Annotated in this window: 113 protein-coding genes, 2 pseudogenes and 1 riboswitch (1 of these 116 only partly in view); of the genes and pseudogenes, 57 read left to right on the forward strand and 58 right to left on the reverse strand. The window is 56.2% G+C overall.

From position 1 onward, the window contains the following. Positions 1-949, forward strand: a 949-nt coding sequence (locus Q0932_RS10135; protein WP_299351994.1) for a sulfotransferase, incomplete at its 5' end; no start/stop codon positions are given. A 409-nt stretch (positions 950-1,358) separates the two neighbouring features. On the opposite strand, the gene Q0932_RS10140 is transcribed toward Q0932_RS10135, so the two are convergent. Further along, a complete protein-coding gene (locus tag Q0932_RS10140; RefSeq protein WP_299351996.1) occupies positions 1,359-1,499 on the reverse strand; it encodes a hypothetical protein in 141 nt (46 codons plus the stop codon). A gap of 207 nt (positions 1,500-1,706) precedes the next feature. Here Q0932_RS10140 and Q0932_RS10145 point away from each other — a divergent pair, with 207 nt between their 5' ends. Together Q0932_RS10145 and Q0932_RS10150 are read left to right on the forward strand one after the other, a co-directional pair. Beyond that, the gene (locus tag Q0932_RS10145; protein WP_299351998.1) at positions 1,707-1,892 is read left to right on the forward strand and encodes a hypothetical protein; all 186 of its coding nucleotides are present in this window, start codon (positions 1,707-1,709) and stop codon (positions 1,890-1,892) included. 109 nt (positions 1,893-2,001) lie between these two features. After that, positions 2,002-2,595: a hypothetical protein gene (locus Q0932_RS10150; RefSeq protein WP_299352000.1), complete on the forward strand. Its 594-nt coding sequence runs from the start codon at positions 2,002-2,004 to the stop codon at positions 2,593-2,595. A 190-nt stretch (positions 2,596-2,785) separates the two neighbouring features. Here the strand turns inward: Q0932_RS10150 and Q0932_RS10155 are convergent. The 4 genes and pseudogenes from Q0932_RS10155 to Q0932_RS10170 form a co-directional block, all read right to left on the reverse strand. Beyond that, positions 2,786-4,114: pseudogene (locus tag Q0932_RS10155) on the reverse strand (IS3 family transposase). A 373-nt stretch (positions 4,115-4,487) separates the two neighbouring features. After that, a pseudogene (locus tag Q0932_RS20565) lies at positions 4,488-4,868 on the reverse strand (AAA family ATPase); the annotation flags it as partial. A 938-nt stretch (positions 4,869-5,806) separates the two neighbouring features. Then, positions 5,807-6,124, reverse strand: a complete 318-nt coding sequence (locus Q0932_RS10165) for a hypothetical protein (protein ID WP_299352004.1) — start codon at positions 6,122-6,124, stop codon at positions 5,807-5,809. Then, positions 6,121-6,309, reverse strand: a complete 189-nt coding sequence (locus Q0932_RS10170) for a ribbon-helix-helix protein, CopG family (RefSeq protein WP_299352006.1) — start codon at positions 6,307-6,309, stop codon at positions 6,121-6,123. The genes Q0932_RS10165 and Q0932_RS10170 overlap by 4 nt, the downstream gene beginning before the upstream one ends. A 504-nt stretch (positions 6,310-6,813) precedes the next feature. Between Q0932_RS10170 and Q0932_RS10175 the strand changes: the two genes are divergently transcribed. From Q0932_RS10175 to Q0932_RS10205, 7 genes are all read left to right on the forward strand, one after another. Next, positions 6,814-8,136: a UDP-glucose/GDP-mannose dehydrogenase family protein gene (locus Q0932_RS10175; protein ID WP_299352008.1), complete on the forward strand. Its 1,323-nt coding sequence runs from the start codon at positions 6,814-6,816 to the stop codon at positions 8,134-8,136. 122 nt (positions 8,137-8,258) lie between these two features. Continuing rightward, a complete protein-coding gene (locus Q0932_RS10180; protein ID WP_299352010.1) occupies positions 8,259-8,501 on the forward strand; it encodes a hypothetical protein in 243 nt (80 codons plus the stop codon). Between the two features lie 83 nt (positions 8,502-8,584). Then, positions 8,585-9,157: a dTDP-4-dehydrorhamnose 3,5-epimerase gene (gene rfbC / locus Q0932_RS10185; protein ID WP_299352012.1), complete on the forward strand. Its 573-nt coding sequence runs from the start codon at positions 8,585-8,587 to the stop codon at positions 9,155-9,157. Continuing rightward, complete coding sequence (gene rfbB / locus Q0932_RS10190) at positions 9,154-10,191, forward strand: dTDP-glucose 4,6-dehydratase (RefSeq protein ID WP_299352014.1); 1,038 nt, start codon at positions 9,154-9,156, stop codon at positions 10,189-10,191. The genes rfbC and rfbB overlap by 4 nt, the downstream gene beginning before the upstream one ends. After that, positions 10,188-11,030, forward strand: a complete 843-nt coding sequence (rfbD, locus tag Q0932_RS10195; RefSeq protein WP_299352016.1) for a dTDP-4-dehydrorhamnose reductase — start codon at positions 10,188-10,190, stop codon at positions 11,028-11,030. Before rfbB ends, rfbD begins: the two co-directional genes overlap by 4 nt. A gap of 186 nt (positions 11,031-11,216) precedes the next feature. Beyond that, on the forward strand, positions 11,217-11,369 hold the full coding sequence (locus Q0932_RS10200; protein WP_299352620.1) for a GDP-mannose 4,6-dehydratase: 153 nt from the start codon (positions 11,217-11,219) through the stop codon (positions 11,367-11,369). Positions 11,370-11,852: 483 nt separating this feature from the next. Beyond that, the gene (locus tag Q0932_RS10205; RefSeq protein WP_299352017.1) at positions 11,853-13,268 is read left to right on the forward strand and encodes a mannose-1-phosphate guanylyltransferase/mannose-6-phosphate isomerase; all 1,416 of its coding nucleotides are present in this window, start codon (positions 11,853-11,855) and stop codon (positions 13,266-13,268) included. Between the two features lie 82 nt (positions 13,269-13,350). On the opposite strand, the gene Q0932_RS10210 is transcribed toward Q0932_RS10205, so the two are convergent. The 3 genes from Q0932_RS10210 to Q0932_RS10220 form a co-directional block, all read right to left on the reverse strand. After that, the gene (locus Q0932_RS10210; RefSeq protein WP_299352019.1) at positions 13,351-14,307 is read right to left on the reverse strand and encodes an ATP-grasp fold amidoligase family protein; all 957 of its coding nucleotides are present in this window, start codon (positions 14,305-14,307) and stop codon (positions 13,351-13,353) included. Positions 14,308-14,433: 126 nt separating this feature from the next. Next, a complete protein-coding gene (locus tag Q0932_RS10215) occupies positions 14,434-15,447 on the reverse strand; it encodes an AraC family transcriptional regulator (protein WP_299352021.1) in 1,014 nt (337 codons plus the stop codon). A gap of 103 nt (positions 15,448-15,550) precedes the next feature. Then, a complete protein-coding gene (locus Q0932_RS10220) occupies positions 15,551-16,630 on the reverse strand; it encodes a putative 2-aminoethylphosphonate ABC transporter ATP-binding protein (RefSeq protein WP_299352023.1) in 1,080 nt (359 codons plus the stop codon). A gap of 154 nt (positions 16,631-16,784) precedes the next feature. Between Q0932_RS10220 and Q0932_RS10225 the strand changes: the two genes are divergently transcribed. Continuing rightward, positions 16,785-17,585 (forward strand): phytanoyl-CoA dioxygenase family protein, encoded by an 801-nt coding sequence (locus Q0932_RS10225; protein ID WP_299352025.1) that lies wholly within the window; start codon positions 16,785-16,787, stop codon positions 17,583-17,585. 59 nt (positions 17,586-17,644) lie between these two features. On the opposite strand, the gene Q0932_RS10230 is transcribed toward Q0932_RS10225, so the two are convergent. Further along, entirely contained in the window at positions 17,645-18,103 is a 459-nt protein-coding gene (locus Q0932_RS10230; RefSeq protein WP_299352027.1) for a GatB/YqeY domain-containing protein, read from the reverse strand. A 182-nt stretch (positions 18,104-18,285) separates the two neighbouring features. Between Q0932_RS10230 and carA the strand changes: the two genes are divergently transcribed. Next, complete coding sequence (gene carA, locus Q0932_RS10235) at positions 18,286-19,440, forward strand: glutamine-hydrolyzing carbamoyl-phosphate synthase small subunit (protein ID WP_299352029.1); 1,155 nt, start codon at positions 18,286-18,288, stop codon at positions 19,438-19,440. A 78-nt stretch (positions 19,441-19,518) separates the two neighbouring features. After that, complete coding sequence (locus tag Q0932_RS10240; protein WP_299352031.1) at positions 19,519-21,438, forward strand: glycosyltransferase; 1,920 nt, start codon at positions 19,519-19,521, stop codon at positions 21,436-21,438. Here the strand turns inward: Q0932_RS10240 and Q0932_RS10245 are convergent. Continuing rightward, on the reverse strand, positions 21,394-22,032 hold the full coding sequence (locus Q0932_RS10245) for a GntR family transcriptional regulator (RefSeq protein WP_299352033.1): 639 nt from the start codon (positions 22,030-22,032) through the stop codon (positions 21,394-21,396). The genes Q0932_RS10240 and Q0932_RS10245 overlap by 45 nt on opposite strands. 116 nt (positions 22,033-22,148) lie before the next feature. Here Q0932_RS10245 and Q0932_RS10250 point away from each other — a divergent pair, with 116 nt between their 5' ends. The 3 genes from Q0932_RS10250 to Q0932_RS10260 all read left to right on the forward strand — a co-directional run bounded on the left by Q0932_RS10250 (position 22,149) and on the right by Q0932_RS10260 (position 24,759). Then, positions 22,149-22,793 carry a pyrimidine 5'-nucleotidase gene (locus Q0932_RS10250; protein ID WP_299352034.1) on the forward strand — a complete coding sequence of 215 codons (645 nt, stop codon included), beginning with the start codon at positions 22,149-22,151 and terminating at the stop codon, positions 22,791-22,793. Between the two features lie 67 nt (positions 22,794-22,860). After that, the gene (locus tag Q0932_RS10255; protein WP_299352036.1) at positions 22,861-24,063 is read left to right on the forward strand and encodes a UbiH/UbiF family hydroxylase; all 1,203 of its coding nucleotides are present in this window, start codon (positions 22,861-22,863) and stop codon (positions 24,061-24,063) included. After that, positions 24,064-24,759: a M50 family metallopeptidase gene (locus tag Q0932_RS10260; RefSeq protein ID WP_299352038.1), complete on the forward strand. Its 696-nt coding sequence runs from the start codon at positions 24,064-24,066 to the stop codon at positions 24,757-24,759. A gap of 57 nt (positions 24,760-24,816) precedes the next feature. Here Q0932_RS10260 and Q0932_RS10265 read toward each other — a convergent pair whose 3' ends face one another. From Q0932_RS10265 to Q0932_RS10275, 3 genes are all read right to left on the reverse strand, one after another. Then, positions 24,817-25,935 carry an aminotransferase class V-fold PLP-dependent enzyme gene (locus tag Q0932_RS10265; protein WP_299352040.1) on the reverse strand — a complete coding sequence of 373 codons (1,119 nt, stop codon included), beginning with the start codon at positions 25,933-25,935 and terminating at the stop codon, positions 24,817-24,819. 113 nt (positions 25,936-26,048) lie between these two features. Then, complete coding sequence (locus tag Q0932_RS10270; RefSeq protein ID WP_299352041.1) at positions 26,049-26,504, reverse strand: Lrp/AsnC family transcriptional regulator; 456 nt, start codon at positions 26,502-26,504, stop codon at positions 26,049-26,051. After that, entirely contained in the window at positions 26,501-26,956 is a 456-nt protein-coding gene (locus tag Q0932_RS10275) for an Lrp/AsnC family transcriptional regulator (protein ID WP_299352043.1), read from the reverse strand. Before Q0932_RS10275 ends, Q0932_RS10270 begins: the two co-directional genes overlap by 4 nt. A gap of 133 nt (positions 26,957-27,089) precedes the next feature. Here Q0932_RS10275 and ilvC point away from each other — a divergent pair, with 133 nt between their 5' ends. The 4 genes from ilvC (at position 27,090) to Q0932_RS10295 (ending at position 30,914) form a co-directional block, all read left to right on the forward strand. Next, positions 27,090-28,112 (forward strand): ketol-acid reductoisomerase, encoded by a 1,023-nt coding sequence (gene ilvC / locus Q0932_RS10280; RefSeq protein ID WP_299352045.1) that lies wholly within the window; start codon positions 27,090-27,092, stop codon positions 28,110-28,112. A gap of 100 nt (positions 28,113-28,212) precedes the next feature. Further along, on the forward strand, positions 28,213-29,364 hold the full coding sequence (locus tag Q0932_RS10285; RefSeq protein ID WP_299352047.1) for an aromatic ring-hydroxylating dioxygenase subunit alpha: 1,152 nt from the start codon (positions 28,213-28,215) through the stop codon (positions 29,362-29,364). Next, positions 29,361-30,275, forward strand: a complete 915-nt coding sequence (locus tag Q0932_RS10290; RefSeq protein ID WP_299352049.1) for an EamA family transporter — start codon at positions 29,361-29,363, stop codon at positions 30,273-30,275. The genes Q0932_RS10285 and Q0932_RS10290 overlap by 4 nt, the downstream gene beginning before the upstream one ends. 72 nt (positions 30,276-30,347) lie before the next feature. Continuing rightward, the gene (locus Q0932_RS10295; protein WP_299352052.1) at positions 30,348-30,914 is read left to right on the forward strand and encodes a hemerythrin domain-containing protein; all 567 of its coding nucleotides are present in this window, start codon (positions 30,348-30,350) and stop codon (positions 30,912-30,914) included. A 21-nt stretch (positions 30,915-30,935) separates the two neighbouring features. Here Q0932_RS10295 and glmM read toward each other — a convergent pair whose 3' ends face one another. The 9 genes from glmM to Q0932_RS10340 all read right to left on the reverse strand — a co-directional run bounded on the left by glmM (position 30,936) and on the right by Q0932_RS10340 (position 42,677). Beyond that, positions 30,936-32,279 carry a phosphoglucosamine mutase gene (gene glmM, locus Q0932_RS10300; protein ID WP_299352055.1) on the reverse strand — a complete coding sequence of 448 codons (1,344 nt, stop codon included), beginning with the start codon at positions 32,277-32,279 and terminating at the stop codon, positions 30,936-30,938. Next, the gene (gene folP, locus Q0932_RS10305) at positions 32,269-33,288 is read right to left on the reverse strand and encodes a dihydropteroate synthase (RefSeq protein WP_299352058.1); all 1,020 of its coding nucleotides are present in this window, start codon (positions 33,286-33,288) and stop codon (positions 32,269-32,271) included. Before folP ends, glmM begins: the two co-directional genes overlap by 11 nt. Positions 33,289-33,327: 39 nt before the next feature. Next, positions 33,328-34,242: a dihydroneopterin aldolase gene (locus Q0932_RS10310; protein WP_299352061.1), complete on the reverse strand. Its 915-nt coding sequence runs from the start codon at positions 34,240-34,242 to the stop codon at positions 33,328-33,330. Positions 34,243-34,356: 114 nt separating this feature from the next. Continuing rightward, positions 34,357-34,998 carry a cell wall hydrolase gene (locus Q0932_RS10315; protein ID WP_299352064.1) on the reverse strand — a complete coding sequence of 214 codons (642 nt, stop codon included), beginning with the start codon at positions 34,996-34,998 and terminating at the stop codon, positions 34,357-34,359. Between the two features lie 148 nt (positions 34,999-35,146). Beyond that, on the reverse strand, positions 35,147-37,639 hold the full coding sequence (gene ppdK, locus Q0932_RS10320; protein ID WP_299352623.1) for a pyruvate, phosphate dikinase: 2,493 nt from the start codon (positions 37,637-37,639) through the stop codon (positions 35,147-35,149). Between the two features lie 137 nt (positions 37,640-37,776). After that, the gene (gene glyS / locus Q0932_RS10325) at positions 37,777-40,002 is read right to left on the reverse strand and encodes a glycine--tRNA ligase subunit beta (protein ID WP_299352066.1); all 2,226 of its coding nucleotides are present in this window, start codon (positions 40,000-40,002) and stop codon (positions 37,777-37,779) included. A 9-nt stretch (positions 40,003-40,011) separates the two neighbouring features. Further along, positions 40,012-41,223, reverse strand: coding sequence for a sodium/glutamate symporter (gltS, locus tag Q0932_RS10330; protein ID WP_299352069.1), 1,212 nt, complete (start codon positions 41,221-41,223; stop codon positions 40,012-40,014). Positions 41,224-41,226: 3 nt separating this feature from the next. Beyond that, entirely contained in the window at positions 41,227-41,736 is a 510-nt protein-coding gene (locus Q0932_RS10335; RefSeq protein WP_299352626.1) for a DUF6446 family protein, read from the reverse strand. An 11-nt stretch (positions 41,737-41,747) separates the two neighbouring features. Beyond that, a complete protein-coding gene (locus Q0932_RS10340; RefSeq protein ID WP_299352072.1) occupies positions 41,748-42,677 on the reverse strand; it encodes a glycine--tRNA ligase subunit alpha in 930 nt (309 codons plus the stop codon). 153 nt (positions 42,678-42,830) lie between these two features. Between Q0932_RS10340 and Q0932_RS10345 the strand changes: the two genes are divergently transcribed. Next, the gene (locus Q0932_RS10345) at positions 42,831-44,588 is read left to right on the forward strand and encodes a serine protease (RefSeq protein ID WP_299352075.1); all 1,758 of its coding nucleotides are present in this window, start codon (positions 42,831-42,833) and stop codon (positions 44,586-44,588) included. Positions 44,589-44,645: 57 nt separating this feature from the next. Here Q0932_RS10345 and Q0932_RS10350 read toward each other — a convergent pair whose 3' ends face one another. The 11 genes from Q0932_RS10350 to Q0932_RS10400 form a co-directional block, all read right to left on the reverse strand. Further along, a complete protein-coding gene (locus tag Q0932_RS10350) occupies positions 44,646-45,233 on the reverse strand; it encodes a hypothetical protein (RefSeq protein WP_299352078.1) in 588 nt (195 codons plus the stop codon). Beyond that, positions 45,169-45,507 carry a hypothetical protein gene (locus tag Q0932_RS10355; RefSeq protein ID WP_299352081.1) on the reverse strand — a complete coding sequence of 113 codons (339 nt, stop codon included), beginning with the start codon at positions 45,505-45,507 and terminating at the stop codon, positions 45,169-45,171. The genes Q0932_RS10350 and Q0932_RS10355 overlap by 65 nt, the downstream gene beginning before the upstream one ends. 5 nt (positions 45,508-45,512) lie before the next feature. Next, positions 45,513-47,102 carry a 5-guanidino-2-oxopentanoate decarboxylase gene (locus tag Q0932_RS10360; protein ID WP_299352084.1) on the reverse strand — a complete coding sequence of 530 codons (1,590 nt, stop codon included), beginning with the start codon at positions 47,100-47,102 and terminating at the stop codon, positions 45,513-45,515. Between the two features lies 1 nt (position 47,103). Further along, positions 47,104-48,552 carry a TrkH family potassium uptake protein gene (locus Q0932_RS10365; RefSeq protein ID WP_299352087.1) on the reverse strand — a complete coding sequence of 483 codons (1,449 nt, stop codon included), beginning with the start codon at positions 48,550-48,552 and terminating at the stop codon, positions 47,104-47,106. A 197-nt stretch (positions 48,553-48,749) separates the two neighbouring features. Further along, positions 48,750-49,850, reverse strand: coding sequence for a GTP cyclohydrolase FolE2 (gene folE2, locus Q0932_RS10370; RefSeq protein ID WP_299352090.1), 1,101 nt, complete (start codon positions 49,848-49,850; stop codon positions 48,750-48,752). Positions 49,851-50,014: 164 nt separating this feature from the next. Beyond that, entirely contained in the window at positions 50,015-51,196 is a 1,182-nt protein-coding gene (gene metZ / locus Q0932_RS10375) for an O-succinylhomoserine sulfhydrylase (protein ID WP_299352093.1), read from the reverse strand. Positions 51,197-51,255: 59 nt separating this feature from the next. After that, positions 51,256-51,333: riboswitch (SAM riboswitch) on the reverse strand. A gap of 22 nt (positions 51,334-51,355) precedes the next feature. Further along, positions 51,356-51,967 carry an inner membrane-spanning protein YciB gene (locus Q0932_RS10380; protein WP_299352096.1) on the reverse strand — a complete coding sequence of 204 codons (612 nt, stop codon included), beginning with the start codon at positions 51,965-51,967 and terminating at the stop codon, positions 51,356-51,358. Between the two features lie 8 nt (positions 51,968-51,975). After that, a complete protein-coding gene (locus tag Q0932_RS10385; RefSeq protein ID WP_299352099.1) occupies positions 51,976-52,878 on the reverse strand; it encodes a DMT family transporter in 903 nt (300 codons plus the stop codon). A 30-nt stretch (positions 52,879-52,908) separates the two neighbouring features. Further along, the gene (gene ftsY, locus Q0932_RS10390; RefSeq protein WP_299352102.1) at positions 52,909-54,138 is read right to left on the reverse strand and encodes a signal recognition particle-docking protein FtsY; all 1,230 of its coding nucleotides are present in this window, start codon (positions 54,136-54,138) and stop codon (positions 52,909-52,911) included. Between the two features lie 40 nt (positions 54,139-54,178). Beyond that, positions 54,179-54,859: a lysoplasmalogenase gene (locus Q0932_RS10395; protein WP_299352105.1), complete on the reverse strand. Its 681-nt coding sequence runs from the start codon at positions 54,857-54,859 to the stop codon at positions 54,179-54,181. 85 nt (positions 54,860-54,944) lie between these two features. Beyond that, on the reverse strand, positions 54,945-56,633 hold the full coding sequence (locus tag Q0932_RS10400) for an NAD(P)H-dependent oxidoreductase subunit E (RefSeq protein WP_299352628.1): 1,689 nt from the start codon (positions 56,631-56,633) through the stop codon (positions 54,945-54,947). A 194-nt stretch (positions 56,634-56,827) separates the two neighbouring features. On the opposite strand from Q0932_RS10400, the gene Q0932_RS10405 reads away from it, so the two are divergent. Both Q0932_RS10405 and Q0932_RS10410 read left to right on the forward strand, forming a co-directional pair. Beyond that, positions 56,828-57,862: an alkane 1-monooxygenase gene (locus tag Q0932_RS10405; RefSeq protein ID WP_299352108.1), complete on the forward strand. Its 1,035-nt coding sequence runs from the start codon at positions 56,828-56,830 to the stop codon at positions 57,860-57,862. Positions 57,863-57,900: 38 nt separating this feature from the next. After that, positions 57,901-58,290 carry a hypothetical protein gene (locus Q0932_RS10410; protein WP_299352111.1) on the forward strand — a complete coding sequence of 130 codons (390 nt, stop codon included), beginning with the start codon at positions 57,901-57,903 and terminating at the stop codon, positions 58,288-58,290. Between the two features lie 53 nt (positions 58,291-58,343). Here Q0932_RS10410 and xseA read toward each other — a convergent pair whose 3' ends face one another. After that, positions 58,344-59,828: an exodeoxyribonuclease VII large subunit gene (gene xseA, locus Q0932_RS10415; RefSeq protein ID WP_299352114.1), complete on the reverse strand. Its 1,485-nt coding sequence runs from the start codon at positions 59,826-59,828 to the stop codon at positions 58,344-58,346. Positions 59,829-59,903: 75 nt separating this feature from the next. Here xseA and purD point away from each other — a divergent pair, with 75 nt between their 5' ends. Further along, entirely contained in the window at positions 59,904-61,166 is a 1,263-nt protein-coding gene (gene purD / locus Q0932_RS10420; RefSeq protein ID WP_299352117.1) for a phosphoribosylamine--glycine ligase, read from the forward strand. 33 nt (positions 61,167-61,199) lie between these two features. Here the strand turns inward: purD and Q0932_RS10425 are convergent, their stop codons facing one another. Beyond that, entirely contained in the window at positions 61,200-61,988 is a 789-nt protein-coding gene (locus tag Q0932_RS10425; protein WP_299352632.1) for a VCBS repeat-containing protein, read from the reverse strand. Continuing rightward, positions 61,985-62,308, reverse strand: a complete 324-nt coding sequence (locus tag Q0932_RS10430; RefSeq protein WP_299352120.1) for a 2Fe-2S iron-sulfur cluster-binding protein — start codon at positions 62,306-62,308, stop codon at positions 61,985-61,987. Before Q0932_RS10430 ends, Q0932_RS10425 begins: the two co-directional genes overlap by 4 nt. 124 nt (positions 62,309-62,432) lie before the next feature. Here Q0932_RS10430 and Q0932_RS10435 point away from each other — a divergent pair, with 124 nt between their 5' ends. Together Q0932_RS10435 and Q0932_RS10440 are read left to right on the forward strand one after the other, a co-directional pair. Beyond that, positions 62,433-62,792 (forward strand): OB-fold nucleic acid binding domain-containing protein, encoded by a 360-nt coding sequence (locus Q0932_RS10435; RefSeq protein ID WP_299352123.1) that lies wholly within the window; start codon positions 62,433-62,435, stop codon positions 62,790-62,792. Between the two features lie 62 nt (positions 62,793-62,854). Next, positions 62,855-63,415 carry a peptidoglycan-binding domain-containing protein gene (locus tag Q0932_RS10440; protein ID WP_299352126.1) on the forward strand — a complete coding sequence of 187 codons (561 nt, stop codon included), beginning with the start codon at positions 62,855-62,857 and terminating at the stop codon, positions 63,413-63,415. Between the two features lie 181 nt (positions 63,416-63,596). Here the strand turns inward: Q0932_RS10440 and Q0932_RS10445 are convergent, their stop codons facing one another. The 6 genes from Q0932_RS10445 to rpiA form a co-directional block, all read right to left on the reverse strand. Beyond that, entirely contained in the window at positions 63,597-65,009 is a 1,413-nt protein-coding gene (locus Q0932_RS10445) for a Do family serine endopeptidase (RefSeq protein ID WP_299352636.1), read from the reverse strand. A gap of 247 nt (positions 65,010-65,256) precedes the next feature. Next, positions 65,257-65,454 carry a DUF2065 domain-containing protein gene (locus Q0932_RS10450; RefSeq protein WP_299352129.1) on the reverse strand — a complete coding sequence of 66 codons (198 nt, stop codon included), beginning with the start codon at positions 65,452-65,454 and terminating at the stop codon, positions 65,257-65,259. Next, positions 65,451-66,323 carry a protease modulator HflC gene (locus Q0932_RS10455; protein ID WP_299352132.1) on the reverse strand — a complete coding sequence of 291 codons (873 nt, stop codon included), beginning with the start codon at positions 66,321-66,323 and terminating at the stop codon, positions 65,451-65,453. Before Q0932_RS10455 ends, Q0932_RS10450 begins: the two co-directional genes overlap by 4 nt. Next, the gene (gene hflK / locus Q0932_RS10460) at positions 66,320-67,468 is read right to left on the reverse strand and encodes an FtsH protease activity modulator HflK (RefSeq protein ID WP_299352135.1); all 1,149 of its coding nucleotides are present in this window, start codon (positions 67,466-67,468) and stop codon (positions 66,320-66,322) included. The genes Q0932_RS10455 and hflK overlap by 4 nt, the downstream gene beginning before the upstream one ends. 66 nt (positions 67,469-67,534) lie before the next feature. Continuing rightward, complete coding sequence (gene gor, locus Q0932_RS10465; RefSeq protein ID WP_299352137.1) at positions 67,535-68,890, reverse strand: glutathione-disulfide reductase; 1,356 nt, start codon at positions 68,888-68,890, stop codon at positions 67,535-67,537. Positions 68,891-68,899: 9 nt separating this feature from the next. Further along, the gene (gene rpiA, locus Q0932_RS10470) at positions 68,900-69,688 is read right to left on the reverse strand and encodes a ribose-5-phosphate isomerase RpiA (protein WP_299352140.1); all 789 of its coding nucleotides are present in this window, start codon (positions 69,686-69,688) and stop codon (positions 68,900-68,902) included. Positions 69,689-70,025: 337 nt separating this feature from the next. On the opposite strand from rpiA, the gene Q0932_RS10475 reads away from it, so the two are divergent. Further along, complete coding sequence (locus tag Q0932_RS10475; RefSeq protein WP_299352143.1) at positions 70,026-70,475, forward strand: hypothetical protein; 450 nt, start codon at positions 70,026-70,028, stop codon at positions 70,473-70,475. A 166-nt stretch (positions 70,476-70,641) separates the two neighbouring features. Here the strand turns inward: Q0932_RS10475 and Q0932_RS10480 are convergent, their stop codons facing one another. Further along, entirely contained in the window at positions 70,642-70,776 is a 135-nt protein-coding gene (locus Q0932_RS10480) for a hypothetical protein (RefSeq protein WP_299352146.1), read from the reverse strand. 90 nt (positions 70,777-70,866) lie between these two features. Here Q0932_RS10480 and Q0932_RS10485 point away from each other — a divergent pair, with 90 nt between their 5' ends. Together Q0932_RS10485 and Q0932_RS10490 are read left to right on the forward strand one after the other, a co-directional pair. Next, a complete protein-coding gene (locus tag Q0932_RS10485; RefSeq protein WP_366141408.1) occupies positions 70,867-71,613 on the forward strand; it encodes a glutathione S-transferase family protein in 747 nt (248 codons plus the stop codon). Further along, positions 71,614-72,987, forward strand: a complete 1,374-nt coding sequence (locus Q0932_RS10490) for an L-serine ammonia-lyase (protein ID WP_299352149.1) — start codon at positions 71,614-71,616, stop codon at positions 72,985-72,987. Between the two features lie 49 nt (positions 72,988-73,036). Here Q0932_RS10490 and Q0932_RS10495 read toward each other — a convergent pair whose 3' ends face one another. Beyond that, positions 73,037-73,846 carry a transglycosylase SLT domain-containing protein gene (locus tag Q0932_RS10495; RefSeq protein ID WP_299352152.1) on the reverse strand — a complete coding sequence of 270 codons (810 nt, stop codon included), beginning with the start codon at positions 73,844-73,846 and terminating at the stop codon, positions 73,037-73,039. Between the two features lie 335 nt (positions 73,847-74,181). Between Q0932_RS10495 and Q0932_RS10500 the strand changes: the two genes are divergently transcribed. The 17 genes from Q0932_RS10500 to Q0932_RS10580 all read left to right on the forward strand — a co-directional run bounded on the left by Q0932_RS10500 (position 74,182) and on the right by Q0932_RS10580 (position 88,891). Continuing rightward, positions 74,182-74,361 (forward strand): hypothetical protein, encoded by a 180-nt coding sequence (locus Q0932_RS10500; RefSeq protein WP_299352156.1) that lies wholly within the window; start codon positions 74,182-74,184, stop codon positions 74,359-74,361. 274 nt (positions 74,362-74,635) lie between these two features. Continuing rightward, positions 74,636-74,815, forward strand: a complete 180-nt coding sequence (locus tag Q0932_RS10505; RefSeq protein ID WP_299352158.1) for a hypothetical protein — start codon at positions 74,636-74,638, stop codon at positions 74,813-74,815. Positions 74,816-75,086: 271 nt separating this feature from the next. Beyond that, a complete protein-coding gene (locus Q0932_RS10510) occupies positions 75,087-75,266 on the forward strand; it encodes a hypothetical protein (RefSeq protein ID WP_299352158.1) in 180 nt (59 codons plus the stop codon). A 141-nt stretch (positions 75,267-75,407) separates the two neighbouring features. Further along, positions 75,408-75,602 (forward strand): hypothetical protein, encoded by a 195-nt coding sequence (locus Q0932_RS10515; protein WP_299352161.1) that lies wholly within the window; start codon positions 75,408-75,410, stop codon positions 75,600-75,602. Positions 75,603-75,787: 185 nt separating this feature from the next. Then, the gene (gene cpaB / locus Q0932_RS10520; protein ID WP_299352164.1) at positions 75,788-76,648 is read left to right on the forward strand and encodes a Flp pilus assembly protein CpaB; all 861 of its coding nucleotides are present in this window, start codon (positions 75,788-75,790) and stop codon (positions 76,646-76,648) included. A gap of 192 nt (positions 76,649-76,840) precedes the next feature. Next, positions 76,841-78,238 (forward strand): type II and III secretion system protein family protein, encoded by a 1,398-nt coding sequence (locus Q0932_RS10525; protein WP_299352167.1) that lies wholly within the window; start codon positions 76,841-76,843, stop codon positions 78,236-78,238. Between the two features lie 14 nt (positions 78,239-78,252). Then, positions 78,253-78,891, forward strand: a complete 639-nt coding sequence (locus tag Q0932_RS10530) for an OmpA family protein (protein ID WP_299352170.1) — start codon at positions 78,253-78,255, stop codon at positions 78,889-78,891. Between the two features lie 216 nt (positions 78,892-79,107). Then, complete coding sequence (locus Q0932_RS10535) at positions 79,108-80,370, forward strand: AAA family ATPase (RefSeq protein WP_299352173.1); 1,263 nt, start codon at positions 79,108-79,110, stop codon at positions 80,368-80,370. Positions 80,371-80,385: 15 nt separating this feature from the next. Then, on the forward strand, positions 80,386-81,840 hold the full coding sequence (locus tag Q0932_RS10540; RefSeq protein WP_299352176.1) for a CpaF family protein: 1,455 nt from the start codon (positions 80,386-80,388) through the stop codon (positions 81,838-81,840). A 5-nt stretch (positions 81,841-81,845) separates the two neighbouring features. After that, on the forward strand, positions 81,846-82,814 hold the full coding sequence (locus Q0932_RS10545) for a type II secretion system F family protein (RefSeq protein WP_299352179.1): 969 nt from the start codon (positions 81,846-81,848) through the stop codon (positions 82,812-82,814). A 22-nt stretch (positions 82,815-82,836) separates the two neighbouring features. Further along, positions 82,837-83,790 carry a type II secretion system F family protein gene (locus Q0932_RS10550; RefSeq protein WP_299352642.1) on the forward strand — a complete coding sequence of 318 codons (954 nt, stop codon included), beginning with the start codon at positions 82,837-82,839 and terminating at the stop codon, positions 83,788-83,790. A gap of 13 nt (positions 83,791-83,803) precedes the next feature. Beyond that, positions 83,804-84,364 carry a tetratricopeptide repeat protein gene (locus Q0932_RS10555; protein WP_299352182.1) on the forward strand — a complete coding sequence of 187 codons (561 nt, stop codon included), beginning with the start codon at positions 83,804-83,806 and terminating at the stop codon, positions 84,362-84,364. Between the two features lie 32 nt (positions 84,365-84,396). Beyond that, positions 84,397-85,245 carry a tetratricopeptide repeat protein gene (locus Q0932_RS10560; RefSeq protein WP_299352186.1) on the forward strand — a complete coding sequence of 283 codons (849 nt, stop codon included), beginning with the start codon at positions 84,397-84,399 and terminating at the stop codon, positions 85,243-85,245. A gap of 12 nt (positions 85,246-85,257) precedes the next feature. Continuing rightward, positions 85,258-85,791 carry a prepilin peptidase gene (locus Q0932_RS10565; protein ID WP_299352189.1) on the forward strand — a complete coding sequence of 178 codons (534 nt, stop codon included), beginning with the start codon at positions 85,258-85,260 and terminating at the stop codon, positions 85,789-85,791. A 103-nt stretch (positions 85,792-85,894) separates the two neighbouring features. Continuing rightward, positions 85,895-87,202, forward strand: a complete 1,308-nt coding sequence (locus tag Q0932_RS10570) for an ATPase (protein WP_299352193.1) — start codon at positions 85,895-85,897, stop codon at positions 87,200-87,202. 96 nt (positions 87,203-87,298) lie between these two features. After that, a complete protein-coding gene (locus tag Q0932_RS10575; protein ID WP_299352196.1) occupies positions 87,299-88,114 on the forward strand; it encodes an NAD(P)-binding domain-containing protein in 816 nt (271 codons plus the stop codon). An 84-nt stretch (positions 88,115-88,198) separates the two neighbouring features. Then, positions 88,199-88,891 carry a CDP-alcohol phosphatidyltransferase family protein gene (locus Q0932_RS10580; RefSeq protein ID WP_299352199.1) on the forward strand — a complete coding sequence of 231 codons (693 nt, stop codon included), beginning with the start codon at positions 88,199-88,201 and terminating at the stop codon, positions 88,889-88,891. Here Q0932_RS10580 and Q0932_RS10585 read toward each other — a convergent pair. After that, positions 88,888-89,340, reverse strand: a complete 453-nt coding sequence (locus Q0932_RS10585; RefSeq protein WP_299352202.1) for a methylated-DNA--[protein]-cysteine S-methyltransferase — start codon at positions 89,338-89,340, stop codon at positions 88,888-88,890. The genes Q0932_RS10580 and Q0932_RS10585 overlap by 4 nt on opposite strands. 120 nt (positions 89,341-89,460) lie before the next feature. Then, on the reverse strand, positions 89,461-92,370 hold the full coding sequence (ileS, locus tag Q0932_RS10590) for an isoleucine--tRNA ligase (RefSeq protein WP_299352205.1): 2,910 nt from the start codon (positions 92,368-92,370) through the stop codon (positions 89,461-89,463). Between the two features lie 247 nt (positions 92,371-92,617). Here ileS and Q0932_RS10595 point away from each other — a divergent pair, with 247 nt between their 5' ends. Beyond that, positions 92,618-93,031: a group III truncated hemoglobin gene (locus Q0932_RS10595; protein ID WP_299352208.1), complete on the forward strand. Its 414-nt coding sequence runs from the start codon at positions 92,618-92,620 to the stop codon at positions 93,029-93,031. Here Q0932_RS10595 and Q0932_RS10600 read toward each other — a convergent pair. Together Q0932_RS10600 and Q0932_RS10605 are read right to left on the reverse strand one after the other, a co-directional pair. Then, positions 93,026-94,021: a TIGR01620 family protein gene (locus tag Q0932_RS10600; protein ID WP_299352212.1), complete on the reverse strand. Its 996-nt coding sequence runs from the start codon at positions 94,019-94,021 to the stop codon at positions 93,026-93,028. The two genes, Q0932_RS10595 and Q0932_RS10600, sit on opposite strands and share 6 nt — an antisense overlap. Further along, on the reverse strand, positions 94,018-95,433 hold the full coding sequence (locus Q0932_RS10605) for a YcjX family protein (RefSeq protein ID WP_299352215.1): 1,416 nt from the start codon (positions 95,431-95,433) through the stop codon (positions 94,018-94,020). Before Q0932_RS10605 ends, Q0932_RS10600 begins: the two co-directional genes overlap by 4 nt. 112 nt (positions 95,434-95,545) lie before the next feature. Between Q0932_RS10605 and truA the strand changes: the two genes are divergently transcribed. Together truA and Q0932_RS10615 are read left to right on the forward strand one after the other, a co-directional pair. Beyond that, complete coding sequence (truA, locus tag Q0932_RS10610; protein ID WP_299352218.1) at positions 95,546-96,322, forward strand: tRNA pseudouridine(38-40) synthase TruA; 777 nt, start codon at positions 95,546-95,548, stop codon at positions 96,320-96,322. Between the two features lie 89 nt (positions 96,323-96,411). Beyond that, complete coding sequence (locus Q0932_RS10615) at positions 96,412-97,533, forward strand: beta-ketoacyl-ACP synthase III (protein ID WP_299352221.1); 1,122 nt, start codon at positions 96,412-96,414, stop codon at positions 97,531-97,533. A gap of 70 nt (positions 97,534-97,603) precedes the next feature. On the opposite strand, the gene Q0932_RS10620 is transcribed toward Q0932_RS10615, so the two are convergent. After that, on the reverse strand, positions 97,604-98,065 hold the full coding sequence (locus Q0932_RS10620) for a hypothetical protein (RefSeq protein ID WP_299352645.1): 462 nt from the start codon (positions 98,063-98,065) through the stop codon (positions 97,604-97,606). A gap of 368 nt (positions 98,066-98,433) precedes the next feature. Between Q0932_RS10620 and Q0932_RS10625 the strand changes: the two genes are divergently transcribed. Then, positions 98,434-99,015, forward strand: a complete 582-nt coding sequence (locus tag Q0932_RS10625; RefSeq protein WP_299352224.1) for a thymidine kinase — start codon at positions 98,434-98,436, stop codon at positions 99,013-99,015. Here the strand turns inward: Q0932_RS10625 and Q0932_RS10630 are convergent. The 8 genes from Q0932_RS10630 to Q0932_RS10665 all read right to left on the reverse strand — a co-directional run bounded on the left by Q0932_RS10630 (position 99,012) and on the right by Q0932_RS10665 (position 106,594). Then, positions 99,012-99,968, reverse strand: a complete 957-nt coding sequence (locus Q0932_RS10630) for a D-glycerate dehydrogenase (protein ID WP_299352227.1) — start codon at positions 99,966-99,968, stop codon at positions 99,012-99,014. The genes Q0932_RS10625 and Q0932_RS10630 overlap by 4 nt on opposite strands. Further along, on the reverse strand, positions 99,965-100,303 hold the full coding sequence (locus Q0932_RS10635) for a tRNA-binding protein (RefSeq protein WP_299352230.1): 339 nt from the start codon (positions 100,301-100,303) through the stop codon (positions 99,965-99,967). Before Q0932_RS10635 ends, Q0932_RS10630 begins: the two co-directional genes overlap by 4 nt. Continuing rightward, a complete protein-coding gene (proC, locus tag Q0932_RS10640) occupies positions 100,296-101,108 on the reverse strand; it encodes a pyrroline-5-carboxylate reductase (RefSeq protein WP_299352233.1) in 813 nt (270 codons plus the stop codon). Before proC ends, Q0932_RS10635 begins: the two co-directional genes overlap by 8 nt. A 35-nt stretch (positions 101,109-101,143) precedes the next feature. After that, positions 101,144-101,644 carry a YbjN domain-containing protein gene (locus tag Q0932_RS10645; RefSeq protein WP_299352236.1) on the reverse strand — a complete coding sequence of 167 codons (501 nt, stop codon included), beginning with the start codon at positions 101,642-101,644 and terminating at the stop codon, positions 101,144-101,146. A gap of 245 nt (positions 101,645-101,889) precedes the next feature. After that, positions 101,890-103,113, reverse strand: a complete 1,224-nt coding sequence (locus tag Q0932_RS10650) for an HlyD family efflux transporter periplasmic adaptor subunit (protein ID WP_299352239.1) — start codon at positions 103,111-103,113, stop codon at positions 101,890-101,892. Positions 103,114-103,118: 5 nt separating this feature from the next. Then, entirely contained in the window at positions 103,119-105,458 is a 2,340-nt protein-coding gene (locus tag Q0932_RS10655) for an FtsX-like permease family protein (protein WP_299352242.1), read from the reverse strand. Between the two features lie 28 nt (positions 105,459-105,486). Then, positions 105,487-106,203 (reverse strand): ABC transporter ATP-binding protein, encoded by a 717-nt coding sequence (locus Q0932_RS10660; protein ID WP_299352245.1) that lies wholly within the window; start codon positions 106,201-106,203, stop codon positions 105,487-105,489. Positions 106,204-106,354: 151 nt separating this feature from the next. After that, entirely contained in the window at positions 106,355-106,594 is a 240-nt protein-coding gene (locus Q0932_RS10665) for an accessory factor UbiK family protein (RefSeq protein WP_299352247.1), read from the reverse strand. A 94-nt stretch (positions 106,595-106,688) separates the two neighbouring features. Between Q0932_RS10665 and lgt the strand changes: the two genes are divergently transcribed. The 4 genes from lgt to Q0932_RS10685 all read left to right on the forward strand — a co-directional run bounded on the left by lgt (position 106,689) and on the right by Q0932_RS10685 (position 109,692). Then, complete coding sequence (gene lgt / locus Q0932_RS10670) at positions 106,689-107,573, forward strand: prolipoprotein diacylglyceryl transferase (protein WP_299352250.1); 885 nt, start codon at positions 106,689-106,691, stop codon at positions 107,571-107,573. Between the two features lie 16 nt (positions 107,574-107,589). Next, a complete protein-coding gene (locus tag Q0932_RS10675) occupies positions 107,590-108,627 on the forward strand; it encodes an SAM-dependent methyltransferase (RefSeq protein WP_299352648.1) in 1,038 nt (345 codons plus the stop codon). Next, the gene (gene pgeF, locus Q0932_RS10680; RefSeq protein ID WP_299352253.1) at positions 108,624-109,382 is read left to right on the forward strand and encodes a peptidoglycan editing factor PgeF; all 759 of its coding nucleotides are present in this window, start codon (positions 108,624-108,626) and stop codon (positions 109,380-109,382) included. The genes Q0932_RS10675 and pgeF overlap by 4 nt, the downstream gene beginning before the upstream one ends. A 166-nt stretch (positions 109,383-109,548) precedes the next feature. Then, entirely contained in the window at positions 109,549-109,692 is a 144-nt protein-coding gene (locus Q0932_RS10685; protein ID WP_299352256.1) for a hypothetical protein, read from the forward strand. Between the two features lie 79 nt (positions 109,693-109,771). Here the strand turns inward: Q0932_RS10685 and Q0932_RS10690 are convergent, their stop codons facing one another. Then, complete coding sequence (locus Q0932_RS10690; protein ID WP_299352259.1) at positions 109,772-110,272, reverse strand: Lrp/AsnC family transcriptional regulator; 501 nt, start codon at positions 110,270-110,272, stop codon at positions 109,772-109,774. A 214-nt stretch (positions 110,273-110,486) separates the two neighbouring features. Here Q0932_RS10690 and trxB point away from each other — a divergent pair, with 214 nt between their 5' ends. The 3 genes from trxB to Q0932_RS10705 form a co-directional block, all read left to right on the forward strand. Continuing rightward, positions 110,487-111,428, forward strand: coding sequence for a thioredoxin-disulfide reductase (gene trxB, locus Q0932_RS10695; RefSeq protein ID WP_299352262.1), 942 nt, complete (start codon positions 110,487-110,489; stop codon positions 111,426-111,428). A 97-nt stretch (positions 111,429-111,525) separates the two neighbouring features. Further along, positions 111,526-113,229 carry an adenylate/guanylate cyclase domain-containing protein gene (locus Q0932_RS10700; protein WP_299352265.1) on the forward strand — a complete coding sequence of 568 codons (1,704 nt, stop codon included), beginning with the start codon at positions 111,526-111,528 and terminating at the stop codon, positions 113,227-113,229. A 137-nt stretch (positions 113,230-113,366) separates the two neighbouring features. Beyond that, positions 113,367-114,711, forward strand: the 5' portion of a protein-coding gene (locus Q0932_RS10705) for a bifunctional sulfate adenylyltransferase/adenylylsulfate kinase (protein ID WP_299352268.1). The gene runs 731 nt beyond the window's last position; 1,345 of the gene's 2,076 nt are visible here — the first part of the coding sequence; its start codon is at positions 113,367-113,369; its stop codon lies off the right edge, out of view.

Below are 114,711 nucleotides of genomic sequence, written 5' to 3' on the forward strand. Positions count from 1 at the left end.
CTTCAGTCGCTTGTTTGCCATTCTTAGTCCTCCGTTTCCTAACCTTAACGGTGGACCCATTCAGATGGGGAGGCTCACTGGCGGTGATTTGATAGTAGCAAACGAACACAATCAAGCCGGATATTTTGAAGATAATGAGGTTGTCAATCTTCATAACCGGATTATGAGTGCAAGTGGAGCCGATTGGACTACTCCATTGTCTACAAAAGTAGGCGTTCTAGAGACCGACTTGGAGAGAATTAAGAAGTACATAAAGCGGCGGTCAAAAAACAGTAGATTGTGGTGCGTCAAAGATCCCCGCCTGACTCGGTTTTTGCATGAATGGAAGGCAGTTGCGCCGGAACTCAAGTTTGTTATTGTTTACCGAAATCCTGCGGCTAGTGTTTTTTCCTTGCAACGAAGGCAGATGCAGTTCTTAGCACGCTCAGGCGGCACTGAAGCTGAAAGCTTGCAATTTTTTCAAAACTCAGATCTTGGCGCGATTCTTTGGCGTGATCATAATGAAGCGCTTCTCAAATTTGCAGAGCAATATCCTGATGACTGTATTGTCATTGGCCATAAAGCATTAATCCAAGGGGCTAATCTAGTGCCCCTTCTGTCAGAAAAATTCTCTTTAAACTTACCCTTGAACGGTTCGGGTTCGCCGACAGTCGATAATAACTTAGTGACGAAAAATGTTCCGGTTTTGAATCTGAAAGATCCTGCTTTGATGAATGATATCAAACGGATATGGTCGGGTCTTTTAAATATTGATGTCGTGCGACCTGAAGCGGAAGATGACACAAGTATCGATAATCTCCTTAACCTTGACCCAAATGGGGTTAATGCAGAACTTCAACTTTTGGGAATGCAGGCTATGGAAGCGAACCGAGATATACAATCAAGAGCTCGACTTAGAGAGGTCAGCTTCAAGCTAGCGCAGAAACTGAAAAAACCACCGTTCTCCTAGTATTTCCTAAATAGTAAAAAGTATCGAGATATCCTTCAATATATTGAAAGTAGGAAGGAGAATTTAACAGAGTGAACTGTTTTTTGACTTTTGGGCGTCGAACGGTATCCGTTCAACGGGTTTCGAGATAGAGATCTAATATTCTCGAGGTTCGAAATATCTAGAGTATCCTTTGCTGCCCGTCGTCAGGATTTTTGGAGCCAATACCTGCCTAAATAATGAGAGAGAGCTCAGCTAATTTGATGTCTGACATGAGCTCCTATGGGACTAAAAAGGGCAATTTGTTAAGTGAGGGTTTGGGGTCTAAATAGTCGGCGGTTTCGGTAGAAGATTACTTAGGTGATCTTTCCAAGCGGCAGGGTTATATTCATGATGATGCCCTAGCTGCGCTTCTGCGGTCAAAATCACCTCAATTTTCTTCACAATCCGTAATGCTCGTTTGGGCACTCACTCCAAAAAGCGCTTTTCTTCTTTGGTACCATACTTTGAGTGTAGAGCGTTTGGTATCTTTGGCGATCTTCTCGCCAGAGCTCTTGGTTGTCTTTCTCATGTCGCACTCCTCAATGGTTGAGATTAGCCACGTTGTGCCAGCAATTCGCCCTGCATTTGCGCATGTCTGTAGGACACTTTTGATTATGTTCACTCATATCCAGAACGCGTAAGAACCAGGGCGCGAAAGTCGTCAAAGACATCCGCAAAGGCTGCTTCCATAACGAGCTGGTGCCCTTTATCACCAAAAAACCCCAAACGGATACAAGTGTACAAGCTCATCAAACGCGGTGTCGGCGATGCCCGCAAGATCATGACCACGAAGGTACGGGTCCGCCCGGCCCTACTCGATGCTGATATCGCCCAAACGGCAGGGGAAACACAATATTCTCTGGACATGGAAGAGATTCTGCGAAAAATTTTTCAGGCATTAGGAAAGCACATGATATCCTGAATTCAGAAAAGGTATAGCGAAGTCCTTTGTTGGTTTCGTCAAGAGGAAATAGCGGCAGGTGAAGTATGGAAAACACAGTGCAACTCATTCACAGTTCAAAGGCTAACAAATGATTATTGGTCCAGATTGGATTTGGCTACACTTCCCAAAGTGCGCAGGTAGTTATGCGCAAGAGCTTTTGAAAAAGAATTTTCGTCGCGACAAATCAGTTAAGTTCGATGAAATCAATCCAAAACATGTAATATGGCACGAAACTATAGCTCAACGGCAGTCAAGGCTACCCAGTTTCTCAGCTGAAGGAAAAAGGATCCTTGTGGCTTTTCGTAGGCTTCCTGATTGGACTTTGAGCAGAGTGCACTTCGAGGCATCAAGGCCACCGCATCATACGGTCAGCAGAGAGCAGCTCTGCCGAGGAATACATATATCGAATTCTGGCATCACGGATAGTGCCGAGAATGTATTCAATCAATTCAACAATCCAACTGTCGATACATGGGTTAAAGTTGAGGATATTAACGAAGGCTTTGAGCGCTTTTTTGGGCGGCGGCTAAAGCCAATCAACAAAAAAGTAAATGAAAACAAATTTGGTTATATTCGAGATCACAAATTTTGGTTCACTAAAGTTGAGCTCGAGGAACTGTACCACGCCTCTCCGAATTGGGCTGATACTGAAAAGCAAATGTACGGAGATTTGTTGATTTAGGTATAATACTTCAGACTTGATCTGGTGGTTGGAGCTGCGATGGCTATTTCAGCAAAATTTTGGCGTATCATGACCGATTTAGCCCCTTCAGCGATGTTCTTCCACTTTTAAAGGTCTGTCCGTCGTTAGAGTTTTTGGAACCAAGAGCGGCGTAAACTAAGAGAGTGTTCGGCTCATCTGGTTGGTTTGATTATGCGGCGTACTGACTGCGATGCAAGCGTCGCATTTCGAGTGTCTTTCGTTTGATCCTTTCCCTTTGTTTAGAATGGCTTGGTCGCGCCCGAAGTAGAAGTCAGCGGGCGTGACGTTGTTCAAGCTCTCGTGGTAGCGCTGGTGGTTGTAGTGATCGACGAAGGCTTCGATCTGGGCTTCGAGATCGTCCGGTGGGAAGTAATTTTCCGGCAAGATCCGGCTCTTCAAGGTTTGATGCCATCGTTCGATTTTGCCTTGGGTCTGCGGATGATACGGCGCACCACGACTGTGTTTCATACCTTTGTCCTGCAACCATTCTGCCAAGTCGCCTGAGACGTAACTGGACCCATTATCACTCAGCAGACGCGGCTTTTGGACGACATGAACCTGATCACAGCCGGAGGCCTGCAAGGCCAGATCGTGGGTGTCTGTCACTTCGTCCGCCCGCATGTTCGCGCAGAGCTTCCACGAGATAATGTAGCGGCTGTAATCGTCCAGGATCGTGCTGAGATAGAACCAGCCCCACCCCAGAACCTTGAGATAGATAAAGTCGGTCTGCCAAAGCTGGTTGATGGCCGTTGTCTTATGCTCGAACTCATTCGCGGCTTTCAGCACGATGAACGCAGGGCTGGTGATCAGGTCATGTGCCTTGAGCGTGCGATACACTGTGGATTCCGATACAAAGTACCGTTCTTGGTCTGTGAAGGTCACCGCCAACTCGCGGGGTGACAGCTCTGTCTCCTTCAAGGCGAAGCTGACGACCTTGCGCCTCACCTCGTCAGGAACGCGGTTCCAAATGTGTTTGGGCTTGGGAGATTGATCCTCAAGACCTGATTCGCCGCGTTGCAGGAATCGGCCGTACCAACGATAGAATGTGGTGCGAGGGATACCCAGTTTGGCCAATGTCCGACGCGCTGACAGATGACTTTCCTCAACCAGCCGGATGATCTCCAGCTTCTCAGATGCAGGGTATCTCATTCTTGGTCGCCCCCATCCCCGACCATGCTTTTTTGAGCAGTCGAAGTTCGAGCGTTTGCTCCGCCACGACCTCTTTCAGATCACGAGCTTCGCGCCGCAGTTCCTTGAACTCGTCGGTTGTCGCTGCTCGTGCTGTGTCACCGGCAAGCCGCTTCTTCCCAGCTTCCATGAAGTCTTTGGACCACTTGTAGTAAACCCCCTGGGAAATCCCCTCGCGGCGGCAAAGCTCAGCAATGCTGTCTTCACCACGCAGGCCATCCAGCACGATCCGGATCTTCTCTTCCGACGAATACTGTTTGCGCGTGGCGCGCTTATAGCGTCGGGCAGTGGCGCGACAGTCAGCGTACACTTGGACCCATCCACGAGCTCGGAGCCATGTTTGACGTCATGCTGGTCAACAGAGCCCCTGGTGGTGCCGCTGGGCTTCCTCATGTGGCTCACAAGCGCGACCGCCACCCCTCGCTTTACAGCGAGCAGCTTAAAGCTCTGTATGAGCGCGTTTGTGGCGTCTGTGGACATACCAGTGCCCCCGTAAAGAACCGACAACGGGTCAATGCAGACAATATCCGGTTTCGCTCCTCAATGAGCACGTCCAGTGCCTGGTGGATCGCCGGATTCACTTGAACCGGCATAACTGGACCCATTTGTGTCAGGTAATCCAGTTCTTTGGACTGGAACACCTTGCGAATCGTGTCGCTGCCGAGAATGTCCAGCTTTGCCTTTATGTCGTCGTCCTTGATTTTGAACTCCTCGCAGATGGCCTGGAACATGCGATGGTTGGCGGTCTGGTCGTCCTCAATGCCCAGATACAACACCTTTCGTGGTTCACGCGGTGTAGGGCCAATGAGCGGGCAACCTGTCACACAACTAATTGCCAGTGTCCCGAGAAAGGTGCTTTTTGACACCCCTCCAATCCCGGCAATGACAGTGACAAGGCCGCGCGCAAAGATGTTTCCGAGCAGACGGTCCAGCCCGTGTGGCGCTGGCACACTGGGCCTGAAAGGCACAAGATGCTGCAGGTCGATGGAGCTGGACCGCTGCATGTTGCGAGCTTGGTGCAAATCCGTTACAGTGTCCTCACCGAAAGTGATGCCTTCAATCATTTTGGAATAGCTCCTTAATGTGGTCTGGGACGACGATTTGAGGGTCAGTTTCAGGAGGTTCGTAGTTCAGCCCGACCCACGGACCTCCTTTTTCTTTACAATGGCTTAAAAACTCCAGAATGCCTGGGTCGCTGCCCTGGTGGCCTTGGTGGCACTTGAAACCCCGCTGGATGCTACCCTGGGTGCATGGCCAGTAGCATGCCCTTGGGTTGCCATTGCTGTGTTCCTCCCACCGTGGACAGTGCACCTCCACCGCATTCTTAGACGGGCCGATGATGCGGCCCGTGGAGGAGAACCATGAAAGCAGTTCGTCGTCCACGACCCAGCCAGACGGTGCCGCGATGGCCATGCGTCGGGTTTGCTCGGAGGCAGTGCGGTGAGCCCCAGAGCCTGTGTGAGCAGTTCAGAGGCCGGGTATAGGGTTTCGGGTGAAAGGTACAGCAGACGGGCCGTTGCTGGCTTACCTGGTGGCTGTGAGCCCGGGAGCCTGTCCCAACGCACAATGTTGTTCGCGCCGGGGTCTGTAAGGCCGTTAAGACAGAAGCCGCGGACGGCCCTCTCAAAGAAGTCCTGGTCAGCCGTTGGTTCCTCAAACGAATACCACCATTGCTGAGAACCTGGCTTGGTCTCGACTACCGCAGCTGGCTTTAGAGTCGGCCTCGGCACAGTGAATAATTCACCGGTCTTTTCGTTCACTTTGGTCTCGCCCACGTCATCAAGTACAAACGAAGCACCATATAACCAGTTGGCGATGCGGCTTGTCTGGCTAGGCAGAAGGCTCTGGAGAGCAATGGAGGCATGTGTGACTCCGTCAGGGACCGCACGAGGGTAAGCTCGGGCAATATTGTGCCCTTGCGTGCTCACCTGTTTTCCCAAGACAACGGTGCTGCCAGCTGGGACCGTGTGGAAAACAGCTTTTAGGAAGCGTTCTGCGTCGGTCATAGCAGGCGCCCCAACAGATCATCCAATTCCAGAATATCAGATCCAGGACCTTTGGTGTCCTCGCCACGGCAAATACGCGCAATATCGTCTGCCGCGTTATCCCAAGTGTTGATCAGTCGGATCAGGTTTTGCACCCAGGCCAGAGCTTGATCCGAATCCTGTGAGAGGCTGAACGGTGCCATCAGCTCTCTCAGCCGCGACGTGCGAGTGGATTCCAGTTTTATCTCTGGATCGTCATGAAGAGAGAGCGTCAGGATAAACAGGTCGCCTGCTTCGGAACTAACTTCGTGAACAGACTTAACAACGTGTCTCATACCGCACCCTCTTCTACTTTCTGCCAGTAGTCGCGAAGTGCATCGCGGATGATCTGTGAGCACGTTGTCTCGCGCTCGTCGGCATGAGCCCGCAGTTTCATGATGCTGTCTTCTTTGATCGTGATGCTCAGGGCATGAGACCACTTTCGCATTGCCCGGGTCTTGCACCGCCTTTCGGTTTTCATGGCGCTCTCCTGTAATCATACAGGACAAGACTCTACCGCATTATGTTAACAAAATAAATTGCCAAAAAGAGGTTTTTCTTCTTTTTATCATTTACTATCAGTATACTAGGCAGGAGAGCCATCATGAAATTTGAAGCAATATTTAGAGAAGAAATGAGAGCAATAATCCGTGAACAGTTGGGGCAAAAGGATTGCAAATCCGTGTACACCGGTTCGATTCCGGCACTCGCCTCCACCGAAACTGCCCTAGCTCCCTTATACTCGAACGCGAATTTGATGGGTTCATTCGAGGTCTTGCGCATAGCAGCGTCGAGATATCGTTGGTGGCTAACGCAATACCCTGTCCACCGGCATTTCTCAACGATACCGCTATAACCCCGAGTTGGCACTCTCGGGCATCAGATGTGTGTGAAGGGTTGATGTCTGCGCCCCAGCAAGTCATTTATGTGTTTTAAAAATACCAGGCAAAATCGACGAGCCTGCTGCGTGTGAGGATGGGCGACTATGAAGATTGCGATGATCGGCACCGGTTATGTGGGGCTTGTTTCCGGAGTTTGTTTCTCTGACTTTGGTCACGACGTCGTCTGCGTCGATAAAGACGCCGCCAAAATTGAAAGCCTGAACGCTGGCGAAGTCCCGATCTATGAACCAGGATTGGATCAGTTGATGGCCAAGAATGTCGAGGCAGGACGCTTGTCATTCACGCGGGACCTTGCGCAAGCGCTTGATGGGGCTGAGGCCGTTTTTATTGCGGTTGGCACACCCACGCGGCGCGGCGACGGGCACGCAGATCTCAGCTACGTTATGGCAGCCGCGGAAGAAATTGCACATCTGGCACAGGACTATGTGGTGATTGTTACAAAGTCGACGGTTCCGGTCGGCACCAACCGCCAGGTGAAGAAGGCCGTTAAGAAGGCCAATCCCGACCTGGATTTCGACGTCGCAAGCAACCCGGAATTCTTGCGTGAAGGAGCGGCAATTGATGATTTCATGAAGCCGGATCGGGTTGTGGTCGGTGTCCAAAATGAACGCGCCGCAGAGGTGATGAACGAGATTTACCGCCCACTCTATCTGCGGGACTTTCCGATCGTGACCACGGACCTTGAAAGCGCCGAGATGATCAAATACGCCGCCAATGCCTTTCTCGCGACCAAAATTACCTTCATCAATGAAATCGCCGCCCTTTGTGAACGCGTCGGCGCCGACGTGAAGCAAGTCTCCAAAGGCATGGGTATGGACGGGCGCATCGGAAACAAGTTCCTGCATGCTGGCCCCGGCTATGGTGGATCTTGTTTCCCAAAAGACACCAAAGCACTCGCACGCATTGGTCAGGAACATGCGGTTCCGATGCAAATCACCGAAGCGGTGATCAAAGTGAATGAAGAGATTAAGAGACGCATGATCGACAAACTGCTCGATCTTTGCGGTGGAACGTTTAACGGCAAGACCATTGCCGTTCTTGGTGTCACCTTCAAACCCAACACTGACGATATGCGGGACGCTCCGGCCCTAACTATTGTACCGGCACTTGTCGGTGGCGGTGCAAAGGTGCGCGTGACCGACCCCCAGGGGCGCCACGAGGGAGAGGCCCTTCTGCCCGGTGTTCACTGGGTCCCGGACGCTTACAAAGCTGCGAACAATGCGGACCTTTTGGTAATTCTAACAGAATGGAACGAATTTCGGGCCCTCGATCTCAAACGATTGGCTCGCAAGATGACGACACCTCACATGGCAGACCTGAGGAATATCTACAGTACGCGCGATGCCAAACAGGCAGGGTTTACGGCCTATGAGAGCATCGGACGCATAGGGTTTGAACACACCTAACTTCAGGGCCGTCAAGAATCCGCTGACAACGGCAAGTTGACTCCAAAGTGGTTGCACTACCGGCGGCGCACTGTATGTTTTCCTATATATTTTAAATGAGTGATGCAGCTTAGGTGTTCCCCGTGACCAGCACAAATCCCCTTTATTCTTCGCAATGGCATTTGGATCAGATTGGCGATCTAGAGACAATTTGGCAGGACTATACCGGACAAGGTGTACAGGTTGTTGTCAGTCACTCAACGACCCAGATTCGCCAGATGTGTACGGCCGGCGCCGTGCTGGAAGCCGGCCAACTGACCTATTTTGATGACGTTGACGAGGCGATCGCCGTTCACAACGAAAACATGAACCGGGATAACATCTGACGTGTAGAACAATTCGCGCGACCCAATTCAGGATTGCCAGACCTATTGTCAAAAACATGGGCAGATAGAACGAGGAACAGAGCGTGCTCAAGATCAAACAAACTTTATTACCGGGCGTCCTGCGCTTGACGCCCAGACGCTTTGGGGACAACCGCGGCTACTTCTGCGAGACATGGAACAAAAAGCGGATGGCGGAACACGGCATCACCTACGATTTTGTTCAAGACAATCAATCCCTGTCCCAAGATGTCGGCACAGTTCGTGGATTGCATTACCAGGCACCACCCCATGCCCAGACCAAGCTTGTGCGCTGTGGGCGAGGCGCTTTGCTGGACGTGGCAGTAGACATCCGTAAAGGGTCACCCACATACGGGCGGTGGATTGCAGAAGAACTAAGCGCTGAGAACGGCCACCAATTGTTGATCCCGTCCGGCTTTCTTCATGGGTTTGTCACGCTGCAACCCAATACCGAGATCTTGTACAAATGTACGGACTTTTATGACCCAGATTGCGATGGGGCGGTGCGTTTCGACGACCCCGACATTGGCGTTGATTGGGGCATCGACACGTCTAATGCTGTTCTAAGTGCAAAGGACCAGGAAGCGCCCCTCCTCAAGGATTTTGACAACCCGTTTATCTGGGAGGGCTCGCAATGAAGATTCTGGTGACGGGTGGTGCCGGTTTCATCGGGTCTGCTGTGGTGCGTCAGGCCGTGGGCCAGGGCAATGAGGTGGTCAACCTCGATGCGTTAACCTATGCCGCCTGTTTGGAAAATGTGGCCTCGGTGGCCGACAACCCGGCTTATGCTTTTGTTCAGGCTGATATCCGGGATGCGGCAGCTTTGGACGCCGTCTTTGACAACCATAAACCAGACGCAGTGATGCATCTCGCTGCCGAAAGCCACGTAGACCGCTCGATCGATGGCCCCGGTGCCTTTATCGACACAAACGTAACGGGCACCTACAACTTGCTTCAATCCGCGCGCCGTTTTTGGGACAGCCAGGGGCGACCCGAGGGCTTTCGGTTCCATCACATTTCAACGGACGAAGTCTATGGGTCTCTGGGCGAAACCGGTCAGTTCACGGAAACCACACCCTATGCGCCGAACTCACCCTATTCGGCGTCCAAAGCCGCCAGCGACCATCTGGTGAGAGCCTGGGGCGAAACCTATGGGCTGCCTATTGTCGTAACCAATTGCTCGAACAACTACGGCCCCTATCACTTTCCGGAAAAACTGATCCCCGTGGTGATCCTGAACGCTTTGGGAGGGCGAGAAATCCCCGTTTACGGAACCGGTCAGAATGTGCGCGACTGGCTTTATGTTGAGGATCATGCTGACGCATTGCTGCATGTCTTGCAAAATGGCGCCACTGGGCGAACCTATAACATTGGTGGCGAAAACGAGGTTAGCAATCTCGATCTGGTCCACATGATCTGTGACCTTTTGGACGGTATTCGACCCGCAGCGTCGCCATATCGCGACCAGATCCGTTTTGTGCAGGATCGGCCGGGGCATGACCTGCGCTATGCCATCGACCCGACCCGGATGCGCGAAGAACTTGGGTGGCGGCCTTCGGTGACGCTTGAGCAGGGTTTGCGCAAAACCGTGGACTGGTACCTGGACAATGAGGATTGGTGGCGCGCGTTGCAGAATCGCTCGGGCGTCGGTGAAAGGCTTGGAACCCTATGAAGGTTTTGGTCTTTGGGAAATCGGGCCAAGTGGCAACTGAATTGCAACGCTATCCCGCTGTGATTGCTCTGGGTCGGGATCAGGCTGATCTGTACGACCCGGAAGCCTGTGCCGCGCAGATCGCTGAAACTGAGGCCAAGGCGGTGATCAATGCCGCGGCCTATACCGCCGTTGACCAAGCCGAACAGGACGAGCCCTTGGCAAGGGTCATCAACGGTACCACGCCCGGCGCAATGGCAAGTGCAGCCGCAGAACGCGGCCTGCCGTTCCTGCATGTGTCGACCGACTACGTGTTTGAAGGCGCCGGGGATCAACCGCGTGCAACAGATGCTCCGACCGGTCCGATGAACGCCTATGGACGCACCAAGCTTGAGGGCGAAGATGCTATCCGGGCCGTTGGTGGCGCGCATGTTATCTTACGCACATCATGGGTGTTTTCGGCTCATGGAGCGAATTTCGTCAAGACTATGCTGCGGCTGTCCGAGACCCGGGATGCCCTAAGCGTGGTAGAGGATCAGATTGGCGGCCCAACGCCCGCAAAGGATATTGCCAAGACGCTTATGCTCATGGCGGAACAAATGGTTACGACACAGCACCTGGGCGGCACGTTTCACTACAGCGGAGCGCCTGCCACCAGTTGGGCAGACTTTGCCCGTGAAATCTTTCGGCAAGCTGGGCGCGATGTTGCGGTGACCGGCATCCCGACGGCTGAGTACCCGACCCCTGCGTCTCGTCCGCTCAATTCACGACTGGATTGTGCTGAACTCTTTGACGTATTTGGCGTTTTGCAACCGGATTGGCGCGCAGGTCTAGAGGACGTCCTAAATCACCTCAAATAGAGCCCCTTTGTTAAACATTTATTAAGCAACTGGTGCTCTGTGACGAGCGGCAAATACACGCTGGGTTTTGACGTGTTTTGCCAATCTCAGGGTGCGCAGTAGGGCATTGATGGCTATGCGTTTTCACCAGTGTGGGTTTCTTAGTTTGGAGCCGATTTACATGTCAAAAAGGCGTTTATTACCGGCATCACCGGACAGGATGGAACCTATCTTGCGAAGCTTCTGCTTGAAAAAGGCTATGAAGTTCACGGTGGCGTCCGGAGGGTTTCGCATCAGGGAACAAAACGCGTGGAAAACTGGAAATTGCCCGTGATGAGAACGTGGTTGAGTTCGATTTGAGGGAGATTAACAACCTCGTCCTCCCAATCCACGTCACTGCGGTGGATGAGTTTTGTAACCAGACCACGTAAAGATTTGACAAGCCATGTTGGGACCTGCCGATCTATGCGACGGATGTGAGTGGTGTTGGAGTAGTGCATATTCTTTGCTGGCTACGAATCCGTCATCCGCAGAACCGGTTTTTTAAAGCGACGACCATAGAAAAACTCGTCTTGGCCCTGGAAGTACCTAAAAGCGTAAACACACATCTCAATACACGATCACCACACAGAAACTTTTTGGTTTAGGCTCCATTCTAGCGTCTTGTTTAGGCTTTTGATGGATAACAAGGTGAATTCGATTTGCAAAAGTACCATGTAAAGCCTTCAACAGAGATGCATATGTTGGAACTCATGCCCTGTATGTGTGTAACCTTCCAAAGACTAAGGTACAAAAACTGCACTGAACTCGCACAATGATGGTATTTTAAGAATGGACAGCTCAATGATCACCCCAGTTCTGTTATGTGGCGGCTCCGGTACCCGCCTTTGGCCATTGTCGCGCAAAAGCTTTCCGAAGCAGTTTGCTCATATTACGGGCCCAGAAAGCCTCTTTCAGCAGGCTGCGCGTAGATTCATCGGAGAGGGGTTCTCGGCTCCGCTTGCGGTCACCGGTGACAGTTTTCGCTTTATCGTCATAGAGCAATTGGCGGCCTGTGAACTCGACCCAGCCGGCGTCTTAATTGAGCCCGATGGGCGCAATACTGCTCCAGCGGCTATTGCCGCAGCGCTCAACTTGTACGCCAAAGATCCCAATGCTCTGATGCTTTTGGTCCCCAGCGACCATTCCGTGCCGGATGCTGAACAGTTCCGGAACACAGTACGCAACGGCGCAGCCGCCGCCCGCGAGGGTCAAATAGTAACTTTCGGCATAGCGCCGACCCGTCCTGAAACCGGTTTTGGCTGGCTGGAATGTGGCGAACAAACCCATCCCGGCGTCAATGCACTAACAAGGTTTATTGAAAAGCCTGATGCAACCACGGCTGAGGAATTGCTGAAAGACGATCGCCATTTGTGGAATGCCGGAGTGTTTTTGGCGAAGGCCAGCGTTATGATCGATGCGTATCGTGCCCATGCCCCGGAAATTTTGGAAACCGTCGAAGCAGCCGTTCTCGCAGCCAAATCCGACTTAGGATTCTGTCGGCTGGATGCAGACCTTTGGGACAAAGTCCCTGAGGACTCGATTGACTATGCCATCATGGAGAAGACGCAAAATGTCAGCATCGCGCGGTTTGATGGCCGATGGTCCGATCTCGGCAGCTGGGAGGCCGTCTGGCAAGAATCTGGGCGGGATAAGGCCGGAAATGCACTGACGGCCAACGCGACGGCGATAGAATGCCAAAACACGCTGTTGCGGTCTGAAAACGAAGCCATTGAGCTGGTCGGTATCGGGCTTGAGAACATAGTCGCGATCGCAATGCCCGACGCAGTTATGGTTGCTGACATCAGCAAATCACAGCATGTTAAAAAGGCTGTTCAAACCCTCAAATCTCAGGGCGCCAAACAAGCGGTGCAACTCCCGGTCGACCATCGTCCGTGGGGTTGGTTTGAGACTCTGATCCTAGCCGACAGGTTTCAAGTCAAACGCATTCACGTGCATCCAGGCGCGGCACTCAGCCTGCAGAGCCATGTGCACCGTTCTGAACACTGGATCGTTGTCGCCGGGACGGCCAAGGTTACTGTCGACGACAAAGTGACTCTGCTGTCGGAAAACCAGTCTGTCTATATCCCACTCGGTGCGGTGCACAGGATGGAAAATCCAGGCAAAGTGCCGATGGTCCTGATCGAAGTGCAGACTGGTAGCTATTTGGGCGAAGACGACATCATTCGTTACGAAGACGTCTACGCCCGAAATTCTTAGAAAAAACTCTTATGGGACATATCTCATTGGGCTGGTGAGCTAGCGAACAGACGAATTGGCGTCTTAGCGTGCTCCTAGTTGTTCAGGCAGCGCGCCGGTTCAGTTCCCGCAACAGAGACTTGCGATAGATTTCAACCAACCCGGGCTGTGGCTGGCTTAAAAACCAGGATTTGCGCAAATCCCAATCTTCTTGAAGACGGCCTATATAGTTGGGATCAGAAAACTTGACATGTCCGCTCCCGGAGTAGGTTGTCATCTCGTTGAACCAAAGTGTTTCATCCGTCACCATGAAATCACAACGCACATAGTCCACACCGCTGGAAAGAACCTTGGCTGCGTCAATCGCTTCTTGCAAAGGCGACGCTGGCCTAAAGGAGTCGTCCATTGCAGCCATAATGTTCTGCATTTTCACCGGCAAGCGAGATCCATCTTCACCGAAGTAACCCAACTTGCGTTGGCCATTTTCATCCGAGAAGAAAATGCCAACCCAGAGAACTTTGCCATCACTACAGTGTACATTGTAGTTGTGAGGTCGTGCTCCGTTCTCAAACACCAGTCTTTGCTCGATCAACGCCTGTGGTGGGATTTCGGCATAGGCCCATTCCGCAAGCTTTTTTCGACCAAAAACCTCACTTAACCAACCTTCGAGAGTTGTGATGATTGTCTCGCGGTCCGGGCTTTGCCCATCATAGGCCAAATTCCAGCCACAGCCATGGTTGGCCTTAAACATCGCGGGTTCGTCCAAGGCCGAATCCGGAATGTCTCGCGGGTTCGGACCATGCCAGATCATCTTAGCCAGATTGACGGACGGTCGCGTGTTCGCGATCCAATCCCGAACTAGAACTTTGTCATTAAAGATCACGAATTGTGGGTTTCGATCGACAATTTTGCGCCAATAAATCTTGTCGTTAAAGGTCCGTGGAACGGATATGCGGGGCAGTCTGCGGTTGTTATACCAAAAAGCCCAGTCGCGTACCAGTTTCGCAACATGATACCAAGGCTGACGATCGCCAGCAGAGCTTTGTCGAATGGAATCCAAATCGGGTTTGGACGGGAAGGTTGTGACATTTCGCGCCTGTCATTCGGAACGCTTCCCAAACAGAGTGCAGTTCCGCTCGGCACCTGTCAACGCCAGCCTCAAAACTCGATCACGGCTATCGCAGGTTCAGTTTTGAAGAAACCTCGATCGGTATGCGCTTGGGCTATCGCCTGTCCACCGTTTAAAGGCCGTCGAGAAAGCGGCTTGGTCCGCATAGTCGAGATAAAAAGAAATCTCGGCAATGTTAAAACCGTCCTTAAGATAAGTGCAGGCAAGATCACAACGCATGTCGTCAACGATTTCACGATAGCTTAAGCTTTCGTCGCTCAGACGTCGGGCAAACGTGCGGCGGCTCATACCAAGGTTTGCGGCCATGTCTTCGGCCGGAACGATATGGCCCGGTAAACTGGCTGCCAAAAGCCCCTCTACGCGAGAGCGAAGATCCATTCTCTCCACCGGTTTTTCGGGCCTCAGTGTGTTGCCATACTGTTTGAGGTGATCTCGCAAACTTGGGTCATATGTCGGGATAGGCAATTCAAGAGTGCTACGCGACAACAGCATTTCATTTTTCTCGGCCCCGAAAACAACAGGAAAACCGGCAAGTCTCTCAATTCTAGTAGCGACATCACGTCCCTGATGCATGAACCGAATTTGAGTTGGAAAAAAGTCCACGCCGGTCACCGTACGCATCCGACCCAATCCACTGAACATGACAAACTCGATAAACCTGTGAAAGCGGCTAAGGCCCGGGTCCTTAATACGCAACTCAAACGACGCGATGTTGGATGTGACGCGCAAGCCCAACTCAAACGCCGGGTCCATATAGGTATAGTACTTGGCAGAGTTCTCAATCGCTTCATGCAGGTTGCGCGAATACTTTGAGATATAGGCCGTGAGCGTCGTGTAATCATTGAATGCCAGCCCTGCATGTGCTGCAAAACTGTTGTCGCCCAATTTCTCACATGCATAACGTACAAAGAGCAGTTCTGCCTTTTCGGAAGGCACCAGAACATCATCGGCGACCTGCGCCCGGTTCAAGCCAAGTTCCCCAAGCGTTGCATCGCCAACTTCGGACCCACCCGAAATCTGATCGGTTGCCTGCAGCAAAAAACGCAAACGCTGTACGTGTATATCTACCATCGACCAAGTCTCCCCCCTTGAACTTGGCAAACCCGCAAACCACAGGCGTCAGGGAGAGGGTAATGCCCTACACCCAAACGTCCAGTGTTTTCCCGTGCCTGCATTAACCTTTGGGGAAAACGACGGCGCGGTGAGGCTGTATGCTTACGGATACCTCAGAACCTTCGCTCAGTTGGAGTTCTTCTGCGCGACCAAGAGGCACATGCGCAACAAGCGATGTTGCGCCATCTTTGAGAGTCAGATGGCACTGCGTAAAACTGCCTCGAAATCTTAAGCTGGTTACGATCGCAATTGTTCCGGCCTCTAAAGCTTTCAGGGTTTCAACGTGTAAGTCTTCTGGCCGAACAGCAATTTCAGCCGTTTGGCCGGGTGTGACAGCGCCTGGTTGGCAAGAAACGCGGATATCACCAAACTGAAACTGGTCATCGCCGTGGTATGTGCCGGTCATCCAGTTGGCTTCGCCAATGAACTCAGCAACAAATCGCGTCGCCGGGCGTTGGTAAATCTCTGTAGGCGATCCGATTTGTTCAATTTGGCCAGCATTCATGACGACGATACGGTCTGCCATTTGCAGGGCTTCGTCCTGATCATGAGTCACCATCACCGTCGTCAGACCCAGCCGTGATTGAACCTCTCGGATTTCCCGCCGCAAACGCTCTCGTTCTTTGGCATCAAGGGCTGAAAGGGGCTCGTCGAGCAACAAGAGCCCGGGTTCCGGCGCCAGAGCGCGGGCCAAGGCCACACGTTGCTGCTGTCCCCCGGAAATTTGTGCGGGATATTTGTCAGCTTGATCCGGCAACCCAACCAAAGCCAACATCTCGGTCACCCGATCTGAAATTTCAGCTCGTGACAGACCTTTGCCCTCCAGTCCGTAAGCCACGTTGCGCGCAACGGTGAGATTCGGGAACAAGGCATAGCTTTGAAAAACGATGCCATAGTTTCGCTCGGCAGGTGGCAAAGCGGTCACATTCCGCCCCTGCTGCTGCACATGACCGGCATCCGGCGTCTCGAGCCCGGCGATCAAACGTAGCAACGTGGTTTTTCCGCAGCCAGACGGACCGACAAAACACAAGAACTCCCCCTCGTCTACGGTCAGCGATATTTCGGACAGGGCGGTAAACGACCGAAATCTCTTGGTCAGCGCACGCAGGTCCAGATGTGTCTTGGGGTCGGGTGTGGTCATGATCTCAGGGCGATTACGTATGTGCGCACACCAAACCCCACATCCTCGCTGAAATCCATCGCCTTTTGTCAATTTGCGACATCTGCGCGGCGTCCAGTGCTTGACGGATGGGCCAACACACAGCACCACTGGGCGAAACCATTAGGACTTCCCGATGACACACCCTTTGATTCAGCCTGCCGACATCGAAACCTATAAGCGCGACGGCGTGGTTTTTATTAAGGGATTGTTTGCCGAACACGTGGACTCGTTGCGCGCTGGTATTGACCGCAACATGAAAAACCCTGGTCCCTATGCCTCAGAGAACTTTAAAGAGGGCGAAAGCGGGCGGTTTTTTGACGACTACTGTAATTGGCAGGATATCCCAGAATTTCGGGACGTGATCGCCAATTCAGCCGCCGCCGAAGTCGCCGCCGAGCTGATGCAATCCGACTCGGTGCAAGTCTTCCACGACCACGTGCTCGTGAAAGAACCCGGCACTTCGCTGGCCACGCCCTGGCACACCGACGGCCCCTATTACTTTGTCGAAGGCAAACAGACCGTCAGCTTCTGGTCGCCCTTAGATCCCGTGAAAGACGCGACCTTGCGTATGGTGGCCGGCTCACACCGTTGGGAGAAACCTGTATTGCCAATGCGCTGGGTCAGCGAAGAAAGCTATTTTCCCAATGTTGACGACTATATGCCCGTACCGGACCCGGACGCCGAGGGCATGACGGTTCTGGAATGGGAGATGGAGCCCGGTGACGCTGTGGCCTTCAACTATGACATCTTGCATGGTGCGCGCGGAAATACATCAGACATACAACGCCGTGCCTTTTCCTTGCGGTTGGTGGGCGATGACGCCCGCTATGTCGAACGCCCGGGCCGCACCTCGCCCCCCTTCCCCGACCATGACATGCAGCCCGGCCAACGCCTGCGCGAAGACTGGTTTCCGGTGATCTGGCCAAGCGCATAAACGCAAACGGCCGCCCAAAACCAGGCGGCCGCTTGTGAGTCTTTCAAAGAAATTCGTGCTTAGCCCAACCGGTCCTTCACCATCGGGCCGACTTTGCCGAAATCCATCTGGCCTGTGTATTGCGACTTGAGCGCGCCCATGATCTTGCCCATCTCGCGGATTGAGCTGGCGCCAATCTCTGCGATGGCGGCATCGATGGCGGCGGTAATCTCATCTTCATCCAGCTGTTTCGGCAGAAACTCTTCGATCACCGTGATCTCGGCCAATTCACGCTCAGCCAGGTCCAGACGGCTTCCCTCTTCGTAGGTCCGCGCACTTTCCTGACGCTGCTTGACCATCTTCGACAGGATTTTCAGAACTTCGTCGTCTCCAACGCCATCTTCGATCCCTTCTCCACGCGCCGCGATGTCGCGGTCCTTGATGGCAGCACTGATCAGGCGCAGCGTGGACAGACGGTCAGCAGCGCGGTCGCGCATCGCCTGTTTCAGGGCAGAATTGATCTCTTCTCGCAGGGACATTCACTCAGCCATTTGCTGTTAAACTCGAAACCCGGACCATATATAAAGCAGTGACCTGAGGCAACTGGCCACATGTTTTTCCAAGCCCTTGTTTTCAAAGCAAATCCAATTTTCCCTGTCCCTTGACGCCCCGCGCCCCTCGACATAGTTTCCCGACAATTTGTCAGCAGGAGAGTCGCGTTATGGTCCAGGATGCCCAATCCACCCCAACTGCATGTCTAGCCCTCGCGGATGGCACCCTGTTTTACGGGCGCGGTTTTGGCGCCACGGGCGAGACGGTGGCCGAGTTGTGCTTTAACACCGCGATGACCGGATATCAGGAAATCATGACTGACCCTTCTTATGCCGGGCAAGTCGTGACCTTTACCTTCCCCCACATCGGCAACACGGGCGTCACACCCGAAGATGACGAGACCGCAGACCCGGTCGCCGAAGGCATGGTAGTCAAGTGGGACCCAACCGAACCCTCAAACTGGCGTTCGGTCGATACCCTCTCAAACTGGTTGGCCTCGCGTGGCCGCATCGCCATCGGCGGCATTGATACCCGCCGCCTGACCCGTGCGATCCGCCAGCAGGGTGCGCCGCATGTCGCCCTCGCCCATAATCCGGATGGCATCTTTGACACCGACGCTCTTGTCGCCAAGGCACGTGCGTTCTCTGGCCTCGAAGGGCTTGACCTTGCCAAGGACGTCACCTGCGCACAATCTTATCGCTGGGACGAGAAACGTTGGGCTTGGCCCGACGGCTACACCCGTCAGGAAAACCCAAAACACAAAGTTGTTGCGGTGGATTTTGGGGCAAAACGTAACATCCTGCGGTGCCTTGCCTCGGCAGGCTGCGATGTGACAGTCCTGCCTGCAAGTGCGACCGCCGAAGAAATTCTGGCGCACGAACCCGATGGTGTTTTTCTGTCGAACGGTCCCGGTGATCCGGCCGCTACAGGGACATACGCCGTTCCGATGATCCAAGGTGTTCTCAAGGCGGACGTGCCTGTCTTTGGCATTTGTCTCGGTCACCAGATGCTGGCCCTCGCACTAGGTGCCAAAACCATCAAAATGAACCACGGCCACCACGGTGCCAACCACCCGGTCAAAGACCATGACACCGGCAAAGTCGAAATCACCTCGATGAACCACGGATTTGCCGTCGACAGCCAGACACTGCCAGAAGGGATTGTCGAGACTCATGTCTCACTGTTTGATGGTTCGAACTGCGGGATTCGTATCGCCGACAAGCCGGTCTTTTCGGTGCAGCACCACCCCGAAGCCAGCCCCGGTCCGCAAGACAGCTTTTACCTGTTCGAAAAGTTTGCCGACTACATGGCCGCCCGCGCGTAGTCTCGAAATTCACTAACGTTAACGGCACGTTAACTTTGTTTCCTGCATTCTCCTTTTCGAAGTTTGCAGGTATCAACAATGAACAGCCCCATTCTAGCGTTTGAACAGCCGCGCCCAGCGCACATGCAAGGCCGTCAGGTTTCCTTTGGACGACATCTGATAGAATCCGGACAAATTGCGCCTTGGCAACTGTTCCACGCATTTGACAGACAACACTCCTGTGACGCGACACTGTCCGAAATCCTTGTTAGCAAAGGGTGGATCAGAGATGAGCATCTAATGCAGGCGCTGTCGCTTCATTACACGGCGCAGCTTGTGGATTTGGATCGTGAACCACCGAACCCTGACCTATCGGATTTGCTGCCTCCGGAAATCTGCCTAAAGCACAATATCCTTCCGTGGCGGACCGTTGGGGGCATATTGGTCGTCGTTACAGGACGCCCTGAGCGGTTTGAGGCTTTGCGTCACACGCTTCCCGCCAGATTTCAGACGGCCATTCTGGCCATTTGTGACGAAAGTGCCATTGTTGACCATCTTGCCAGGACCCGGCGCATTCACCTCACCAATTTGGCAGAAACCAGAGTGGCGTCAATCTACAGTTGCCGGAACTGGGAACAAACCCGACGCGGAACGCACCGCTTGGGTCTTGCCTTACTAACCGCATTTGTCGTTGCACTTGTGTCGTTTCCTGCTTGGGTGTTGGCCGTTTTGACCCTTTGGGCAGCCCTATCTCTGTTCGCGGTATCCGTGATGAAGGTTGCCGCATTTGCCTCATATCTGCGTAACCCCATAGACAGCAATCTCACGCCGCGAAATCCCAGTGTCCTGCCGCGTATCTCTGTAATGGTGCCGCTTTTTCGGGAAAAGGAAATTGCCCAAGCGCTGGTGGCGCGACTCTCCAGACTGACCTATCCCAAGGCTTTGCTGGACGTATTGTTGGTGCTTGAGGAACATGACGATCTGACAAAAGAAACAATTGCCCGAACAAGTTTACCCAATTGGATGCGGGTGGTTGAGGTTCCTGCAGGAAGTGGCCTGACAACGAAACCGCGTGCTCTTAACTATGCCTTGGATCAGTGCAGAGGCGACATTGTTGGCATATGGGATGCCGAGGATGCACCAGCACCGAATCAGCTAGAAATGGTGGCCGCACAATTCGCAAAATCACCTCCCAAAGTGGTTTGCCTGCAAGGCATCCTTGATTTCTACAACCCAAGGACAAATTGGCTATCTCGTTGTTTTACAATTGAATATGCCACATGGTTCCGCTGCATTCTTCCTGGGCCCGCACGTCTCGGCTTTGCTTTGCCATTGGGAGGCACAACGCTTTTTATTCGGCGCGACGCAATTGAAGAGCTGGGAGGCTGGGATGCCCACAATGTCACCGAAGACGCGGATTTGGGCATACGTCTGGCCCGCCATGGATATCGCACCGAAATGTTGCCAAGCGTGACTCTAGAAGAAGCAAATTGCACAACTTTGGCATGGATTCGCCAAAGGTCACGCTGGCTCAAAGGATACATCATCACTTATCTTGTACACATGCGAGATCCGCGCCTAATATGGTCCGAGCTTGGCTTGACGGGTTTTCTCGGAATGCAACTCGTGTTTCTCTGCACCTTGTCGCAGTTCTTGCTCGCACCTCTGCTCTGGGCTTTTGGGGGACAGATGGCCGGACTCCCTTATCCGGGTCAAATGCTGTTTTCGGATGAGTATCTTGTTTGGGTAATTACGGCGCTTCTAGCAAGTGGCATTATCAACATCGTGATCTCTGCCGCATCGGTCCACGGTCAAAACCGCACGGCCCTTTTGCCATATGTCCTGACACTCCCGATCTATTTCACTCTGGCCTGTGCCGCTGGCTACAAAGCGCTGTTTGAGCTGCTAAAAGATCCGTACTACTGGGACAAAACAGATCACGGAAAAACCAAAGAGGGCACCAGCGCCCATCACTCAGGTGTCGACGTCCTGTTTAAGTCGGGTGACGAAGGCCTTTGAAATATGCTCGCGCAACGCAGCATAAGCGCCATCTTCATCCCGTGTTGCAATCGCGTCGACGATGGCCTGATGTTCTATCAGTGTATCCTCACCACGTCCTTCGACGGCAATAGACGTGGTTGCCATCAGCGCCATTGAGCGATGCACAAGATCAAGTTGCTGCACGAGATATCGATTGTGCGAGGCCAGGTGGATCTGTTTATGGAACCTCCGGTTTGCACGCGACAGGGCGGAGGGGTTGTTCACCAGCTTTTGGTCATCCCGCACCATGTCGCCGAGAACCCTCACTTCTTCCGCAGTGGCGTGACGCGCTGCCAGACGGGCCGCCAGCCCTTCCAACTCGGTGCGTACCACATAAAGCTCGGCCATTTGGTTGTGATCCAGCGATGACACGATCAGGCTGCGCCCGTCACGCGCCAACAATGACTGAGTCTCAAGTCTTTGCAGTGCCTCGCGGATTGGCGTGCGTGAAACGCCAAAGCGCTCGGCCAGATCGCTTTCAACAAGCCGGTCTCCGGGCTTGAACACCCCAACGTCAATCGCCTCAAGGATCAGCGAATAGGCGTCCCGGTTAGGTGATTTGCTTTGCGACATCTGGGGTCCCCCTTGGGCACTCTCGGCATTGGTGCTGAGGGCCAGATTATGCGCGGGTATAGGCCACACGCAACCCCGCCATTGCGCGCGCCACAAGACACGCCTATTTTGCCGCCATGCCACGCGAAGCCTTTTCACATGTCAGAACCTGGGTGTTTGACCTCGACAACACCCTTTACCCGCCCAAGGTGCGGCTGTTCGACCAGATCGAAGTAAAAATGACGCAATATGTCATGGACGCGCTGGGGGTCGACCGGCCGAGGGCAAACCTGTTGCGCCAACAATACTGGGCAGAATATGGCACAACACTGGCGGGGCTGATGCGGGTTCATGATGTGGACCCCGGCCCTTATCTTATCGACGTGCATGACATTTCATTTGACGCACTTGAACCGGACCCGCATCTCGCGGCACAGATCAAGGCCCTGCCCGGTCGCGCGATTGTCTTCACCAACGGCACCGCCCCTTATGCAGAACGGGTGATCGAGGCCCGTGGACTATCGGGTCTGTTTGATGCGGTCTACGGCGTGGAACATGCCAACTTCCTGCCCAAGCCCGAACGTGGCGCGTTTGAGGCGGTGTTCGAATTGGACGGCATCACCACTGAAACCGCGGCGATGTTCGAAGACGATGCCCGCAACCTGCAAGCCCCGCATGAGATGGGAATGAAGACCGTCCACGTGGCACCCGAGCCTGAGGATGCTGACCACATTCACCACCACACCAACGACCTCCCCGAGTTTCTGAAAAAGCTCACGTAAGCCCCGCGTCAACACCACATCTTGCACCTGCGCGCCAAGCGACTAGGTTGCCGATCAGGAGGGCACCATGACCCGTTTCAACGACTTTGACATTCTAATCTCAGGTGGCGGCATTGCAGGGCTGACGGCTGCTGCTGCGTTTGGATCGGCCGGTTTTTCCGTTCAATGCGTTGACCCGGCACCCCCCATCACCGAACGCGACGCCGAAGGGTCGGACCTGCGCACAACGGCCTTCCTGCAACCGGCTCGTGGGCTGCTTGATGAGGCCGGCCTTTGGGCTAGTCTTGATGAGCACGCCGCCCCTCTGCAAATCATGCGGATTGTCGATGCAGGTGGCGAGGTGCCGGAACCCCGGATCGTCAAAGACTTTAACGCTTCAGATATCTCCGACCAGCCCTTTGGCTGGAATCTACCAAACTGGCTGTTGCGCCGGGAAATGGTCGCCCGATTGGGTGAGATGGACAACGTAGACCTGCGGCTTGGCACTGCCACAACCAGCCTGTTTACCCGTACGAACGAGGCGCGCGTCTCACTTAGCGATGGCTCCAACACCCGTGCCCGGCTGGTGATAGCCGCCGATGGTCGCAACTCGCCCATGCGCGAAGCGGCCGGGATCGACGTGCACACGACACGATACGGTCAAAAGGCGCTGGCTTTTGCCGTCACCCACCCAATCCCGCATGAAAACGTCTCGACTGAAATCCATCGCTCGGGGGGGCCTTTCACGCTGGTGCCTCTGCCCGACTATCAGGGCAAACCCTCCTCTGCATTGGTCTGGATGGAACGGGGTCCTCGCGCAACCGAGTTGTTTGAGATGGACGCGGCCCAGTTTGAGGCCGAAATGACCGAGCGCAGCTGCTCGCTGTTTGGCCCACTCACGCTGGCCTCACGCCGCACTATCTGGCCTATCATCTCACAATCTGCCGAGCGGCTTTTTGGTGAACGCCTCGCTCTCGTGGCCGAAGCCGCCCATGTCGTGCCTCCGATCGGCGCACAGGGGCTCAACATGAGCCTTGGCGATATGCGGGTTCTGCTGGAGCTGGCCAAGGCCAGCCCCGAGACGCTGGGCGATCAGACGATGCTTGAGACCTATCACCGCAAACGCTTTACCGAGGTCAAGCTGCGCGTCAAAGGCATTGATATGCTGAACCGCGCATCGATGGTCGAGACCCGCGCCTTGCGAGACGTGCGTGCCGCCGGGTTGAACGCGCTTTATTCGCTGGCACCGGTGCGCAAGACGTTGATGCAGATGGGCCTGGGCGTGCGCTGAATGCGGGCCGCTATGCGTCTGATCCAGGGCCACTGGCAGCTGATCACACTCTGCGCCGTGATCTTTGCGCTCTGGCCCACCGATATCGTCTACCCCTTGCGCCTGCTGATTGTGTTCCTGCATGAGTTGTCACACGCCATTGCAACCATCCTAACCGGCGGTCAGGTAGAAGACCTGACGGTCAGCGCAATGGAGGGCGGACACGTCATCGCCCGGGGAGGCAATCGTTTCATCACACTCAGCGCGGGCTATGTTGGGTCGCTGGTGATCGGGGTCACGCTGTTGCTGACAGCCGTCAACACGCACCTGGATCGTTGGGTCATGGGCCTGTTGGGGTCAGGCATGCTCATCATCACCGCGCTCTACATCCGCGAGCCCTTTGCGATCATGTTCTGCACGTCGACCGGGGTCGCAATGCTTGCGGGCGCCAAATTCCTGAGCCGCGAGATCAATGACTTGCTTCTACGGGTAATTGGCCTGACCAGCATGATCTATGTGCCCTATGATATCTTCAGCGACACCATTGCAAGCGCGCATCTCAATTCCGACGCCCGTATGCTGGCGACAGAAATTGGAGGCACAACCATGTTTTGGGGGCTGCTCTGGCTGGCAATCAGCCTTGCAGTGATTTTCGCCAGCCTCCGCTATGGTCTTGGCCCAGCCAGCAACATTCGTTTCGCTGGTCAGGACCGCTGACCCGTATGGGCGTGCGCCGGTAAAACACCGGCGCATCGCCAACGTGTTACCGATGCTTTACAGCACCTTGTCGAGCACCGCTTTCAACCGTGCCAGGGTGCCATCAACATCATAGAGCTTGTCGAGACCGAACAGACCCAACCGGAAGGTCATGAAGCCTTCGGGTTCATCGCAAGCCAGCGGAACGCCAGCCGCGATTTGCATGCCTTCTGCCACGAATTTGCTGCCGTTTTGGACAGCGGGATCAGAGGTGTAACTGACCACGACACCCGGCGCACCAAACTCTTGGTCAGCCACGCTTTTAACGCCCTTCTCGGCCAACATTGCCCGCACGCCATTGCCCAGCGCCCACTGCGCATCGCGCAGCTTTTCAAAGCCATACTCGCGGGTTTCCACCATCGTGTCTCGGAACGCACGCAGCGCGTCTGTCGGCATGGTCGCGTGATACGCATGACCGCCGTTCTCATAGGCCATCATGATTGAGTGCCACTTCTTAAGGTCAATCGCAAAACTGTCGGATTCGGTCTTTTCCAAACGCGCAACAGCATTCTGTGACAACATCACAAGCCCAGCCGATGGCGACGCCGACCAGCCTTTTTGCGGCGCGGAACACAGCACATCTACACCCAAGGCCTTCATGTCGATCCATGCGCAGCCCGAAGCGATACAGTCCAGCACCATCAGCGCACCAACTTCATGTGCAGCAGAGGCCATCGCCTGAATGTAGTCATCTGGCAGGATCACTCCGGCAGAGGTTTCAACATGTGGGGCAAAGACCACATCGGGTTTTGTCTCGTGGATCTTGGCAACAACCTCTTCGATCGGTGCCGGAGCAAAAGGTGCGGTGACGTCGTTACCCGACTGGCGTGCCTTGAGCACTGTCGATTCCGCGGCAAAGGCCCCTGCCTCGAAAATCTGGCTCCAGCGATATGAGAACCAGCCATTGCGCACCACGAGCGTCTTGGCATCACGTGCAAACTGCCGCGCGACGGCCTCCATACCGAATGTCCCACCACCTGGCACCAACACCACAGCATCCGCGTTGTAGACGTCTTTCAACATGCCAGAGATGTCCCGCATCACTTGCTGAAAGGACTGTGACATGTGGTTTAGGGATCGGTCGGTGAACACCACCGAGAATTCATCAAGACCGTTAGGGTCGACTGCGCTGGCCATGAGGCTCTCCTGAACTTTGAACTTATCTTGGCTAGCGTGGTTTTCGCTCGAAGGCAAAGTCTACTTTGGTATGCCGTCGCTTGTCGTGTCGAACTTGACGGATTGGCCCGATTTCAGAGAGGGCCGGGGCGTTTCTCTTCCGACAAGAGCACATTGGCCTCCACGTCCCCGACCCCCGGCAGTGTCATGATCCGCCGCCGAAGCACCCGCTCAAAATCAGCAATGTCGCGTGCCGTCACGCGCAGCCGATAGTCGTACATGCCCAGAACATGTTCGACCGTTTGCACTTCGGGAATGGCAGAAACTGCGCGTTCAAAGTCTTCCAAACTAACACGCCCCTTGGTCGCCAGCTTCACGCCCAGAAAGACGGTGACCCCAAACCCCAGTTTTTCTGCGTCGAGGTCCAGTCGACGTCCCTTGATAATCCCAGCATCGTGCAATCGTCTGATCCGCCGCCACGTTGCTGGCTGACTCAGACCCAGACGTCGGCCAAGTGCTCCGGCCGATTGCGTAGCATCCCGTGCAAGCGCCTTGACCAGCGCCCGATCAAAGTCATCAAGGTCACTCATATCGGCAGGCTTTCTTCTGACTTGATCCGCGCCACATGCATCAACGCCTCAATATCGGCGATGTGTGGCAAAGTCAGGATTTGGCTGCGATAGATTTCTTGATAATGCGCCATATCCCGGGCAATCACGGACAACCGCACGTCGACACGCCCCAGAAACGTCTGAATTTCGATCACCTCCGGCACTTCGCGCGCGGCGCCAATGAAATCGTCAAAGGCGTTGGATTGTGTCTTGTCGAGCGTGATCCGCAGAGAGACCTCAACCGCATAGCCCAACGCTTGCCAGTCGATGACCGCCCTTTGGCCTCTTAAGACGCCCTCAGCCTGCAACTTGTCCAACCTCCGTGACAGGCGCGACGGGGTCAGTGTCAACCGGTCGGCAAGTTCAGGTAACGGCAGCGTCGGGTCAGCCTGTAGTTGGCGCAGTATGCGCCGATCAACATCATCAAGCATGAAACTCTCAATTATTCGCCATATTGCGAATGATTAACTTAAAGATTGGTGAATTTCTATCACTTACGCGACTCGCCTTCCTTTTCAGGTCGCGTATATTGCCCGCCAGACATTCAACATAAGGAGCGCCGACATGCGCGTTTACTACGATCGCGATTGCGACATTAACCTCATCAAAGACAAAAAAGTCGCCATCCTGGGCTACGGCTCGCAAGGTCACGCCCATGCGCTGAACCTGCGCGACTCTGGCGCCAAAAACCTCGTTGTGGCCCTGCGCGAAGGCTCGGCCTCGGCCAAGAAAGCCGAAGGCGAAGGCCTGACCGTCATGGGCATCGCCGAAGCCGCCGCATGGTGTGACGTCATCATGTTCACCATGCCCGACGAATTGCAGGCAGAAACCTACAAGAAGTACGTGCACGACAACATCAAGCCCGGCTCGGCCATCGCCTTTGCCCACGGCCTGAACGTCCACTTTGGCCTGATCGAGCCCAAAGAAGGCGTCGACGTCATCATGATGGCCCCCAAAGGTCCCGGCCACACAGTGCGCGGCGAATACACCAAAGGCGGCGGCGTGCCTTGCCTTGTTGCCGTCGACAACGACGCCTCCGGCAAAGCGCTGGAAATCGGCCTGTCCTATTGCTCGGCCATCGGTGGCGGTCGCTCGGGCATCATCGAAACCAACTTCCGCGAAGAATGCGAAACCGACTTGTTCGGCGAACAAGCTGTTCTCTGCGGCGGTCTGGTTGAGCTGATCCGCTGCGGCTTTGAAACTCTGGTCGAAGCTGGTTACGCACCTGAAATGGCCTATTTCGAATGCCTGCACGAAGTGAAGCTGATCGTTGACCTGATCTATGAAGGCGGCATCGCCAACATGGACTACTCGATCTCGAACACTGCCGAGTACGGCCAGTACGTCACCGGCCCACGCATCCTGAAGTACGACGAAACCAAAGCCCGCATGAAAGCTGTTCTGGAAGACATCCAGCAGGGTAAATTCGTCCGTGACTTCATGCTGGAAAACGCCGTTGGTCAACCGACCATCAAAGCGTCGCGTCGTGCCAATGACGAGCACATGATCGAAGAAACCGGCGCCAAGCTGCGCGGCATGATGCCGTGGATTTCGGCTGGCAAAATGGTCGACAAAGAAAAGAACTGATCCCCTTCTGGGCACATTCAGTCTGCGAAGGGGCGCCCAGTTGGGTGCCCCTTTTCATTTCCAACAACTGGGTTAGGTTGGCCCGAGCGGAGGGAATCCCATGCCAGATCAAATCCTGCCGGCCACGGCTTACACCAGCGATGACTGGTTCCGCGCCGAACAGGCCAGCCTGTTCCAGAACGCCTGGCATCTGGCTGGTTTTGAACCGGATTTTGCAGAAACCGGCGACTATGTCACCCTACGCGCAGGCAAAAGCCCCCTTGCGATTCTGAAAGACGGCAACGGCAACTTGCGGGCGTTTCACAACCTTTGCCGTCATCGTGGCACAGAACTTCTCGAAGGGCGCGGCAACGCGGGTAAGACGTTGGTGTGCCCCTACCACCGCTGGACCTATGGCTTGGATGGCCGTCTGCGCGGCGTGCCGGATCAACGCGAGTGTTTTCCCGATCTGAACAAATCCAGGCTGTCCCTGCACGACGCCTCCGTTGGAAAGTGGAAAGGCATGGTTTTCGCAAATGCCGACCCAAATGCCGACTTTGCCGCTTGGATCGCGGAGGTCGACTCCGCCGCTTTCCCCCATGACCTGACCTGCGCAGACCTGCAAATGGGCGAAGAGCTTGTCTACCGCATGCACTGCAACTGGAAAGTCTTTTTTGAGAATGCCATCGACGGCTACCACCTTGCCTACCTGCATGAAAACACCCTCGGCGGCCCCAAACCAGGCCTGAACCACTGGGATGTACATGGGCAGGCGATGGTTTGGTACTCGACCGAGCGTGACGGCATCCGCAACCGGATTCCAAAATTTGTTGAGGATCAGGCACGCAACACTGGCACGCCCAAGATCAAAGGTGCCGAAGACCCCGGTTATGGCGGCGTCTACATGTTGTTTCCAACAACCATCATCACCCCCAGCCCCTGGTCGCTGACCGTAAGCACACTGGAACCCGTCGATGCAAACACGACGATCATGCGGGCCCGCACATGGGTGCCGAAATCATGGTGGGCGTCTTCAGAAAAGCCATCGCAAGCGCCGGGTTATGACCCCGCCTCAGGTGAAATCCAAAGCCGATTCTGGACCCAACACCCCCTTGAAACCGGCGACTTCCAGACCGAAGACATCTGGGTTTGCGAAAAGATGCAGCGCAGCCTGCACGCACCCAACTACTCTGTCGGCGCACTGGCGCAGGGCACGGGTGGCGAAGACATGCTGGAAGTGTTCCAACGCTGGGTGCGCGAGGCCGTGCAATGAGCACTTCTCCGGGGCTTCGCAACTGGCTCAAACTGATCAGCCTTGGCATCATCTGGGGCGCGTCCTTCATGTCGGTCACCGTTACCCTGCGTGATTTCGGCCCACTGACAGTCGTCGCTTCGCGAGTGGTGTTAGGCGCCGCTGCGCTCTACATCGTTGTGCGCGCATTAGGGATCGGTTTGCCCGACTGGCGTACAAGCGAGGGCAAACGCATCTGGGGGTTTGCCCTGCTCATGGGCATCTTTTCAAACGCCCTGCCCTTCACGCTGTTAAGCTGGGGCCAGAAATACGTTGCCTCGGGCTTTGCCGGAGTCTGTATGGCTGTTGTCCCTCTCTTCGTGCTGCCGCTGGCGCACCTTTTGGTGCCCGGAGAACGCATGTCCCCGCGAAAGGTTATCAGCTTTCTCATCGGCTTTGTCGGCGTGGTTATTCTGATCGGCCTCGATGCGTTTCGTTCGCTCGGCTCTGACTTTGAGGCTCTGGCCCGCATGGCCTGCCTTGGCGCATCCCTCTGCTACGCCATCGGCTCCATCAGCACGCGACTTTGTCCGCCCACCAACATGCTCTCGCTGTCTGCCGCCGCCCTGATCTGTGCCGCGGTCCTGATCCTGCCCCTCGCCCTCTGGAAAGAAGGGCTGCCATCGACCGGCTCCTCCCTCTCTCTCACCGCGCTGATTTACCTCGCCATCCTGCCCACAGCGATCGCGCAGGTCATGGTCGTACAAGTGGTGCGTGATGCAGGCCCTAGCTTCATGTCCTTGGTCAACTACCAGGTGCCTGTCTGGTCTGTCCTCTTCGGAGCCATTCTCCTGCACGAAGAACTACCTCCGCAACTGCTGATCTCGCTCGTATTGATCCTCGGCGGGTTGGTCCTCGGCCGCAAACGTCGCCGCACGTCTTATGGCGCGTGATGCACAGACCCGGTTCACTGGCGCACGATATGTTATGTTGTAACGCCTCCAGAACTACCCCATCTGAGGCCCATGACTGAAACGAGCATTCACACAAGACAGGGTCTGCCAACTGAGATGCAGATCCTGCTCCGGGATTATCCGCGCGAAGCATGGCCGGATCACCCGGATTTCGCCGAGTCCATCCAGAACTGGATGGGGGCTCATCAAATGTTTCGCCGTCTGGGTGAGATTGTACACGGCTCAACCCAACAGGTGATCGAGCGCAACATGGACCCCGAGGCCTATGCCAAGAGATTGGGCCAATATGGGAACCTTTTGGTGCAGAACCTGCATGGGCATCACGGGTGGGAAGACCGGGCGTTTTTCCCGGAACTTACTCGCGCTGATGCGCGGTTTTCCGGTGGCTTGGACATGTTAGAAACCGACCACGAAGAGCTGGACGCACTTCTGGATCGGTTAACAACAGCTGCCAACCGCTACTTAAAACTGTCGGATATGTCACCAAAGGACGCGCCAGCTGAACTGCCGGCGTTACTCAAAGAGACCGGCGCGATAGGCGGATTTCTTGAACGCCACCTGACCGACGAAGAAGACCTCGTCGTACCAATCTTGTTGCACCATAAACTGCGTGGCTAAAGCCGCAGAGTGTTCAGGTCGTCAAAGGGCGGCCTGAACCGCATCCACAACACTGTCGACGGTCTTTTCCAACAAACCTGCGTCTTCGCACTCGGCCATGACCCGAACCAATGGTTCTGTTCCTGATTTTCGGATCAAGAGGCGACCTTGACCCAACAGAGCCTGTTCTGCTGCTGTAATCGCAGCCTTAACACTGTCGGTGTCCAGCGGTGTCTGCCCCACGTCGTAGCGCACGTTCTTGAGCATCTGTGGAACGGTTTCAAAGCTACGCGTCAAATCAGACGCGGGCTTGCCGGTTTCCACCATTGCCGCCAGGAACTGCAGCCCTGCCATAAGGCCATCACCGGTCGTGGCATGATCCGTCATAACGATGTGCCCGGATTGCTCGCCCCCAAGGTTGTAGCCCCCTGCACGCATGGCCTCGACGACATAGCGATCCCCGACCGCGGTACGTTCAAGCCGAAGGCCCTTTCCCTCAAGAAAGCGTTCAAGCCCAAGGTTGGACATCACGGTTGCCACCAATGCGCCACCACGCAACCGTCCCTCGGTCGCCCAGCGATCTGCAAGCAACGCCATGACCTGATCGCCATCAGCCACCTGACCATTCTCATCAATGATCATCACCCGGTCGGCATCGCCGTCCAACGAAATCCCGACATGCGCCCCATGCGCCACAACGGCCTCGGCAGCCGTGGTCGTATGTGTCGAGCCACAGCCAAGGTTGATGTTGACGCCATCCGGGTTTGTCCCAATCGGGATCACCTCTGCGCCCAATTCCCAAAGTGCCTCGGGGGCCGCGCGATAGGCCGCGCCGTTCGCACAATCCACCACCACTTTCAGGCCCTTGAACGGCACAGCAGAAGGCAACGAGCTTTTGACCCGCTCGATATAGCGGAAGCGGCCATCGTCGATCCGTTTGGCGCGTCCGATATTGATCGACTGAACAGGCTCGACACCTTGTTCAATCAGGGTTTCGATTTCGTGCTCGACCTCGTCCGACAGCTTGAAACCATCAGGGCCAAAGAACTTGATCCCATTGTCCTCAGCCGGGTTATGGCTGGCCGAAATCATCACACCCAGATCGGCGCGCATGGATGTGGTCAGCAAGCCCACCGCTGGCGTTGGGACAGGGCCCAGCAACAGCACGTTCATTCCGGTCGAGGTTAAACCAGCCGTCAGGGCATTTTCAAACATGTAACCAGACAGGCGGGTGTCTTTGCCGATCACAACGCGGTGGTTGTTTTGACCGTCATTGCGGAAGTATCGCCCGACAGCTGCACCGATACGCAACGCCATTTCAGCCGTCATCGGGTATTGGTTTGCCCTGCCACGCACTCCGTCAGTGCCAAAGAACTTACGCCCCATCAAAATCTCCCGTTGTCACGGCCTGCCAAAGGCGAAGGGCCTGTCTCGTGTCATGCACATCATGCACTCGCACCACCTGCACACCTTGGGCGATGCCTTCAAGCGCGACGGCAACCGAGCCGCCTACGCGTTGGTTCGGATCTTCGGCTGCCCCGATCACCTTGATAAAGCCTTTACGGCTCGCACCCAACAAAATGGGGCACCCCAAACTGTGAAACAGGCTGATACGTGCCAACAGCGCAAGGTTATGTGCGATTGTTTTTCCAAATCCGATCCCCGGATCCACCATAATCTGGTCGTGCGGGATGCCTTGAGCGACCAGCCAGTCTATCTGTGCTTCAAGGAAGTCGTACACATCCAACAGCACATTATCATAGGTTGGGTCTTGCTGCATTGTAGCCGGGTCACCCTGTGCATGCATGACACAGACCGGTGCACCATGGGCGGCACAGAGCGGTGCAAGATCGGCATCAAAGGTGAAACCGGCCACGTCGTTGACCAGCACAGCACCAGCTTCGAGTGCTGCCTCGGCGACGGGCGCTTTGCGGGTATCGATGCTGATCGGCACGCCAATGTCATGCGAGATCGCAGCAATAACCGGAGCCGTCCGGGCAATTTCCTGCTCAATAGGAACTTCAATGGCGCCGGGGCGCGTGGACTCGCCACCAATGTCGATCAGAGTGGCGCCTTCGAACACCATTGTTCGGGCGCGATTGACAGCATTTGAAGGATCATCATGTTGCCCACCATCAGAGAAACTGTCCGGCGTAACATTCAAAATCCCCATCACTTGCACGTCGGTCATCGACAGACCGCCGATCGGTCTCCGGGGGGGCACCAAGCGATCGAGGACGGATGCCGGGATTTCTGATGCTGGGATGACACGTGCTTTGCCTTCGCGAGAAAGGACTTCGACATGTGTAAACCACGTCCAGCCTCCAGCCAGTGTCAGAGCGCCATCGGGGCGCGCTGCATCAGTTTGGGGGATCGCACGGTAATAGATCTTCATGTTTTCTGAATGGGCTTTTCCGCGGCACTTGGCAAGCCGCTAGATGCGCGCATCCTGAACCGGATGGAACGCTGCCGGAAGCGTCGTGGATCGCGGCAGTGTTTCGCCGATAGAAAGAACACTGCTCGCGTCCAAAAGGTTGGCAAACCAAAACGCCAGCATCAGGCTGTCGCTTGGCGGCGCATCGGGGCCGTCAACCGCATCCAACACAATCTTGGATGGCGCCCAGATACAGGGGTGTCCGTTTCTCATTGCCCAATCGAGTTCGGTTCGTGTGGCAACAACCTCGCAGCGCGGTTCGCGGGCTGACAAGGACAATGCATTTTGTTCGATAGACAAAAGATCAATACGCGTTTGTGCTGCTTTGCCGTTAGCCTGCGGCACTGGCAAAGCGTGTGGGCCGACACAAATAACCAAGGGGTCTTTGCTGTCACACAACTGATCCACCCACCCACGCAAATTGTCAGATTCAAGCGCTTCGTTCGACAGGAACACGATGCGGGGATGCGGTGAGTCAGCCTCGGACTTTGCGAGCCCCTTTGCGCTACGCACAATCTCAACGCCCAGAACCCCTGCTCCACGGTCCAGCTTTTCGATGCGAACAAACACACGCACCGCTTGGGGTTCGGACAAGATGCGGTCGCCAATGCGCTCTGCCAAAGTTTCCAACAGGTTCAATCGCTCTGCCGACAACTCACCATGGATGGCTTCGGTAACCTTGTCGTAAGACAGGATACGATCCACATCATCCTCAACCGGGGTCTCAATTGCGCGAACTTCGACCACAACATTGAAGCGAACCCGTTGCGTTGTATCACGCTCGACTTGAAACGCGCCGATCTCAACTTCGACCGTCAGATCACGTACCGAGATACGATCCAAGGGATCGGATCCCGCCGTTGCCGCGGACCGCTCAGACGGATGAGCAAAAGCCAGGCGCGTTTCATCGGTCATCAGGTCAGCTCCTCAGGAATACATCGGCCACAAGACGACCGTAGGCCTGCGGCTTAACAGGCCGATCAGAGCCAATCCAGCCCCCAAGCTTCACATGTGTTTTTGTAGAGAGGTTCAGTTCTTTGACAAGCGTGTCGGCGGCTGGCGATAGAAATGATGAACACCAATTGTTGCCGTGCGCTTGTACTGACGCGACCAGGCGGGTGACACGGCCTTTGTGTGGTAGTGGGTTGCACCACTGGTCAATTCACGGGGTGCACCGTCAATCATGAACTTTGCGACTTTGCCGACCCGATCGTAGGCGTCTTGTTCATAGATCTTATTGGCAACGCCATCGCAGTTGTACGTGAACTGGCACTGGTACTTCTTGCCGGTGCCTTGCTTGATCACGCCACACAATGTCGACGGGTAATAGTTATGATCCACGCGGTTCAAGATCACTTCAGCCACGGCGAACTGACCTTTGACGCTTTCTCCACGCGCTTCGAAATACAGGGCTTCGGCAAGACACTGCCATTCTTCGTCAACCTGCTTGGCTGCCGGCTGTCCATCAATCCACTTGCGTGAATACTGGATTTCGGCGGGTTTCTTGCGACGCTCCGAGCCCAAAAGCGCTTTGAGCTTGGTTCCAGAGAACAGAGTCTGACCGAACCGTGCTTTGTCAGCAGGGCTGGTGTGCTGGCCCGTTGGGGCCTCGGCGAAAGCACCAGTTCCAACAAGAACCAGTGCCAAAATAACAGTGACAAAACGGTGCATAAGCAACCTCGCAGACTATATGTTCGGATCCTCCCCAGGCCGAATTCGAGGGGTCTTACAGGAAACGTGCTAAAAGGTCCAGCGAACCAAGGTCGCACGGATCACGCTTGCCAAAAATGTCAAGATGTTGCGGGCATTTTTCCAAAAATTACCCTATTTTGTCCTGAATCGCGAGTTGGGCCGCCGCAAGTCGCGCCACTGGAACCCTAAATGGGGAACATGAAACATAATCCAGCCCCACTTCCCGACAAAATGCGATTGATTCGGGGCTGCCGCCGTGCTCACCACAGACCGAAAGGGTCAGATCAGGCTGGGCACGACGCCCACGTTCGGCACCAAGTTTCAGTAATTCACCTACGCCCTCGGCGTCCAACGTATGGAACGGATCTTCGGGGTAAACACCCTGCTGCACATAGGCAGACATAAAGCGACCCGCATCGTCACGTGACAGACCGTAAGTCATTTGCGTGAGGTCATTGGTCCCAAAGCTGAAAAAATGGCAATGAGGAGCAATCTCCTCTGCGCGCAAAGCGGCACGTGGCGTTTCCACCATCACACCGAGTCGATAGTCAAAGTCCACGCCCGTTTCGGTGCGGACTGCTGCTGCGACCGCATCAACCCGGGTCTTAACCAGCTCAACCTCTCGCTTGGCGCTGACAAGAGGGATCATGATTTCTGGCACAACAGGATCGCCATCGCGGCTGGCCTCAATCGTCGCCTCAAAAATGGCGCGCGCTTGCATGTCATAAATCTCGGGAACCGTAATTCCCAGGCGCACACCGCGCATGCCCAGCATCGGGTTGTATTCACCCAGCGCCTCAACTCGGCGGGTCACATCAGAAAGCGGCAGACTCAGCGCCTCGGCCAGATCGCGCAACCCGGCCCGGTCTGTGGGCAGGAACTCGTGCAGGGGCGGATCAAACAGACGAATGCAGACCGGTTGCCCCTCCATGATACGGAACAGTTCGATAAAATCGGCCCGTTGCATGGGCAGCAGTTGATCCAAAGCCGAGCGGCGATCATCAGATGCATCGGCAAAAATCATTTCACGCATGACCGTCAAACGGGCTGAATCAAAGAACATATGCTCAGTCCGACACAGTCCGATACCATTGGCACGGAAATTGCGCGCGGTCTTGGCGTCGGCAGGCGTGTCTGCATTGGCTCGCACGTCGATATCCCGCGCATCGTCCGCCCAGTTCATCAAGGACTGAAAAGCATCATCCAAAGCGGCCTCAAGCATCGGAGGCTGCCCCACCAAAATCTGACCTTCAGAGCCAACGATGGTGATGATGTCGCCTTCGCGAAACACCCGACCGTCCGGCGCAGTCACCGCTTTTTTCCGCATTTGAAAGCGCAACGACGAAGCGCCGACAACGCAAGGCAAGCCCAACCCCCTTGCAATCACAGCGGCGTGACTGGTGACTCCGCCGCGCTCGGTCAAAACCGCACTGGCTGCATGCATACCGCGAATGTCTTCGGGGTTGGTTTCGCGTCTCACAAGAACACAAGCTTCACCGCGCGCGGCGCTAGCTTGCGCCTCTGCCGCGGAAAACACGATCCGGCCTGTAGCAGCCCCGGGGCTCGCAGCAATGCCGGTCGCGATAATATCTCGTTCAGCGTCCGGGTCTATCTGCCGGTGCAACAATTCGTTCAACGCCCGAGGCTCGACTCGCATCAGGGCTTCTTCTTTTGCGATAACACCGTCTTTGGCCAGTTGCACAGCAATCCGAACAGCGCCGCGCGCGCCTCGCTGGACCCGCACACCATCCAGGATATGCACAACACCATTTTCTATCGTGAATTCAATCTGCATCTCTTCGCGCAGCTTCTCACGCATCAAAGCGGCATGTTTCTTCAATGCTTCAAACGCGGCCGGAGCTTCTTCCTCCAGCGAAGGTCCACGAGGATCCTTTTCAATGAACAGAGAGGCAGCACCTGTCTGCAGCGCATCCCGCCCTTGCGACTGGCTAAGATAACGCCCAGTTGCTTGCGGCAGTCCCGTGGTGGAGTTCACAAGTTGCAATACGCCCGATCCGGACTCACCATGTCCAAGACCCAGCACCATTTCCTGCACCACGAGACCCAGTCCGGCATCCGCAGGTGCCCCTTTGGCCTGACGCAATAACCGCGCTGATGTACCTTCCCAGGCACGCGCCATTGAGCGCAGCACGCCGGAAAGCTGAACGGCCGAGTCCTGTGGAAACGGCTCTTCGGCTTCATCCTCATAGGCGTCCAATGCCTGCTGGCAGATATCGTCTGCGGTCATGTCCAAATCATCGAACATGTCTGGATCCAGCCGGGCAACATGCGTAGAATAAGACTGAATAAACCGCGCATAGAGCGCATTGGCGGCTTCCTGACCCAGAGACTTGGTCAGTGCAGCGTGGCGCTCATCGTTCATACCGATGTTCAAAACGGCGCCCGGCCCTCCCCAGTCAGGATCTTCAGACGAAGGACGCACACAGATCAGGCTGTCAGAGTCCAACAATGCGATCATTTTGGCCATATCTGGCATCTCGCCCGCCGCGATGCGATGCACTTCGTCAAAAGACAGTGCCACGGTCTTGGGAACAGGCAGATCCAAACGCACCAGCCTTTGCAGGCATTTTGCCCGCCCGCCATGCGTTGCTGCCGCCATCGGAGCGGTGGCGGTGATAAAGGTGATATCGGGGTTGTCTTGCTGCACTGCGGCACCTTTCCTTGGCCCCGCAGCATAAGCCTAAGCCGCGCTGGTTCAAGGAAAACCTTGACCCGTGCGTCAAGCCTTGGGCTGGTCTAGCCTTCGACCCGAGTCAGGTCGGCCACGCCAAGGCAAATCACGCGAATACGTGAGAGCAGATTCAGACGATTACGACGAGTGATCTGGTTGTCGCTATTGACCTGCACAGCCTCGAAAAAGGCATCAATCGGTTGACGCAAAGCGGCCATGCCGCTCATGGCGGCCGCGAAATCTTCGCCCTCGATGGCCGAAGAGATCGCACCCTCTTGCGTGTCCAAGGCGGCAAACAGGGCTTTTTCCGTGTCGTCCTCGGCATGCTTCACATCCGCGCCAAAGCTGTATTCGACACCATCCTTCTCTTCAGCCTGAGTGAGGATGTTATTGGCGCGCTTAAAGCCTTGCAGCAAGTTTCCACCATCCTCGGTGCGCAAGAACGCCTCGAGCGCACGCGCGCGTTTGACAAGCAGGTTCAGATCGTCATTGCCCGGCATTGCGATACAGGCATCAATCACATCGTGACGGACCCCTTCCTCACGCAGGTAAACCTTGAGACGGTCGTGGAAGAAACCCAAGAGATCGCGCGAGGTATCCGGCAGATTGTCTTTGAGGTCCGAGATGTATTTGGGAAGATCGCCGTCAATCGCGTCTTGCACCGTATGTACAACCGCGCCCAGTACGCCGTGTTCTGCAATTTCCTGAGCCAAGTCTTGCAACAGGGCAGCGGCGAGTAAATCGTCTTTGCCCTGATGCGCTTCGTGGCGCAGCAATTGCAAATCAAAGTACTGGTCCAACGGCATGCGCAAGTCGTTCTCCAGCACCAACCGGATGACACCCAGCGCGGCGCGGCGCAAAGCAAAAGGGTCTTTCGAACCCGTGGGCTTTTCGTCAATCGCCCAGAACCCGGTCAGCGTGTCCAGCTTATCGCCCAGCGCCACGGCCACCGAGACCGGCGCGTTGGGCACCGCGTCAGACGGGCCCAGTGGCGAATAGTGTTCTTCGGCGGCTGCGGCCACCTCGGCGCTGCGACCGGCCGCGGCGGCATAGTACCGGCCCATCAAGCCTTGAAGCTCTGGAAACTCATAGACCATCTCGGAACTCAGATCGGCCTTGGCAAAGCGCGCAGCTTCGCCGATCACCTCAGCGTCGGCGCCAACCACGCCCGCCAGATCCTGCGAAAGGGCGGTGAAGCGGGCAATCCGGTCACCTTGTGTGCCCAGCTTGTTGTGGAAGGTGACGTTGTTCAGGCTGTCCAACCAGGCGTCAGCTCCGGTCTCGGCAACACGGATGTCATTCTCCCAGAAGAACTTGGCATCCGACAAGCGTGCGAAAAGAACTTTTTGGTTCCCGGCAAGGATCGTCACGCCGTTGTCCGAGGTCTCGCGATTGGCAACCGTGATGAACTTTTCAATGCGGCCCGTCTTAGGGTTCCGAACGCTGAAGAACTTCTGATGCTCTTTCATCGAGGTTTGCAGCACCTCGGGCGGCAGACCCAGAAAGTCCTCGGCAATGTCGCCCATCAGGACAACCGGCCATTCCACCAGACCGGCAACCTCGGCCAAAAGACCCTTGTCCTCCACCACTTCCAGACCTTGAGCAAAGGCCATGTTGGTGGCGTCGTGCCAGATGTGCTCACTGCGCTCGACCGGGTTCAGGATCACGTGGTCGCGCTTGAGCTTGGTCTCATAGTCCTCGAACCCCGTCACCGCAAAGCGACCCGAGCCCATAAAGCGGTGGCCTTCAGTCGTGTCGCCCGAAATGATGCCATCGATATCGAGTGGCATAACCGAGTGGCCCGCCTCGTCTGACAGAATGCACAGAATTGAATGCAGCGGGCGCACCCAGCGCAACGAACCTGCCCCCCAGCGCATGGATTTGGGCCAGGGGAAATTGCGGATCGTGTCTTCCAGAATCTCGGCAACGATCTCAGCTGCCGGACGCCCCGGCTTCTCGATGGTGGCGAAGTAGACTGCGCCCTTGGGAGTGTCGCGCTCTTCCAGATCGTCGCGGGACACACCGGCACCGCGCAAGAACCCTTCGACTGCCTTATCTGGCGCGCCAACCTTGGGGCCTTTGCGTTCTTCACGTACGGTGGGGCTTTCGGCCAGCAACCCTTCGAGGGTCAGTGTCAGACGGCGAGGTGTCGAGAATCCATGTGCCCCGGCATAGGTCAGACCAGCCTCGACCAAACCGTCCGTCACACGTTTTTTCAGGTCGTCAGCCGCGCGCGTTTGCATACGTGCCGGGATTTCCTCGGAGAACAGTTCAATCAAAAGATCAGGCATTGGGGATCCTCAAAAGCTCACGACCATCTGGATGATGATCGCGTTGGCAATATCGACGAAAAAGGCTGAAACCAAGGGCAAAACGACAAATGCGATGGGCGAAGGCCCGTAGCGTTTGGTCACAGCCGTCATATTGGCGATGGCAGTGGGGGTCGCCCCAAGCGCAAAGCCGCCAAAACCCGCGGCCAGAACCGCAGCGCGATAGCCGCGGCCCAGAAGCGGGAACAGGACATAGATCACAAAGAGCACGGCAAAAATCGTTTGCACCGCCAGCACCATTGCAATTGGCAGGCCAAGCCCACGCAGTGAGGCAAAATCCAGCGTCATCAGCGAGATCGCCAGAAACGCGCCCAGCGCGAAATCAGAGATCACTGCAAGCGAAGGCGTACCGGACACCGACGAGGCCTTGTGGAACAAGAGCGGCACCAGATTGCCAATTACGATGCCCATGATCAGGCAGGGCACAAACAGCGGTAGCATCAAACCGGTCTCGGCAATCGCCTGGTGCAGGATGTATCCCCCAATGATCGCCAGATTAAGCGCAAGCATCACTTTCATCAGGCTGACGTGCGTTATCGGACTAGCGCTTGTTTCTTTGTCATAGGCGACACCAACCGCATGGGCCGCATCAGGGCGTGAAGGGCTCAGATCATTGCGTTCAATCAGATACTTGGCCACCGGCCCGCCGACCAAAGCAGCGACGATCAGGCCTATTGTGGCCACCGCAATACCAAGCTCCGACGCACTGTCCAGACCCGTCACCTGAGACACCTCAGGCGCCCAGGCAATCGCAGTTCCATGCCCGCCGATCAGCGCTGCGGACCCAAACAAAACACCCGCCTGCATGGGGAAGTCGAAGATCACCGCCCCCACGACCCCAATGACATTCTGCGCGGCGATGGTAATCACGGTCAGCACCAGCAGGATTGCCAGCGGTTTGCCACCAGCGATCAAATCGGTCAATCGGGCATTCAAGCCAATTGAGGCAAAAAACAAGACCAGGAAAAAGTCGCGGCTGGTGGTTGAGAACACCAGGTCCTTGCCACTGACCACCGACACAATCGCAAACAGTGCAGCAGCCAGCAATCCCCCCGTCACGGGCTCCGGAATATTGAACTCCTGCAGAACCTTGTATTTTCGCGTCAGGCGCGCCCCCAATAGGAACACGGCAAGACCAAGGGTCGCAGTGATCATCTCGGGTATGACGATTTGGCTTTCCAAAGCTCAGCCCTCCGGTTTTGGCGGGCATCCTTCTGGGGTTGGTTCACCATCAAAGACCTTTTCGCCACAGTGATTGATCTGGTGCCAGACGTACCCGCGACCGTCTTCCATGACCGCAACCACCCGGTCGATCCCATAGGTGAAGTTCTCAGTCCCCATAAAGGCCAATGCCTTACCCTGTTCCAGTGCCGCACCAAGTTCCTTGGCATCAAAACAGCCGAACCACCCCGGCGCTACCAAAGGCTCTGGGTGGTCATAGGCCACGTAAGTTTCGCTCAGCATGGGATGAGACATCGTCGTGCGAAAACAGGCCCGATATCGGATCGGAGACGAGTCAGAATCAATCGCCTCAAAGTCTTCGTAAAGGATCGCATCTGGCTCTCCTGTAACCAACAATGTCATCTGCACATCGTCCGACCCCGTCGCCGCGACCTCGTCATAATAGGCATAGACCTGCAAGTAGTACATCGCGCCCGCCGCAATTGCGGACAATACCCCTATAAAGATGCCCATCGCCTTACCGCTCACGCTGCGTACCCGCCGGCTTCGGTTTGCACAAAGGCGTCAGCGCATTGCTTGGCCAACGCACGCACGCGGCCAATATAAGCCTGACGTTCGGTCACTGAGATCACGCCACGCGCGTCCAACAGGTTGAACAAGTGGCTGGCTTTAATACACTGGTCATAAGCCGGATGCACCATGATGATCCGCTTGCCTGTCTTTGGATCGATGTGCTTCTGCGCTAGAATTGCGCTGCATTCTGCCTCGGCCTCTTCGAACTGCTTCAACAAGACGTCTGTATTGGCCACATCAAAGTTCCAGCGCGAGTATTCTTGTTCGGTCTGTTTGAAAACATCACCATAGCTCAATGCTATTGGAGATTGTGGATCGTTGAACGGCATGTCCATCACGTGATCGACGCCAAGCACATACATCGCCAGCCGCTCCAGCCCATAGGTCAGCTCGCCCGAAACCGGGTGACAATCGTGCCCACCGACCTGTTGGAAATAGGTAAACTGGCTGACTTCCATCCCGTCGCACCACACTTCCCAACCAAGACCCCAAGCGCCCAAAGTTGGCGATTCCCAATCGTCCTCAACAAAACGAATGTCGTGAAGGTCCATGTCGATGCCGATGGCCTCCAACGATCCCAGATATAGCGCCTGCAAATCTGGGGGGCTGGGTTTGATCAACACCTGATATTGGTAATAGTGTTGCAACCGGTTGGGGTTCTCACCATAGCGTCCGTCCGTTGGGCGACGCGAGGGCTGAACATAGGCTGCGGCCCATCCATTTGACCCCAATGACCGCAGAGTTGTGGCCGGATGAAACGTGCCGGCCCCGACTTCCATGTCATAAGGCTGCATCACAGCGCAGCCCTTTTCGGCCCAATAGGCCTGAAGTCGCAGGATGATCTCCTGAAAACTACGCGGTTTGCTGTCGGTCCTTGCCATAACGGTCCCTTCCGGAAAATGCGGGTTTTACCTATTCCGACACGGGGATGGGGTCAATTGCATGACAGAGCAAAATACACGTGCATGTGCCGTCGGATTTGATAAACATACCTCTTAAACACTGATTTCAAGTTCTACAGGGGCTTTTTCTACATGACCCGCCTATTTTTAACGTTCTGTTTCACCATTTTAATGTCAGCACACGCCTTGGTGGCCCAAACAAATGCCGACATAGCCTGGGTCCAAATCGAAGCCCAACCCAGCCTGACTGTGGCCCAATCACGGGCGCAGGTTTATGCGCAGGATATGCAGGATGTGAACGGTTTCTCGCTAGGTGGCGGGTGGTATGCCGTCGCTCTTGGGCCATACTCGCGAACTGACGCCGAACAGGTGTTGAATGTCTACCGCGCCGAAGGATTGATCCCAACGGATAGTTTCCTAGCCGAAACAACGGCCTTTCGCAGCCAGTTCTGGCCAGTTGGTGCAAATATTTTGAATTTGCCAACCTCGACACGGCCCCAGTTGGGCAGCACCGAGACTGTGGCTGACGCCCCGGTTATCGAGCCCGCACCGGAACCCGAGCCAATTGACGAAACACCGCGCGAAGCCCGTGCCAGCGAAGCGCAACTCTCAAAAGAACAGCGTATGGATCTGCAAAGCTGGCTGAAATGGGCAGGGTATTATAACTCGGCCATTGATGGTGCTTTTGGACGCGGCACGCGTGGCTCCATGTCAGCTTGGCAGGCAGACAACGGATATGACGCCACCGGCGTGCTGACGACCCGCCAACGTGAAGAATTGCGCAGCCAGTACTTTGCCGTTCTTGAAGGCATGGACTTGCAGCTGATTTCGGACTCAAACGCCGGGATTGAAATGCAAATCCCAATGGGCGTTGTCGCCGCCGCAAACACCGAGTTTCCTTTCATACACTACAAACCCTCTGGCGATGTGCCTGCTGAGGTTCTTCTGATCAGCCAGGCAGGTGATCAGAACACGATGTTCGGCCTCTATGACATCATGCAGACTCTGGAAATCGTGCCGATGTCGGGAGAACGCTCGCGCAAAGACAAAAGCTTTGTCCTGACCGGGGAAAACAGCCGGATCACATCGCATACCGAAGTCACGCTGAAAGATGGCGAAATCAAAGGCTTTACGCTTGTCTGGCCCGCCGGTGACGAAGAACGTCGGACACGTATCCTGGGAGAGATGCAGTCGTCTTTCGCACGGATCGACGGCGTTCTAGACCCGGCAGCCGGTAGCAATGCAGAGCAAAGCATCGATTTGGTCTCTGGCCTTGAGATTCGCCGCCCCAAAATGTCACGCTCAGGCTTTTTCGTGGATAACGCGGGAACTGTTGTGACCTCGATCGACGTGGTTCGAAGCTGCACGCGTCTGACGCTTGAAAACGACTACCCTGCAACCGTCGTGGCCACTGACGAAAACACCGGCGTGGCTCTGTTGCGCCCTTCTCAAAAACTGGCGCCCCTGCGTGTTGCCGCGCTCCGTGAGGGCGACGCTCGACTACAGTCTGACGTTGCTGTCTCGGGCTACTCCTACGAAGGCGTTCTTGGCGCACCGACCATGACATTTGGCACTCTCTCAGACGTTAAAGGACTGCGAGGGGAAGCAAACATCAAACGCCTGTCACTGATGACACAACCCGGTGACGCGGGCGGTCCGGTGCTCGACAATCTTGGCGGAGTGATGGGCATGTTGTTGCCTCGTACGGCAGCCAATGGCCAGCAATTGCCAGAAAACGTGAGCTTTGCACTAGGTGCAGACGCGATCCGCGTGCTGCTGGATGAAAATGGGGTACAAACAACGCCCAATGATGCCAGCGGGACCCAAGCACCAGAAGACATCACACGCATCGGCAGTGCCATGACTGTGCTTGTGAGCTGCTGGGACTAACCCCGCGTTGTGAATTGCAATCTCAAACGCCGCTGGGAAATCCGGTGGCGTTTTGCGTTAGAGTGCCAGCCATCCCACGGCTTTGACGGGATGCTCTGTCGGATTGATCTCGTGCCGCTGGCATAGCCTGTCCAAGTATGACCCTCTCAAAGGTACCCCCCCAAGGCGCGTCGCAATCACACGTTTTTGGTGGCCATAGATGTGCACCGAGTAAACGCCTACGCGTTCAATATCTGAAACAGGCACACGCGGATCATGCAACTGTCCCAATTGCGCTGGGCTCAGAGGGTAAAACGTCTGGTTCGGCAGAGCGTGTTTGTCCTCGCCAGTGGCTTCAAGGAAGTACGTTAACGCTTTAGGCCCCGAGCATCCCCAAGGCAGTGCTTCTATGCCCCAAGTCTCACCGCGGTCGACGCGCGCCTTGTTGAGCCGGTGTAGCCGCGCGCCGCGCCAAGGCTGCGTTGGGTTCGGCGAGGTCACAAAAGTCGTCATGTGCGCGAGCGTTTCCGAGTCTGGCGGCAATCGCAAAACCCCGTTTGGATACGAACCGTCCTCTGCACGCCCAAACACATAGTTCGCTTCAAAATCGAATGCCTCGACGCAATAGGCATCCAGATCCACCCAGATATGAGAAGTCTTGTTCATGAGTTGCAGGCGCAAACAGGTCAGAGAAAACCGCCACGCGCAAGCGATCATTGTCAGCGATGTCAAACGGTGCAGGCCACAGGACCTCGGACGCTGCGCGCTGCTCTAAATCGTCAGGAATGCCGCTGACCTCGTGGGCCAGATACAACACAAACCGATGCCCCCGGTCCAGAAAGGATTGAATACATAGCCGTTCCACCCAAGTCAGGTCCGAGCCATACCAAAAACTGGCAATGGTCGGCAGTCTGACCGGGGTCAAGGGCTCGAGCGGCATGGTGCTTAGCGAGTCAGCGCCGGTGTCATGCGGATCAGCGTCGGGCGATCAGCCTTGAAGGCCTCCAAAAGCGCTTCTTGCAACGCGGTGATGCTGTCCGGCTCGCAGGCATGCGCGCCATAGGCCTCAGCCAGTTTGCAAAAGTCCGGGTTCATCGCGACAACAGCGTTCGGGGCGATCTGCGAGGCGACCATGCTGTCTTCGATTTCTTTCAGCTTGGCGTTGTCCCACAATAGAATTGGCATAGGCAGGCCCAGCTCTACTGCGGTTCCCAGTTCCTGTATGGTGTATTGAAAGCCATAGTCCCCAGCGATGCACACAGTCGGTAGCCCGGGTCGCGCCACGGCCCCGCCAATGGCCGCTGGCAACCCATAGCCCAAAGTTCCAAATCCACTGGGGTGATGCCAATGACCCGGTCGAGGCATGTCCCAGACTTCTTTCGCAACATAAGCAATCTGAGTCATGTCCGAAAAGATCATCGCATCTTCCGGCATGACATCGGCCAAAGCGTCACAAATGTCCGCAATACCGGGACGGTCTGTGTCTGTTTCCGCGCGGAACCGTGTCTTGGCGGCCAAGATATCCTCAGCCTTCCACTTCGCGGGCGCGGCCTCGGGCAAATGCTGCATCAGTTCTTGCAGGAACATCCCGGCATCTGCATGAAAGGTCACATCTGCACGGTGTTCATCGACGAGCACTTCGGGATCAATATCAACGCGCACCAGTGTGCCAGTGTGTCCCAATTCGGTGCGCCACAAATCACATTCGGAGAGTTCGCTGCCGATTACGATTACGAGGTCCGCCTCGCCGATGATCCTTTGCGATTCTGGTCGACCCAGATAGCTGCCATAGCTCATCGGATCATCCGGCCCCAACAGCCCACATCCGGCGTATGTGGTGTAAGCGGCTGCACCGCTGCGGCGCAGGACTTCGGTTGCAAGGGCAGCATCCCGCACTCCTCCGCCAAAGATAAACATCGGCTTTCTGGCGGCCATGACCTGATTTGCAAACGTGCCAAGATCACTGGGCGCATAGGTTCCGCCGCTTGTAGCATGTGATCCGGGCGGCACATCTGGCGCAGGTTCAGCGACACCTCCCAACAAGGCAATGGGCACCTGAATGTGTTTCGGGCGCGGGCGTTTGCTGTCAAATTCGCCCAAGGCGCGGTCAACAAGCGTATAGGCCGCTTCGGCGCTACGGGCTTCAGCGCTCCAGTCACAGACCGTCGCGGCAGCAGCTTCTTGGTTCAGCATCTGGTGCAACTGCCCCCTGCGTGCGGCTGTTTCATCCAAACAGGACGACAGAACAAGGACCGACACGCTGTCACTATAGGCCTGGCCCATCGGGGTCATGATGTTGCACAGACCCGGACCTGTGATGACATAGGCCACTCCCGGGCGGCCCGTGGCGCGGGCATAGCCATCAGCCATAAAGCCCGCCCCCTGCTCGTGCCGTGCCAGAACATGGGTAATACCCGCCTCTTCGATGCCGCGATACATCTCGACGTTATGAACGCCGGGAATACCAAAAATCATATCGACGCCGCGCGATTTCAGCATGTGCGAAATCTGCACGCCAAGGGGACGTGTCGTCATGTCAGGCTCTCCAGAAATGAGTTGTAAGGATGGCATAGACCACCATCAGTTCGAGGCGGCCAATCAGCATGCCAGCGCTCAGCAGCCATTTAGCCGTGTCATTGAGGGTCGCAAAGTTGCCTGCCGGGCCAATCGTATCGCCCAATCCGGGTCCGATATTGGCCAGCGCAGCAGCCGCTCCGCTAAGCGCGGTGGTAAAGTCCAATCCTGTCATGCCCAGCAGAACTGCGAGCACGCCCAAGGTCACGGTAAAGAACACGAAAAAGGACATGACCGAGTTCAAGACGTCTTCGTCGACGCGGCGCCCCTGATAGCGTGGAGTAAACACACCGCGTGGCTGCTGAACCTTCAAGAGCTGCGCCTTGATGGACGCAAACAAAAGCTGATAGCGGAACACCTTGATGGAACAAGCGGTTGACCCCGCGCAGCCACCGATCAAGCCACTAAAAAACAACACCGCAACCGGGAAGCTTCCCCAAAGCATATAGTCCGCGCTGGCATATCCCGTTCCTGTAATAATCGACACACCGTTGAACAACGCCTTGCGCATGCCAGCTTCGGTCTGAACTCCGGCAACAAAGAACTGCCAGGCCCAGATCACGCCAACGATCCCGATCACCGTGAAAAAGAATGCGCGAATTTGGCTGTCTTCGAACAGGGGGCGTGCCGTGCCTGCTGTCAGCTGTACAAAGCGCACGAACGGCAACGCGGCCAATAGCATAAACACCACGGCCACGTATTCTGTGCCCGCGCCAAACGCCCCAAACGAGGCATCGTAATTGGCAAATCCTCCGGTGGCGATTGTGGTCATGGCATGAACGGTTGCGTCAAATCCGTTCATACCGGTCAACACATAGGCCAAGGCGCACATCATGGTCAGTGCAAGGTAAATCACAGAAATTCGCGAGGAAATCTCGGTCGCGCGCGGAAGGATCTTTCCGAATGTGTCAAACCCCTCGGATCGGAAGATTTGCATCCCGCCAACGCGCAGTTCAGGCAAAAACACCATCGCTACAACAATGATCCCGATTCCGCCCAACCATTGCAGCAACCCGCGCCACAACAAGATACCCTTGGGCAACTCCTCTAACCCGCTGAACACCGTTGATCCTGTGGTTGTCAGGCCAGACATTGCCTCAAAGAAAGCATCCACAAACCGCGCTTCTGTTTCCCCCAGCATAAAAGGCAACGCGCCGAACAATGGCAGGGTCAACCACACGCCAGTTGTCAGCAAAAACGTCTGTTGGATTGTCAGACCCTTGCCCTTGGCCGTCTGGCACGACAGGGTAACAAATCCCCCCGTCAAAAAGGTCAGGATGGCGCATTCCAGAAACACTGACCAATGCTCATCTCCGGCGACAATATCCACCAACATCGGCAGAAGCATTGTCAGCCCAAGCATCGCCACCAACAGGCCGATCACATATCCAACTGGACGCAGGTCAATCATGGGCAAAGCGTTGGCGGCTGATCTTGCCGGTGTCAAGTTCTGAACCAGACGCTGATGCAACCATGAGCTGGCGGAAAAGCTTGGTTTCGCGTTACGCTATTCGGAACCAACACACGAAAATAGGGGGCGGTTTGTCCTGAAAAGGCTCGATGCAGGCGCGGATCCGAACCACATACGTTTTTTGCGGTGTTTGTGTTTTATCCGACGTGGAACAACGTGTTGAACAGCTTTGGATCAAGGCTGGCCGATGCAAAGAAAGGTCCATCCGTCAGGATCGACACCGCATCATGGCTGTGAAGGCTTTCCTGATGGCTGGCAATCACACGGAAATCCCCGATGCGCGGGTCCGCTTTGAGCTGCTCACAGAACAATCGCGCGGCATCTTCAACAAATATCGGGTTGGCGGCGTTCAATTCGGCAAAAGCCTGTTCATCTTCGCGTTTGACCATGATCTGGGTCTCGGTTGGCACCGCTTTGCGGCACAGATCGATGAGATCTTCGAACCACAGGCGCGGTCCAGGCACCGCCACGGTCGATATCCTCGCAACGGATCGTTGTGAATGGGGTGTTGCCAACTGCCCACGCGTCTGGCGGGCATGCTCGCTCAACTCCAATGAACAGGGGCACGTCGAGGAATAGACATAGTCCAGATGCATGACCTTATGCAGTTCGCCGGCCACCTGAACCTTTTCCATAGCAATGTCGTAGTACTGGTATCCAGTCAGACCTGAGCGCAGAGATGGGATGCGCATTGGATAGGAAAACCGCATTTGGATACGAGCATCCACGGATTCCAGATCGCTCACGTAATCCGCAAGCGCCTGTTCCAGCACATCAAAACTAAAGGTTTTTTCCGCGTGTTTGTAGAACGAGCGCATGATCCGGGACATGTTGATGCCCTTTTTCTCGGCATCAAGGCTCACAGTGCCCGTCACGCTGGTTTCCAACGTCAGATCACCACCGTCACGAGTGTGATACCGGATCGGGAGACGGAAATTGGAAATGCCCACATGCTGAATCTGCTGCTTTTCACCTTTGATCAGGCTGGCAGGGCCATTTTGCAGATCAGGCAATGACGCGCGATAGGCCTCATCCACCCTGAATTCTGTTGGATATTCCCGCTTCAGGTCCGGGTAATTCGTCAATGGTTGGTCCGGCAGGAGACGGGCAATGGCCGGGTCCAGCTCAGCAATCTCGGTCGGGGTCGCGGTTGCGGCCCAGTTGCGCAGGCGGTGCAGCGCTTCGACGGCCTCCTGGCGCGCCGTATCATCCTTGGAATCAGGCGATTGAATGTTCATGCGTCCCAACCTTTCGCGTCCTACGGCCTTCATAATGTAAGGCATCGTCGCGTGAAATTCCAATTTCGAAAGGAAGCGCACCGGAAACGACGCTTTTTGACGAATATTTCAGAGTTGGGCACACTTTGCCCCGCGCCAGGTGTCTGGCACAGGGCAGCTTAGGCTCAGACCTGTTCCAATGCCGCCGTGAGATCGGCGATCAGATCATCCGGATCTTCAAGGCCCACCGAAAACCGCACCAATCCGGGCGTAATACCCAGTTCAACCTTTTGATCGTCTGGCAACCGCTGGTGGGTGGTCGTGGCCGGGTGCGTGCAAATCGATTTTGCATCGCCCAGATTGTTCGAGATCACCGCGACCTCAAGCGCGTTCAGGAACCGGAATGCCGCCGCCTGCCCGCCCTTAACATCCAGCGACAGGACCGTGCCGCCTTTGCCGCCCAGTTGAGATTGAACCAACGCATTCTGGGCGTGATCTTTAAGACCGGGATAAATCGTGCGCAGCAACTTGGGGTGGCCATTCAACGCTTCGGCCAGTTTCAGAGCAGTTTCAGCCTGTGCATGCACACGCAGATCAATTGTTTCCAGCCCCTTGAGCATCACCCAGGCGTTGAAAGGCGACATGCTGCCACCGGTATGCTTCATGTAAGGCTCTAACGTTTTGCGGATGAACTCTTTCGTCCCAAGAACGACACCTCCAAGTGTTCGCCCCTGCCCGTCAATGTGTTTGGTCGCAGAATAGACAACAACGTCCGCGCCCTGTTCAATCGCCTTGGAGAACACAGGAGTCGAAAACACATTGTCGACAACAACCGTTGCGCCAACAGAATGGGCGATTTCACAAACGGCAGTCACGTCGATCACCTCCAACGTTGGGTTCGACATGGATTCGAAAAACACCACCTTGGTGTCGTCGCGCACAGCGTCGCGCCAGGCATTTAGATCGGTGCCATCTACCAGCGTAATTTCAACCCCGAAACGGGCCAGAATGTCTTCGAGAATATAGAGGCACGAGCCAAACAACGCGCGGGCTGCAACCACGTGATCCCCAGTCTTTAACAGCGACATCAGAGCGCCATTTACGGCCGCCATGCCTGACGCTGTGGCAAAGGCATCCTCGGCGCCTTCGAGCAAGGCGATCCGCTCTTCGAACATGGCAACAGTCGGGTTGCCGTAACGGGCATAGATGAACTCATCCGGCCCGCTTTCGATAAATCGAGCCTCGGCCTGCTCAGCGCTGTCATACACAAAGCCTTGGGTCAGATAGATTGCTTCGCTGACTTCATTGTATTGCGACCGCCGCGTGCCGCCGTGGACCAGGTTTGTGCGTGTTTTCCAACCGCTCATATCTTCCTCCTGAGGCCAAATGGCCAAACAAAAACCCCCGATCGGCCAAGCGAGCAGGGGTTTCCTTCGTCCTGACCTCTTTAGCAGAATCTTTAACGTGGCCCGCAATCCGGTAACAAATCGCCACGGGTCGTTCTTTAGTGTCGCCTTAAAGGCAGGTCAACTCTCTTCGTCGAGCGCGTGCCTCTGGAACAGGCCGCTTTGCAACATCAGGAACACAAACAGAATGGCCGGGAACCCAAAGGTTTCGATTTTCACCCAAGCCTCCTCGGACATATTGCGCCAGACAAGTTCATTGCCAATCGCAAGCAAGATAAACACCACAAACAGTCGCCGAGTCAGGATCATCCATCCCTCGTTGTTCATCGGGATCAACTCTCCCATGACAAAGGCAAGATACGACTTGCCTTGCAGCAGCCCGATTCCCAAAAGCCCGGCGATCGTGCCGTAGACAATGCTGGTCTTCATCTTGAAAAAGCGGTCATCGTTAAACCAAGCTGTGAGCCCGCCAAAAAAGATCACCATGAAGGCTGTAAAAACCTGCATGCGGCTGAGATGCCCGGTCAGATGCCACAGGATGCCCATCGCCACCAAAAGGATCGGAATAAAAATCAGCGCCGACATGATGAAACCAGAATACTCGGTGCCACCGATCGTAAAGGTGTCGTCCTTGATCCTCAGGTAAATCACAAAAAAGGCGATCGTCGGCCCCAGTTCCAAAACCTGTTTGAGAATGGGGTTGATACGCTTTTGGCTGTTTTTGTCCGGCATTGGGGCTCCTATCCTGCGACCTCAACTATCACAGCTCCCGCTGCAATCAATCCTATCAATGCAACCCGGCGTGGACCAACAGGTTCTCGCAGGATCAACCACCCGATCAAGGCGGCAAAAACAGGCGAGGTTTCCCGCATGACAGCGGCCTCTCCCACCTTGCCCAGCCGGGTGGCCAACATCACTGCACCAAAGCTGCCCCAAGCCACGAAAGCACCGATCAATCCCTTTAGAAACAAGGGCTTGAGCGCCGGGCGATAGGTCATGTTTTTCCACCGCAACGCAGCCAAAATCGGAAAGTCCAATGAACTGAGGAAAAAGAACCACATCAAAAAGGTAAATGGGTTGGGCGTCGCGCGGATGCCGTAGGCGTCATAGGTCGTATATAACGCAACCAATGCCCCCGTGCCGACGGCCAGCCACAACGCGGGAACCAAAGTGTCCCGCCCGGTTTCGATATTGCGCATATTGTAGACCGCAAGCCCGAGAATACCGCTTACCAGAACGGCAACGCCAACCCATTGCAGCGGCGCGAAGTGTTCTCCAAAAATGATCCACGCACCAAACACGGTGAACAGCGGGCCAGTGCCGCGCACCACAGGATACACCACGGTATAAGCACCCCGAGAATAGGCCAGCGCCTGCCCAAGCTTATAAGCAAAGTGGATCCCCATCGCCCCAAGCAGCAACAGCCAAATCTGACCTTCAGGCCAGGGAACAAGAAACAACGCAACTGGGGCCGAGATCACAACAAGAGAAAAGTCGATGGCACCACGCGATAACCACGGGTCATGTTGCCCTTTCTGAAGCGCACCGAACACCGCATGCAGCATGGCGGCAATCAACGCGAGTATCAGAGCAACTTGTTCCCCGGCAGCGGTTCCTTCTAGAGCGACAACCCAGTCACTCATCGTTCCGCCCTCTGCAACGAATATGACGTGTCAGTCGACATGCAGCCCAGTCAGTGCCGCGGCAAACTCTTCGGGGTCAAATGGCGCGAGGTCGTCGATCTTCTCACCGACACCAATGGCGTGGATTGGCAGACCGAACTTATCCGCGAGCGCCACCAGAACACCGCCCTTGGCCGTGCCGTCCAGCTTGGTCATCACGAGACCGGACACATCGGAAAGCTTTTGGAACGTCTCAACCTGATTTAGCGCGTTTTGGCCTGTGGTCGCATCCAGCACCAGCAAGGTGTTGTGGGGCGCATTTTCGTCCTTTTTTCGGATCACACGTACGATCTTGGCCAATTCTTCCATGAGGTCAGCTCGGTTTTGCAAGCGACCTGCCGTGTCGATCATCAAAAGGTCAGCACCGTCTTGTTCGGCCTTGGTCATCGCGTCGAACGCCAAGCTGGCAGGGTCAGACCCTTCGGGTGCGGTCAGCACGGGTACGCCCGCGCGCTCACCCCAAACCTGCAACTGCTCTACGGCGGCGGCGCGGAATGTATCCCCCGCGGCAATGACAACTCTCTTTCCGGCACCACGGAACTGGCTGGCCAGCTTGCCGATCGTCGTGGTCTTGCCCGATCCATTGACGCCCACGACCAAGACAACCTGTGGCGTGCTTGGATAAAGCGGCAACGGGCGCGCAACGGGCTCCATGATGCGCGCGATTTCATTCGCCAAGAGCTGTTTGATTTCTTCGGTCGACAGACGTTTTCCGAACCGACCTTCGGCAATATTCGCGGTGACGCGCAGGGCTGTGTCCACGCCCATGTCCGAGGCAATCAACAGCTCTTCAAGCTGTTCCAGCATATCGTCGTCGAGAACTCGTTTTACCACCGGAGCGGCCGATGTGCGCCCGGTCAGGCGGGCCAGCAAACCTGGTTTCGGAGCCGCGGGCGTCGGCTCTGGTGCTGGTTTGGGTGCTTCCCGAACAGGAGCGGGGTCTGCCTTAGGTTCCGGATCAGGCTCTGGCGCGGCTTCAATGACCGGCGGCTCTGACGTTGCATTGGGCTCAGGTGTCGGCTCAGGTTCAGGGGCTGGCACAGGTTCTGATGTGGGCTCGGGCTCGGCCGGTGTAACGACAGGTTCGGCAACGACGCCTTCAGCAGCGCTCAGGTCTGGCGCCACCTCTTCGCCGCCATCCTCAACAATCGCATCCAAGCCCTCTTCGAGTTTCGAAGAAGATTTGAACAACCTGTCCTTGAGTTTGGAAAAAAACGCCATGCGGGCCTCCGCTAATCATCTGCCCCCAAGTAATGCGCAGTTACGGGAATTGAAAGAGCGGTGTCGACCAGCCAGCACCGGCCAGGATGGCAAATTGCCCCCCGACATAGAGCACCCAAAGCAGGATTGAGGACGGAACTTGCCACGCGGATCCTTCGGACATGCGAAACACCTGAATGGACAGGATGGCATCTGACGCCAAAAAGGCCATCGCGCCAACAAGTGCCAGAGGCATCGTGGGCAGACCCAGCGCCGTTAGACCCATCAAGGAAATCAGGACCACATAGATGCGCACTGGCCAGCGCAGGTCGCCGGTGAAGGGGGTCAGCCATACTTCTGTAGAGGCGGCAAACACCATGATCAACAAGGCCCAAACCGAAAGTTGTACGCCTTCGGACAGCCCCCAGAAATGCGCAACATAAAAAACGTGCGCGAGGGCAAAGCCAACCAAACCTACAAAAAAGGGGTTCTTGCCGTCCCTTGAGAGCGCAATATCACCAATCGCGGACATGAACAGGGCAACGATGACCAGCGGATAGGCAAATGTCACCAATCCGGCCAGCGCAAAGCTAAGCAAGGGTATCGACTTGACCGTTGTCTTGGCTAATGAAGGGCCACGGTAACAATAGACGATCGCATAGATCAGCGCTGCCAACACGCCGACCAGCAAAAGGCCGAACCGGAACGACTGGCGAAGAGCAATTTCCTCAAGAATAGTCATGGGACATCTCGCAACGAATTCATGGCATTAAGACATAGTTTCTGCCGCTTGTCGCCCCTGTCGTACCGGAAAGCCTAGGTCGGCCTCAAATCTCGTCAGCGAAATGCTTGATGGTCAAACGGATCGGGTTTGGCGCCGCCTGACCCAATCCGCAGATCGAAGCGTCGATCATGGTTTCACTCAACTCTTCCAAAAGCCCTGTGTCCCATGTGTCCGCTTGCATCAGCTTGACCGCTTTCTCGCAGCCCACCCGGCAGGGCGTGCACTGACCACAACTTTCATCTTCAAAGAACCGCAGCATATTGAGCGCCGCATCGCGTGCACTGTCTTGGTCCGAAAGCACAACCACCGCGGCGGATCCGATGAAGGTGCCATGAGGCTGCAGCATGTCAAAATCCAACGGTATGTCATTCATGCTGGCCGGCAACAATCCCGACGACGGTCCACCGGGCTGATAGGCTTTGAACGACTGTCCGTCCAACATACCACCTGCTGCGTCGATCACGTCCATGATGGTCGAGCCCGCGGGCAACAGATGTACGCCAGGTTTCTTGACCCGCCCCGAAACCGAGAAAGAGCGAAGGCCTTTACGGCCATTTTTCTCTACGCTGTTCAGCACTTCCGGACCTTCGCGACAAACGCGTGCAACCCAATAGAGGGTCTCGACATTGTGCACCAATGTCGGCTGACCAAAGATACCAACCTGCGCCACAAAGGGTGGGCGGTGACGCGGCTCCCCGCGTTTGCCTTCGATCGATTCGATCATCGCGCTTTCTTCACCGCAGATATAGGCGCCGGCGCCACGGCGCAGATCGATGTAGCCAGGCGCCACAAGGCCCGCGGCTTCCAACGCGGCGATCTCGCGGTGCAGAATTTCCAGCACCGCAGGGTATTCATCGCGCATGTAGATAAATGCCTTGTCAGCCTCAACCGCCCAAGCCGCGATCAGCATGCCCTCAAGAAAGAGATGCGGCGTGCGCTCAAGATAGTAGCGGTCTTTGAACGTTCCTGGCTCACCTTCATCGCCATTCACGGCAATATAGCGCGGTCCTTCATTGGCACGCACAAAGCCCCATTTGGTGCCGGATGGGAAGCCCGCGCCACCAAGGCCGCGCAATCCGGCCTCTTTGACCTTGTCCTGAACCGTTTCCCAGTGCCCATTGTCACGCATATCTTTCAGCGCGCCGTAGCCACCTGCCGCTGAATAGGCCGCAAAGTCTTCGTACTCGGGGACATGCACATGTGTGTCGTCCGCAGCGATGGCTGCCTTCACTTTTTCCGGGGTCGCATGGTCAATGTGATTATGGCCGATCTCAAGCACCGGGGCCGTGTCACATCGGCCCATGCAAGGCGCACGCACCACGCGAACCTCGGCTGGGTTCAAGCCATCCTTTAGCGCCTTTTGCAGCAATTCGGCGCCGGCAAGCTCACAAGACAGCGAATCGCAAACTCGAATTGTCAGGGCGGGCGGCGGGGTTTCACCCTCTTTCACAACGTCAAAGTGTGCGTAAAAACTGGCAACCTCAAAGATCTCGGCCTGACCGGTGCGCAATTCTTCTGCCAAGGCGCGAATATGGGCGGACGAAAGATGCCCATATTCGTCCTGAATGAGGTGCAGGAATTCGATCAAGAGGTCTCGATTGCGAGGCCGATCCCCCAATAACGCCAAAACCTCGGCATGAGCGGTGTCATCCAGCTGACGCCCTTTGGGTGTCTTGCGACCTTTGCCTTTGCCGGATTTCCAGATGCCCTTTTTGGACTCGTCCAGTGCCATGTCGGTTCCCCGTTTCCTGTGGTTGGCCATACCCTATCGCTCCTGTCCCCTGATGAGCGAGCCAAAAACGACATGCGCACGCCCGTATGCGTTCCAAATCAACGCGCCCCGGAGCGACGAGGAAGCGCATTGTTTCCTATTGCGCCCTATGGGTTACTATCAGAGACACGCAAACCCATGAGAGAGTCGCGCGTATGATCTGGTTTACCATTGCAACCGTCGCCCCGGTTCTGATTTTGGGCGCGGCCGCCCTGTTCGGCGGCATTTGGTGCCTGATCGCCCTGCTCTATATGACCTGTTTCATTTACCTGATGGACCGCATCACACAAGGCGCGGCGGCCCGGCGGGGGGCGGACGGAGAGTTTCCGGTCGGTGAACCACTCGCGTTGTTTCTCGGCGTCGCGCATCTGGTTTTGATTGTGCTGGCCGTTGCAGCCATCGGAGGTCCAAGCGGGTTCTCGATGATTGAGCGCTTAGCCTGTTTCATCGCATTTGGACTGTTCTTTGGTCAGGTGAGCAACGCCAATGCGCACGAGTTGATCCACAAGCAATCCCGCTGGCCACGCCGGTTGGGCAAGGCGGTCTATATCTCACTGTTGTTTGGTCACCATGCCTCGGCACATACCCGTGTACATCACGTTTGGGCTGCAAGCGCGATGGACCCCAACAGCCCCGCGCCCCGTCAAAGTTTCTACAGGTTCTGGCCCCGCGCCTGGGTTGGGTCATTTCTCAAAGGCTTGCGCGCCGAGAACGAATTGCGGGCCCGCAGCAGCAAGCCGCTGACGCCGTGGTCCCATCCTTATCTGCATTATGTGTCGGGGGGTGTTTTGGTGATCCTGTTGGCGCTGGCCTTTTGGGGCTTGTCCGGGGTCATCACTTTACTGCTCTTAACCGGATACGCGCAGATGCAGCTGTTACTGTCAGATTACGTCCAGCATTACGGGTTGCGCCGGGCGCGTGGCGCAGACGGTCGGCTGGAACCAGTGGGACCACAACACAGCTGGAACGCGCGGCAGTTTTATTCCAGCGCTCTGATGCTCAACGCCCCACGCCATTCCGACCATCACATGCACCCCTTGCGCACTTACCCCGCGCTGGAACTGGACCCGGCTTCCATGCCAATCCTGCCCCGATCTCTGCCGGTCATGGCCACACTGGCGCTGTGGCCCGCGATGTGGCGCAAGGTCATGGACCCCAAAGTCGCTGCCTTGCACGCAAAGACCGGATAGGTCTGGATTGAACGGACCATCTGGGGCAGCATGACCAGATGAAAGCTCTGATCTTCTTAATTGGTCTGCTCGCCCTTCCAGCGATTGCCGAATCTCCGATGACCGCTGCCGAATTTGATGCCTATACACGCGGCAAAACGCTCTATTATGGCACCCAAGGTGAACGCTATGGCGTGGAAGAATACCTGCCCGACCGCCGCGTCCGGTGGTCATTTCTGGACGGCAAATGCAAAGATGGATTTTGGTATGAAGAAGCAGACCTGATCTGCTTTGTTTACGAAGACGGTTTTGAGCCACAATGCTGGAGTTTCTACAAAAGACCGGGCGGGTTGAGCGCACGGTTTGAAAACTCGTCTGACGCCACAGAGCTGTACGAAGTTGAAGGCGAGGGTGAAATGCTGTGCCTAGGCCCCGAGGTGGGGGTTTAAGGGGCGCTGCCCCTCTTGGCCGCAGAGTATTTCGGGCAACACGAAGCCAAGCTTCAGAACAGGCTTCCTTGAGACGGTGGCGCCTTGGGACTTGCGGCTTTCTTTTGAACTGGTTTGCCTCCGGGCTTAAAGCGCCCATCGGCAAACTCAATCTCGATCTCACTTGCCGCCTTGGCAGACTTTTTGTCAGTGACAACCTGACCATCGCCGCGCACAACGGCATAACCCCGGTCCAGCGTGGCATGATAGCCCAAGGTTTCGCGCATGCGCTCAAGGCTGGCAAGGCGGTCTTTCTGGGTGCTGATACGGCGGTCTCCGGCATCTTTCATGCGTCGCACCAGATCATTCAGTTTGTCACGTCGGCGCGTGTTTTCGCGTTGTAGTGCTTCGGGGCGCAATCGATCGGTGCGACGCCCCAAGGCCTCACGCTTTCCTTCAATCATGCGGCGCAACGTGCTGCCCCGCAGCGATCCACTGACCTGACTGAGGTGCACTTGCCGCCTTTGAACGCCCGCCTGCAGTGCGCGCGGCAAAGCGTCCGAAGCGGCATCCAGCCGTTGCCGTGGCGTTTGCAGCAGCGCGTCGGACTTTGGCAAGGCCCGCGACAAATCACGCAACCGTTGATCACGTCGGGTCAGCCCATCGGACAATGCCCGTGTCAGGCGCCCGCCCTGCTCTTCAGTCCAGCCCAACAGGTCCAAACGCACCGGAACGGCCATTTCCGCAGCAGCCGTTGGAGTTGGGGCGCGTTGATCCGAGACAAAGTCGATCAGAGTGGTGTCCGTTTCATGGCCTACTGCAGAGATCAGGGGTATTTCCGAGGCGGCTGCGGCGCGTGCCACAATTTCTTCGTTAAAGCCCCACAAGTCTTCGATGCTGCCTCCGCCCCGTGCCACGATAATCAGATCGGGACGCGGCATTGCGCCGCCCGCGGTCATCGTGTTGAACCCCTCAATTGCCTTAGCAACTTGTGGCGCGCATTGTTCCCCTTGCACGGCAACCGGCCAAATCAGAACCTTGCGCGGAAACCGGTCGCGTAGGCGGTGCAGAATGTCCCGAATGACCGCGCCTGTGGGCGATGTGACCACTCCGATGACGTCTGGCAGGTAGGGCAGCCGCTGTTTGCGCTCTGGGGCAAAGAGCCCCTCAGAGGCAAGCTGTTTTTTGCGCTTTTCAAGCATTGCCATCAGCGCGCCTTCACCCGCAACAGCAACATCATCGACATTGATCTGGTATTTGGATTGCGATCCAAAGGTTGTCAGCTTGCCGGTGACAATCACTTCCATGCCCTCTTCGGGCATGATAGACAGGCGGCTCACCTGACCTTTCCAACTGACGGCAGCAATCACCGACCGGTCGTCCTTGACGTCGAAATAGAGATGGCCCGAACGCGCTAGCATCACACGGCCCACTTCACCCCTAACACGCACCCGGCCAAACGCGCCTTCAATGGTGCGTTTCAAGGCACCGGAAATCTCGGAGACGGAAAACTCGGGGGCGTTTTCGCCCTCGGCCGGGGAATCGATCAGGTCGGACATTTAGCCTCGCTTGTGGAACTGCTCATCACAGCTTAGAACGCCCGTGACGGAAGGCCAAGCAGAAGGGCACACCCTATGAACATCCTTATCCTCGGCAGCGGTGGACGCGAGCACGCACTGGCATGGGCGGTTATGCAGAACCCTAAATGTGACAAGCTGATCGTGGCGCCGGGCAATGCCGGGATTGAGATGATTGCCGACTGCGCCAAGATCGATATCGAAGATGGCGGTGTGGTGTGTAGCTTTGCCGAAGAGAACGCGATTGATTTTGTGATCGTCGGCCCCGAAGCGCCCTTGGCCAAAGGCGTTGCCGACCGGCTGCGCGAAGCTGGTATCCTGGTCTTTGGCCCCTCGGCCGAGGCGGCCAAGCTGGAGGCGTCGAAAAGCTTCACCAAGGAAATCTGCGATGCTGCCAAGGCGCCGACCGCAGCCTATGGGCATTTTCACGACGCCGCGGCTGCCAAAGCTTACATCCGCGACCAAGGCGCACCGATCGTGGTCAAAGCCGATGGTCTGGCTGCGGGCAAGGGCGTGATTGTGGCAATGGATGAACAGAGCGCCCTAGACGCGATCGACGACATGTTCGGTGGTGCCTTTGGTGGCGCCGGTGCCGAGGTCGTGATCGAAGAGTTCATGGAAGGCGAAGAGGCGTCTTTCTTCATCCTTTGCGATGGCAAAACGGCGCTGCCGATTGGCACGGCGCAGGATCACAAGCGTGTTGGCGAGGGAGACACCGGACCAAACACTGGCGGCATGGGGGCCTATTCGCCTGCCCCGGTTCTGACCGATGCAATTGCCCAGAAAGCCATGGATGAGATCATCCAACCAACCATTGACGAAATGGCGCGCCGCGGCAGCCCTTATCAGGGTGTTCTTTACGCAGGGCTGATGATCAAAGGCGGTCAGCCTCGCCTTGTGGAATACAACGTGCGTTTTGGTGACCCGGAGTGTCAGGTTCTGATGATGCGGCTTGGCGCGCAAGCCATGGACTTGATGCACGCCGCCGCCGAAGAGCGACTTGAAGGAGTTCAGGTCAACTGGGCAGACGATCACGCAATCACAGTGGTTATGGCGGCAAATGGATATCCAGGATCCTACGAGAAAGGCAGCGCCATCAAAGGGCTGGACGCCCTGCCCGAAGACAGCAGCAACATGGCGTTCCACGCAGGCACAACAATAGCCAACGGCGCAATCACGGCCACCGGTGGGCGTGTTTTGAACGTCACCGCACGCGGTGCATCTCTGCAGGAAGCCCGAGACCGCGCCTATGCCATGATCGATCAGATTGATTGGCCCGAAGGCTTTTATCGTCGCGATATTGGCTGGCGGGCGCTCTGACCGCCAACCGCACCTCGCTTATTCAGAAAAGCCCTAGGATTTGCAGGCCAGCGCGTCCTGCAGGCTCTTGGGGCCTTTGAATGGCCCCGCGTCGCGGCTTGTGATCCTTGCGCCCTCAAGCGTTGAAATCATCACGCGCGACCAGTCACCGCTGGCAGTCACAATCTCGGGACCCGCGCCGCAAACCCGGATGCCACCCGAGATGAAATCCTGTCCGATGCGGTGGTTTGTAAGGCCAGACTTGTCGGCAACATGCACCAACTTGCCACTGTCAAACCGCCAGACACGCAACGTTTTGACCAAGTGCGGTCGGTCGATATAGGCCAGTTCAATCTTGCCATCGCCATCCAAATCGGCCGCACCCAGTGGTGCAAGCCAGCGATTTGATCGGCCGATAAAGGGCGTTGCGGCGATCTTGCCCGTTTCATCATAAATCGCAAGCGAAGCCCCAAGGCTCGCATCGGTTTCGATCACGATGACCTCAGGCAACCCGTCCCCATCCAGATCCGCCAATCTCGGTTCAAGATCTTCGAACACGCGGGTTTCTGGAAGGGTAAAACGCAAGGTCAGAGACTTGCGGAAGCTCTGATCGTCATTGGCCGCCACCTTGAGGATCAGCGCGCCGTACTCTACCGCGTCTCCTAAAACGCCATGAGCGTATCGGGTGGTGGGGTCGTCGTAACGGGCCGAAAGGATTTCCGCATTGGCTGTGGTCCCAAGGACCACCAAAACCGGCAACACACGCAACGCCAATCGCGCGCGGCGCACACTCGCTTGCCAGAGGCGCAACATCAGACGCCGCGCCACCGCCGCAAACATCAGATCTGTTTTTCCGGCATCTGGACGACCAGACCATCCAGCGCATCGGTCACTTTGACCTGGCAGGTCAGGCGCGACCGGGCTGGATCAGGTTCGTAAGCAAAGTCCAGCATGTCTTCTTCCATGTCATCCTTGGCCGGCAGTTTGTCCGCCCAGTCCGGATGCACATAGACGTGACAGGTCGAACAGGCGCAGGCGCCGCCGCAATCTGCCTCAATGCCGGGAATGTTGTTATCACGGGCGCCTTCCATGACGGTCAGCCCGCTGGCCACGTCGACAGTGTGTTCGGTTCCGTTATGTTCGACATAAGTGATCTTTGCCATGTCTTCGCACTTTCCTTGAACGATTTTGCCCTAGGTAATGCTGCCTTGACCTTTTCGCCACCCCCTTTTGCGACCCAAGGCGTGTCACCTTGCGACAAAATTAAAATGTTCTATATTTGTTCTCATGCACACTCATCCCCCATATGACCTCTGGCCGCGCCCGCCCTCGGCCATCACAGCCACGCAATTGGCAATTCCGCCCAATGGCGCACGGGTCACGGTGGCGGGGCTGGTGATTCTGCGCCAACGGCCGGGCACGGCAAAGGGCGTGATCTTCCTCACACTTGAAGATGAAACCGGGGTGGTGAATATCGTCGTATGGCGCAAGATGTACGAACATTTTCGTCGCGCGGTAATCGCGGGGCGCCTGTTGCGCATTACCGGACCGATCCAACGCGAAAACAATGTGACCCATGTGATCGCCGAGAAGATCGAGGATATTTCCGAAATGCTCGACATGCTTCTGCTCCCGGCAGACGCATAAAGCTTTTGGAACCGGCCAAAACCGGGTAAAAGGGACAAAAGTCCCGTCAGAGGCACACGAGCATGTTTTTGTCCGTTTCCCGGTTTCCAAAGCTGGCCTGCGCCGTGGCGCTGGCGGCTCTGGCGGCCTGCGATCCCGCTGAGATCGCCCCCCCGGACCTTGCGGCCCTGGCCGAACCCGACGTCGTGCGCAGCTCGGCCACGTCAGGACCTCCCGGCGCTAAGCCAGGCACTTGTTGGGGGCGCGAGGTCAGCCCAGCCGTGATCGAAACCGTGACCGAGCAGATCATCGTACAACCGGCTGAAGTCATGGCCGACGGCACCGTCATCAGCCCGGCCGTCTATCGCAGTGAAACCCAGCAACGCATCGTTCAAGAGCGTCGAGAGACCTGGTTTGAAACACCTTGTGACGCAGTATGGACCGAGGAATTTACCGCCTCACTACAACGGGCTTTGAAAGCGCGCGGCCATTACACCGGCCCCATCACCGGCCTCCGCGACAAACGCACCCGCGCCGCCATCCGTCGTTACCAATCTGCGCAAGGTCTGGATAGTACGATCCTGTCACTGGAAGCAGCTCGACAGCTTGGGCTGGTAGCCGTCGAATTGGAGAGCTCAGACTAGGTTCACACGAACCCGGCGCTCTGAGCCGAACGTGCAGATCTGGCAGCGATCCAAGCTCAAAAAGAGATTCTGATCCGACCGATGTCGCCAAGGCCTGCGTGTAGGTGTGAAACAACTGGCCCAAAGCGCCAAAGCAAAAGGGCGCCTCGAAAGGCGCCCCATTTCCGTCACTCTATGAGGATCACTCTTCGATGTTCAGTGCCACGAACCTTGGCTCGCCACCACGTCGCACCAGCAACAACAGCGACTTGCGGCCCGCTTGGCGGGATTCTTCGATGCGCGCTTCGAGGTCAGCAACCGAGGTCAGCTTTTTCTGACCGGCTTCGGTCAGAATGTCACCAGCCCGCAGCCCTTTGTCAAAGGCGTTCGAAGCTTCATCAACATTGGTAACAACAAGGCCCATCGTACCTTCGTCCGCGCCCAGTTCCCCACGCATTTCGTCGGTGAGCGGAGTCAGTGTTAGACCAAGGATCTCTTTTTCCATCGGCTCTTCGGAAGGTTGTGGGGTATCCGGCGTCTCGCTGCTTTCAGCGGTTTCACGTCGCCCCAGAGTAACCTTGAGTGTCTGGGTTTTACCATCACGCAGCACCACCACGCGAACGGCTTTGCCGACCGGAGCATTGCCGACCTGTTTGACCAGACCGCGCACGTCTTTGACGTCGTTGCCGTCGAACTCAAGGATCACGTCGCCAGACAGCATGCCCGCTTCTTTTGCAGGCCCTTCAGGAACGTCGGTGATCATCGCGCCTTCGGCAGCTTCCAATCCGTCAATGGCTTCAACCATGTCTTCCGACACATTCTGAATGCGCACACCCAGCCAGCCACGGCGGGTTTCACCGAACTCTTTCAACTGATCAACCACGCGGGTCACCACGTTGGATGCCATAGAGAACCCGATCCCGATCGAGCCGCCATTGGGTGACAGGATCGCGGTGTTCACACCCACGACCTGTCCATCCATGTTGAACAACGGACCGCCCGAGTTGCCCCGGTTAATAGCGGCATCCGTCTGGATGTAGTCGTCGTATGACCCCGAAAGTGCACGGCCCCGAGCCGAAACAATCCCTGCAGACACCGAAAAGCCCTGCCCCAGCGGGTTGCCCATAGCAATTACCCAGTCGCCGACGCGCGCCGTGTCACTGTCGCCAAAGGACACAAAATCCAGCGGTGTATCGGATTCCACTTTCAACAGCGCAATGTCAGTGTTGGGGTCTTTGCCGATCACCGTTGCAGGCAGTTCTTCGCCCGAGAAAAACTCGATCAGGATCTCGTCGGCCCCGTCAATGACGTGATTGTTAGTCACCACATAGCCATCTTCGGAAATGACGAACCCCGAGCCCAGCGCCGAAGTCCGACGCGGTCTGTCGCCATCGTTGCCACCGCGGTCCTGGAATTCACGGAAAAAGTCTTCGAACGGAGATCCTTCGGGCACGATGCCCTGCGGACCCGTGCGCCCGGCGACAACAGTCGACGTGGTGATATTCACCACAGCAGGGCTGATCTCTTCGGCCAGATCAGCAAAGCTGTCGGGACGCGCCTGCGCCGCAATGGATTGCGCCAGCAAAAGAACGAGCCCAAGTGCCGCGATCCACATAACCTTGAACTGCGCCAACGGGGCGCGCGAAACTGCGATTGCCTGAGTGTTCACTCTGAGTGTCTCCTGTCTATTCATCTTATCGATCAGCCTATCGCACAACGGCGATCAATGTGACGATTAGATGTATGTATGTCCTATCATGTGCAACTCAACGCACATCGCAAGACAACAAATTGATGTGAAAGGTCCGTGAAGGGGTCAAATGCGAGAAAAATGGCGCATGCGGCCACTGGTCGTGACCCAATCAGGCACCCAGCGCTTTGCCCAGCCAGATCAACACCACACCGGACCCCAGTGCAATCAGCCCCAAAGTACGTCTTTGACCCTCGGGAAGGGCCCGCAACGCTTCAAGCAGTTGCTCAACAAGCGAAGGGGCCAGTGCATAGACCAGCCCCTCAATCACCAGCACAAGGCCGATCGCCAGTAGCGCAGCCCCGATCATTGATCGGGGTTGGCTGATTTCAGATAGTTAAAGAAGTCGCTGTCGGGCGACATGACCATCGACGAGTTGCCCTCGAGCAAGGCTTTGCGATAGGCCTCAAGCGAGCGGTAGAATTCAAAGAACTCCTGATCCGCGCCATAGGCGGTTGCAAAGATGCCGTTGCGTTTCGCATCGGCTTCACCGCGAATGATCTCGGACTGGCGGTTGGCGTCTGAGACCAGTTCAACTACGGTCCGATCCGCCTGAGCCTGAATACGCAGCGCAGCCTCTTTACCACGCGCGATCTCGTCCGCGGCTTCCCGCTCACGTTCTGCGCGCATCCGGGCAAAAGTCGCTTCAAGGTTGGCTTGCGGCAGGTCAGTGCGTTTCAGACGCACGTCAATCACCTCAAGACCCAGCGAACGGGCTTCGGTAATGGCCGCGTTTCGAATACGCAGCATCAGCGTGGCACGATCAGAGGACAGGATATCGTTGGACGACACCTTACCAAGAACTTCCCGGGTCTGAGACCGCAGGATGTTATCAAGGCGCTGTTCGGCCAACTGAATCCCGCCAGCACCAACCGCTTGGCGGAACTGAACCACGTCTGTGATCCGGTAACGCGCAAAGGCGTCAACGATCAGACGACGGTCATCCGACGGGGTGATTTCAAGCGGGCCAACTTCACGGCTGAGGATCCGGTCATCATAAGTGACGACCTCTTGGATCATGGGCACCTTGAAATAAAGGCCCGGCTCTTCCTTAACTGACACAACTTTACCAAATTGCAGAACCAGCGCTTTTTCACGCTCGTCCACAATAAACAGCGACGACAGCGCCCCGATTACGACAAGTACGAGGACGGGCAACAGATATGTGGTCTTCCTCATTGGTCCGCTCCCTTCTTCTTACCGAGTTCATTGAGCGGCAAGTACGGCACGACACCGCTGCCTCCGGACTCTTCGTCAATAATGACCTTGTCGACGCGGCTCAGAACTTCTTCCATCGTTTCCAGATAGAGACGTTTGCGGGTCACTTCAGGGGCCTTGCTGTATTCTTCCAGAACGGCTGTAAACCGGCTGGCCTCACCTTCCGCCTCGTTCACGACCTGAGCGCGATAGGCTTCGGCCTGTTCCAAAACCTGCGCCGAGTCACCACGCGCCCCGGCGAGAACCCGGTTGGCATAGGCGTCAGCTTGCTTCTGAAGACGGTCACGCTCTTGCGATGCGGATTGCACTTCACGGAAGCTGTCTTTTACAGGTTCGGGCGGATCGGCACCGTCAAAGTTCACCCGGATGACATTCACGCCAGCATCATAGCTGTCGAGGGTCGATTGGATCAGCTCCAGCAAACGATCTGCGATGACGTCACGATCCCGGTTAAGGATCGGTGCCAGCTCCGACTGCGCAATAATCTCACGCATGGCCGATTCCGACACGGCGCGGATTGTTTCTTTCGGGTCACGCAAGTTGAACAAGTACTGCGCCGGATCATTGATGTTCCAAACCACTTGGAAATCAATATCAACGATGTTCTCGTCACCGGTCAGCATCAGGCCATCACCAGACCGGCCAGACGAAGGAATTTCTTCGGTCTGTTCGCGGGTCACGGGGATGATCTCGGCAGTGACCAGCGGCCACGGCGCAAAGTTCAGACCCGGCTCGCCCGTTGACATATACTCACCCAGGAACAACTCAACCGACAACTCTTCGGGCTTGACCGAGTAAAAACTCTGGAGCGCCCAGAAGCCAGCAGCCGCCAGCACACCAATGGCAACTGTGCCTTTGCCGATGCCACCACCCGAAGGACGACGACCGCCCCCTTGATTGCCGCCGCCAGAACCGCCGCGACCGCCCATAAGGACGCGCAACTGATCCTGACCTTTTTTCATCAACTCATCGATATCGGGAATCTGAGGGCCATCATCGCCGGGGCCACGGCCATCGCCGTTATTGCCACCGCCGTTGTTGCCACGGTTTCCACCGCCGCCCTGATTTCCGCCGCCGCCCCAGGGGCCGCCACTGTTACCTGCCATAAAGGTCCATCCCTTTGTTCATACCGTCTTGGCTCGTATCTTAAACTGTGTGTCCACAGAAGAAAATCAAGCTGTTCGTGTTGGTGTTTTCATCGTCACGATTTCTTCGGACATGGTCGGGTGCACCGCCACGGTCCGATCAAAATCTTCTTTGGTTGCACCCATCTTGACTGCGATCCCCGCCAGCTGGATCATTTCTCCGGCACCGGGTGCCACAATGTGACAGCCCAGAACCTTGCGGGTCTTCTGGCTGACAACCAACTTCATCAGCACACGCTCGCTGCGGCCGGCAAAAGACTGCTGCATAGGCTTAAAACTGGTGGCATAAACCTCAATCGGTTCTTGCTCACGTGCGTCTTCCTCGCTCAGGCCTACGGTCCCCATTTCAGGTTGGGTGAAGATCGCGGTAGGGATAAGCTCGTGATCGGGCTTGGTCGGGTTGCCTTTGAACACGGTCTCAACAAAGGCCATGCCTTCGCGAATGGCCACAGGCGTGAGGTTCACTCGGTCCGTCACATCGCCCACAGCATAGACAGAGGGGACTGCGGTCTGACTGTAGTCATCAACGACGACCTCTCCCTTGCGACCGATCTCAACGCCGATCTCTTTCAGGCCCATATTCTCGGTGTTTGGGGCGCGACCCGTGGCGAACATCACGTGATCAAAGACCCGCTCATCGCCGTTGGTGGCCTTGACCCAAACCTTGTCGCCCTCTTTGCGCATCTCAAGAACGTTGGTTCCCAAATGCAGATCGATGCCTTTCTGGCACATCTCTTCCGAGACCAGCCCACGCGCCTCATCATCAAAGCCGCGCAGGATTTGCGCACCGCGATAGTATTGCGTCACTTTCACGCCCAGCCCGTTCAGGATGCCTGCAAACTCGGAGGCGATGTAGCCCCCGCCAACGATCAGGATCGACTCGGGCATTTTTTCCAAATGGAAGATGTCATTTGACGTGATACCGTTCTCATCCCCAGGAATACCGGGCATAACCGGGCGTCCACCCATCGCAAGCAGGATATGCTTGGCCGTCTTGCGGGTGCCATCGGCCAATTCCACGGTATGCGCATCGGCCAGCTTGGCGCGCTGGTCAAAGGTCTCAACACCGTTGTTCTTCAGAATGCCGCGATAGACGTTCTCAAGCCGATCCAACTCTGCATAAAGCTTGCCGCGAAACACATCCCAGTCGAACCCGCCGGCGTGGACCGTCCAGCCATAAGCCTGAGCATCTTCGACCATGCCGGAATACTCGCTGGCAAAAACCATCAACTTTTTGGGAACACAGCCTCGAATCACACAGGTTCCGCCGTAGCGGTCTTCTTCTGCGAGAGCCACTTTGGCCCCTTCTTGAGCCGCAACGCGCGCAGCCCGAACACCACCGGAGCCACCGCCGATGACAAACAAATCGTAGTCGAAATTCATGTTTCGCCCTTAATCCACCAGATCCGCGAAGAGGTTATCCGACTCGGCAAAGTCGAGCAGGCTCTCTTCGATCGTGCCGGCATTGATGTCGCGCACTTCAACGCGCCCGTCACCGTATCCAACAACCACTGCGTCACAGATATCGATGAAAAGGCCGTTTTCAACCACCCCTGGCATCTGGTTCAACACCATGGCCAGCTGGCGGGCATCGCCAATGCGATTCAGGTGCAAATCCAGGATGTGATTGCCCTCATCCGTCATGTAGGGGCTGTCGTTATTCATACGCAGAGTCGAGCTACGCCCCAGCACATCCATGCTGACTAGGGTCTCCTCGATCAGTGCTTGTGTTGTCTTCCAGCCAAATGGGATCACTTCGACCGGCAGAGGGAAAGTTCCCAGCGTTTCGACCTCTTTCCCGACATCGGCAATTACAACCATCTGGTCTGATGCCGTGGCGACGATCTTTTCCTGCAACAAAGCGCCGCCGCCGCCTTTGATGAGGTTCAGTTCACTGTCAAACTCGTCTGCGCCATCAATGGTCACATCCAGCCAGCGTGCTTCGTCAAGGCTCACCACCTCAATACCGACCTCTTTGGCCAGCTGCGCGGTGCGCGTCGATGTGGGAACGCCTTTGATGCGCAGCCCTTCATCACGAACCAGTTCTCCAAGACATCGGACCAGCCAAGCAGCGGTCGAGCCCGTGCCTAATCCGACGCGCATCCCGTCTTCGACATAGTCTGTTGCCTTCTTGGCAGCGACGAATTTGGCCTTATCGATAGGCGACAATTCTCCGGACATACGGCGACTCCCTTGATCTTCTTGCAAAGGTTATAGGCAAGATGCGCGCGCGGGACCACGGGGAAATCGCGATATTGGTGACTTCTACATCCACATTTTGGCGTCGGTTACCTTTTTCATCGCTTCTGTGCCCGTGATCTTCTCGTCACCGCTTTGATTTCCGGAAGCGGTGCCGTTGGTCTCTGCGACGACAAAACCGCAGCATCGCAAACTAGAGGGCCGTGAGTTTTCGGACCAGAAAGTGCGATTTTGGAAAACTTATGTGCAGAAATGCATAATTGCATAGCGCGCTATTTGAATTTATCTACATAGCAAGCTATTTAACTGGAGAAACGCTATGAAACTACCCCTTCACGCCGCCGCTGGTTGTCTTGCCCTTTTGGCCATTTCGACCTTCTGGGTCAGCACTGTCACCTCCGAGTTGTTCGGTGACAACGCGACCATCGCTTCCGTCAAACAGATGGTTCTGTGGGGGATGCTGATACTTGTGCCAGCTATGGCGACGGTTGGAGCGACCGGTGCCAGCCTCGGTAAAGGATGGCGTCTGCCGCAGGTTGTCCGCAAACAAAAGCGTATGAAAATCATCGCGGCCAATGGTCTGCTGATCCTGCTCCCCAGTGCGGTGTTTCTTGCCACGCGCGCCGGTACGGGCACCTTCGATGGCGTGTTCTACGTGGTTCAGGGGGTTGAGCTGATTGCCGGCGCAACCAACATTACCCTGTTGTCCCGCAGCCTGAAAGATGGTCTGTCGCTGCGCAAACGCCGCCAATCACGCGCCAAGGCTTAATTCAGCAAGGCGCCTCGCATCTCTGCGAGGCGCCTGCCATGTGCAGCCCAAGGTCTTGCCCCGACCCTCAAGCTTCCGCGCGAATCCGCCCGATGATTTCACGCGCATCTTCCAGAGAGACCCAGCCATCACGTCCAAATGCACTGAGTCCAGGAACTTTGCGGCCTCATTCTTGTGCGTGCGTGCTACTCTGCAAGACAATACACTCAGCGATCAGTGCCTCTTCAAGCGGTTGTGCCTTGGCCATTGAAACCCAGAGACCAATTACGATCAGTACCATTCCACGAACCCAAAAAGACATCTTCCCTCCTACGGTTATTGAGACACTAGCCCGGCATTCCTAACGGTCGGTTAACCACGCTCAGCCGGGTTTCCGATAGGAAACGTCGCTTTGGGAACGACAAACGCGGCGCGCGCGACATATCTTTGCCAGATGGATGGAAAACTGCGCCTTCACTATGCCCCGGACAACGCCTCACTTATTGTGAGGTTGGCGTTGGAGGAATTGCAGCTTCCGTATGAAACTGTGTTGGTTGATCGCGCCAAAGATGCCCAGAACAGTGCGAGCTATCTAGCGATCAATCCGGCCGGTCTGATTCCTGCGATGGAAACGCCTGACGGCCCGCTGTTTGAAACAGCTGCGATTCTCTTGTGGGTTTGCGAAACGCAGGATGCACTCGGGCCACAACCGGGCCACCCGGAACGCGGTGCCTTTTTGAAGTGGATGTTCTATGTTTCGAACACCGCGCATACAAACCTGCGGCTGAACTTCTATGCCGAAAAATACGTGGGCTCAGATCGCGACAAACAGGTGGCGTTGCGCAAAGGCGCGAGGCAAAACCTTACCCGCAGCTTTAACCTGCTGGATGAATTGCTGCGAGAAGGGCATGATTGGTTTGGTGGCGACCACGTCGGAGCACTTGACCTTTACATCTGTGCGATGCTGCGCTGGTCTGCACTTTACCCGCAAGGCGACACACAGTGGTTTGATCTACAAGCCTTCCCTGACCTACAGGGTCTAGCACAACGCATCGAGGTCCGCGACAGCGTGCTGGCCCTTTGCAAGGCCGAGGGCATGGCCCCGCGCCCCTTTTCCAAACCTGACTACCCCAATCCCCCAGAAGGAGTGGCGATCTAAATGTTCCTGTCTGTTTTCGACATGTTCAAAGTGGGTATTGGCCCGTCTTCGTCCCACACGATGGGTCCGATGGTGGCCGCAGCTCGCTTTCTTGACCTGATGCGCGCCTCTCCGTTCGAGTTTCACGGGTTGCGCGCCAGCTTGCACGGCTCACTGGCTTTTACTGGCGTTGGACATGCAACGGACCGCGCCACAATCCTGGGCCTGGCTGGTTTTCTGCCCGACACCTATGACGCGGATCAGGCCGAAGCCGTTTTGCAGGCAAACCGAGACACGGATCTGCTCCGCCCCGAAGGGTTGCCCGCATTGTCATTTAATCCACGCGAAGACCTCAGGTTCGACTTTGGCCCCAACCTGCCCGGACACGCCAATGGTATGATCCTGATGGCGACCGATGCCCAAGGCGACGTCATACTGCAAGAGACCTATTACTCAATCGGTGGTGGTTTCGTCATGACCGAAGCTGAGTTGGCCGAAGGCAAAGACACCAACGACGGCCCGCCCGTCCCCTACCCGTTCCATACCGCAGAAGAGATGCTGCAGATGGCGGAAACCTCGGGCAAGACCATTGCGGAAATGAAAAAGGCCAATGAAATTGCCCGAGGCTGCCCCGAGAGCTTTGCCAAAGGTGCCGCTCGTCTCTGGGAGGTTATGAACGGCTGTATTGAGCGCGGTTTGACCACAGAGGGCATTCTGCCAGGTGGGTTGGGCGTAAAACGTCGCGCCAAAGGCATTCATGATGCGTTGGTTGCAGAGCGGGGGATGAATCTGAACGCACCACATACGATCAATGACTGGATGAGCGCATATGCTATGGCGGTCAACGAAGAGAACGCGGCTGGAGGTCAGGTTGTCACCGCTCCCACCAATGGTGCTGCAGGCGTGATGCCTTCGGTTATTCGGTATTGGCTGGACCATGTGCCCGGCGCCACCACCTCTCGGATCGACGAATTCCTGTTAACCGCTGCTGCTGTCGGTGGCTTGATCAAGTACAACGCGTCAATTTCTGGCGCCGAGGCCGGGTGCCAAGCCGAAGTGGGCAGCGCCGCAGCCATGGCCGCCGCAGGCTTGTGCGCGGTGATGGGCGGCACACCCGAACAGGTGGAAAACGCAGCCGAAATTGCTCTTGAGCATCACCTTGGCATGACATGCGACCCCGTTAAGGGGCTTGTACAAGTGCCCTGTATTGAACGTAACGGTCTTGGCGCCATCAAAGCCGTCAGTGCGGCTTCGCTGGCCCTGCGTGGCGATGGGCAACACTTTGTGCCACTTGACGTGGTGATTGAAACCATGCGCCAAACCGGTGCGGACATGCATGAACGGTACAAAGAAACGTCTCTGGGCGGCCTCGCGGTCAACGTCCCCAACTGTTGAGAGCAAACCGTTTTAGCACTGTCGCCGACAAGATACTGACCTCGCCGGATCAGTTCAGAACAAAAACGCACCCATCTGAGAGCAGTTCTGGCGGCGTGCGGCAGAGATTTCGCGCCACGGCATAAGCTGAGAGCACCTTGGGCACATAGTCTCGGGTCTCGGCGAACTTAGGCACCCCTTGCGCTTTGCGCACAGCGTTCTCACCGGCGTTGTATCCTGCAAGGACAAGAATTGGGTCGTCGTCAAAGCTCTCCATCAAAAGGTTCACAAACGCCACGCCCCCAGAAATGTTCTGACGACTGTCAAAAGGATCCTCGACGCCAAACCTTTTGGCAGTCACAGGCATAAGTTGCATCAACCCTTGCGCACCTGCATGGCTTGTCACATCCACTTGGCCGCCCGATTCAACGGCAATCATCGCCAGAACCAGTGCAGGAGACACATTGGTACCCACGGTCGCCCCTAAAATCTCGGCACTGTGAGTGCTGGCGATTCTCATCAGATCATCAAGGCGGGGTTGCTTAACCAAAATACCCTCGGGTGGCTGCAGCAACGTTAACAGTGCTGGCTCTAGCCGCCCGGGACCTTTGTCCTGAATATCCGGGGACACAGAATCCCAAAACCAGGCATAATTGCCGATTGCCGCAGGCGTCCCCTGATCCGTCGACGTCTCAGCCGGAACGGAAACCACCGTATCTTGCCGCGTGATCTGAACATCGATCTTGGGCGGCTGCCCTTCGGGCGGAGCCTTAATTCGTTTGGCGCTGAAATCCGGAAATGGAGGTGGAGACTCGGCCGAAGCAGCATGGCCAAACGCGACTATCACCAGGACTGCAATGCTTAGGATTCTGGACCGCATATTACGCCTCACATCGTTTTGTGGGAATCTTCGCAGAAATTGAGCATTTGCACCAGTCTGCCACCTGACTCTGCGGCCATTCTACGGCTTTGCTCTGGAAAATTCGCTGTTAGCAATCGCATTTTGTACTTTTTTTACCAATATTTCAGCGCGTTAAGGAAATTCTTACTAAAATCTGCAGACGTTACAAAATGGATCCAATCACGCCCCATTCGCGCCCCAATCCCCACTGATATTTGCTGCATACCAAGTCGGACACGGGCCAGAATGAAACGCCCATCAACTGCCCGGTCTGGTGAAGAGAGAAACTAAACTATCCTCTGGAGGGATGAACCATGATCAAACTTATCAAAAACTTCCGCAAAGACGAAGCTGGCGCCGTAACTGTTGACTGGGTTGTACTGACCGCAGCCGTTGTTGGCCTGGCCGTTGCAGCTTACACAGCTATCGAGACCAACACCAAGTCGCTGGCTTCGGCCGCTGCTGGTGCGATCTCGTCTGAAGACGACTTCTAAGCCTTTACCGGGTTAACCGGTACAGGGACCGCGTCGGTTTCCGGCGCGGTCTTTTTTTGTCTGAAGCTTGCTGTCTAAGCGGACAGCATTCTTGCAGATCTCCACAAATCTTTCGCTAAATCGTACCGAAATCGCACGATTGCCGCCCCATTCACGCCCCATTCCCAAGCGATATTCGCAGCATGCCAAGTCGGACACGGGCCAGAATGAAACGCCCATCAACTGCCCGGTCTGGTGAAGAGAGAAACTAAACTATCCTCTGGAGGGATGAACCATGATCAAACTTATCAAAAACTTCCGCAAAGACGAAGCTGGCGCCGTAACTGTTGACTGGGTTGTACTGACCGCAGCCGTTGTTGGCCTGGCCGTTGCAGCTTACACAGCTATCGAGACCAACACCAAGTCGCTGGCTTCGGCCGCTGCTGGTGCCATCTCGGCAGAAGACGACTTCTAAGTCGACGCCGGATTAACCGGTACAAGGACCGCGTCGGTTGCCGGCGCGGTCTTTTTTCTGCCTGGATTTCAGTGTCTCAAGCCTTTCAGGCCTCTGGTGTCGTTCACGAAACCAACGACAAAACGTACTGAAATCGCACGAATGCTGCCCCATTCACGCCCCAATTCCGGGTGATGTTTGCTGCATACCAAGTCGGACACGGGCATGAGGCCCACCAATTTGCCCGGTCTGGTGAGGAGAGAAACTGAACTATCCTTTGGAGGGATGAACCATGATCAAACTTATCAAAAACTTCCGCAAAGACGAAGCTGGCGCCGTAACTGTTGACTGGGTTGTACTGACCGCAGCCGTTGTTGGCCTGGCCGTTGCAGCTTACACTGCCATCGAGACCAACACCAAGTCGCTGGCTTCGGCCGCTGCTGGTGCCATCTCGGCAGAAGACGACTTCTAAGTCGACGCCAATGGCTTTTGGGCCGTGCCGATCTTCGGCGCGGCCCGTTTTGTGAAGTACCAGTGCTTCCGCCGTAATGCTTTTTGTGCGGAAAATGGGGAAAACCGAAGACCCAGGGGGCCTAGGTTTTTGAGGTGTCAAATGACTAACGAGATAAAGAAACCCGTTTGGACAGATTTCCGCGACAGTGAGAGCGGCGCTGTAACCGTCGATTGGGTCGTGATCACCGCGGCCGTTGTTGGCTTGGGCATCACAGCGATGGCGCTGATTGAGACCGAAGCAGTCGGCTTGGCGACGTCTACGGGCGAAACCATTTCTGACGGTGTTGGGGACTAAACCAACAATTCCCTAAGAACTCCCGCCTAGTGCGGGGTTTCTTTTTTGGACGTAAGGGGGCGAGTTGGCCCCTAAACCAACCAGAATCCACCCCTATTTCGCCATAATACTTCGGCAGGGTGAGTTCAGAAATATAGCGAGCAGGTGCCGTAAACAGCCCTGCAATCAAATGAGAGGTAGCAGCCATGCGCATGATTTTTGCTTTGGTGCTTTTGGTCGGGCTTGGCCTCGCGGGCTTCGCCGTCTACTTGGCACAAGATTACATTTCGGGTTTCGAGTCGGCACTCGAAAGAGAGCGGGCCAATAGCAAACCCGCCATCGAAACAGTTGAGCTCTTTGTCGCAAAACGTACGCTGGCCTATGGTGAGAGGATCACCAAGGAAGACGTTGCTTTGGTCAAGTTTCCAAAACAAGCCGTTCCAGAAGGCGCCTTCTTGAAAGTCGAAGACCTGTTCCCGGTGAACGAGGACCGCCCTCGCCATGTTGTGCGCGCGATGGAAGCAAAAGAGGCGCTTCTTGCGGTCAAAGTTACCAAGCCTGGTGAAGAGGCCGGACTGACAACGCGCCTGAAACGCGGTATGCGCGCTTTCGCAATCAAAGTTGATGTGGCTTCTGGCGTATCCGGCTTCTTGCGTCCCGGTGACCGCGTTGACGTCTATTGGACAGGACGCGTTAAAGGTTCGGGCTCAGATTTGGGCAATGACGAGGTCACCAAGCTGATCGAAGCCGGTGTCGACCTGATCGCCATTGACCAAACAGCGAACCAAGACGTCGAAGAAGGCCAGGTCGCTCGTACGGTAACGGTCGCGGCAACGCCGCAGCAGGTTGCAGCGCTGGCGCAGGCACAATCGACCGGAACCTTGTCGCTCTCATTGGTTGGTGCAACGGACGATACTGTCGCCAAGGCCATCGAAGTCGACCAACGCAGTTTGTTGGGCATTGAACGCGCCGAAGTTGCTGTGGAAGTTGAGGAACAAAAGGAATGCACCATTCGAACCCGCAAAGGGGCCGAGGTCGTGCTCATTCCAATCCCGTGCACAAACTGACGCAGTTTCAAGAACTTGCAGGGCGCCACAGATGCTGGCGCCCTTTGCCGTTTCAGCGCCTGTTGCCCGAGACACACATCAGATTCGACCCGGAAGTCATTGATTCTTGCAATGAAACTCGTTTTGGCGCACAGTGCCTGCAAGAGTGGGCAAAAGATCCACACCCGAGGCGTGATCAAAAAGGCAGGTCACATGACATATCGTAGAATGATCGGCGCGGCCCTCTTGGGCTTGGCCATTGGCGTATTTCCCGCAGTGTATTCGACTGCGCAGGCAGAAAGCTTGCGCGTCGTACGTAACGGAACCGACTCGGTTCTCAGTGTCCCCATGAACAGGGCGGTGGTTGTAGAAAGCGACGTTCCCTTTGCGGAACTCTCAATCGCGAACCCGGGGATAGCAGACATATCCTCACTTTCGGATCGCACAATTTACGTGCTGGGCAAAGCACCCGGCGCAACGACGCTGACGCTTCTGGATGCATCCGGACGTCTTATTACAAATGTAGAGGTTCGCGTCGCACCAGACATCAGCGAATTCAAAGAGCGTCTTCGCCAGGTACTGCCTAACGAAAAAATCGAAGTGCGTACTGCCAATGATGGCATTGTGCTTTCGGGTACGGTTAGCAGCATTCAGCGCCAGCAACGCGCGCTTGATCTGGCGCAACGTTACGCCCCCGAGCGGGTGTCGAACCTTATGACCGTGGGTGGCATCCAACAGGTGATGCTCAAAGTGCGTTTTGCCGAAATGCAGCGCTCTGTCTCAAAAGCGCTCAGCTCTTCTATCGTTGCCCAAGGTGGCAGTGGCTTTGCTGAAACCGGCTCGTTGCTAGGCAGTATTGCTGCAGGCACAGCTGGAACCTACCGCGAAGGCACTTTGGGTGCCTTAGGCTTTACTTTTGACATCGGGTCACTGGAAGTTGGTGTTCTGTTGGAAGCCCTTGAACAAAAAGGGGTTGTTCGCACACTTGCTGAACCAAACCTGACCGCCCTGTCCGGCCAAGAGGCCAAGTTCCTTGCAGGCGGCGAATACCCAATCCCGGTTAGCCAGGAAAACGGTGCAGTTACTGTTGAATTCAAACCTTTTGGTGTGGAACTCAACTTTATTCCACGTGTTGTGGACGGCGACTTGATCAATCTGGAACTCGAAGCCGCCGTGTCGGCAATCGACACATCCAACGCTTACGAAGATGGCACATTCTCGATCGCTGCCTTCCGGCGCCGTGAAACCTCGACAACAGTTGAACTGCGCGATGGCGAGAGCTTTGCGGTCGCAGGGCTGTTGCAGGATGATTTCCAAGATGCCAACGGCCAAATCCCATGGCTCGGTGACATTCCAGTCCTGGGCGCGCTGTTCCGCAGTGCAGAATACCAGCGTGACCAATCTGAACTGGTTATCATTGTGACCGCGCATCTGGTGACACCAACCCGTGGCGAGGCATTGGCCCTTCCCACAGACCGCGTGAAACCGCCAAGTGAAAAAGACCTGTTCCTCTATGGCAAAGTTGCCAAGGAAAAACGCCCAACGACGGGCGCCGCCGGTGAAGTCGCCAAGCAAGACTTCAATGGCTCTTATGGCTACGTAATGGACTGAGGGGAGTGAGAACCATGAAACACGTCATCGCATCCGTTTCGTTGATCGCACTCAGCGCCTGCAACTGGGACAGCTACCCAGAAGCTGGCGGCACGCTGGATCGTGGCAACTTTGGCTATGCCACGATCAACAATCAGCAAATCCAATCCGGCGAAAAAGACTATGTCATTGGCCTGGCAAATCGCTTCGCGACCGAGGTCAACTCGACCGTGAACTTCGCGTTTGACAGTGCACAGCTGGATGAACAGGCACGGGCAATCCTGCGCCAACAGGCCCAGTGGATCCGCCAATTTCCCGAAGTACGCTTCCGGGTCTATGGTCACACCGATTCCGTTGGTTCGGACCAATACAACTACAACCTCGGTAAACGCCGCGCCAACGCCGCGGTACGTTTCCTGACCAGTCAAGGCATTGACCGGAGCCGTCTTGAGGCCGTGGTATCCCGTGGCAAAACTCAGCCACTTATCGTCTCTCAGGGCCGCGAACGTAAAAATCGCCGCACTGTGACCGAGGTGACGGGCTTTGTGAAACGTCACCCCTCCATAATGGACGGGAAGTACGCTGAAATCGTCTATCGTGAATACGTAAACAGCGCGACGGCACCAACTGGTCTGACCGGCATTGCCGGCAGCGATTTCGAGACATCTGAATAAGGGCCGATTGGCCCTTATCGTCGCAAGATTCCGCACAATTTCGGTTTTTTGGCCCCAATGTTGCCCAAGTTTAGGGTGAAATTCAGTCCAAAGGTAGCAGTGCGTCCGATTTGAGTCGGGCGTGGGTTCCTTGGATGACGGGACAGGCCGCGAGTGTGTGCAGCCAATCTCCGAAAACGCATCCAGGGACCTGATAAAAAAGGACCTGAGGCTGATATGACGAGTGACGCAACCATTCAAGAAGACCAAAGCCCTATCCTGGCATGCACTGTATGTCGGGACGTTCAGAATTTTGAACTTCTGATCGTCGACATGGAAGCGGCACTGGGTGAACAATGGGGTGACCTTGGCTTTACCGATGCGCTAATGTTTTTCGACCAGCCGGACGCCAAAAGCCTTGAGTTCGTCGCGCTGGCGATCGACGACTACGACGAAGACAACCTTGCACAGCTCATGGAAGTGATCGACGCCGCCAAATCGCGTGGCATTCGCACCATCCTAATCGCCGAAGACGTCACACCTGCATCATTGCACAAGTTGCTGCGCCACGGCGCGGATGAATTCATCCCCTACCCTCTTCCTAAGGGTGAACTCGCCGAAGCCATCGAACGCTTGCGCCGTCCCGCAGTTGTTGAGGCTCCGGAACCCGAAATTCAGGAAGAAACGCCCGCAGCTGTATCGCTAAAAAGTGGATCTCATTCCCGCGAAGGCGTTGTTCTCGCGGTTCATGGTTTGGCCGGCGGCACTGGTGCCACGACTTTGGCCGTGAACCTCGGCTGGGAGCTCGCCAATGTTCGCAAAGACAATCCCCCGCGAGTTTGCCTGATTGATTTGGATTTCCAGTTCGGATCTGTTTCGACCTTCCTGGACTTGCAACGCCGCGAGACTGTCTTTGAACTGCTTTCAGACACCGAGAGCATGGACAGCGAAAGCTTTGGCCAAGCCCTGATGCAATTCGAAGACAAGATGAGTGTCCTCACAGCGCCCACGGATATGATCCCTTTGGACTTGATCCAACCCGAAGACATTGAACGCATCCTGGAAACGGCGCGCCGTCATTATGACTATGTGATCGTCGACATGCCCAAGACACTGGTGCAGTGGTCAGAAACCGTTCTTACCGCGGCACATGTGTATTTTGCTACGCTCGAAATCGACATGCGCTCAGCCCAGAATGCGATGCGCCTGAAGCGCGCGCTGCAGGCCGAGGACCTTCCGTTTGAAAAGCTCCGCTATGTGCTGAACCGCGCACCGAAGTTTACCGACCTTGCCGGCAAAAGCCGCGTAAAACGTCTGGGCGAGAGCCTTGGAATAACCATCGAACTCTTGTTGCCAGACGGCGGACGTCAGGTGATGCAAGGCTCGGATCACGGATTGCCGCTTGCAACATCGGCGTCAAAGAATCCACTTCGCAAAGAAATTGTGAAGCTCGCAGAAAGCCTGAACGATTTGGATCAATCCGATCCACAAGCCGCGTAAAACAAGGGGGTTTACATGTTTTCACGCTACAAAAAACCAACAGACGCCAAGCCAGTAGAGGCTAAAGCTGCCCCCGCTGAGGCCGAAGCGACTGCACAAGCAGAAGCCGGGGTTGCGGCGCCGATCAAAAAGGTGTCGATGCGCAAACCGATGCCAAAGACATCGGCCCAGGCAGCCCCCGCAGACAAAGAGCGCAAACGCAAAGAACGTCTGGGAGAGATCAAGCTTGAGCTGCATCGTGAATTGCTGGACAATCTCAACCTTTCTGCCCTGGAATCCGCCACGGAATCCGACTTGCGCAATGAAATCAGCGCAATCGCCAGCGAAGTTCTGCAAGAACGTGCGATCGTTCTAAACCGCGACGAGCGCTCGACGCTTAATCAGGAACTCTATGACGAGGTTACAGGTCTTGGCCCGCTCGAGCCGCTTTTGAAAGACGAAAGCATCAGCGATATCCTGATCAATGGCCCGCAACAGATTTTTGTGGAACGAGAAGGCCGACTGCAAATCTCGGACGTTACGTTCAAAGACGAAAAACACCTCTTGCGGATCATCGACAAGATTGTGTCCGCTGTTGGCCGTCGTGTCGATGAATCAAATCCTTATGTTGACGCCCGTCTTCAGGATGGGTCGCGTTTCAACGCAATGGTACCTCCGATTGCCGTTGACGGATCGCTGGTCTCAATCCGGAAGTTCAAAAAGGACAAGCTGGGCATCGATGACCTGGTGAGTTTCGGTGCGTTCTCGGAAGAGATGGCCGTATACCTTCAGGCCGCCGTCGCGACACGACTGAACGTGATCGTTTCGGGTGGTACGGGCTCAGGTAAAACCACGACCCTAAACGCGCTGTCATCCTTCATCGACAATGCCGAACGGATCCTCACGATTGAGGATACAGCGGAGCTCCAGTTGCAACAGACGCACGTGGGTCGGATGGAAAGCCGCCCGCCCAACGTCGAAGGCAAGGGCGAAGTTTCGCCACGCGACTGTTTGAAAAACGCTCTGCGTATGCGTCCGGACCGGATCATCGTGGGTGAGACCCGCGGCGAAGAAGTAATCGACATGTTGCAGGCCATGAACACCGGCCACGACGGATCAATGACCACAATCCACGCCAACAACGCGCGCGATGGTATCGCGCGTCTTGAGAACATGATCGCGATGGCAGGTATTGAAATGCCGCTCAAGGCTGTGCGGTCTCAGATCTCTTCAGCTGTGAACCTGATTGTTCAGGCGTCGCGCCTGCAAGACGGGTCACGCCGCATGACCTCAATCACAGAGATCACCGGCATGGAAGGCGACGTCATCTCAATGCAAGAGATCTTCCGCTTTCAACGCACCGGGCTTGGTCCCGACAACAAAATCATGGGCCACTTCACGGCCACCGGCGTCCGCAGCCACTTCTCCGAGCGTTTCCGCCTCTGGGGATATGATCTGCCTGCCGAAATTTATGAACCGACAGCGGGGTAAGAGACATGCCATTTAGCCCAGAACTTCTGATCTACGGAATGATCTTTATCGGCGTCGTCGTACTGGTTGAGGGCGTCTATCTGACGGTTTTTGGCCGCTCGATCAGCCTGAATAGCCGCGTCAATCGCCGCCTCGAAATGCTCGACAAAGGTGCGCGCCGCGAAGAGGTGCTGGAACAGCTGCGCAAGGAAATGCAGCAGCACAACAGGGTTCTATCCATCCCGTTGTATTCCATTCTGGCCAGCAAAGCCCAGAAAGCGGCCATCGCATTTACGCCCAAGCAACTCATGCTGATCATGGTTGCTGTCACCATTCTTTCATTCTTTGCCCTGACTATTGGCACATCCACCGGCACCACGATGAACATCGCAATCTCGCTGATCGCGGGTATCGGTGGCGTCTATTTCTGGGTCAGCACAAAGGCCAACAAACGCCTGTCAAAGATCGAAGAGCAATTGCCCGATGCCATTGAACTGATGGTGCGGTCACTGCGTGTGGGCCACCCGTTTACATCGGCAATCCAGATCGTTGCGAAAGAGATCGAAGATCCGCTTGCGACGGAATTTGGTGTGATCGCCGACGAAAGCGCCTATGGCCGTGACGTAGGTGAAGCGCTGAAGGAAATGGCCGAGCGCCTGGACATGCAAGACCTTCGCTTTCTGGCGGTCGCCGTGACCATCCAGCAGCAGTCAGGTGGTAACCTCGCCGAAATTCTCGCTGGCCTGTCCAAAGTGATCCGCGCGCGTTTCCGCCTGTTCCGCCGCGTGAAAGCAATCACCGCCGAGGCCAAGTGGTCGGGCAAGTTCCTGTCGGGCTTCCCAGTTGGCTGTCTGATTTTCATCAACCTCAGCGACCCGCATTACTATGACGAAGTGATGACCCACTCGCTGTTCATCCCCGCCTGTATCACCGTCGGCCTTTTCCTGGCTGCCAACCTGTTCGTGATGCGCATGCTGACGGACATCAAGGTCTGAGACCTAAGGAGCCAAACCCATGATGGACTTGCTTACCAATACTCTTGGCCCATTTGGACCGGTGATCGCTGTTGGCGCACTCGGGCTTTTGATGGTGCTCGCGACCATTCCTCTAATGATCAGGCAGCGCGAAGATCCGCTGGATAAGTTGAAACGCAATGAAGCGGGCGGTGGTGGCAAACGCGACGACCGCAAAGAAAAGCTGCGTCGTGCGTCATCGAATGAGAAACTGGCCAAGTACAAAACCTTCCTCGAACCACAAAACGAAGAAGAATTGGCCGGGATCAAACTGAAACTGATGCAGGCCGGCTATCAGTCGCGCGATGCTGTTCGGGCGTTCCACCTGGCGCAGATGCTGTTGGGTGTTGTTGGCCTGATCGGTGGGGTCGCGTATTTCATGATGACCAAGGCCGGAACTGGCGCTTCAACTCAGGATACGTTGTTTAGTATTCTCGGGCCGGGTGCTGTTGGGTATTTCTTGCCAAAGTACTGGGTGACCCGCCGTGTCGAGACCCGCAAAGAGGAAATCACCCAAGGTTTCCCCGACGCGTTGGACATGTTGCTGGTCTGTGTGGAAGCCGGACAGTCTCTGGATCAGTCGATCGTGCGCGTGGCACGAGAACTGCGTGCCTCTTACCCATCTCTAGCAGACGAATTTGAAATCGTTTCTTATGAAATGAAAGCTGGTAAGGACAAGTCCGCCGTTCTGGGAGACATGGGTGAGCGATGCGGCGTTCAGGATGTGGCCTCGTTCACGACAGTTCTGATCCAATCGACCAGTTTTGGTACCTCTATCGCGGACGCCCTAAGGGTTTATGCCGAAGAAATGCGGGATAAACGTGTGATGCGTGCTGAAGAGGCGGCAAACAAGTTGCCAACGAAGATGACGCTTGCCACTATGATGCTCACAGTACCGCCACTGCTGATCATTCTGGTTGGCCCGTCGGTGCACAATATTACGCAGCTCGGGCAGTAGAGACACAAAAACGATGCAATCCGCCAAGACCCTGGCGATACTGGGTCTGATCATGACCCTGGCCGCCTGTAATACGGGCGGCCTTGGCACGTCCAAAGACAACCCCTATGCACCAACCGGCACCTCAAAAAATGCCGCTGTCGACGGGCTTGAAGTAGGGGATCGCCTTATGGATGCCGGGGAATATGAACTGGCGCTCGAAGCCTATTACCGGGCCGCTGCGGCGCAAGGCATCACCGCTGAAATTCTGACATCCGTGGGCTGGGCCAACCTTGCGTTAGGTCGTTTGGGTCAAGCTGAAAAGCAATTTCGGGACTCGCTGGACCTTGATGAGACCCGACCCGACACGTGGAACAACCTAGGCGTGATCCTGATGGAACGCGGCAATTATAGCGAAGCAGTGCAGATTTTTCAGAAGGCTTATGCCCTCGACAATGGCGAAAGTGACTCAATTCGCGATAATTTGCGCTTAGCACTCGCAAAAATGGAAAATCCATCCTATGATGATGGCAATTCAGAATACAAATTGGTGCGGAGAGGTGGCGGAGATTACCTGATCCGAACAACACCATAGACGAGGCAAGAGCAGTAAAAGGACGCAGAAATATGCGCCATCCCATTCTTGTATCCCTGTTTCTGACCGGTGCCATCGTGGTCGCTGGTTGTAGCGAAACTGAGGATGAATCTGTTGAACGTGCGTTGCAGGACGTGAACGCGATTGATGAAACAAACCTGTCGGACGTGATGTTGACAGTGGCTGATCCCAATGAAGCGGTCAGTTACTTCCAACGAACGCTGAAAGAAAACCCGGATCGCATTGACCTTCAGCGCGGGCTTGCGCTGTCCTTGGTGCGCGCCCGGCGTTTTACCGAAGCGGTTCCGGCTTGGAAAACAGTCGTGAAACACAAAGAGTCCACCAATGTGGACCAGGTCGATCTGGCGGACGCTCAGATCCGTGCCGGGGATTGGAAAGAAGCGGAAAAAACGCTTGATACGATCCCGCCAACGCATGAGACCTTTAAGCGTTATCGGCTTGAGGCCATGATCGCCGACTCCAACAAAGAGTGGAACAAGGCAGACAGCTACTATGAAACCGCCGTTGGTCTGACCACGCGCCCCGCGAGCGTGATCAACAACTGGGGTTACTCCAAGTTGACACGCGGTGATTACGCCGAGGCCGAGCGCCTGTTTGGGGACGCAATTCGCAACGACAGCTCCTTGTTCACGGCCAAGAACAACATGGTTCTCGCCCGTGGTGCTCAACGCAAGTACACATTGCCCGTCGTGCCGATGGACCAGACCGAGCGGGCGCAATTGCTGCACACTCTGGCCCTGTCTGCCATCAAGCAAGGCGACACGGAAACCGGAAAAACGCTGTTGCGCGAGGCCATTGAGACTCACCCGCAACACTTTGAGGCAGCCGTTCGGTCCCTGAGAGCGCTCGAGAGCAGCTGAGGCACAAAACCGGTGCATATTTCCGCTACAACGGCGCTGTGGTTCCTGATCCCGGTCGCTCCGATCTGCTTTTATGTCTTCTACGCGGACATGAAGTTCAAAAAGATTAGCAACAAGGTCGTTTGGTTGCTGTTCTTTGTCTTTGTTGTCATTGGGCTTTTACAGCTTCCATTTCAGGAGTTCCTGTGGCGGTTTGCGAATTATGCTGTGGTTTTCGCCATTGGCCTCATCATGTGGATGGCCCGTCAGGTCGGCGCCGGGGACGTGAAATTCGCAGCCGTGATTGCGCTGTTCATTGATCCCCAAGACGCCGCCATTGCCTTGTGGATACTGTTTGCAGCGATCATGGCGGCGACGGTCGCGACGCTGATTGCGCGGTATTCGCCGATCTGGAAAGTTGCGCCTGACTGGGCGGCCTGGCGCATGCGCAATCCCGACGATCCAAACTCGGTTGGCGGGGGTAAGCAGATGACGTTGCCAATGGGAACGGGCCTGGGGCTGGCACTTTGTGCTTATCTCTTGCGCGGATTCCTTGCCGGGGCCTGATTATTGCCATTTTTCTAGTGTCTAAAGGGCCGGAACACTCCGGGTGATCTGTGTCTTTTTGACCCCGGTACATCAATCCCTGTGCGAGATCGAGGTCGCCCTGATGAACATGCAAACCGGCAACGTGATGGCCCCTCCGGCCCCAAAACGTTTGGAAGAAATGCAACTGCCCGTCGTGATGATGCGCGACATCCTGTTGAAAACCATGTTCCGCAAGAACGTGGATATGGTGTCTGACGTGGCGGCGGCCGTCTGTTTGCCAACGGCGGTGACTCAACAACTGATCGACATGGCCCGCGAACAACGGTTTCTCGAGGCCACTGGCACACTCAACGCCAACAGCGGCAACGAGATGGGATATCAATTGACCGATGCCGGCAAAGCCCGTGCCTTGGACGCCCTCTCACAATCCGAATATTTTGGCCCTATGCCAGTACCGCTTGATGTGTATCGCGAGCAAATCAAACGCCAATCTATCCGCAACATTCAGGTAACCCGCAAACAATTGACCGATGCGATGGGTCATCTGATCTTGCCTGACAGCCTGTTGGACCACCTCGGCCCAGCTGTCGGCTCAGGGCGTTCCATTCTGATGTACGGACCACCCGGCAACGGTAAATCTTCGATCTCGAACGGCATCCGCGATGCGATGGGTGACAAGATTTACGTACCGCGCGCCATCGAATACGCCGGACAGGTCATCACAGTGTATGATCCGATCGTTCACTCTAAGGCCGAAGGTGATGAACAGGATCCCAGCTCTCTGCGGCGCGTTGCCCGGTTCGACACCCGCTATGTGAAATGTGACCGCCCAACCGTGATCACAGGTGGTGAACTCTCGCTGAGCATGCTGGACCTTGTCTACAACCCAACGGCGCGGACCTATCAGGCGCCGCTGCAGCTGAAATCTACTGGCGGCATCTTTATCGTCGACGACCTTGGTCGTCAGGAAGAACCCCCGCAAGCGCTGGTGAACCGCTGGATCGTTCCGCTGGAAGAAAGCAAAGACATTCTGGCGCTGCAATCGGGTGAAAAGTTCGAAGTGCCGTTTGATACGCTGGTGATCTTCTCAACCAACTTCCACCCCAATGAAATCTTTGACCAGGCTGCGTTGCGTCGGATCTTCTACAAGATCAAAATCGATGGACCAAATCAGGAAAACTTCCTCAAGATTTTTGCATTGGTCGCCAAGAAAAAAGGCATGCCACTGGACGAGTCTGCCCTGATCCATCTCTTGAAAAAGAAATACCCGACGATCGAAAATGTCTATGCCAACTATCAGCCCGTCTTTTTGATCGACCAGATGATTTCCATCTGCGAATTCGAAGGGATTCCCTATCAGATGACACCCGACCTGATAGACCGCGCTTGGGCGAACATGTTCGTCAAGGACGAGCATATCGTGAATTGATCCCGTAGGTCGGACAAAATTGTCCGACCTACCCACATATCCTTTCCAGTCCGATCCCCCACAATTAAGCTCCAAAAAAGCTGTTGGAGTTTTGCTATGGAATTGACGGGGATTGGCGTTGCTGGATGCGGCCGCATGGGCGGTCCGATGCTGGCCTCATTGATCCAGGCGGGGTTTGACGCAATCGGCTACGATGTGCGCCCCGCAAAGGATTTCAGTGAAATGGCGCCTAAGATGCGTTCCAGACAGGGGTTTTCAGAAAGCTTGCGCATTCTGATCTCGGTTGTGCGGGATATTTCACAAACCGAAGACGTACTCTTTGGGGCGCAAGCTTTTGCAAACGCGCCCAACCTGCAAACGATCATCCTGTCCTCTACGCTGTCACCGCGATACGTCCGGGATCTGAGGGCAAGAATCCCCGCACACATCACCATGATCGACGCCCCGATGTCCGGTGCTGCCATTGCCGCGCAAGAGGCACGATTGTCCTTCATGCTGGGTGGCAAAGACGCCGTTCTTAATGCCCACCAACCGCTGTTTGACGCCATGGGTGCACACTTTCATCGCATGGGCGGCTATGGCGCCGGCATGCAGGCCAAGGTTCTGAACAACATGTTGGCGGCATCGCACACAGCCATGACGCGCCTTGTCTTGGAATGGGCAGATCGGGCTAATCTCGATGAAGCAAAACTGTTGAACCTGATCCACACGTCATCAGGACAAAACTGGCTCGCAACCGGATTTGACGACATCGAATTCTCTCGAGATGGCTGGCAGGATGACAACACAATCGGCATTTTGACAAAGGATGTCGCCAGCGCATTGGATGCAGCGCCCGAAGGTGCCGACACCAGCCTGCCCGAAGTGGTTCAGGCGACCATTCGGGCTTTGCGGCAAAGACCGCAGCGCTGAGTTGATGTCTCTTCGCGTGGAGATCTGACATCTTAATAAATACCCGGCGTTGCGCCGCGCACCGTTTTCCTGCATGACACGTGCATGACACCTCAAGCTCGTGCCCTCTCCGTTCATCTGTTTACTGCAACCGGCGCCGTTTTTGCCATGCTCTCTATGCTGGCCGCCGTTGACGGTAATTGGAGCCTCATGTTCCTCTGGCTGGTCGTCGCGTTTTTCGTGGATGGGCTGGATGGCCCCATGGCGCGCAAGTACCACGTCAAGAAATACGCACCCGAGTTTGATGGGGTGCTTCTAGACCTGATCATCGACTACCTGACTTATGTGTTTATCCCGGCATTTGCCCTGTTCAAATCCGGGTTGATGGATGGCTGGACCGGATGGTTTGCGATCATCGTCATCACCTTTGCAAGCGCTATGTACTTCGCCGATACACGCATGAAAACAAAAGATAATTCCTTTTCCGGCTTCCCGGGATGCTGGAACATGGTGGTGCTTGTTATCTTCGCGTTAGAGCCAAACTTCTGGGTATCTTTCGTAATTGTTTCTGCACTGGCGGTCTCGATGTTTCTTCCGCTGAAATTCATCCATCCTGTGCGCACAGAACGCTGGCGTTGGGTGTCGTTGCCGATGGCGCTGGCATGGACGTTTTTTGCAGGTTGGGCAGCGTGGGTGGATTTCCACCCGGAAAGCTGGGCCCATTGGGGCCTGGTCGTGACGTCGCTTTACCTGCTGTTTGCGGGCGTCGCGCAACAGATCCTTCCCGAACGCTCTTAGATTAAGAAACCACCTGCGCCCTCATGGCGCAACAACGCCACTTTGGTTTCCACACCCCCAGCCCCGGAAAACCCTGTTAGACCCTTGGCGCCCATGACCCGATGGCACGGGACAATGATGGGAATTGGATTGCCCCCACACGCCTGCCCCACCGCTTGCGCAGGCACGCCGAGATCTTTGGCAATCTCTCCGTAGGTCTTGGTGTATCCGAAAGGAATGGCGCTCATCGCGTCACAAACCGCACGCTGAAAATCTGACCCGGCAACGTGCATCGGTAGATCAAATGCCTCGCGCGTCCCGGCGAAATACTCATCCAATTGCTCGACTGCACGTCGCAATAGCGGCGAGTCATCCTGCCGCCCTCGCCCCCAATTGACGCGAGTGATCGCGCCATCCTCTTCGGTGATGCGCAACAGTCCAACCGGGCTTTGAGTTGTCGTTTCAAACATATCCCCACCCTGCGCCACAAAAAAACGCCCCGCAAGCGGGACGTCTGAATTTGCGCATCTTTCGGAGTGCGGGGCCGGTTTGCCGCGCCCCTCCGCGGGGGGCGACAAACCGATTCCCTTTTATCCCAATGCTTCGTCACACCGACCGCAAACGGCCTCATGGCTGTGGGTTCCAACATCTGGCAGGATTTTCCAACAACGCTGGCATTTTTCACCTTCGGCTTTTTCGAACACAACGCCCACACCTTCGGCTTCCGGCAGACGGAACGCTTCGGCAGGCATCGGATCATTTGACAGCTGTATAGCAGAGGTGATGCACACATCGTCAAAGGCCACAGATTTCAGGGCCTCCAAAACATCACGGTCGCGCACGTGCACCACCGGTGCAGCCTCGAGCGAGGCGCCGATGACCTTGTCTGTCCGCTGTACTTCCAGCGCTGCAGTAACCACCCGGCGGACGTCGCGCACCTGTGACCACTTCGCTGCCAGGGGCTCATTCAACCAATTGGCAGGCGTATCCGGGATATCGACAAGGTGGATGGACGACGTGTCCCCCGGGAACCGCTCAAGCCAGATTTCTTCCATGGTGAACACCAGAACCGGGGCCAGCCATGTGGTCAAACGGTGGTAGAGGATGTCCAACACGGTCCGCGCTGCGCGGCGGCGCAGTGTGTCACCATCGCAATACAGCGCGTCCTTGCGGATATCGAAGTAGAAAGCCGACAAATCCACTGTGGCGAAATTGAACACGGCTGAAAACACGCCCGAGAAATCGTAGGCTTTGTAACCTTCGCGAACCTTGTGATCCAGCTCCGCCAGGCGATGCAGAACCCAGCGCTCCAGCTCTGGCATCTCAGCCGGATCAACCCGATCCGCTTCGGTGAACTCACCCAACGCCCCCAGCATGAACCGCATTGTGTTGCGCAGTCGCCGATAGCTGTCTGCCACGCCTTTCAGGATTTCCGGCCCGATCCGCTGATCATTGGTATAGTCTGTCTGAGCCACCCAAAGACGCAGGATATCTGCGCCGTATTGCTGGACAACCTTCTCGGGCACGATGGTGTTGCCGAGCGATTTGGACATCTTGTTGCCCTTCTCGTCCAACGTGAATCCGTGCGTCAAAACTCCGTGGTACGGCGCGCGCCCTCTGGTGCCACAGGCCTGCAGCATGGACGAGTGGAACCACCCGCGGTGCTGGTCAGTGCCTTCCAGATAGAGATCGGCCAGCCCATCGTCGGACCCGTCTTCGCGATCGCGCAAAACAAAGGCGTGGGTTGAACCAGAGTCAAACCAAACATCAAGAATATCAAAAACTTGCTCGTAATCGTCCGCATTGTGGTCGTTGCCTAGGAAGCGCTCTTTGGCTCCTTCGGCATACCAGCAATCAGCCCCTTCAACCTCAAATGCTTCTGCAACCCGTGCATTCACAGCCGGATCACGCAACAGGAAATCCTCGTCCGTTGGCAGAGCCCCTTTCTTGGTGAAGCATGTCAGCGGCACACCCCAGGCGCGTTGACGCGACAGAACCCAATCGGGGCGTGCTTCGATCATCGAATAGAGTCGGTTGCGTCCGGTCTGTGGTGTCCATTTCACGAGCTTGTCGATCGAGGTCAGAGCGCGTTCACGGATTGTCGTACCATAGTCGTCCTGACCGTCTTCAACCTCACGATCAACCGCGGCAAACCACTGCGGTGTGTTGCGGAAGATCACCGGAGCTTTGGAGCGCCAAGAATGTGGATAGCTGTGCGTTACACGACCACGCGCGATCAGGGCACCAGCCCCGGCCAGAGCATTGATAACAGCAGTATTGGCGCCGCCTTCTTTGCCTTTGGGCGTAATGATGACTTCGCCACCAAACAGAGGCAAGGACGCGCGGAATGACCCATCTTCGATGACGTTGTGAGTCATCTGAAGCCCGTGCTTTACGCCCAGGATATAGTCGTCGGCCCCGTGGCTTGGTGCCGTATGAACAAAGCCTGTACCGGCATCATCGGTCACATGGTCACCCGGCAACATCGGGACGTTATAATCCCACTCGCCTGCGCCACCTTCGACACCGTTCAACGGGTGCGCACAGACCAACAGGTCCAGCTGGGCCGCGGTGACGTCACGCTTGCGGATATACTCGTCGACCTTGGCAGACTTCATCACGTCCTCGGCCAGATTGTCGGCCAAGAGATAGTGATCGCCTTTTTGCGCCCAGTTGCCCTCGGGCGCCTCAGTAACTTTGTAGAGGCCATAAGACAGCGCCGGGTTGAACGCGATGGCGCGGTTCGAAGGGATCGTCCAGGGCGTCGTCGTCCAGATCACCACATTGACGCCCAAGAGCCCCGAGCGTGCACCGGTGGGTTCCACGGCACTTTGTACCGGGAATTTCACCCAGATCGTGTGAGACTTGTGATCGTGATACTCGATCTCAGCTTCGGCCAGTGCGGTCTTTTCCACCGGCGACCACATCACAGGCTTGGAGCCCTGATACAGTGTGCCATTCATCAGGAACTTCATGAATTCCTCGGCAATCACACGTTCAGCATGAAAGTTCATGGTCAAATAGGGGTTCGACCATTTGCCGGTCACACCCAGACGCTTGAACTCATCGCGCTGGATATCGATCCAACCCTCGGCAAACTTGCGGCACTCCTGCCGGAAGTCGATGACAGGGACTTCGTCCTTATCTTTGCCCTTGTTGCGATATTGCTCTTCGATCTTCCACTCGATTGGCAGACCGTGGCAGTCCCAACCGGGGATATAGCGCGCGTCCCTGCCCATCATCTGCTGCGAGCGCACGACCATATCCTTGAGGATCTTGTTCAGTGCGTGGCCGATGTGCAGATGACCATTGGCATAGGGTGGGCCATCATGCAGCGTAAAGGACTCGCGGCCCTCTTTCTCGCGCAGGCGGTCATAGATGCCGATCTCGGCCCAGCGCTCCAGCCATTGGGGTTCGCGTTTGGGCAGACCTGCGCGCATCGGAAAATCGGTTTTCGGCAGGTTCAGCGTGGATTTGTAGTCAGGGGTCTCGGCGCACATCTTTTGGCGTCCTCGTCAAAGTTCGGATCATGATTTTATGGGTCGGCGCGGTATTTCATACGCCTTGTCCCGGCGGCTCGTCTGGTTCAGAGCGCCGGGCTGATAATTCGAATAATGATCGCGAATATCCGTGTCATGCGCTGCCTTATATGCCTGTGTGCATGGGGCGTAAAGGCACAATGGCACGGCCTTGCACTGGTCGGAGCAACGTGCCAACTGATGAGGCAACTCAAGAGACGGAGATCGCATGGCCAACCCTTTGCAGATGTTTGACATCACAGCCGATCAAATTGACCAAGTGGTCGGCGTTTTCTATGCCCGTGTCCGTCAACATCCCGAGTTGGGCCCCGTCTTTGCCGCACATATTGCACCCGAGGATTGGCCCGCGCATGAGGAGAAAATCACCCGTTTCTGGCGCAATGCGATCTTGAAAGAGCGCTGTTATGACGGCCAGCCCATGCGGGTGCATCTAGAACGTCCAAAGGTCCAGACCAAGCATTTTACAGTTTGGCTGGAACTGTTTGACCAAACCCTAACTGAACTCTTGCCAGCCGAGAGCGCATTGGCGTTTTCAAACCTCGCGCACCGTATTGGCGACGGTTTCCGCTTTGGCATTGAGGCCCGCGACAGGCGCGCGGATCAGCCACCATCGCTGCTATGAGGCCTTGGAAAACAACCCGGTAAGCGCGCGTTGGACCAATCCAGTAACTGCAGGGCGTTTGACGGTGGAGAAAGGTAACGGGCGACAGACCTCCATCGCGGCAACACCGACACGCGCTGTCAGTGCACCATTCACAAGACCTTCGCCAAAGCGGCGACTGATCTTGGCCAAGGCGCCCCCACCAGCCAACGTCCCGATCATGTCGTCGCCGATCGCAACAGCGCCTGTGGCCACAAGATGCGTCATCACGGCGCGCAAAAGGCGCCAGCTGCCCAAGGTTCCGGCTCGCCCGCCATAAACCTCCGCGATACGGCGAATCATACGCATATTGGCGGTCAACGCTGTGACCACATCGGCCAACGCCAAAGGTACTAAGGCAGTGACCGTCGCAACTTGGCGAGCTGCGGCCTCGACCTCGCGCTGCGCGGCTGCATCCAGCGGCACCAAAATCTCGGTTTCTACCAATCCCAGCAAGGCATCAGCATCCATCAAATCGGCCTTGCGCTCTTGCACCCGTTCGCGACCCCAAGCCGTATCCGTACGGTTCGCATAGAGCCGCGTCAGCTGGTCCAAAACCCGGTGCGCATCGGACATGTTCCCAGAAGCCAAGGCGCCGTCCGCCCCGGCGCGCAACGCATCAACACGGCGCAATCGGGCAAAACCCGCCAGTTCCCGCAGGATCATGGCCAGCGCAACGATCAGGAACACACCCACCAAAGCTGTAACAATGCCACCAAGAATTGGTGACCGCGCCACCAGACCGGTCACAAAATCCCACGCGGCGATCGAAATCACCGTTGTGAGGATCAGGCCCAAAAGGCTCCAGAACCAACGCGCCAACCGTGAAGGGCGACGTGACGCCAATTGCGCGGCCACCTGCATCGCCTGCCCTTCTGGCAGGCTATCTGGCAAGTCCGGCACCGGCGGCGCCTCTGCTACATTGGGCGCGCTTTCGGTGTCCAGGTCGATCAGAACCGGGCCTTTGGTCATAGTCGATCTCCGATCAGAAACTCTGTTGCCTTGTCCAAACGAATGTGCGGTGGGCCTTCGCCGGGCTTCAGGGTCAGCCGGGCCGGCGCAAAACTCATCACCTGATAATCCTCATCCAGCCAGCTGGTCGCGCCTTCGCGCGCCGGGGTCAACAGGTGGTTGGGATCTTTGGGCAAGGCTCCGGGATAAAACGCCGCGTTCTTGCCAGTGTCCAGCAAACGCCCCTGCACACATTCCAACGTCTTGCCATCATGTGTGAGCGTGGTCTCTGTGGTTGCGCGCACCGACGCCAAGGCCAACGCATGTGTTCCAGCTCCGGCAAACCGTGCGCGATCCGCTGCATCGCGGGTCAACGACTGCATGATGGCACTGGCTTGCGGATGCTGGGAATGATGCAAATGGTCGGATTTGGTCGCCGCAAACAGGATTTTCTCCACCCGTTTACCCCGCAAAAGGCGCGCCAAGAACCCGTTTGATCCGGGTCGAAAGGCCGTAAGTATTTCGGACATCGCGTCTCGCATTTCGTTAACCGCACGCGGCCCCTTGTTGATTGCCCCCAACGCATCAACCAGAACAACCTGCCGATCAATGCGGGCAAAATGGTCGCGAAAAAACGGTTTCACGACCTTGGATTTGTAGGCCTCGAACCGACGTTCCATCTCACGGTGAAGTGTGCCGCGACGGGACGCGCCATCAATTGGGATTGGGGCAAAGGTCAGAACGGGCGACCCTGCAAGATCCCCTGGCAACAAGAAACGACCTGGCGTGCAGCGGTAGTGCCCCTCGTCTCGGGCCTGGCGCAAACTGGTGGTGAATCGTTTCGCCAGATCCTGAGTGACGGTTTCGTCATGCCGGGCATTCGGGTCTACATCCCGCGCGCGCTCCATGAAGCCTTGAGCGCTTGCGCGCCCGTTCATCCAACTCAGCGTATCGTCGGCCCACTGATCATAAGTCTTGTCCATCAGCGCAAGATCCAGCAGCCATTCCCCCGGATAATCGACAATATCCAGATGTATTGTGCGTGGGCCTTGCAGACCACCCAGCAATCCAGAGGGGCGAACCTTGAGCGACAATCGCAATTCGCTCACGGCCCGGGTGCTTTCCGGCCAGCGAGGTTCGGCCGACGTCAGTGCGCCCAAATGGGTTTCATAGTCGAACCGGGGTACAGTGTCGTCAGGCTGCGGTTGCAAATAGGCGGCTTCAATCCGCCCTTCGGCTTGAGCCATCAGACCCGGCATACGACCGCGATCCATCAGATTGGCTACCAGCGACGTGATGAACATGGTCTTTCCCGAGCGCGCCAGCCCGGTCACACCAAGGCGGATCACAGGTTCAAACAACGCCTCGGAAATCGAATCGCCCACCGCTTCAACGCTGCGCGTCACCGTGTCTGCCAGAGAAGAAATGACCAAAAGGGCCTCCTTGAATACTCACCTGTGAACCTATGCAGCGCATGAGCGCATTGCTAGGGGGGAGAAGCCGCGACACCTTCCCCTCTGGCAACAAATCCGCTACCCACAGGCCATGCCCAGAATAGCGCTCAAAGTTGAATATCACGGCAAACCTTTTGCCGGTTGGCAGCGACAGGCCGATCAGCCTTCGGTGCAAGGTGCGATCGAGGACGCGCTGGCCAAGTTAGAGCCGGGTCATCGCACCATTGCCGCTGCCGGTCGCACAGATGCAGGTGTGCACGGTCTGGCTCAAGTGGCCCATTGTGACCTGAAAAAGGACTGGGATCCGTTTCGACTGTCCGAGGCTTTGAACCACCACCTAAAACCTCTGCCAGTGGCCATCGTGGATGCCGCCAAGGTCCCCGAAGACTGGCACGCCCGTTTTTCCGCTGTTGAGCGGCGGTATTTGTTCCGCATTCTGATGCGACGGGCGCCAGCAACACATCTTGCTGGGCTGGTGTGGCGGGTCAATCAGCCACTGGACGCGCGAGCCATGCAAGACGGTGCCAATCATCTGCTTGGCCATCACGACTTTACGACGTTCCGCAGCTCGATCTGCCAAGCGTCCAGCCCGGTCAAAACACTGGACCAGCTTGACATCGAAGAGATCGACACGCCTTGGGGTCCCGAAATCCACTTTCATGTGCGGGCACGATCATTTCTTCACAATCAGGTGCGCAGCTTTGTTGGAACACTGGAACGCGTGGGGGCCGGTTCTTGGGCGCCCGAGGACGTGAAATCCGCTTTGGACGCGGCAGACCGGGCCGCTTGTGGTCCAGTTTGCCCGCCTCAGGGCCTCTATCTTGCCGGTGTCGGCTATCCAGACGACCCTTTTTCCCAAGAACACTAAGGGATCTGCGCCGATCTTCCCTTAGGGCAACCCTTGACCACGGCAGACGATTTGGTGCTTTCTAGGACGCACCCAAAACTGAGGTCTTCATGTTCACTCCTGTCATCACCGGAACCGGCGTTTACACTCCGGAGCAGATCATCACCAACGATGAGCTCGTCGAAACGTTCAACGCTTATGCCGACAAGGTGAACGCCGAGAATGCCGATGCCATCGCCGCGGGTGAGATGGAACCTCTGGAGCATTCCTCAACCGACTTCATCTTCAAGGCATCCGGGATCGAGCAACGATATGTCATAGACAAATCCGGTGTTCTGGACCCAGATGTGATGCATCCCTTGCTTCGGCAGCGCTCGGACGACGAGCCGTCGTTGATGACTGAAATGGCCGTCGACGCCTGCCAAAAGGCGCTCGAGAAAGCTGGGATTGAGGCCAGTGACATTGACCTTGTGATCTGCGCCGCATCGAACCTCGAGCGGGCCTATCCGGCAGTTGCTATCGAAATTCAACAGGCGCTTGGTGCCGGCGGATTTGCCTTTGATATGAACGTCGCCTGTTCATCGGCCACATTCGGCATTCAAGCCGCCGCTGACATGATCCGGTCAGGCTCGGTCGGTAAAGCCATCGTCGTGAACCCGGAAATTTGTTCGGCTCATCTGGAATGGCGTGACCGGGATTGCCACTTTATTTTTGGCGACGTGGCCACCGCGACCGTGATTGAACGCGAAGACGCCGCAAAGGGTGAATATTTTGAAATTCTGTCGACCCGCTGCGCAACACAATTCTCAAATAACATTCGCAATAACAATGGCTTCCTGCGCCGCTCGCGCCCAGACGGCGTTGCAGATCGCCGCGACATGCAGTTCATGCAAAACGGTCGCAAAGTGTTCAAAGAAGTGCTGCCGATGGTGTCAACGCACATCCTTGATCACATGAGCGACAACGGGGTGGCGAACACAGATCTGAAACGCATCTGGCTGCACCAGGCGAACAAGACAATGAATGACTTTATTGGCAAAAAGGTTCTGGGCCGCACGCCTGAGCCAGGCGAACAACCCAATATTTTGCAGGATTATGCCAATACGTCTTCTGCCGGATCGATCATTGCCTTCTCAAAGAACTCGGAAGACTTGCAAAGCGGAGATCACGGTCTGATTTGTTCGTTCGGAGCCGGGTATTCGGTGGGCTCAATCCTGGTACGCAAACACTAAGGCGCCAAACGCACCCTAAAAGTGTGCCGGATCACTCAGGTCGCCGCTAAACACCTCAGCTGACAGACGATCAGATAGATTCTTCTTCGAGATGCAGTTTCATCTCAATCAGAACATGCTGCAACGCGGCTGTTTCTTTCAGCATGCGCTTGGCCTCGTTCATCGTGATGATTCCATCTTCGATCGACTGATTATACTCGGCCATCAGCATGGCAAAGCGCTGGCTCAGCGCGATCACATCCTTGTTCACACCGCCTTCACGATCCGATTCGTTGCGGCGGCTTTCATTGTAAGACAGGCTGATGCCCTTCAATTCTGCCAGTGCCGAGGTCACATGCGGATAGCTGGACGCCTCTTCAAGCGCTGCAACAGCGTCAATTGGCATGAACCGGTCACCGTGTTCTTCGTTGTGGGAATAGTACCGACCCAGCGTTGCCTTGGACTTTCCGGTCAATTCGCACGCGGCTTCAATGCCGACGTCTTTGACCAGAGCCTCAGAATGCTTCTTTAGATAAGAGCCAACACTGGCCATACTCATGTCCCCCAAAAACACAGACCCCCCGAAGGGGAAATCACACAGTCGTTTCCCCTTAAAGGGTTAAGGCCAAAATGTCATTTGTAAAGTGTTCGCGTAATGTCGCGGGCATCCGGATGTCCACTCTCTCGGTTAGGGGCATTCGCATGGGGGCGCCTGGTACGCAGGTTCTGTTTGTCAGGTGTGCTGCCGGAAAAGTACGAGTGTTTTGCTTTCCACCATCCCCAATGAGGCACTGTCTCGGGAAAGCAAGGTTTAGTGATCGGCGGCACCGGAGGGATCGTGTTCGTGATATCTCCGGCCCTGTGCCCGGTGGGAAATGAACCCTCTTGCATCCCCGGTATCCGGCGTCTTATCAGATGCGCATGGCCAAACTGTATTTCCACTACTCAACCATGAATGCCGGCAAATCGACGGTTCTTTTGCAGGCGTCCCACAACTACCGTGAACGCGGCATGGACACCTATCTGCTGACCGCGCGCTTTGACAAACGCGCTGGTGAAGGGCGCATTGCATCGCGCATCGGCATTGGGTCTGACGCAGACACGTTTGATGAGACCAATGACCTGTTCGACAAAATCAAAAACCGTTTGCAACAGGGCGATTTCGCCTGTGCGTTCGTGGACGAAGCCCAGTTCCTGACAGAAGATCAGGTTTGGCAATTGGCCCGTGCCGTGGATGATCTGGGTGTGCCTGTCATGTGCTATGGGTTGCGCGTGGATTTCCGCGGCAAACTCTTCCCCGGATCAGCCGCTCTCTTGGCATTGGCAGATGAAATGCGAGAAGTTCGCACGATCTGTCATTGCGGAAAGAAAGCCACGATGGTGGTTCGACAGGACGAAAGTGGACAAGCCCTCAGCCAGGGCGCACAGGTTCAGATTGGCGGCAACGAAACCTATGTCTCCCTTTGCCGCCGCCATTGGCGCGAAGCGGTGGGGGAAGCTTAAGGCACCAAGTTTGGGAGTGGTCGGCCTGAGTGATGCGCACGAAGGTTTTCAACGGCCATCATACCCATATTGATCCGCACCTCTCGGGCAGCTGTACCCAGATGCGGCAGCAGAGTCACATTCTCAAGGTCCCGCAAGGCCGCTGAAACACTGGGTTCATTTTCATAGACGTCCAACCCGGCCCCTGAGATCTGCCTCTCGTGCAAAGCAGCAATCAGATCGGTTTCATTCACCACATCACCGCGTGAAATGTTGATGAAATGCCCATGCGGCCGCATGGCGGCAAACACGTCAGCGCCGATCAGGTGCCGCGTTTCCGCACCACCGGGGACGGCTGCAACCAACACGTCCACTTGCCCCGCCAATTCTGTCAGCGTCTCAATCTGCTCCGTGTCAAATTCCATATGCTTGGGTGAGCGGTTGAAGAACTTCACGCTCATGCCGAAGCCAAAGTAACATCGCTGAGCGATCGCTTGGCCAATGCGGCCCATCCCGACGATCCCAACAGTTTTGCCCGAAAGATGCATGCCCAGCATCTGGGTTGGATGCCAACCCTGCCACTGCCCAGAGCGCACAAGGCGCTCGCCTTCTCCGGCGCGACGCGCGCTCATTAGCATGAGCATCATCGCAATGTCTGCCGTGGCATCGGTGACCGCACCGGGTGTGTTGCTGACAGTGACACCGGCAGCCGCCGCTGCCTGGGTGTCGATATGATTGTACCCCACCCCAAAGTTTGCCAGCACTTGGCAGCGGGGCTGGCCAACATCCTGAAAAACCTCGCGCTGAAACATATCCCCCAGCGTTGGCAAGACCGCATCATAATCGGTCAGGGCCAAACGCAGCTCTGTGTCGTCGAGCGGCGTATTCAACTGGCGTACAGTAGTCTCGTAGAGGCCCTCAAGCGCGGCGAGGACTTCTTCGGGCAAGGGGCGCGTGATCAGGAGTTTTTTCAATGCATCCGCCCCCCGCTAGGTACCGGTTTGTCCGGGCCGATCAGAACAATCTCACCATCGTCATCCGGCAGTCCGAGAACCAGAATTTCGGACATGAACTTGCCAATTTGGCGGGGTGGAAAGTTGACGACTGCCATAACCTGCTTGCCGATTAACGCCTCAGGCTCATAGTGTTTGGTGATCTGGGCCGAGCTTTTGCGCTCACCCAGCTCATCGCCGAAATCCACCCACAGCTTTATGGCGGGTTTGCGGGCTTCGGGATAAGGCTCTGCACGCGTAACCGTGCCCACGCGAATATCCACTTTCAAAAAGTCGTTAAAATCAATCTCAGCCATCGGCCAACTCCCGCGAGCGGTCCGCAGCTGCGGCCACTGTTTTGCGCATAAGGTCCGGCAGTCCAGTGGCCTCATCCATGAGAACCTCTAGCCCGGCTTGTGTTGTGCCATTCGGGCTGGTTACGTTGACCCGCAATTCAGCCGGAGTTTCCTCCGCTTCCTCGGCCAAGGTCCCTGCCCCGGCCACTGTGGCCTTGGCCAACGCCATGGCGAGGTCTGGTGCAAGCCCTTGCGCCTCTCCGGCGGCGGCAAGCGTTTCAATCATGTGAAAGACATAAGCCGGACCCGATCCACTGACGCCGGTTACGGCATCCATCTGATCCTCAGCCTCAAGCCGGACAACTTGACCAACCGCTGATAACAACGCTTCGGCAAGGTCCAGTTGGGATGCGCCCTGTGTATTGCCAACAATCGCAGTAATGCCCTTGGCGACGGCCGCAGGAGTATTTGGCATGGCGCGGATCACCGGCGTTTGCCCACCCAGAACGTCCTCGTAATGTGCAATTCCGATCCCAGCGGCCACAGACAGGAACAGAGTGTCGCGATTGCCCATAGGTTGGAGGATTGGCAGTGCCTCGGCCATGATTTGGGGTTTAACGGCAACCAGAACAACAGCCGGGGCCTCTGGAAGTGTCTGGTTCACATGCACGCCGGACGCCTTGACCCAATCACTGGGAAACGGGTCCTGCACCCAAACCGACGCGGCAGGCAGTCCTTGCGCCAACCACCCTTGCAACATGGCCGATCCCATCTTGCCGCAACCCAACAATACCAAACCTCGTTTGGCAATCACGTCCAATGTCATGATATCCCCCTCTGTCTTGCCCTTGGGGGAAAGGTTTAAGCCCGACCGTAGGCCTCTGCAATGGCGACCTGCATCGCGTCATCAACGGTGCGATCTCCCCAGACGACCAGTTGCAGAGCGGGGTAAAACCGCTCTGAACTCATCACAGCCGCTTGAATCATCGTATCGATCTGATCCGGGCTTGCCACCTGGCCGCCAGCCAGGACAAGCCCGTAGCGATAAATCATCAATTGTTGTGGCTTCCAGAAGGTGAACGCGCCCGCCCAGCATTGGTCGTTTACTGCGTTCAGTGTCTCATAAAGCTGAAGCAGTTTTTCCTCCGGAGGTTCCATTTCAAAGGAACAGACTAGCCGCAAAGTTTCATCATAGGCGGACCACGCCAAAGTGATGGAATAGGTGCGCCACTGGCCTTCAACCGCCATGGCGATTTGATCATCCGCAATCCTGTCAAAGCTCCAGTCGTGGTATTCCGCGATGTGCTCAACGATGTCGATCGGATGCGCGTCTTCTTCCAGATATGTCTCTGACAGTGCCATGGCCCCACCTCTTTTCTGCTCTTGCGCCGGGGAAATGGCAGCGCCCCTAGCGCTTGGTGCCTGCTCTAGGGAAAGCGACTTTTTGCGCCTTCCTTACTAGATATGGTGGTGCGTAAGGGGCTTTGTGTAAAGCAAAATATTTGTGGATAACGCAATAAGTTGTGGATAGTTCATCCACAGGCACAAGATCACAGCACGTGCTTTGTCGAGAAATCAGGCGCGAATTTTGGGTTCATAGTCCGCTTTTACTGTGCCGTACGCGGGGCGACCTTGGCCCCGGCAGTCAGTCCGGCAGAAGGATAAAGCACGACCTTTTCGCCGTCGTTCAATCCTTCAAGAATTTGCACGTCGATGCCGTTGTTCTGCCCCGGCGAAACGCGGCGCAAGGTGGCGACACCAGCCTCAACCACGAACACGGCCCAATCCCCATTATCCCGGAACAAGGCGCTTGATGGCGCGATCACGATGTCGTTGGCCTCCCAGACAACAATGCGGGTCTCCACTCGGAACCCATGGCCCAGTGTGGCACGGCTTTCTGGTGGGTCCGTGAATTGGATCACGGCATTCACCCGCTGCTCTTCCACGCCCAGCGCCGAGTATTTTGTGTATCCCCAGGGATCGATACGTTCGACTTCGCCGTTCAACGCATCGCCTCCGCCCCAATTGGTGATAAGAACCCGATCACCGGCTTTGACCTTAACTGCGTCGGTCGACAAAAGCTCGACCACAACTTCCAGATCGGTGTCGGTATCCCCAACCTCAAGCACCGGCGCACCGGCAGGCAGGATCGTCTCGCTTTGTTGGATCACCTGCAACACCACGCCCGTAATCGGAGACGGCAGGTCGATGGCCTCGGACGCTGTGGCAGCACGGTTTTGGCCCCCGGTGTCAAAGCTGATGAGGTTCGCACGGGCATTGTTCAGATCGGCAATGCGCATGGAAATCGCGGCCCGGGCAGTGTCCACGATGGCCTCAGACGCACGCATCTTACTGACATTGCGATCTAATGTGGCCTTTGAGACATTTTCCTGTTCATAGAGCTGCCGCGCTCGTTCTAGGTCGGTGCGCGCGAGATCGCGGTCCGCCATCGCTTTGTTGAGGTCAGCTTCGGAGACACGTAGGGCCGCCTCGGCTGCCGCAATGGCCGCCTTGGCCTGCTCGCGTGTCCGGATATCCAATGCGGCTGGGTTGGTTGGCAGCATGCGCGCCACGATGGTCTCACCTTTTGTCACATGATCGCCCGGCTGCAGACCCACGCGCAGCAAATGTCCCGCGATGGGTGTTGAAACGACATAGGGGTCACGCACCCGCGTGCGGGCCTCTTCATCGACGGTCTGCATCATCGCGCCGGTTCGCACCGTGCCAATATCCACCAGCATCGGCTGCGGCCAAAAGGCGGCGGCCAATCCGGCAACGACCAACGCGGCCGCCCCAAGCGTCAGGATTTTCCGAGACTGTTTTTTAGCCATGACACTCACTCTCTTGTCTTCAGGGTCGCCACGAGGTCGACCTTGTCAATATCACGTTTCACCAACCAACCCGACAGGATTGACGCCAGCACGACCGCCAGCGCCGCGGTACCGTAGGCATCGGGCTGAAAGGTGGTGGGAATTTGGTACAAATCGGTGCTGAAACCAGCAGCGATCAGGAAGAACAGGTAATAGCCGATGCCAACACCCAAGGGGATTGCCAGCAAAACCACGATCGCCAGTTCGCCTAGCAAAATGAATGAGGTTTCGCCACGCGTGAACCCGATCACGCGCAGGCTGGCCAAATCACGCGCCTGTTCGCCAAAGGCGATGCGGGCCGCATTGTAGACAATGCCAAATGTGATGATCCCAGCGATCGCCGCCATCACGTAACGCATGGCGCCTGCGCCTGTATCCATCAGCTTTTGCATCGCGGCCCGCGCATCTTCGCGCCGCGTAACCTCGGCCACCGAGGGCGTTTCTTTCAGGGCCTCGTACAGTTCCGGTAGCCGATCACTATCGACACGCAGATAGGCTCCCGACACCCGGCCCCATTCGCCAAGGTCGCGGTTCAATGTATCCATGCGCATATAGGCCGGTGACCCCAAAAGCGTTTCAGAAATCGACGCCACTGGCACTTCTAGGACCGGACGTTTGCCTTCTAGCACTTCGACCATCAATGTTTCACCGGGGCCAATGTCCAGAATATCCGCCAGGGCGCGGGCCAGGACGATACCTGTCTCGGGCATGGCGATATCTGTCATGTCCTTGTTGACGGCCCGATTAAGGCGGGCCTCTCCGACAAGACCCGTGACCCCACCGCGATAAGAGTTCAACCCGTTGCGCAGCACCGCACTCACACCGCGCGTGGCTTCAACTTCGATCACACCGGGCAAATGGGCGAGATCAAACGCGGTCTCTGCGGGCATGGGTTCAAAAAAGCTGACTGAAACGTCCGAGCGATCAATCACGCCAAAGGTCAAGTCCAGCGTTTCGTCAAACCCCGACATCACCGACAATTGTGCCGACGACAGGCCCATGCCAACTGCAATGCCAATGACCGAGCCAAAGATACGTCCCGGATTGCGGAAGATGCGCCGCAACACCATGCGACTGGGTTGGTCCAGCCAATTCTTGAGCCGGTCATTCAGCGCTCCAGACCGAGAGAAATCCATAGGCGCAGGCGGGCGCATTGCGACGGCAGGCGTCAGCCGGAACACACGGCGCAACACGAACAATCCGCCAGCCGAGGCCGACATGACAGACACCCCGACACCCATCACAAAGCTCGAGGCATCCACTCGGAACACCAGAAACGGAAACTTATAGACCGCCTGATAGAGCCCAGCCATGCCCCGCCCGGCCCAAATGCCCAGAACACAGCCCAAAAGCGCACCTGCCACAGCGATCACCAGCACCATCTTGAAATAGTGCCATGCCACTTCCCAGTCAGTGTACCCAAACGCCTTGATCAAGCCGATCTGCTCTCGCTCAGACTGCACCAAACGGGTGATCACGATGTAGAGCAGAAAGGCAGCCACCCCCATAAAGATCGGCGGCACAGCGACAGAAGTTGCCTGAAGACCGCTGATCTCCTCGGAGATAAAGCGGTCGGAAACATGATCATCCCGGGAATAAGCCCCGAGTGATCCGTACCGGTCCAACAATCGGTCTATGGCCGCCAGAACCGGTTCGGCGCGTGCGTCACGTTCTAACGAGACCAAAGCCTCGTTAAAGGCGCCTTCGACGTCATAGGCCGCGGCAAGCGCCTCTTCGTTCATCCACAACACGGCAAACCGCGCATCATCAGGCACAAACTCGCCCGGGGCGGTGGTGAACAGGAACTCTGGCGCCATTGCAAAGCCGACAATGCGAAAGTCGCGCAAGGATCCGTGCATGGTCGCGCTCAGATAATCGCCCAGTTGCAGATCATGTGCCTCGGCAAAGGTTTGCAGCACGATGACTTCTTCGGTGCGCCCCGGCGTGAGCATACGCCCATCACTCAGATAGATTTCGTTCAGCTTGGGCGCACGATGCGCGGGCAGTGACAGAGCTGTGGCGCGCACCGGCAAGGCCTGCCCAGCGATGTCAACAAGCGCGCCGCCCTGCACACGGCCCTCAACCGCGGCAACACCCGGTATTTCGGCAATTCTGTCCAGCATACCCAAAGGTGCCCGCGTCACCGGGGCAAAGATATCCGCCAAGCGGTAGCGTTCATAATAGGTTTCACGAGTCTCGATGAGTGAGGACAACATGCCCGACATCATGACCAAAAGCATCACGCCGACTGCCACGACCAAGGCAATGGCCGTGGCCTGCCCCTTGATCCGCCAAAGATCGCGCATGAGCTTATGATTGAGAGCCGTCATTGTCTTACCACTGAATCTCATCGGGGCTTAGGCGAGTGTCATTGGTTTCGACCCGGCGAATGGCGCCGTCGGCGAAATGGATGACCCGATGCGCCATAGCGGCCGTGGCCGCGGCATGGGTCACGATCATCACGGTTGCCCCAAGTTTGGCATTCACATCATTCAACACATGCAATACCGCGCGACCCGTCTTAGAATCCAATGCCCCCGTCGGTTCGTCGCAAAACAACACCGTAGGGTTTTTGGCAATGGCCCGTGCGATGGCAACGCGCTGTTGCTCACCGCCCGACATCTGTGCCGGAAAATGGTCCATCCGTTCACCAAGGCCGACCAGCCGCAGCGCCTCGTCCACGTCCATCGGATCATCTGCAATCTCGGTCACCAGTTCGACATTTTCCCGCGCGGTGAGCGACGGCATGAGGTTGTAGAACTGAAAAACAAACCCGACATGGTCGCGCCGGTACCGGGTCAGATCACGGTCCGACATGGCGGTCAGATCCTGGTCTTCGAACATGGCCTTGCCGTCCGTGGCCCGATCCAAGCCGCCGATGATGTTCAAAAGGGTGGATTTTCCTGACCCTGACGGCCCCAGCAGAACAACGATCTCACCACGTGGAATGTCCAAATCGACACCCCGCAGCGCATGCACGGCGGCTTCACCCTCACCGTAAACCTTGGTTACGCCCCGCGTTTCAAAAGTGTTCTTGATGTCTTTTGACATGATGCCCCTCGCCTGTCCCAAAGCGCCCGAAATTCGGGCACGGGGGCAGCAAGTCGATGAGACAGGCGGGGACATTTCCCCTCGCACCAAACGGCGCGCACCCCCGGATATGTCCGTCAGGTGGATAAGGGCGCCAGAGCGCCCCGATCACTTACTTTGCTTCAAGGGCATCCAAACGTGCCTTTAGCGCCTCGTTTTCTTCGCGCGCTTTTTGCGCCATGGCACGCACCGCGTCGAATTCTTCGCGCGTGACGAAATCGCGGTCCGCAAGCCAGCGGTCCATCATCGACTTCAGCGCGTTGTCCGCCTCGTCCTTGGCGCCCTGCGCCACGCCCATCGCGTTAGTCATCAGTTGCGAAATGTCGTCCATAATCTTGTTGCGAGTCTGCATGTGAGTCTCCAGCGTCTATCCGCCCTCTATATGGGGTGCATTCTGCCGGTGCACAATGGTTGACTTCGCCGCGTCCTCGTGGCCAACAAGAACCATGCGAGCGATGATCCCCTTTCCCGAAATGTCACCCGAGATCTTCTCGGTTTCTGTGTTTGGCTTTGAATTGGCCCTGCGTTGGTATGCGCTGGCCTATATCGTCGGCATTCTCATTGGCTGGCGTATCGTGGTCGCAGCGCTAAAGCGACCGACACTTTGGGGATCGAACGGCGCCCCCATGACCCCGCGCCAATGCGAAGACCTTCTGACGTGGGTCATTGTCGGGGTAATCTTTGGGGGGCGTATCGGATATGTTTTGTTTTATCAGCCGGGCGAATACCTCTCACGCCCCGGCGACATCCTGAAAATCTGGCAAGGCGGAATGTCATTTCACGGTGGTCTGATCGGCGTCATCGTGGCGGCATGGTTGGTCGCCCGCAAAGAGAACCTGCCGAAACTGCGAACCGCGGATGCAATGGCACTGGGAATCTGGCCCGGGCTACTACTGGGGCGGATTGCGAATTTCATCAATGCCGAGCTTTGGGGGCGACAGACCGACCTGCCATGGGGCGTGGTGTTTCCGGGTTACAACGCCCAAAACTGTGGACAGGCTGCCGCTGAGTTCTGCGCCCGTCACCCTTCGCAACTCTATGAGGCGCTGCTGGAAGGCGTGGTTCTGGGCGGCGTCTTGCTTTGGGCGGCTTGGAAACGCGACGCACTGAAGTTCCCGGGCCGTTCCGCCGGCATTTTCTTTGCCGGCTATGGTCTGGCCCGCTTTGTGGTTGAGTTTGTTCGCCAGCCAGACGCCCAGTTTGTGACCGAAGGCAACCCGCTGGGCCTTGCATGGCATGTCAGCGGATATGGCTTGACGATGGGGCAGCTGTTGTCGCTGCCGATGATTGTCGCCGGTGCTTGGCTGATCTCGAGGTCACGCCGTGTCTGACCTTGCAACGCATTTGATGGCGCGGATCACTTCGCAGGGGCCGCTGACGATTGCCGACTACATGGCCGAATGTCTGCTGCACCCTGAGTTTGGCTATTACACCACACGCGATCCGCTCGGGGCAGAGGGAGACTTCACGACAGCGCCGGAAATCTCGCAGATGTTCGGAGAAATGCTGGGGCTGTCGCTGGCACAGTGTTGGATGGATCAAGGCGCGCCCACACAGTTTGTGCTGGCCGAGGCTGGCCCCGGTCGCGGCACACTCATGGCAGATGTCTTGCGCGTTGTGCGCGCTGTTCCTGGTTTTGCCGAGGCGGCAGAGGTGCATCTGATTGAAGCCTCTCCAACGCTGCGTAAAAAGCAGCAAGAGAAGCTTGGCGCTGACGTGACATGGCATGACAGCGTTGCGACTCTCCCACGTGATCTGCCCCTCTTCTTCCTCGCGAACGAGTTTTTTGATGCCCTGCCCATTCGTCAGTTTCAACGCGATGGCGATGGATGGCGGGAACGTCTTGTGGGGCTGAAGGCTTCGGCTCTCACCCCGGGTTTAGGGGATCGGGTGGACGTGCCCAGCCTGCGCGCACGGCTGGAAGACACACAAGACGGTGACATCGTCGAAATCTGCCCGTCAGCCGAACCTATCATCACTGAGGTGGGCCAGAGAATCGATGCCAACGGCGGTGCAGCCCTGATCATCGACTACGGTGACTGGCGCTCTCAGGGGGATACGCTGCAGGCCCTTAAAGCCCACCAGTTTGTCGATCCCTTCACGGCCCCCGGCAGCGCCGATCTGACCGCACATGTGGATTTCGAAGCCTTGGCGCAGGCTACCCCATCCGGCCACAGCCGATTGACCCCTCAGGGCGTTTTCCTCGAGCGTCTTGGGATCACCCACCGCGCACAAGGGCTGGCACAGACCCTGTCCGGCGATCGACTCAACGCGCATATCGCCGCGCATCGCCGCTTGACGCACCCCGAGGAAATGGGAAACCTGTTCAAAGTGCTTGCGCTGTTTCCCACGGACGGCGCGCCCCCACCCGGATGCGAAACATGACGCTTGAAATTCTGACCTCGGACAGTCTCACTCCGTTCCGCCACGGCTTCTTCACTCGTAAAGGCGGCGCCTCATCCGGCGTGTTTGAAGGGCTAAACTGCGGCCAAGGGTCGTCAGATCAAAGTGAGATTGTCGAGATCAATCGCAGGCGTGTTGCCGATGCGATGGATGCACCGGTTGAGCAGCTTGTGACTGTGCATCAGGTTCATTCTCCTGATGTTGTCGTTGTTGAGGAACCATTCACCGGGTCCCGCCCCCGTGCCGATGGCATCGTGACCCGAACGCCGGGGCTGGTGCTGGCCATTCTGACCGCAGATTGCCAGCCGGTTTTGTTCGCCGATTCCCGTGCGGGCGTCGTGGGTGCGGCCCATGCGGGCTGGCGCGGTGCGTTGGACGGCGTACTGGAGGCAACGGTTGAGGCCATGGAAGACCTTGGCGCCAAACGTGACAACATCACTGCGGTCATCGGCCCGTCAATCAGCCAAAGCGCATATGAAGTCGGGCCCGAGTTCCTTGACGACTTTCTGCAGGAAGACGCCGAGAACAGCCGCTTTTTCGCCGGTGGCGAGGGCGATCGCATGATGTTCGACCTGCCCTCATATGGTTTGCATCGCTTGCGAAAGGCCGGTGTCGGAGACGCCACGTGGATTCGCCACTGCACCTATGGTGACCCCGAGCGGTTTTATTCCTATCGCCGCGCCACCCACGCGAAGGAGGCCGACTATGGCCGCCTGATTTCAACCATCCGCCTGTGACACTCAGCCTGCCCCAATCCGATCAAACTGCCCTAAAATCATCCGCGTATTTTCCCTAAATCTGACTATTCCTGCCCCATCTCTGCCCCAATTCGAGGCGAAATTGGTTTCGAGGCAAGAAACAAAGTGTTCACGAAAAGCGGACACGAAATCAGGAGAATACGAAATGTCGAGCAACAAGCGTTTCATCAAATCGATCACCGCCACCGCCAAGAGCGACACCCCCGCCATGCCGTGGGCCCGTGGCCAGCGCCGCGCAGCGTTTATCGCCAAGCGCAATGCCCAAGTGGTTGAGAAAAAAGCGGCTTAACCCCGCCCGATATCCACGACAACGAAGCCGCGCCGGAACAACCGGCGCGGCTTCGTTGATTTTGAATTCCGAATATGGCTTAGGCGTCGCGGCTTAACCGCTCTTCAAGTACATCAAAGGGCACACCCGGTTCGTCCTTGGCGCCCCGAATGACCAGCGAGGTTTTGACGCTGGCAACGTTGTCGGCCTTTAACAGTTCCTCGGTCAGGAATGTCTGGAATGTCGACAGATCAGGTGCCACGCATTTCAGGATAAAATCCACCTCGCCGTTCAGCATGTGGCATTCACGAACCAACGACCAATTGCGGCAGCGCTCTTCGAAGGCCGACAAATCAGCTTCGGCCTGACTGACCAGCCCGACCATGGCAAAAACCTGCACCTCGAACCCAAGCTCGCGTGCATCTACATCTGCGTGATACCCGCGAATGAACCCAGCCTCTTCGAGCGTCCGCACACGCCGTAGGCACGGTGGCGCGGAAATCCCGACCCGCTTGGCCAGCTCCACATTGGTCATGCGACCATCTGCCTGAAGTTCTGCGAGAATCTTGCGATCAATGGGATCAAGCCGCGTTCCGGGCATGGTATGTCTTTCCTATTGGAATTTGCGGTTCTTATATCATCACCCGTCGCACGCGCAATAATATTTCACGTTAGCGCAAGATCATTTTCCGACAATTTCCGGAGACACCCCAATTGCGTGGATTCCATCATGTGAAGTATGTGGGGTTTTCCCCGCCGCGTGGGATGGCTATATCCCCTATCTGACTCGCTCATGTAATACGGAAGGCGTCCCAATGGCCGACACAAAGCACACCAAGGTTCTGATCATCGGTTCTGGCCCTGCAGGCTATACTGCGGGCGTCTATGCCAGCCGTGCCATGCTAGAGCCTATTCTGGTTCAGGGGATTGAACCAGGTGGCCAGCTGACCACAACCACCGAGGTCGAAAACTGGCCCGGCGACACCGAGGTGCAAGGTCCCGACTTGATGGTGCGCATGGAAGCCCATGCCAAGGCGATGGGCTGCGAGATTATTGGTGACATCATTAACAATCTCGACATGTCCAAACATCCCTTTACGGCCACCGGAGACAGCGGAACGGTTTACACTGCAGATGCCGTGATCCTTGCCACCGGCGCACGCGCCAAATGGCTGGGCATGGAAAGCGAAGAGAAATTTAAGGGCTTTGGTGTCTCTGCCTGTGCAACCTGCGACGGCTTCTTTTATCGCGGACAGGAAATCGTGGTGATCGGCGGCGGCAACACCGCGGTCGAAGAGGCGCTGTTCCTGACTAATTTTGCCTCCAAGGTCACATTGATCCACCGCCGCGATGAATTGCGTGCAGAAAAGATTCTGCAGGAACGCTTGCTGAAGCACCCAAAAATTGAGCCAATGTGGTTCAACACGCTGGAAGAAGTCTATGGCACCGACACCCCGCTTGGAGTTGAGGGTGTGAAAGTGAAGAATGTCAAAACCGGTGAGATCACAGACATCCCCTGCAAAGGTGTTTTTGTCGCCATTGGCCACGCACCTGCCAACGAGTTGGTGAAAGACACGCTTGAGATGCACAATGGCGGCTATGTCGCGGTCAAGCCCGGCACAACCGAAACCTCGGTGCCTGGCATCTTTGCCGCGGGTGATCTAACAGATCACAAATATCGTCAGGCCGTCACTTCGGCTGGCATGGGCTGTATGGCGGCGCTGGACGCAGAACGTTTTCTTGCGGAACAGGTCTGATCCACTCCTGACATGACACAGATGTGTCAGGGCGCACACAAGCTGCGCCTTGACCCGCTGAACGCTGCCGCGCAGTCTGCCACAAAAGGAAAGCATGATGGCGCGAGCGGAAAGTAAACTCTGGCAAGGGAACTGGCGTACTAAGGCCCGCATTGTTTCGGGCCTGATCCTGTTTTTTTATGTATTCTTCCATCTTATCAGCGTTGGCATGGGTCTGTTTTCGCTCGGCGCTATGGAAATCTCACAAGGCATCCTCAGCCTGATTACCAAAAACCCGGTCGGCACAATTCTGCTTTACGGTGCTCTGCTCACGCACCTTGGCCTCGCGCTTTATCGTCTGGCGCGTCGTCGCACCCTGCGTATGCCGATGAGCGAAGCTTCGCAGATCATTCTCGGTATCAGCATACCGTTCTTGCTGATGGTGCATTTCGTACACACGCAAATCGCCGAAAGACAATTCGGTATCAACGTCGAGATGGGCTATATCGCCGGGCTGATCTGGGACACCACAAGTGGATGGCAGCAGGGTATACTCGTGCTGGTCGTTTGGATCCACGGCTGCATCGGCCTGCACTTCTGGCTGCGCGTTACGGACCTTTGGAAGCGATTGCAGCCCCTGCTGATTGCCTTGGCGGCCCTGATGCCGGCCTTTGCACTGGCCGGTTTCTTGGTGCAGGGGCGAACACAATCCGAGCGTTTGTTTCGCTCGGATGAGGGGCCTGCGCTGGCAGCCAGCTACAATTTTCCTTCGGCAGAAACCTTTGGAGCCCTGAATCAAATCACCGATTCCGGACTGACAATCTTTGCCGGATTGCTGGCCCTCACCGCCGCCGTCTTCATTGCCCGCAGACTTACCGGCCATCGCCATGCCCTGCGCATCCAGTACATTGATGGACCGGAAATTCAGGGGCAACGCGGCATGACATTGTTGGAAATGTCTCGCGCCTCCGGCGTGCCACACATGTCGCTTTGCGGCGGCCGGGGTCGCTGCACAACCTGCCGGGTGGTCATTGAAGAAGGCGCCGATTTGCTACACCCGCCCAGCCCTCAGGAAGAGTCCAGCCTGCGCGCTGTGAATGCCCCACCCAATGCGCGACTGGCCTGTCAAATCCGCCCCACGAACCCGGCCACGGTTCTGCGTGTTTTCCGGGCTGACGGGCAGCGCGCCCGGGCGCACGAAAGCCTAGGCCAAGAACGTCGCCTCGCCATTCTATTTCTGGATATGCGCGGTTTTACGGCGCGGACAACAGGGCAGCTCCCTTATGACGTGGTTTTCCTGCTCAATCGGTTTTTTGATGCGATCGTGCCTTCGATCACCGGCGTCGGTGGCACAGTCGACAAGTATTTGGGTGACGGACTGTTGGCCCTGTTCGAACTTGATACCGAAGAAGAGTCAGCCAATGCCGCGTTGCAGGCAGCAGCAGGAATCAGCTCAGCGCTTGAGATTTTCAACAAGTCCCTGGATGCCGAAGGATCTGACAACGTGCGCATCGGTATCGGTCTGCACCTTGGCGATCTGGTTTTGGGTGAGATTGGCGCCGCAGAGAACGCGCCACGCACCATCATTGGCGACACGGTCAATGCCGCCAGTCGATTAGAGAGCGAAACCAAGGTTTTGGGTGTGGAACTCTTAGTCTCCGAAAGCCTGCTTGAGGCTGCAAATGCGCCGCTGGATGGGCTGAGGCTGTTGCCTTTGCGGCTGAGAGGCGTGGCCCACACGGTGAACGCGCTCGCGGTTCCGCAAGGCAGCACATTGCCGCAAATTCTGAAGAAAGCGGCGCAGGATCTAGAGAACGCCTAGTCTCCCGTCGCAACGTGAACGCCACGTTGCAGCGCAGCAACGGTTGCAGTTTTCCGCCGCACAAGGCGATTTCCGCTTTCCCAACGTCTTTGATTATGCGATGCGTTCATTCGTGAACACATTTTGAGTCGTACCGCATGCCCGCCACTTTGGCAAAACCTGTTTCCGACGAGGAAGACCTGCTCTTCCGCCTCCTGCGCCAGCTTGATGCTGCGCCGGGTGCCTCGCAGCGGTCGACGGCAACTGCCTTGGGCATCTCGTTGGGACGATTGAATGCACAGTTGCGGGCAAATGTTGACGCTGGCCTCATCACGATCAGCGATCGATCAGGCCCGGATAAGCGCCAGCGCTTTGCCTATACGCTGACATCACGTGGCGCGACGGAAAAGACGCGCCTCACAGACAAATTCCTTGCCCGCAAGCTCGCTGAATACAACGCGTTGCATGCGGAGCTGACCGGCACCGCCAGCGGGCTTGCCCCGCTCAAACACAGGACCCATCCAATGCAAAACAATTTGACCCCAATTCCAGAGCTATTTGTCTCTTACGAAAGCGCGCAAAAACTCAAGTTCGAAGCCGCAGACCTGACCAGCCACGATCTGACACCACGTCAGATCTGCGATCTGGAACTCTTGATGAATGGTGGTTTTAACCCGCTCAAAGGCTTTTTGACCGAAGAAGACTATACCAATGTTGTCGACAACATGCGGTTGGCGGACGGAACACTATGGCCCATGCCCATCACGCTGGATGTCAGCGAAGACTTTGCTCAGACCATCGAATTGGGTCAGGACATTGCGCTGCGTGACCAAGAGGGCGTGATCCTCGCCACCATGACCGTGACCGACCGCTGGGAGCCGAACAAAGCGCATGAGGCCGAAATGGTCTTTGGCGCTGATGACGACGCGCACCCCGCCGTGAACTATCTGCACAATCAAGCCGGCAAAATCTATCTCGGCGGTCCGGTTGTCGGCATCCAACAACCTGTTCACTATGACTTCCGCGGACGTCGCGACACGCCCAACGAAATGCGCTCATACTTCCGCAAGCTGGGCTGGCGCAAAGTGGTGGCCTTTCAAACCCGCAACCCTTTGCACCGTGCGCACCAGGAATTGACCTTCCGCGCCGCGAAAGAGGCTCAGGCCAACCTGCTGATCCACCCCGTTGTGGGCATGACCAAACCCGGTGATGTGGATCACTTTACCCGCGTGCGCTGCTACGAGGCGGTTCTCGACAAGTACCCCCAGTCAACAACGTCCATGTCTTTGCTGAATCTGGCGATGCGCATGGCTGGCCCCCGCGAGGCGGTCTGGCACGGCCTGATCCGCGCCAACCATGGCTGCACCCACTTTATCGTTGGTCGCGATCACGCAGGCCCCGGCAAAAACTCGGCTGGTGAAGACTTTTACGGCCCCTACGATGCGCAGGATCTGTTCCGCGAGCATCAGGCCGAAATGGGCATCGAAATGGTCGATTTCAAAC

It is taken from the genome of uncultured Shimia sp. (assembly GCF_947498095.1).
Classification (GTDB): Bacteria; Pseudomonadota; Alphaproteobacteria; order Rhodobacterales; family Rhodobacteraceae; genus Shimia.

Coding starts and splice junctions, on each gene's coding strand:
- folE2 (WP_299352090.1), bottom strand. CDS start 49,850: ATGAACATTCAATCGCCTGATTCCAAGGATGATACGGCGCGCCAGGAG.
- Q0932_RS10260 (WP_299352038.1), top strand. CDS start 24,064: ATGCGGGCCGCTATGCGTCTGATCCAGGGCCACTGGCAGCTGATCACA.
- xseA (WP_299352114.1), bottom strand. CDS start 59,828: ATGTCCGACCTGATCGATTCCCCGGCCGAGGGCGAAAACGCCCCCGAG.
- Q0932_RS10550 (WP_299352642.1), top strand. CDS start 82,837: ATGGACTTGCTTACCAATACTCTTGGCCCATTTGGACCGGTGATCGCT.
- Q0932_RS10290 (WP_299352049.1), top strand. CDS start 29,361: ATGAGCACTTCTCCGGGGCTTCGCAACTGGCTCAAACTGATCAGCCTT.
- gor (WP_299352137.1), bottom strand. CDS start 68,890: ATGAATTTCGACTACGATTTGTTTGTCATCGGCGGTGGCTCCGGTGGT.
- ftsY (WP_299352102.1), bottom strand. CDS start 54,138: ATGGCGTTTTTTTCCAAACTCAAGGACAGGTTGTTCAAATCTTCTTCG.
- rpiA (WP_299352140.1), bottom strand. CDS start 69,688: ATGTCCGGAGAATTGTCGCCTATCGATAAGGCCAAATTCGTCGCTGCC.
- Q0932_RS10215 (WP_299352021.1), bottom strand. CDS start 15,447: ATGGTAGATATACACGTACAGCGTTTGCGTTTTTTGCTGCAGGCAACC.
- Q0932_RS10220 (WP_299352023.1), bottom strand. CDS start 16,630: ATGACCACACCCGACCCCAAGACACATCTGGACCTGCGTGCGCTGACC.
- Q0932_RS10545 (WP_299352179.1), top strand. CDS start 81,846: ATGCCATTTAGCCCAGAACTTCTGATCTACGGAATGATCTTTATCGGC.
- Q0932_RS10645 (WP_299352236.1), bottom strand. CDS start 101,644: ATGGCACTGTCAGAGACATATCTGGAAGAAGACGCGCATCCGATCGAC.
- Q0932_RS10435 (WP_299352123.1), top strand. CDS start 62,433: ATGCACACTCATCCCCCATATGACCTCTGGCCGCGCCCGCCCTCGGCC.
- Q0932_RS10530 (WP_299352170.1), top strand. CDS start 78,253: ATGAAACACGTCATCGCATCCGTTTCGTTGATCGCACTCAGCGCCTGC.
- Q0932_RS10600 (WP_299352212.1), bottom strand. CDS start 94,021: ATGACCAAAGGCCCGGTTCTGATCGACCTGGACACCGAAAGCGCGCCC.
- lgt (WP_299352250.1), top strand. CDS start 106,689: ATGCGAGCGATGATCCCCTTTCCCGAAATGTCACCCGAGATCTTCTCG.
- hflK (WP_299352135.1), bottom strand. CDS start 67,468: ATGGCAGGTAACAGTGGCGGCCCCTGGGGCGGCGGCGGAAATCAGGGC.
- Q0932_RS10500 (WP_299352156.1), top strand. CDS start 74,182: ATGATCAAACTTATCAAAAACTTCCGCAAAGACGAAGCTGGCGCCGTA.
- Q0932_RS10295 (WP_299352052.1), top strand. CDS start 30,348: ATGACTGAAACGAGCATTCACACAAGACAGGGTCTGCCAACTGAGATG.
- metZ (WP_299352093.1), bottom strand. CDS start 51,196: ATGAGCGGTTGGAAAACACGCACAAACCTGGTCCACGGCGGCACGCGG.
- Q0932_RS10660 (WP_299352245.1), bottom strand. CDS start 106,203: ATGTCAAAAGACATCAAGAACACTTTTGAAACGCGGGGCGTAACCAAG.
- purD (WP_299352117.1), top strand. CDS start 59,904: ATGAACATCCTTATCCTCGGCAGCGGTGGACGCGAGCACGCACTGGCA.
- Q0932_RS10700 (WP_299352265.1), top strand. CDS start 111,526: ATGGCGCGAGCGGAAAGTAAACTCTGGCAAGGGAACTGGCGTACTAAG.
- Q0932_RS10450 (WP_299352129.1), bottom strand. CDS start 65,454: ATGATCGGGGCTGCGCTACTGGCGATCGGCCTTGTGCTGGTGATTGAG.
- Q0932_RS10275 (WP_299352043.1), bottom strand. CDS start 26,956: ATGCTTGATGATGTTGATCGGCGCATACTGCGCCAACTACAGGCTGAC.
- Q0932_RS10595 (WP_299352208.1), top strand. CDS start 92,618: ATGGCCAACCCTTTGCAGATGTTTGACATCACAGCCGATCAAATTGAC.
- Q0932_RS10580 (WP_299352199.1), top strand. CDS start 88,199: ATGACACCTCAAGCTCGTGCCCTCTCCGTTCATCTGTTTACTGCAACC.
- Q0932_RS10340 (WP_299352072.1), bottom strand. CDS start 42,677: ATGGCAAGGACCGACAGCAAACCGCGTAGTTTTCAGGAGATCATCCTG.
- Q0932_RS10555 (WP_299352182.1), top strand. CDS start 83,804: ATGCAATCCGCCAAGACCCTGGCGATACTGGGTCTGATCATGACCCTG.
- Q0932_RS10175 (WP_299352008.1), top strand. CDS start 6,814: ATGAAGATTGCGATGATCGGCACCGGTTATGTGGGGCTTGTTTCCGGA.
- Q0932_RS10385 (WP_299352099.1), bottom strand. CDS start 52,878: ATGAGTGACTGGGTTGTCGCTCTAGAAGGAACCGCTGCCGGGGAACAA.
- Q0932_RS10205 (WP_299352017.1), top strand. CDS start 11,853: ATGATCACCCCAGTTCTGTTATGTGGCGGCTCCGGTACCCGCCTTTGG.
- Q0932_RS10455 (WP_299352132.1), bottom strand. CDS start 66,323: ATGAGGAAGACCACATATCTGTTGCCCGTCCTCGTACTTGTCGTAATC.
- Q0932_RS10270 (WP_299352041.1), bottom strand. CDS start 26,504: ATGAGTGACCTTGATGACTTTGATCGGGCGCTGGTCAAGGCGCTTGCA.
- Q0932_RS10360 (WP_299352084.1), bottom strand. CDS start 47,102: ATGACGACACGTCCCCTTGGCGTGCAGATTTCGCACATGCTGAAATCG.
- glyS (WP_299352066.1), bottom strand. CDS start 40,002: ATGCCTGATCTTTTGATTGAACTGTTCTCCGAGGAAATCCCGGCACGT.
- Q0932_RS10650 (WP_299352239.1), bottom strand. CDS start 103,113: ATGGCTAAAAAACAGTCTCGGAAAATCCTGACGCTTGGGGCGGCCGCG.
- Q0932_RS10675 (WP_299352648.1), top strand. CDS start 107,590: ATGGCGCGGATCACTTCGCAGGGGCCGCTGACGATTGCCGACTACATG.
- Q0932_RS10615 (WP_299352221.1), top strand. CDS start 96,412: ATGTTCACTCCTGTCATCACCGGAACCGGCGTTTACACTCCGGAGCAG.
- Q0932_RS10310 (WP_299352061.1), bottom strand. CDS start 34,242: ATGACCGATGAAACGCGCCTGGCTTTTGCTCATCCGTCTGAGCGGTCC.
- trxB (WP_299352262.1), top strand. CDS start 110,487: ATGGCCGACACAAAGCACACCAAGGTTCTGATCATCGGTTCTGGCCCT.
- Q0932_RS10285 (WP_299352047.1), top strand. CDS start 28,213: ATGCCAGATCAAATCCTGCCGGCCACGGCTTACACCAGCGATGACTGG.
- ppdK (WP_299352623.1), bottom strand. CDS start 37,639: ATGGCGGCAGCAACGCATGGCGGGCGGGCAAAATGCCTGCAAAGGCTG.
- proC (WP_299352233.1), bottom strand. CDS start 101,108: ATGACATTGGACGTGATTGCCAAACGAGGTTTGGTATTGTTGGGTTGC.
- Q0932_RS10165 (WP_299352004.1), bottom strand. CDS start 6,124: ATGAGACACGTTGTTAAGTCTGTTCACGAAGTTAGTTCCGAAGCAGGC.
- Q0932_RS10445 (WP_299352636.1), bottom strand. CDS start 65,009: ATGTGGATCGCGGCACTTGGGCTCGTTCTTTTGCTGGCGCAATCCATT.
- Q0932_RS10410 (WP_299352111.1), top strand. CDS start 57,901: ATGAAAGCTCTGATCTTCTTAATTGGTCTGCTCGCCCTTCCAGCGATT.
- Q0932_RS10490 (WP_299352149.1), top strand. CDS start 71,614: ATGTTCCTGTCTGTTTTCGACATGTTCAAAGTGGGTATTGGCCCGTCT.
- Q0932_RS10265 (WP_299352040.1), bottom strand. CDS start 25,935: ATGGCCAGCGCAGTCGACCCTAACGGTCTTGATGAATTCTCGGTGGTG.
- Q0932_RS10240 (WP_299352031.1), top strand. CDS start 19,519: ATGAACAGCCCCATTCTAGCGTTTGAACAGCCGCGCCCAGCGCACATG.
- Q0932_RS10635 (WP_299352230.1), bottom strand. CDS start 100,303: ATGGCTGAGATTGATTTTAACGACTTTTTGAAAGTGGATATTCGCGTG.
- Q0932_RS10690 (WP_299352259.1), bottom strand. CDS start 110,272: ATGCCCGGAACGCGGCTTGATCCCATTGATCGCAAGATTCTCGCAGAA.
- Q0932_RS10170 (WP_299352006.1), bottom strand. CDS start 6,309: ATGAAAACCGAAAGGCGGTGCAAGACCCGGGCAATGCGAAAGTGGTCT.
- Q0932_RS10315 (WP_299352064.1), bottom strand. CDS start 34,998: ATGCACCGTTTTGTCACTGTTATTTTGGCACTGGTTCTTGTTGGAACT.
- Q0932_RS10255 (WP_299352036.1), top strand. CDS start 22,861: ATGACCCGTTTCAACGACTTTGACATTCTAATCTCAGGTGGCGGCATT.
- folP (WP_299352058.1), bottom strand. CDS start 33,288: ATGAAGATCTATTACCGTGCGATCCCCCAAACTGATGCAGCGCGCCCC.
- Q0932_RS10540 (WP_299352176.1), top strand. CDS start 80,386: ATGTTTTCACGCTACAAAAAACCAACAGACGCCAAGCCAGTAGAGGCT.
- Q0932_RS10335 (WP_299352626.1), bottom strand. CDS start 41,736: ATGGGCATCTTTATAGGGGTATTGTCCGCAATTGCGGCGGGCGCGATG.
- Q0932_RS10350 (WP_299352078.1), bottom strand. CDS start 45,233: ATGAACAAGACTTCTCATATCTGGGTGGATCTGGATGCCTATTGCGTC.
- Q0932_RS10250 (WP_299352034.1), top strand. CDS start 22,149: ATGCCACGCGAAGCCTTTTCACATGTCAGAACCTGGGTGTTTGACCTC.
- Q0932_RS10430 (WP_299352120.1), bottom strand. CDS start 62,308: ATGGCAAAGATCACTTATGTCGAACATAACGGAACCGAACACACTGTC.
- Q0932_RS10515 (WP_299352161.1), top strand. CDS start 75,408: ATGACTAACGAGATAAAGAAACCCGTTTGGACAGATTTCCGCGACAGT.
- Q0932_RS10405 (WP_299352108.1), top strand. CDS start 56,828: ATGATCTGGTTTACCATTGCAACCGTCGCCCCGGTTCTGATTTTGGGC.
- Q0932_RS10510 (WP_299352158.1), top strand. CDS start 75,087: ATGATCAAACTTATCAAAAACTTCCGCAAAGACGAAGCTGGCGCCGTA.
- rfbD (WP_299352016.1), top strand. CDS start 10,188: ATGAAGGTTTTGGTCTTTGGGAAATCGGGCCAAGTGGCAACTGAATTG.
- Q0932_RS10665 (WP_299352247.1), bottom strand. CDS start 106,594: ATGCAGACTCGCAACAAGATTATGGACGACATTTCGCAACTGATGACT.
- Q0932_RS10495 (WP_299352152.1), bottom strand. CDS start 73,846: ATGCGGTCCAGAATCCTAAGCATTGCAGTCCTGGTGATAGTCGCGTTT.
- Q0932_RS10245 (WP_299352033.1), bottom strand. CDS start 22,032: ATGTCGCAAAGCAAATCACCTAACCGGGACGCCTATTCGCTGATCCTT.
- Q0932_RS10440 (WP_299352126.1), top strand. CDS start 62,855: ATGTTTTTGTCCGTTTCCCGGTTTCCAAAGCTGGCCTGCGCCGTGGCG.
- Q0932_RS10505 (WP_299352158.1), top strand. CDS start 74,636: ATGATCAAACTTATCAAAAACTTCCGCAAAGACGAAGCTGGCGCCGTA.
- Q0932_RS10345 (WP_299352075.1), top strand. CDS start 42,831: ATGACCCGCCTATTTTTAACGTTCTGTTTCACCATTTTAATGTCAGCA.
- Q0932_RS10380 (WP_299352096.1), bottom strand. CDS start 51,967: ATGCCGGACAAAAACAGCCAAAAGCGTATCAACCCCATTCTCAAACAG.
- Q0932_RS10140 (WP_299351996.1), bottom strand. CDS start 1,499: ATGAGAAAGACAACCAAGAGCTCTGGCGAGAAGATCGCCAAAGATACC.
- Q0932_RS10395 (WP_299352105.1), bottom strand. CDS start 54,859: ATGACTATTCTTGAGGAAATTGCTCTTCGCCAGTCGTTCCGGTTCGGC.
- glmM (WP_299352055.1), bottom strand. CDS start 32,279: ATGGGGCGTAAGTTCTTTGGCACTGACGGAGTGCGTGGCAGGGCAAAC.
- Q0932_RS10365 (WP_299352087.1), bottom strand. CDS start 48,552: ATGATTGACCTGCGTCCAGTTGGATATGTGATCGGCCTGTTGGTGGCG.
- Q0932_RS10560 (WP_299352186.1), top strand. CDS start 84,397: ATGCGCCATCCCATTCTTGTATCCCTGTTTCTGACCGGTGCCATCGTG.
- truA (WP_299352218.1), top strand. CDS start 95,546: ATGCCCAGAATAGCGCTCAAAGTTGAATATCACGGCAAACCTTTTGCC.
- ilvC (WP_299352045.1), top strand. CDS start 27,090: ATGCGCGTTTACTACGATCGCGATTGCGACATTAACCTCATCAAAGAC.
- Q0932_RS10625 (WP_299352224.1), top strand. CDS start 98,434: ATGGCCAAACTGTATTTCCACTACTCAACCATGAATGCCGGCAAATCG.
- Q0932_RS10585 (WP_299352202.1), bottom strand. CDS start 89,340: ATGTTTGAAACGACAACTCAAAGCCCGGTTGGACTGTTGCGCATCACC.
- Q0932_RS10570 (WP_299352193.1), top strand. CDS start 85,895: ATGAACATGCAAACCGGCAACGTGATGGCCCCTCCGGCCCCAAAACGT.
- ileS (WP_299352205.1), bottom strand. CDS start 92,370: ATGTGCGCCGAGACCCCTGACTACAAATCCACGCTGAACCTGCCGAAA.
- carA (WP_299352029.1), top strand. CDS start 18,286: ATGGTCCAGGATGCCCAATCCACCCCAACTGCATGTCTAGCCCTCGCG.
- Q0932_RS10655 (WP_299352242.1), bottom strand. CDS start 105,458: ATGCGCGATCTTTGGCGGATCAAGGGGCAGGCCACGGCCATTGCCTTG.
- Q0932_RS10400 (WP_299352628.1), bottom strand. CDS start 56,633: ATGGCACTGGACGAGTCCAAAAAGGGCATCTGGAAATCCGGCAAAGGC.
- Q0932_RS10575 (WP_299352196.1), top strand. CDS start 87,299: ATGGAATTGACGGGGATTGGCGTTGCTGGATGCGGCCGCATGGGCGGT.
- Q0932_RS10685 (WP_299352256.1), top strand. CDS start 109,549: ATGTCGAGCAACAAGCGTTTCATCAAATCGATCACCGCCACCGCCAAG.
- Q0932_RS10355 (WP_299352081.1), bottom strand. CDS start 45,507: ATGCCGCTCGAGCCCTTGACCCCGGTCAGACTGCCGACCATTGCCAGT.
- rfbB (WP_299352014.1), top strand. CDS start 9,154: ATGAAGATTCTGGTGACGGGTGGTGCCGGTTTCATCGGGTCTGCTGTG.
- Q0932_RS10525 (WP_299352167.1), top strand. CDS start 76,841: ATGACATATCGTAGAATGATCGGCGCGGCCCTCTTGGGCTTGGCCATT.
- Q0932_RS10620 (WP_299352645.1), bottom strand. CDS start 98,065: ATGGCCAGTGTTGGCTCTTATCTAAAGAAGCATTCTGAGGCTCTGGTC.
- Q0932_RS10230 (WP_299352027.1), bottom strand. CDS start 18,103: ATGTCCCTGCGAGAAGAGATCAATTCTGCCCTGAAACAGGCGATGCGC.
- Q0932_RS10535 (WP_299352173.1), top strand. CDS start 79,108: ATGACGAGTGACGCAACCATTCAAGAAGACCAAAGCCCTATCCTGGCA.
- Q0932_RS10225 (WP_299352025.1), top strand. CDS start 16,785: ATGACACACCCTTTGATTCAGCCTGCCGACATCGAAACCTATAAGCGC.
- cpaB (WP_299352164.1), top strand. CDS start 75,788: ATGCGCATGATTTTTGCTTTGGTGCTTTTGGTCGGGCTTGGCCTCGCG.
- Q0932_RS10480 (WP_299352146.1), bottom strand. CDS start 70,776: ATGTCTTTTTGGGTTCGTGGAATGGTACTGATCGTAATTGGTCTCTGG.
- Q0932_RS10150 (WP_299352000.1), top strand. CDS start 2,002: ATGATTATTGGTCCAGATTGGATTTGGCTACACTTCCCAAAGTGCGCA.
- pgeF (WP_299352253.1), top strand. CDS start 108,624: ATGACGCTTGAAATTCTGACCTCGGACAGTCTCACTCCGTTCCGCCAC.
- Q0932_RS10475 (WP_299352143.1), top strand. CDS start 70,026: ATGAAACTACCCCTTCACGCCGCCGCTGGTTGTCTTGCCCTTTTGGCC.